This window comes from Sphaerisporangium rufum (genome assembly GCF_016863395.1).
GTDB classification, from domain to species: domain Bacteria; phylum Actinomycetota; class Actinomycetes; order Streptosporangiales; family Streptosporangiaceae; genus Sphaerisporangium; species Sphaerisporangium rufum.
The window spans coordinates 57,672-171,010 of the sequence record NZ_BOOU01000058.1 but is presented as its reverse complement, the minus strand read 5'-3'; the positions used below and the strand labels follow the sequence as shown (position 1 = coordinate 171,010).

Annotated in this window: 100 protein-coding genes and 1 pseudogene (2 of these 101 cut by a window edge); 42 read left to right on the top strand and 59 right to left on the bottom strand. The window is 73.6% G+C overall.

All coding sequences use genetic code 11. The annotated features are described in order from the left end of the window. The 5 genes from Sru01_RS22155 to Sru01_RS22135 form a co-directional block, all read right to left on the bottom strand. A protein-coding gene (locus tag Sru01_RS22155) for a VanW family protein (RefSeq protein WP_203989480.1) crosses the window boundary here: on the bottom strand, positions 1-2,007 show its 5' portion. The gene continues 462 nt to the left of window position 1, outside the view; the window shows 2,007 of its 2,469 coding nt (coding positions 1-2,007); it begins with the start codon at positions 2,005-2,007; its stop codon lies beyond the left edge, outside the window. Positions 2,008-2,202: 195 nt separating this feature from the next. After that, positions 2,203-3,711: an Asp-tRNA(Asn)/Glu-tRNA(Gln) amidotransferase subunit GatB gene (gene gatB / locus Sru01_RS22150; protein WP_275412195.1), complete on the bottom strand. Its 1,509-nt coding sequence runs from the start codon at positions 3,709-3,711 to the stop codon at positions 2,203-2,205. Further along, complete coding sequence (gatA, locus tag Sru01_RS22145) at positions 3,708-5,198, bottom strand: Asp-tRNA(Asn)/Glu-tRNA(Gln) amidotransferase subunit GatA (protein ID WP_203989478.1); 1,491 nt, start codon at positions 5,196-5,198, stop codon at positions 3,708-3,710. The genes gatB and gatA overlap by 4 nt, the downstream gene beginning before the upstream one ends. Next, on the bottom strand, positions 5,195-5,494 hold the full coding sequence (gene gatC / locus Sru01_RS22140) for an Asp-tRNA(Asn)/Glu-tRNA(Gln) amidotransferase subunit GatC (RefSeq protein WP_203989476.1): 300 nt from the start codon (positions 5,492-5,494) through the stop codon (positions 5,195-5,197). The genes gatA and gatC overlap by 4 nt, the downstream gene beginning before the upstream one ends. A gap of 198 nt (positions 5,495-5,692) precedes the next feature. Then, positions 5,693-7,753 carry a putative bifunctional diguanylate cyclase/phosphodiesterase gene (locus Sru01_RS22135; RefSeq protein ID WP_203989474.1) on the bottom strand — a complete coding sequence of 687 codons (2,061 nt, stop codon included), beginning with the start codon at positions 7,751-7,753 and terminating at the stop codon, positions 5,693-5,695. A 301-nt stretch (positions 7,754-8,054) separates the two neighbouring features. On the opposite strand from Sru01_RS22135, the gene Sru01_RS22130 reads away from it, so the two are divergent. Further along, complete coding sequence (locus tag Sru01_RS22130) at positions 8,055-9,038, top strand: TrmB family transcriptional regulator (RefSeq protein ID WP_203989472.1); 984 nt, start codon at positions 8,055-8,057, stop codon at positions 9,036-9,038. Positions 9,039-9,086: 48 nt separating this feature from the next. Here the strand turns inward: Sru01_RS22130 and Sru01_RS22125 are convergent, their stop codons facing one another. The 5 genes from Sru01_RS22125 to Sru01_RS22105 all read right to left on the bottom strand — a co-directional run bounded on the left by Sru01_RS22125 (position 9,087) and on the right by Sru01_RS22105 (position 17,894). Beyond that, positions 9,087-12,800 (bottom strand): S8 family peptidase, encoded by a 3,714-nt coding sequence (locus tag Sru01_RS22125; RefSeq protein WP_203989470.1) that lies wholly within the window; start codon positions 12,798-12,800, stop codon positions 9,087-9,089. Between the two features lie 123 nt (positions 12,801-12,923). Beyond that, the gene (gene ligA, locus Sru01_RS22120) at positions 12,924-15,215 is read right to left on the bottom strand and encodes an NAD-dependent DNA ligase LigA (protein WP_203989468.1); all 2,292 of its coding nucleotides are present in this window, start codon (positions 15,213-15,215) and stop codon (positions 12,924-12,926) included. Positions 15,216-15,386: 171 nt separating this feature from the next. Continuing rightward, the gene (locus Sru01_RS22115; protein ID WP_203989466.1) at positions 15,387-15,746 is read right to left on the bottom strand and encodes a hypothetical protein; all 360 of its coding nucleotides are present in this window, start codon (positions 15,744-15,746) and stop codon (positions 15,387-15,389) included. After that, entirely contained in the window at positions 15,743-16,021 is a 279-nt protein-coding gene (locus Sru01_RS22110; protein WP_203989464.1) for a hypothetical protein, read from the bottom strand. The genes Sru01_RS22115 and Sru01_RS22110 overlap by 4 nt, the downstream gene beginning before the upstream one ends. Before the next feature lie 43 nt (positions 16,022-16,064). Next, complete coding sequence (locus tag Sru01_RS22105; protein ID WP_203989462.1) at positions 16,065-17,894, bottom strand: C2 family cysteine protease; 1,830 nt, start codon at positions 17,892-17,894, stop codon at positions 16,065-16,067. A gap of 242 nt (positions 17,895-18,136) precedes the next feature. On the opposite strand from Sru01_RS22105, the gene Sru01_RS22100 reads away from it, so the two are divergent. The 3 genes from Sru01_RS22100 to Sru01_RS22090 are packed head-to-tail and all read left to right on the top strand — an operon-like array spanning position 18,137 to position 19,506. Further along, positions 18,137-18,517 carry an ArsR/SmtB family transcription factor gene (locus Sru01_RS22100; protein ID WP_307812067.1) on the top strand — a complete coding sequence of 127 codons (381 nt, stop codon included), beginning with the start codon at positions 18,137-18,139 and terminating at the stop codon, positions 18,515-18,517. Continuing rightward, positions 18,450-18,932 (top strand): SRPBCC family protein, encoded by a 483-nt coding sequence (locus Sru01_RS22095; RefSeq protein WP_203989458.1) that lies wholly within the window; start codon positions 18,450-18,452, stop codon positions 18,930-18,932. The genes Sru01_RS22100 and Sru01_RS22095 overlap by 68 nt, the downstream gene beginning before the upstream one ends. Further along, positions 18,919-19,506 carry a TIGR03086 family metal-binding protein gene (locus Sru01_RS22090; protein ID WP_203989456.1) on the top strand — a complete coding sequence of 196 codons (588 nt, stop codon included), beginning with the start codon at positions 18,919-18,921 and terminating at the stop codon, positions 19,504-19,506. The genes Sru01_RS22095 and Sru01_RS22090 overlap by 14 nt, the downstream gene beginning before the upstream one ends. Before the next feature lie 19 nt (positions 19,507-19,525). On the opposite strand, the gene Sru01_RS22085 is transcribed toward Sru01_RS22090, so the two are convergent. Beyond that, entirely contained in the window at positions 19,526-20,530 is a 1,005-nt protein-coding gene (locus tag Sru01_RS22085; protein ID WP_203989454.1) for a methionine synthase, read from the bottom strand. A 335-nt stretch (positions 20,531-20,865) separates the two neighbouring features. Here Sru01_RS22085 and Sru01_RS22080 point away from each other — a divergent pair, with 335 nt between their 5' ends. The 3 genes from Sru01_RS22080 to Sru01_RS22070 all read left to right on the top strand — a co-directional run bounded on the left by Sru01_RS22080 (position 20,866) and on the right by Sru01_RS22070 (position 22,775). Beyond that, the gene (locus tag Sru01_RS22080; protein ID WP_203989452.1) at positions 20,866-21,015 is read left to right on the top strand and encodes a hypothetical protein; all 150 of its coding nucleotides are present in this window, start codon (positions 20,866-20,868) and stop codon (positions 21,013-21,015) included. Positions 21,016-21,085: 70 nt separating this feature from the next. Beyond that, positions 21,086-22,030, top strand: a complete 945-nt coding sequence (locus Sru01_RS22075; protein WP_203989450.1) for a CDP-alcohol phosphatidyltransferase family protein — start codon at positions 21,086-21,088, stop codon at positions 22,028-22,030. A gap of 109 nt (positions 22,031-22,139) precedes the next feature. Then, a complete protein-coding gene (locus Sru01_RS22070) occupies positions 22,140-22,775 on the top strand; it encodes an MBL fold metallo-hydrolase (RefSeq protein WP_203989448.1) in 636 nt (211 codons plus the stop codon). A gap of 52 nt (positions 22,776-22,827) precedes the next feature. Here Sru01_RS22070 and mnmA read toward each other — a convergent pair whose 3' ends face one another. Then, entirely contained in the window at positions 22,828-23,898 is a 1,071-nt protein-coding gene (mnmA, locus tag Sru01_RS22065; RefSeq protein WP_203989446.1) for a tRNA 2-thiouridine(34) synthase MnmA, read from the bottom strand. Positions 23,899-24,006: 108 nt separating this feature from the next. On the opposite strand from mnmA, the gene Sru01_RS22060 reads away from it, so the two are divergent. Continuing rightward, positions 24,007-25,032, top strand: a complete 1,026-nt coding sequence (locus Sru01_RS22060) for a DUF695 domain-containing protein (protein ID WP_203989444.1) — start codon at positions 24,007-24,009, stop codon at positions 25,030-25,032. 138 nt (positions 25,033-25,170) lie between these two features. Here the strand turns inward: Sru01_RS22060 and Sru01_RS22055 are convergent, their stop codons facing one another. Continuing rightward, complete coding sequence (locus tag Sru01_RS22055; protein ID WP_203989442.1) at positions 25,171-26,106, bottom strand: helix-turn-helix domain-containing protein; 936 nt, start codon at positions 26,104-26,106, stop codon at positions 25,171-25,173. A gap of 55 nt (positions 26,107-26,161) precedes the next feature. On the opposite strand from Sru01_RS22055, the gene rplK reads away from it, so the two are divergent. Continuing rightward, complete coding sequence (rplK, locus tag Sru01_RS22050; RefSeq protein ID WP_203989440.1) at positions 26,162-26,587, top strand: 50S ribosomal protein L11; 426 nt, start codon at positions 26,162-26,164, stop codon at positions 26,585-26,587. Positions 26,588-26,860: 273 nt separating this feature from the next. Then, a complete protein-coding gene (locus Sru01_RS22045; RefSeq protein WP_203989438.1) occupies positions 26,861-27,802 on the top strand; it encodes a hypothetical protein in 942 nt (313 codons plus the stop codon). A 33-nt stretch (positions 27,803-27,835) separates the two neighbouring features. Here Sru01_RS22045 and Sru01_RS22040 read toward each other — a convergent pair whose 3' ends face one another. Then, entirely contained in the window at positions 27,836-28,258 is a 423-nt protein-coding gene (locus Sru01_RS22040) for a nuclear transport factor 2 family protein (protein WP_203989436.1), read from the bottom strand. 132 nt (positions 28,259-28,390) lie between these two features. Then, the gene (locus tag Sru01_RS22035; protein WP_239137643.1) at positions 28,391-28,972 is read right to left on the bottom strand and encodes a DinB family protein; all 582 of its coding nucleotides are present in this window, start codon (positions 28,970-28,972) and stop codon (positions 28,391-28,393) included. A 135-nt stretch (positions 28,973-29,107) separates the two neighbouring features. On the opposite strand from Sru01_RS22035, the gene Sru01_RS22030 reads away from it, so the two are divergent. Next, positions 29,108-29,929 (top strand): class I SAM-dependent methyltransferase, encoded by an 822-nt coding sequence (locus tag Sru01_RS22030; protein WP_203989433.1) that lies wholly within the window; start codon positions 29,108-29,110, stop codon positions 29,927-29,929. A 117-nt stretch (positions 29,930-30,046) separates the two neighbouring features. Here Sru01_RS22030 and Sru01_RS22025 read toward each other — a convergent pair whose 3' ends face one another. Continuing rightward, entirely contained in the window at positions 30,047-31,240 is a 1,194-nt protein-coding gene (locus Sru01_RS22025; protein WP_203989431.1) for a S8 family peptidase, read from the bottom strand. A 154-nt stretch (positions 31,241-31,394) separates the two neighbouring features. Continuing rightward, on the bottom strand, positions 31,395-32,231 hold the full coding sequence (locus Sru01_RS22020) for an NAD(P)H-binding protein (RefSeq protein WP_203989429.1): 837 nt from the start codon (positions 32,229-32,231) through the stop codon (positions 31,395-31,397). A 71-nt stretch (positions 32,232-32,302) separates the two neighbouring features. On the opposite strand from Sru01_RS22020, the gene Sru01_RS22015 reads away from it, so the two are divergent. Beyond that, positions 32,303-33,241 (top strand): AraC family transcriptional regulator, encoded by a 939-nt coding sequence (locus Sru01_RS22015; protein WP_203989427.1) that lies wholly within the window; start codon positions 32,303-32,305, stop codon positions 33,239-33,241. 68 nt (positions 33,242-33,309) lie between these two features. Here the strand turns inward: Sru01_RS22015 and Sru01_RS22010 are convergent, their stop codons facing one another. Next, positions 33,310-34,314, bottom strand: a complete 1,005-nt coding sequence (locus Sru01_RS22010; protein WP_203989425.1) for a hypothetical protein — start codon at positions 34,312-34,314, stop codon at positions 33,310-33,312. Further along, positions 34,311-34,634 carry a hypothetical protein gene (locus tag Sru01_RS22005; protein WP_203989424.1) on the bottom strand — a complete coding sequence of 108 codons (324 nt, stop codon included), beginning with the start codon at positions 34,632-34,634 and terminating at the stop codon, positions 34,311-34,313. Before Sru01_RS22005 ends, Sru01_RS22010 begins: the two co-directional genes overlap by 4 nt. 562 nt (positions 34,635-35,196) lie before the next feature. On the opposite strand from Sru01_RS22005, the gene Sru01_RS22000 reads away from it, so the two are divergent. Beyond that, positions 35,197-36,510: a helix-turn-helix domain-containing protein gene (locus Sru01_RS22000; protein ID WP_203989423.1), complete on the top strand. Its 1,314-nt coding sequence runs from the start codon at positions 35,197-35,199 to the stop codon at positions 36,508-36,510. A 255-nt stretch (positions 36,511-36,765) separates the two neighbouring features. Here the strand turns inward: Sru01_RS22000 and Sru01_RS21995 are convergent, their stop codons facing one another. Together Sru01_RS21995 and Sru01_RS21990 are read right to left on the bottom strand one after the other, a co-directional pair. Continuing rightward, on the bottom strand, positions 36,766-37,158 hold the full coding sequence (locus Sru01_RS21995) for a nuclear transport factor 2-like protein (RefSeq protein ID WP_203989422.1): 393 nt from the start codon (positions 37,156-37,158) through the stop codon (positions 36,766-36,768). Further along, positions 37,155-37,646, bottom strand: coding sequence for a MarR family winged helix-turn-helix transcriptional regulator (locus tag Sru01_RS21990; protein WP_239137647.1), 492 nt, complete (start codon positions 37,644-37,646; stop codon positions 37,155-37,157). Before Sru01_RS21990 ends, Sru01_RS21995 begins: the two co-directional genes overlap by 4 nt. Before the next feature lie 293 nt (positions 37,647-37,939). On the opposite strand from Sru01_RS21990, the gene Sru01_RS21985 reads away from it, so the two are divergent. Further along, a complete protein-coding gene (locus Sru01_RS21985; protein WP_203989420.1) occupies positions 37,940-38,500 on the top strand; it encodes a GNAT family N-acetyltransferase in 561 nt (186 codons plus the stop codon). Positions 38,501-38,575: 75 nt separating this feature from the next. Here Sru01_RS21985 and Sru01_RS21980 read toward each other — a convergent pair whose 3' ends face one another. Beyond that, on the bottom strand, positions 38,576-39,736 hold the full coding sequence (locus tag Sru01_RS21980; RefSeq protein WP_203989419.1) for a cysteine desulfurase family protein: 1,161 nt from the start codon (positions 39,734-39,736) through the stop codon (positions 38,576-38,578). A 58-nt stretch (positions 39,737-39,794) separates the two neighbouring features. Between Sru01_RS21980 and Sru01_RS21975 the strand changes: the two genes are divergently transcribed. From Sru01_RS21975 to Sru01_RS21965, 3 genes are all read left to right on the top strand, one after another. Then, positions 39,795-40,304 (top strand): TetR/AcrR family transcriptional regulator, encoded by a 510-nt coding sequence (locus tag Sru01_RS21975; RefSeq protein WP_203989418.1) that lies wholly within the window; start codon positions 39,795-39,797, stop codon positions 40,302-40,304. Positions 40,305-40,412: 108 nt separating this feature from the next. Continuing rightward, the gene (locus Sru01_RS21970) at positions 40,413-41,741 is read left to right on the top strand and encodes an MFS transporter (RefSeq protein ID WP_203989416.1); all 1,329 of its coding nucleotides are present in this window, start codon (positions 40,413-40,415) and stop codon (positions 41,739-41,741) included. 27 nt (positions 41,742-41,768) lie between these two features. Then, positions 41,769-42,770, top strand: a complete 1,002-nt coding sequence (locus Sru01_RS21965) for an NAD(P)-dependent oxidoreductase (RefSeq protein WP_203989414.1) — start codon at positions 41,769-41,771, stop codon at positions 42,768-42,770. 88 nt (positions 42,771-42,858) lie between these two features. Here the strand turns inward: Sru01_RS21965 and Sru01_RS21960 are convergent, their stop codons facing one another. The 10 genes from Sru01_RS21960 to Sru01_RS21915 form a co-directional block, all read right to left on the bottom strand. After that, a complete protein-coding gene (locus Sru01_RS21960; RefSeq protein WP_203989412.1) occupies positions 42,859-43,812 on the bottom strand; it encodes an electron transfer flavoprotein subunit alpha/FixB family protein in 954 nt (317 codons plus the stop codon). Positions 43,813-43,824: 12 nt separating this feature from the next. Continuing rightward, the gene (locus Sru01_RS21955; protein WP_203989409.1) at positions 43,825-44,604 is read right to left on the bottom strand and encodes an electron transfer flavoprotein subunit beta/FixA family protein; all 780 of its coding nucleotides are present in this window, start codon (positions 44,602-44,604) and stop codon (positions 43,825-43,827) included. A 297-nt stretch (positions 44,605-44,901) separates the two neighbouring features. Then, entirely contained in the window at positions 44,902-46,128 is a 1,227-nt protein-coding gene (locus tag Sru01_RS21950; protein WP_203989407.1) for a serine/threonine-protein kinase, read from the bottom strand. Positions 46,129-46,321: 193 nt separating this feature from the next. Then, entirely contained in the window at positions 46,322-48,319 is a 1,998-nt protein-coding gene (locus Sru01_RS21945) for a serine/threonine-protein kinase (protein WP_239137641.1), read from the bottom strand. Next, positions 48,316-51,297 carry a serine/threonine-protein kinase gene (locus Sru01_RS36290; RefSeq protein ID WP_203989406.1) on the bottom strand — a complete coding sequence of 994 codons (2,982 nt, stop codon included), beginning with the start codon at positions 51,295-51,297 and terminating at the stop codon, positions 48,316-48,318. The genes Sru01_RS21945 and Sru01_RS36290 overlap by 4 nt, the downstream gene beginning before the upstream one ends. 508 nt (positions 51,298-51,805) lie before the next feature. Continuing rightward, the gene (locus tag Sru01_RS21935) at positions 51,806-52,339 is read right to left on the bottom strand and encodes a YbaK/EbsC family protein (RefSeq protein WP_203989404.1); all 534 of its coding nucleotides are present in this window, start codon (positions 52,337-52,339) and stop codon (positions 51,806-51,808) included. Positions 52,340-52,505: 166 nt separating this feature from the next. Next, positions 52,506-54,134 carry a flavin monoamine oxidase family protein gene (locus Sru01_RS21930; protein ID WP_203989403.1) on the bottom strand — a complete coding sequence of 543 codons (1,629 nt, stop codon included), beginning with the start codon at positions 54,132-54,134 and terminating at the stop codon, positions 52,506-52,508. Positions 54,135-54,139: 5 nt separating this feature from the next. Next, positions 54,140-54,982 (bottom strand): M55 family metallopeptidase, encoded by an 843-nt coding sequence (locus Sru01_RS21925; protein WP_203989401.1) that lies wholly within the window; start codon positions 54,980-54,982, stop codon positions 54,140-54,142. Then, on the bottom strand, positions 54,979-56,268 hold the full coding sequence (locus tag Sru01_RS21920) for a DUF6395 domain-containing protein (protein WP_203989399.1): 1,290 nt from the start codon (positions 56,266-56,268) through the stop codon (positions 54,979-54,981). Before Sru01_RS21920 ends, Sru01_RS21925 begins: the two co-directional genes overlap by 4 nt. Next, complete coding sequence (locus tag Sru01_RS21915; RefSeq protein ID WP_203989397.1) at positions 56,265-56,705, bottom strand: hypothetical protein; 441 nt, start codon at positions 56,703-56,705, stop codon at positions 56,265-56,267. Before Sru01_RS21915 ends, Sru01_RS21920 begins: the two co-directional genes overlap by 4 nt. Before the next feature lie 280 nt (positions 56,706-56,985). Between Sru01_RS21915 and Sru01_RS21910 the strand changes: the two genes are divergently transcribed. After that, on the top strand, positions 56,986-58,251 hold the full coding sequence (locus Sru01_RS21910; RefSeq protein ID WP_239137640.1) for an ATP-binding protein: 1,266 nt from the start codon (positions 56,986-56,988) through the stop codon (positions 58,249-58,251). Here Sru01_RS21910 and Sru01_RS21905 read toward each other — a convergent pair. Continuing rightward, positions 58,248-58,652: an ATP-binding protein gene (locus Sru01_RS21905; protein ID WP_203989394.1), complete on the bottom strand. Its 405-nt coding sequence runs from the start codon at positions 58,650-58,652 to the stop codon at positions 58,248-58,250. The genes Sru01_RS21910 and Sru01_RS21905 overlap by 4 nt on opposite strands. Positions 58,653-59,009: 357 nt before the next feature. On the opposite strand from Sru01_RS21905, the gene Sru01_RS21900 reads away from it, so the two are divergent. Further along, on the top strand, positions 59,010-60,266 hold the full coding sequence (locus Sru01_RS21900; protein WP_203989392.1) for a helix-turn-helix domain-containing protein: 1,257 nt from the start codon (positions 59,010-59,012) through the stop codon (positions 60,264-60,266). 119 nt (positions 60,267-60,385) lie between these two features. Here the strand turns inward: Sru01_RS21900 and Sru01_RS21895 are convergent, their stop codons facing one another. From Sru01_RS21895 to Sru01_RS21885, 3 genes are all read right to left on the bottom strand, one after another. After that, positions 60,386-60,610 carry a hypothetical protein gene (locus Sru01_RS21895; RefSeq protein WP_203989389.1) on the bottom strand — a complete coding sequence of 75 codons (225 nt, stop codon included), beginning with the start codon at positions 60,608-60,610 and terminating at the stop codon, positions 60,386-60,388. Between the two features lie 126 nt (positions 60,611-60,736). Continuing rightward, positions 60,737-61,411: a deoxyribonuclease V gene (gene nfi / locus Sru01_RS21890; RefSeq protein WP_203989388.1), complete on the bottom strand. Its 675-nt coding sequence runs from the start codon at positions 61,409-61,411 to the stop codon at positions 60,737-60,739. A 96-nt stretch (positions 61,412-61,507) separates the two neighbouring features. Continuing rightward, positions 61,508-62,980: an AAA family ATPase gene (locus Sru01_RS21885; protein WP_239137639.1), complete on the bottom strand. Its 1,473-nt coding sequence runs from the start codon at positions 62,978-62,980 to the stop codon at positions 61,508-61,510. 287 nt (positions 62,981-63,267) lie between these two features. Here Sru01_RS21885 and Sru01_RS21880 point away from each other — a divergent pair, with 287 nt between their 5' ends. From Sru01_RS21880 to Sru01_RS21860, 5 genes are all read left to right on the top strand, one after another. Next, entirely contained in the window at positions 63,268-64,506 is a 1,239-nt protein-coding gene (locus Sru01_RS21880; RefSeq protein WP_203989387.1) for a glycosyltransferase, read from the top strand. Between the two features lie 169 nt (positions 64,507-64,675). Next, on the top strand, positions 64,676-65,260 hold the full coding sequence (locus tag Sru01_RS21875; RefSeq protein WP_203989386.1) for a MarR family transcriptional regulator: 585 nt from the start codon (positions 64,676-64,678) through the stop codon (positions 65,258-65,260). Between the two features lie 9 nt (positions 65,261-65,269). Further along, positions 65,270-65,737 carry a hypothetical protein gene (locus Sru01_RS21870; protein ID WP_203989385.1) on the top strand — a complete coding sequence of 156 codons (468 nt, stop codon included), beginning with the start codon at positions 65,270-65,272 and terminating at the stop codon, positions 65,735-65,737. Positions 65,738-65,850: 113 nt separating this feature from the next. Beyond that, a complete protein-coding gene (locus tag Sru01_RS21865; RefSeq protein ID WP_239137638.1) occupies positions 65,851-66,990 on the top strand; it encodes a sensor histidine kinase in 1,140 nt (379 codons plus the stop codon). Next, the gene (locus tag Sru01_RS21860; protein ID WP_203989384.1) at positions 66,987-67,643 is read left to right on the top strand and encodes a response regulator; all 657 of its coding nucleotides are present in this window, start codon (positions 66,987-66,989) and stop codon (positions 67,641-67,643) included. The genes Sru01_RS21865 and Sru01_RS21860 overlap by 4 nt, the downstream gene beginning before the upstream one ends. Positions 67,644-67,694: 51 nt before the next feature. Here Sru01_RS21860 and Sru01_RS35795 read toward each other — a convergent pair. Continuing rightward, positions 67,695-68,165: pseudogene (locus Sru01_RS35795) on the bottom strand (DUF2306 domain-containing protein); the annotation flags it as partial. A gap of 445 nt (positions 68,166-68,610) precedes the next feature. Here Sru01_RS35795 and Sru01_RS21850 point away from each other — a divergent pair. Then, on the top strand, positions 68,611-69,597 hold the full coding sequence (locus Sru01_RS21850) for an NAD(P)-dependent alcohol dehydrogenase (protein WP_203989383.1): 987 nt from the start codon (positions 68,611-68,613) through the stop codon (positions 69,595-69,597). 30 nt (positions 69,598-69,627) lie between these two features. Here Sru01_RS21850 and Sru01_RS21845 read toward each other — a convergent pair whose 3' ends face one another. The 3 genes from Sru01_RS21845 to Sru01_RS21835 form a co-directional block, all read right to left on the bottom strand. Next, positions 69,628-71,094 carry a glycosyltransferase family 39 protein gene (locus Sru01_RS21845; RefSeq protein ID WP_203989382.1) on the bottom strand — a complete coding sequence of 489 codons (1,467 nt, stop codon included), beginning with the start codon at positions 71,092-71,094 and terminating at the stop codon, positions 69,628-69,630. Between the two features lie 268 nt (positions 71,095-71,362). Beyond that, the gene (locus Sru01_RS21840) at positions 71,363-72,136 is read right to left on the bottom strand and encodes an enoyl-CoA hydratase/isomerase family protein (RefSeq protein WP_203989380.1); all 774 of its coding nucleotides are present in this window, start codon (positions 72,134-72,136) and stop codon (positions 71,363-71,365) included. A 225-nt stretch (positions 72,137-72,361) separates the two neighbouring features. Continuing rightward, the gene (locus tag Sru01_RS21835; protein WP_203989378.1) at positions 72,362-72,940 is read right to left on the bottom strand and encodes a dihydrofolate reductase family protein; all 579 of its coding nucleotides are present in this window, start codon (positions 72,938-72,940) and stop codon (positions 72,362-72,364) included. 72 nt (positions 72,941-73,012) lie between these two features. Here Sru01_RS21835 and Sru01_RS21830 point away from each other — a divergent pair, with 72 nt between their 5' ends. Then, positions 73,013-73,588, top strand: a complete 576-nt coding sequence (locus Sru01_RS21830) for a TetR/AcrR family transcriptional regulator (RefSeq protein WP_203989376.1) — start codon at positions 73,013-73,015, stop codon at positions 73,586-73,588. 107 nt (positions 73,589-73,695) lie between these two features. Here the strand turns inward: Sru01_RS21830 and Sru01_RS21825 are convergent, their stop codons facing one another. The 5 genes from Sru01_RS21825 to glgP all read right to left on the bottom strand — a co-directional run bounded on the left by Sru01_RS21825 (position 73,696) and on the right by glgP (position 80,127). Beyond that, positions 73,696-74,892 carry an ABC transporter permease gene (locus Sru01_RS21825; RefSeq protein ID WP_203989374.1) on the bottom strand — a complete coding sequence of 399 codons (1,197 nt, stop codon included), beginning with the start codon at positions 74,890-74,892 and terminating at the stop codon, positions 73,696-73,698. Further along, a complete protein-coding gene (locus tag Sru01_RS21820) occupies positions 74,889-75,755 on the bottom strand; it encodes an ABC transporter ATP-binding protein (protein ID WP_203989372.1) in 867 nt (288 codons plus the stop codon). Before Sru01_RS21820 ends, Sru01_RS21825 begins: the two co-directional genes overlap by 4 nt. Beyond that, the gene (locus Sru01_RS21815) at positions 75,752-76,816 is read right to left on the bottom strand and encodes a peptidoglycan-binding protein (protein ID WP_203989370.1); all 1,065 of its coding nucleotides are present in this window, start codon (positions 76,814-76,816) and stop codon (positions 75,752-75,754) included. The genes Sru01_RS21820 and Sru01_RS21815 overlap by 4 nt, the downstream gene beginning before the upstream one ends. Further along, a complete protein-coding gene (locus tag Sru01_RS21810; protein ID WP_203989368.1) occupies positions 76,813-77,271 on the bottom strand; it encodes a hypothetical protein in 459 nt (152 codons plus the stop codon). The genes Sru01_RS21815 and Sru01_RS21810 overlap by 4 nt, the downstream gene beginning before the upstream one ends. Before the next feature lie 249 nt (positions 77,272-77,520). Beyond that, on the bottom strand, positions 77,521-80,127 hold the full coding sequence (gene glgP, locus Sru01_RS21805; protein WP_203989366.1) for an alpha-glucan family phosphorylase: 2,607 nt from the start codon (positions 80,125-80,127) through the stop codon (positions 77,521-77,523). Between the two features lie 410 nt (positions 80,128-80,537). Between glgP and Sru01_RS21800 the strand changes: the two genes are divergently transcribed. Genes Sru01_RS21800 through Sru01_RS21790 form a run of 3 tightly spaced genes read left to right on the top strand, consistent with a single transcriptional unit; the run spans position 80,538 to position 85,745 of the window. Beyond that, positions 80,538-82,565 carry an alpha-1,4-glucan--maltose-1-phosphate maltosyltransferase gene (locus Sru01_RS21800; protein ID WP_203989364.1) on the top strand — a complete coding sequence of 676 codons (2,028 nt, stop codon included), beginning with the start codon at positions 80,538-80,540 and terminating at the stop codon, positions 82,563-82,565. A gap of 52 nt (positions 82,566-82,617) precedes the next feature. Continuing rightward, entirely contained in the window at positions 82,618-84,330 is a 1,713-nt protein-coding gene (treS, locus tag Sru01_RS21795; protein ID WP_203989362.1) for a maltose alpha-D-glucosyltransferase, read from the top strand. Further along, entirely contained in the window at positions 84,327-85,745 is a 1,419-nt protein-coding gene (locus tag Sru01_RS21790) for a maltokinase N-terminal cap-like domain-containing protein (protein ID WP_203989360.1), read from the top strand. Before treS ends, Sru01_RS21790 begins: the two co-directional genes overlap by 4 nt. Positions 85,746-85,841: 96 nt before the next feature. On the opposite strand, the gene Sru01_RS21785 is transcribed toward Sru01_RS21790, so the two are convergent. Then, positions 85,842-86,936 (bottom strand): calcium:cation antiporter, encoded by a 1,095-nt coding sequence (locus Sru01_RS21785; RefSeq protein WP_203989358.1) that lies wholly within the window; start codon positions 86,934-86,936, stop codon positions 85,842-85,844. Between the two features lie 281 nt (positions 86,937-87,217). Here Sru01_RS21785 and Sru01_RS21780 point away from each other — a divergent pair, with 281 nt between their 5' ends. The 3 genes from Sru01_RS21780 (at position 87,218) to sppA (ending at position 92,005) form a co-directional block, all read left to right on the top strand. Next, positions 87,218-87,730, top strand: a complete 513-nt coding sequence (locus tag Sru01_RS21780) for a hypothetical protein (RefSeq protein ID WP_203989357.1) — start codon at positions 87,218-87,220, stop codon at positions 87,728-87,730. 140 nt (positions 87,731-87,870) lie between these two features. Further along, positions 87,871-90,261: a 1,4-alpha-glucan branching protein GlgB gene (glgB, locus tag Sru01_RS21775; RefSeq protein WP_203989515.1), complete on the top strand. Its 2,391-nt coding sequence runs from the start codon at positions 87,871-87,873 to the stop codon at positions 90,259-90,261. Between the two features lie 52 nt (positions 90,262-90,313). Further along, positions 90,314-92,005, top strand: a complete 1,692-nt coding sequence (gene sppA / locus Sru01_RS21770) for a signal peptide peptidase SppA (RefSeq protein ID WP_203989356.1) — start codon at positions 90,314-90,316, stop codon at positions 92,003-92,005. A gap of 20 nt (positions 92,006-92,025) precedes the next feature. On the opposite strand, the gene Sru01_RS21765 is transcribed toward sppA, so the two are convergent. Continuing rightward, positions 92,026-92,442 (bottom strand): cupin domain-containing protein, encoded by a 417-nt coding sequence (locus tag Sru01_RS21765; RefSeq protein ID WP_203989355.1) that lies wholly within the window; start codon positions 92,440-92,442, stop codon positions 92,026-92,028. A 59-nt stretch (positions 92,443-92,501) separates the two neighbouring features. Here Sru01_RS21765 and Sru01_RS21760 point away from each other — a divergent pair, with 59 nt between their 5' ends. Then, entirely contained in the window at positions 92,502-92,972 is a 471-nt protein-coding gene (locus tag Sru01_RS21760; protein WP_203989354.1) for a MarR family winged helix-turn-helix transcriptional regulator, read from the top strand. A 42-nt stretch (positions 92,973-93,014) separates the two neighbouring features. Here the strand turns inward: Sru01_RS21760 and Sru01_RS21755 are convergent, their stop codons facing one another. Together Sru01_RS21755 and Sru01_RS21750 are read right to left on the bottom strand one after the other, a co-directional pair. Further along, positions 93,015-93,482 carry a carboxymuconolactone decarboxylase family protein gene (locus tag Sru01_RS21755; RefSeq protein ID WP_203989353.1) on the bottom strand — a complete coding sequence of 156 codons (468 nt, stop codon included), beginning with the start codon at positions 93,480-93,482 and terminating at the stop codon, positions 93,015-93,017. A 151-nt stretch (positions 93,483-93,633) separates the two neighbouring features. Then, the gene (locus Sru01_RS21750) at positions 93,634-94,113 is read right to left on the bottom strand and encodes an RrF2 family transcriptional regulator (protein ID WP_203989351.1); all 480 of its coding nucleotides are present in this window, start codon (positions 94,111-94,113) and stop codon (positions 93,634-93,636) included. Between the two features lie 109 nt (positions 94,114-94,222). On the opposite strand from Sru01_RS21750, the gene Sru01_RS21745 reads away from it, so the two are divergent. The 4 genes from Sru01_RS21745 to Sru01_RS21730 all read left to right on the top strand — a co-directional run bounded on the left by Sru01_RS21745 (position 94,223) and on the right by Sru01_RS21730 (position 96,659). Next, positions 94,223-94,870, top strand: a complete 648-nt coding sequence (locus Sru01_RS21745) for a TetR/AcrR family transcriptional regulator (protein WP_203989349.1) — start codon at positions 94,223-94,225, stop codon at positions 94,868-94,870. 53 nt (positions 94,871-94,923) lie between these two features. Continuing rightward, complete coding sequence (locus Sru01_RS21740; protein ID WP_203989347.1) at positions 94,924-95,970, top strand: saccharopine dehydrogenase NADP-binding domain-containing protein; 1,047 nt, start codon at positions 94,924-94,926, stop codon at positions 95,968-95,970. 134 nt (positions 95,971-96,104) lie between these two features. Beyond that, positions 96,105-96,416: a DUF6247 family protein gene (locus Sru01_RS21735; RefSeq protein WP_203989345.1), complete on the top strand. Its 312-nt coding sequence runs from the start codon at positions 96,105-96,107 to the stop codon at positions 96,414-96,416. 15 nt (positions 96,417-96,431) lie between these two features. Beyond that, complete coding sequence (locus Sru01_RS21730) at positions 96,432-96,659, top strand: hypothetical protein (protein WP_203989343.1); 228 nt, start codon at positions 96,432-96,434, stop codon at positions 96,657-96,659. A gap of 35 nt (positions 96,660-96,694) precedes the next feature. Here the strand turns inward: Sru01_RS21730 and Sru01_RS21725 are convergent, their stop codons facing one another. Beyond that, positions 96,695-97,174 carry a flavin reductase family protein gene (locus tag Sru01_RS21725; RefSeq protein ID WP_203989342.1) on the bottom strand — a complete coding sequence of 160 codons (480 nt, stop codon included), beginning with the start codon at positions 97,172-97,174 and terminating at the stop codon, positions 96,695-96,697. Positions 97,175-97,414: 240 nt separating this feature from the next. Between Sru01_RS21725 and Sru01_RS21720 the strand changes: the two genes are divergently transcribed. Next, entirely contained in the window at positions 97,415-98,011 is a 597-nt protein-coding gene (locus Sru01_RS21720) for an RNA polymerase sigma factor (protein WP_203989341.1), read from the top strand. After that, a complete protein-coding gene (locus Sru01_RS21715; RefSeq protein WP_203989340.1) occupies positions 98,004-99,233 on the top strand; it encodes a CU044_5270 family protein in 1,230 nt (409 codons plus the stop codon). Before Sru01_RS21720 ends, Sru01_RS21715 begins: the two co-directional genes overlap by 8 nt. Before the next feature lie 163 nt (positions 99,234-99,396). Here Sru01_RS21715 and Sru01_RS21710 read toward each other — a convergent pair whose 3' ends face one another. The 4 genes from Sru01_RS21710 to Sru01_RS21695 are packed head-to-tail and all read right to left on the bottom strand — an operon-like array spanning position 99,397 to position 102,814. Further along, the gene (locus tag Sru01_RS21710) at positions 99,397-100,317 is read right to left on the bottom strand and encodes an ABC transporter substrate-binding protein (RefSeq protein WP_203989339.1); all 921 of its coding nucleotides are present in this window, start codon (positions 100,315-100,317) and stop codon (positions 99,397-99,399) included. Positions 100,318-100,371: 54 nt separating this feature from the next. Continuing rightward, a complete protein-coding gene (locus Sru01_RS21705) occupies positions 100,372-101,043 on the bottom strand; it encodes an ABC transporter permease (RefSeq protein WP_203989338.1) in 672 nt (223 codons plus the stop codon). Further along, entirely contained in the window at positions 101,040-101,705 is a 666-nt protein-coding gene (locus Sru01_RS21700) for an ABC transporter permease (protein WP_203989337.1), read from the bottom strand. The genes Sru01_RS21705 and Sru01_RS21700 overlap by 4 nt, the downstream gene beginning before the upstream one ends. Then, positions 101,702-102,814 (bottom strand): ABC transporter ATP-binding protein, encoded by a 1,113-nt coding sequence (locus tag Sru01_RS21695; protein ID WP_203989335.1) that lies wholly within the window; start codon positions 102,812-102,814, stop codon positions 101,702-101,704. Before Sru01_RS21695 ends, Sru01_RS21700 begins: the two co-directional genes overlap by 4 nt. A 361-nt stretch (positions 102,815-103,175) precedes the next feature. Between Sru01_RS21695 and Sru01_RS21690 the strand changes: the two genes are divergently transcribed. Further along, the gene (locus tag Sru01_RS21690; RefSeq protein WP_203989332.1) at positions 103,176-106,946 is read left to right on the top strand and encodes a hypothetical protein; all 3,771 of its coding nucleotides are present in this window, start codon (positions 103,176-103,178) and stop codon (positions 106,944-106,946) included. A 185-nt stretch (positions 106,947-107,131) separates the two neighbouring features. Here Sru01_RS21690 and Sru01_RS21685 read toward each other — a convergent pair whose 3' ends face one another. The 5 genes from Sru01_RS21685 to Sru01_RS21665 all read right to left on the bottom strand — a co-directional run bounded on the left by Sru01_RS21685 (position 107,132) and on the right by Sru01_RS21665 (position 112,371). After that, entirely contained in the window at positions 107,132-108,304 is a 1,173-nt protein-coding gene (locus Sru01_RS21685; protein WP_203989330.1) for a lipid-transfer protein, read from the bottom strand. A gap of 210 nt (positions 108,305-108,514) precedes the next feature. Next, positions 108,515-108,946, bottom strand: a complete 432-nt coding sequence (locus Sru01_RS21680) for a MaoC/PaaZ C-terminal domain-containing protein (RefSeq protein ID WP_203989328.1) — start codon at positions 108,944-108,946, stop codon at positions 108,515-108,517. Further along, positions 108,946-109,899, bottom strand: a complete 954-nt coding sequence (locus Sru01_RS21675) for a bifunctional MaoC family dehydratase N-terminal/OB-fold nucleic acid binding domain-containing protein (protein ID WP_239137637.1) — start codon at positions 109,897-109,899, stop codon at positions 108,946-108,948. Before Sru01_RS21675 ends, Sru01_RS21680 begins: the two co-directional genes overlap by 1 nt. Before the next feature lie 73 nt (positions 109,900-109,972). Beyond that, positions 109,973-111,127 (bottom strand): acyl-CoA dehydrogenase family protein, encoded by a 1,155-nt coding sequence (locus Sru01_RS21670; protein ID WP_203989324.1) that lies wholly within the window; start codon positions 111,125-111,127, stop codon positions 109,973-109,975. Beyond that, the gene (locus tag Sru01_RS21665) at positions 111,127-112,371 is read right to left on the bottom strand and encodes an acyl-CoA dehydrogenase family protein (protein WP_239137636.1); all 1,245 of its coding nucleotides are present in this window, start codon (positions 112,369-112,371) and stop codon (positions 111,127-111,129) included. The genes Sru01_RS21670 and Sru01_RS21665 overlap by 1 nt, the downstream gene beginning before the upstream one ends. Before the next feature lie 233 nt (positions 112,372-112,604). On the opposite strand from Sru01_RS21665, the gene Sru01_RS21660 reads away from it, so the two are divergent. Beyond that, positions 112,605-113,249 (top strand): TetR family transcriptional regulator, encoded by a 645-nt coding sequence (locus tag Sru01_RS21660; protein WP_203989322.1) that lies wholly within the window; start codon positions 112,605-112,607, stop codon positions 113,247-113,249. Positions 113,250-113,332: 83 nt separating this feature from the next. Further along, positions 113,333-113,339 carry the 5' portion of a steroid 3-ketoacyl-CoA thiolase gene (locus Sru01_RS21655; protein WP_203989320.1) on the top strand. 1,154 nt of this gene lie beyond the right edge of the window, so 7 of the gene's 1,161 nt are visible here — the first part of the coding sequence; its start codon is at positions 113,333-113,335; its stop codon lies off the right edge, out of view.

Genomic DNA, 113,339 nt, shown 5'->3' with positions numbered 1-113,339 from the left:
GGGACGGGGCGCATAGACCACCGTCTGCGCCGGGTCCCGCTGGACGACCTTGCCACCCCGGTAGAAGACCCGGCCGACCGTGACGGTGAACCCCGGCGCGCCTGCGGCGGCCACGCAGTCCGAACCGCGGTCGACCCGCTCGCCCGGCTGGGTGATCGCGGTCCGCGCCGAGGTGAGCACGTCCACCTGGTCGTAGATCTTGGTGCTCCACAGCGTCACCGTCAGCCCGGTGCCGGTGGCGGCCGCCTTGATCAGCACGCCATGGCCGGTGTCGTTGCGCCACCGCAGATCCACGTCCGGGTAGGACACCACCGCGTCCAGGCCGGGGACGAGCCCGGGGGCGTTGACCTGGTGCCGGGTGTGGTCCACATCCCGGAACCCGGCGCGGTACACCGCCTCGTACATCGTGCCGGCGAGCTGGGCGACACCGCCGCCCACGGCGACGGTCACCCGGTCGTCCTGGACGGCCTGCGCCCGGACGAACCCGCGGGCCGCGTCCGGCTCGCCGATGACCTCGTTCAGCGAGAAGCGGCGCCCGGGACGGACGATCAGCCCGTCCACCAGGCGGGCGGCCCGCTCGATGTTGGTCACCCGGGCCGAACAGCATGGGTAACCGGTGGTGGCCGTGCCGATCTGCTCCTTGACCCCGAGCTTGAGCGCCTCGGCGTCGCTCAGCTCCGGCCGGGTGATGGCGAGCGTGACCCGGATCGTCCGGGACCCGCCGTGCTCGACGATCCGGGAGACCTCGGCGGCGAGCCGCCCGGTGTCCACCCCCTTGCCGACGCGCGCGGGCACCAAGGTCGGCACGCCGCCGACGATCTGGAAGCCCGCCTCGCGCACCGCCTCGGCGACCCCGACCAGGGTGGTCTCCAGACCTGCGACGGCGGTGGCCGCGTCGAACCTCGGACGTACCGCGCCCCGCTCGTCCGGGACGAAGGTGAGGTTGGCCGCGATCACCGGCGGCGACAGCCGTACCCGGCCGGCCCCGCTCCGCAGCACGATGGGCGCGGCCACCGCCGCCCGGGCCCGGGCCAGCGCCGCGTCGAACGCCGGACGTTCCACTTTGGGCAGCACCGGGGTGGCCGGCAGGTCGACCGGGCCGGCGCCGCGCACGAAGGCGCGTTGGACGGCCTGGGAGGCGGCCTGCTCGTCCAGGACCAGGCCGGTTCTCGGGGGGACCACCTCCGGCGTGGTGCCGCGGTAGACGATGGATCCCTCATGCGCCGGGTCGTTCGCCTCCTTGAGGATGCTCCGTAGCCGCTGGGGGAACTTGACCGGGTTCAGCGAGATGCGCGGGGTGAGCCGGCGCTCTCCGGTGAGCGCCCGCCAGACGGCCGGCGGGCTCGGGAAACCGGCCTTCGCGTCCTCGGTCACCGTCCGCTCGACGTCCACCGTCAGGCCGGCGTCGCCCGGGTCGAGCACGGCGACCCGCCGGCCCCGCACGTTGAGCGTCATGGCCTGCTGGTCCAGCCGGTCGAAACGCTGGTGCAGCCGCTCGATGGCCACGGTCTCGGTCAGCCCGCCGATGTCGACGTCCCCCACCCGGGTGCCCGGCAGCACCTTGCCCCACATGATCGCGGCCGGCACGGCGTAGGCGAGCACGAAGAGCAGGCAGATCGTGCCGAACGCGGTCAGCGTGCGGCGCAGCCCGCGGCGGGACCGCTCCGGTTCGGCGGGCTCGACCGGCTCGACCGGTTCGAACTCCACGCCGCGCCGCGAGCGGGGCGCCACCCGCCAGGGCTCGGCGGGCGGCGGGGGCGGCGGCAGGGTGGACGGAGGCGTCGGCACCGGCGCGCTCGGCGCCCCGGACCCGGGCGGCGGCGGCGTGGTCACGAAGATCTCCGGCGAGACGCCGGGCGGGATCGGGGTGACGCCGGGCGGCAGCCTCTTGCGCGGGCCGGACCCGGCCGCGGCGCCATGCTCGGCCGGCCGCGCGCCGGAGGACTTCGCAGGCACCGGCGCGAAGGGCTCGGGCGGCGGGTCGATCGACGCTCCGGCGTCCCGCACGCCCTCGTCTCCTCCCGCTCCGTACCCGACCCCCCGCATCACCCTAGACCAACCGCCCCTGGGATTTCTGCCGCAACGGGCGACGAATCCTGTCCCAAGTACGAATCGCCGGCGGGCGGGATCGGTACCAAGTACGGGTGTGTTCGCGGGCGGGTCCCGCGGGACCCGCCGGCGAACACACCAGTCGGCCGGCCGCTACCCCGCGACGCCCAGGCGCTGCAGGATCAGCTCGCGCGCCCGGGCGGCGTCCGCCTTGCCGCGGCTGGCCTTCATCACCCCGCCCACCAGGGCGCCGGCCGCGGCGACCTTGCCGGCGCGCACCTTGTCGGCCGCGTCGGTGTTGGCGGCCAGCACCTGGTCGATGATCGCGATGAGCTCGCCCTCGTCGGAGACGACCCGCAGGCCGCGCGCCTCGACGATCTCGTCCGGCGAGCCCTCGCCGGCCAGCAGGCCCTCCAGCACCTGGCGGGCCAGCTTGTCGGTCAGCGCGCCGGAGGCGACCAGCTCGACGACCCGGGCGATCTGCCCCGGCTCGATCGGCAGGTCGGCCAGCGCGGTGCCGGACTCGTTGGCCCGGCGGGCCAGCTCGCCCATCCACCACTTGCGCGCGTCGGCCGCGGGCGCCCCGGCCGCCACCGTCGCCTCGACCAGGTCGACGGCGTCGGCGTTGCGCATGGCCGCCATGTCGAGGTCGGAGACGCCCCACTCGGCCTGCAGGCGCCGGCGGCGCGCGGTGGGGAGCTCGGGCAGCCGGGCGCGCAGCTCCTCGACCCACTCGGGGGCCGGCGCGATCGGCAGCAGGTCGGGCTCGGGGAAGTAGCGGTAGTCCTGCGCCTCCTCCTTGGACCGGCCCGAGGTGGTGGCGCCGGTGTCCTCGTGGAAGTGGCGGGTCTCCTGGACGATGCGGCCGCCGTCGGCCAGCACCGCCGCCTGGCGCTCGATCTCGCCGCGCACCGCCCGCTCGACGCTGCGCAGCGAGTTGACGTTCTTGGTCTCGGTGCGGGTGCCCCACTCGGCCGCACCGCGCGGCATCAGCGAGACGTTGACGTCGCAGCGCAGCGAGCCCTGCTCCATGCGCACGTCGGAGACGCCGAGCGAGCGCATCAGCTCGCGCAGCTCGGTGACGTAGGCTCGGGCGACCTCGGGGGCCAGCCGGTCGGTGCCGGCGATCGGCCGGGTGACGATCTCGACCAGCGGGATGCCGGCCCGGTTGTAGTCGACGATGGAATAGTCGGCGCCGTGGATGCGGCCGGTCGCCCCGCCCACGTGGGTGGACTTGCCGGTGTCCTCCTCCAGGTGGACGCGCTCGATCTCCACCCGGACGGTGCGGCCGTCCACCTCGACGTCCAGGTGGCCGTCGGTGCACAGCGGCTCGTCGTACTGGCTGATCTGGTAGTTCTTCGGCATGTCCGGATAGAAGTAGTTCTTCCGGGCGAACCTGCACCACTCGGCGATGGTGCAGTTCAGCGCCAGGCCGATGCGGATCGTCGACTCGATCGCCTGGTCGTTGGCCACCGGCAACGCGCCCGGCAGCGCCAGGCACACCGGGCAGACCTGGGTGTTGGGCGGCGCGCCGAAGGCGGTCGGGCAGCCGCAGAACATCTTCGACTCGGTGCCGAGCTCGACGTGGGTCTCCAGGCCGAGCACCGGCTCGAAGCGCTCGAGCGCCTCGTCGAACGGCATCACGGAGCGGGTGGTGGTCACAGGGACGGAGCCTCCTTCAGCAGCGGGCCGCCCCAGCGGTCCTCGAACGCCTTCTCCACGGCGGCGCCGACCCGGTAGCAGCGGTCGTCGCCGAGCACCGGCGCCATGATCTGCAGGCCGACCGGCAGGCCGTCCTCGTCGGCCCGCCCGCACGGCACCGAGATGGCGGCGTTGCCCGCCAGATTGGCCGGGATCGTGCACAGGTCGGCCAGGTACATCGCCATCGGGTCGTCGGCGCGCTCGCCGATCGGGAACGCCGTGGTCGGCGTGGTCGGCGAGATCAGCACGTCGACCTGGTGGAACGCGGCCTCGAAGTCGCGGGCGATCAGCGTGCGGACCTTCTGCGCCGAGCCGTAGTAGGCGTCGTAGTAGCCGCTGGACAGCGCGTAGGTGCCGAGCATGATGCGCCGCTTGACCTCCGCGCCGAAGCCGGCCGCCCGGGTCAGCGCCATGACCTCCTCGGCGCTGCGGGTGCCGTCGTCGGCGACCCGCAGGCCGTAGCGCATGCCGTCGAACCGGGCGAGGTTGGAGGAGCACTCCGACGGCGCGATCAGGTAGTACGCCGGCAGGGCGTAGGTGAAGCTCGGGCAGGACACCTCGGTGACCTTGGCGCCCAGCGACTCCAGCAGCTCGACGGCCTCCTGGAACCGCGCGGTGACGCCGGGCTGGTAGCCCTCGCCGCCGAACTCGCGGACCACGCCGACGCGCAGGCCGGCGACGTCGGCCTGCCGGGCCGCCTCGACCACCGGCGGCACCTCGGCGTGGATGGAGGTGGTGTCCATCACGTCGTGGCCGGAGAACGCCTCGTGCAGCAGCGCCGCGTCCAGCACGGTGCGGGCGAACGGCCCCGGGGTGTCCAGCGAGGAGGCGAAGGCGATCAGGCCGTAGCGGGACGAGCCGCCGTAGGTGGGCTTCATGCCGACGATGCCGGTGACCGCCGCCGGCTGGCGGATCGAGCCGCCGGTGTCGGTGCCGGTGGACAGCGGCGCCTGGTAGGAGGCCACCGCCGCGCTGGAGCCGCCGGACGAGCCGCCCGGGACGCGGTCGAGGTCCCACGGGTTGCGCGTCGGACCGTAGGCGGAGTTCTCGGTGGAGGACCCCATCGCGAACTCGTCGAGGTTGGTCTTGCCCAGGATGACCAGGCCGGCCTCGCGCAGCCGGGTGGTGACGGTCGCGTCGTAGGGCGGGCGGTAGCCTTCGAGGATCTTCGACCCGGCCGTGGTCGGCATGTCACGGGTGGTGAAGACGTCCTTGTGCGCGATGGGCACACCCGCGAGCGGGCCGAGCTTCTCGCCGGCGGCGCGGCGCGCGTCGACCGCGCGGGCCTGCTCCAGGGCGGACTCGGCGGCCACGTGCAGGAACGCGTGGACCCGCGAGTCGACCTCGGCGACGCGGTCCAGGTGGGCCTGCGCCACCTCGACGGCGGAGACCTCGCCGGCGGCCATCAGCGCGCCGAGCTCGGCGGCGTTCCGGTGGGTGAGACTCATGCCTCCTCCCCGAGGATGCGCGGGACGCGGAAGCGGCCGTCCTCGACGGCCGGGGCGGCGGCCAGCGCCTGTTCGGGGGTGAGGCCGGGCCGCACCTCGTCGGGTCGATAGACGTTGGTGAGCGGCAGCGCGTGCGACGACGGCGGGATGTCATCGGTGGCGACCTCGGCCACCCGCGCGACCGCACCGATGATGTCATCGAGCTGCGTGGCGTAGTGTTCGAGCTCGTCGTCGGCCAGGGCCAGCCGGGACAGCCGGGCGAGGTGGGCGACCTCGTCGCGGGTTATGGCGGACATGAGTCGTTAACCCGTTTCATGGATGGCAATCGGACACTGTCATCCTAGGGCGCCCCGCCGCCGGCGGCCGAACCATCCGGTGAGGTCGCGGGGACCGGCCGGCCCGGCCGCCGGACCGGCCGCGGGCCCGCCGCCGGCAGCGGGACCGGCCGCGGGACCGGCCCGCCCGGCGTCGGTGGCCCGGCGGCCGTCCGGCGATCATCCGGTGGTGAGCTCGGCCGGCCGGTCGTAGGCCGCGACGCCGAGCCGCCGGCGGAGCCAGGCGGTGGCCTCGCCGGCCGGCATCGGCTCGGCGAACAGCCAGCCCTGCCCGGCGTCGCAGCCCATCTCCCGCAGCCGCCGGGCGACCTCCTCGGTCTCCACCCCCTCGGCCACCGAGCGCAGCCCCAGCGAGCGCACCAGGTCGACGATGGACCGGACGATGCGCTCGTCGTCGGCGGACGCGCCGATCCGCCGGACGAACGACTCGTCGATCTTCACCTCGCCGACCGGGAGCCGCTGCAGCCGCACCAGCGAGCTGTAGCCGGTACCGAAGTCGTCCAGGGCCAGCGGCACGCCGAGCTCGACCAGGGCGCGCACCGAGTCGGCGGTGTAGGCCTGGTCGGTCATCAGGATGCGTTCGGTGACCTCCAGCTGGACGGCCCGCGGCGGCAGCCGCAGCCGGGAGAGTCCGGCTTCCAGCAGGTCGGGCAGCCCCGGGTCGAGCAGGTCGCGGGCCGAGACGTTGATCGACACCGGGATCTCGATCCCGGCGTGCCACCAGGCCGCCGCCTGCTCCAGCGCGGCGTCGGTGACGTGTTGGGTGATCTGCCGCATCAGGTACGACTGCTCGGCCAGCGGGATGAACTCGGCCGGGGAGATCGGCCCGCGCTCGGGGTGCCACCAGCGCAGCAGGGCCTCCACGCCCTCCACCGCCCCGGTGGCCAGGCACAGCTTGGGCTGGTAGTTCAGCCGCAGCTCGCTGCCGCCGACGGCCCGGCGCAGGTCCGCCAGCAGGCTGAGCCGTTCGGGCGAGTTGCGGTCGCGCTCGGCGAGGTAGGTCTCCACGCCGGTGCGGCCTTCCTTGGCGAAGTACATCGCGACGTCCGAACGCTGCAGCAGCAGCTCGAAGTCCGGCGCGTGGTCGGGGTAGAGCGCGATGCCCACCGAGGCGTCCAGGTCGAAGGACATGCCCTCCAGCCGCACCGGCTGGGTCAGCGCGACCCGCAGCCGGGCGGCCACCTCGCGGGCGGCGGCGGCGTCGCGGACGGTCGGCAGCAGCACGGCGAACTCGTCGCCGCCGAGCCGGGCCACCACGTCCCCGGGCCGGACGCTGTGGGTGAGCCGGTGCGCGACGACCTGCAGCAGCCGGTCGCCCACCGGATGGCCGAGGGTGTCGTTGACCTCCTTGAACCGGTCGAGGTCCAGCAGCAGCAGGCCGACCCGCTCGTTCTCCCGCGCCTCGGCCAGCGCCTCCTCGGTGCGCAGGACCAGGAGCTTGCGGTTGGGCAGCGCGGTGAGGCCGTCGTGCATGGCCTGGTGGTCGCGGCGGACGGACTGCGACGCGGTGAGGTACATGGTCGCCAGCGGGGCGACGAAGAGGGGGACGAGCCCCGGCGACCGGCTCATCACGACGACCACCAGCGGGGCCAGGCCGAGCAGGGCGGCGTACACCAGGCTCTGGTGGCCGATCGTGGCGCGCAGCACCCGCACCAGCGAGCGCCGCTCGTGCAGCGAGACCGCCGCGCACACCAGCAGCCCGCGGGTCAGGAAGTAGGCGAGCGCGGCCAGGCCGACCGACGTGATGTCGGCGCCGTCCGGCACCCAGGGCACCCCCGGCCGTGGATGGTGACCGAAGGCGTCCAGCACGCCCGCCGCCGCGGTCGAGGCCAGCGTGATCTGGGAGACGTTGAACAGGGTGCGGTGCGGCGCCCGCCGGCGGGACAGCCCGCTGGCCACCACCGCGATGGTGTGGATCAGCACCGCCACCGGAAGCCCGTAGTACAGCAGCGCGGCGAAGGCGAACAGGGTGGAGGTGGCGGTGCCACCGGCCAGGCGCGAGCTGGAGACCACGATCGGCCGCAGCTCGCCGAGCACGGTCAGCGCCACCAGCGTCCAGAACAGCGGCGTGCGGGCGAGCCCGGCCGGCTCACCGGTGCCGAGCCGGATCTCGGCGGCGAGCAGCGCCGCCAGCCCGGCCACGACCACCACGGTCAGGTACGTCCACAGCGGGGAGTACGGCCGCGGCGCGGTATCCCGCGTATCGGATGGATCCGTCATAAGCAAGTAAACCCCCAAGAGGCCACTATGGGAGAGTACGGCCTCTGGGCCACTTCGCGAAACCGGTTGGGTACGTTCCGTCACCGAATATTTCGGTGACTAGGCACATCTGGTTCGTCGCCCACCCGGCTCGCGGATGATGAAAAATCACCCAAAATATTATTCCGGCATTTCGGTCAGGAGCCCACACGCCTCCCCAGCACCCCGCGGCGCCCCGGACCACCCGCCCCCGGCGGGTACGGCACTTCCGGTCATCATAAAATCCGACAAATATCCGGTTCCGGATGTCATCATGGTCCCCATGCTGGAGATGGCCGGGTTGGACGCGGTCATGGAACGCGCGTACCGGCTCCTCATCACCGCCCCCGAGACCGACCTCACCGGGCTGGCGGCCGAACTCGGCGTGCCGATCGCGGAGGCCGAGCGCGCCTTGCGGGACATGCGGGCCATGGGGCTGGTGCGCGAGACCGCCGGAAGCGTGCCGCGGTTCTCCCCGGTCGCTCCGGACCTCGCGCTCGGCCCGGAGCTGACCCGGCGGCACGCGATGCTCGACTCGGCCCGCCGCGCGGTGGACCAGCTGGCCGAGGAGTACCGGACCAACGTCCGCCGCCGGGACGCCGCCCAGCTCGTCGAGATCCTGCCCAGCCGGTCCGCGCTGCGCGAGAAGCTGCGGCTGCTCCAGGACGGGGCCCGCGAGGAGGTCCTCTACTTCTGCCGGGCCGGGCACGTCGCGATGCCCTCCACCGACAACCGCGAGGAGCCGGCGGCCCTGGAGCGCGGCGTCGCCTACCGGGTCATCTACGAGCGGGCGCTGCTGGAACAGCCGGGGATGCTGCCCAACGTCGCCTACAGCGTCGACCTCGGCGAGCAGGCGCGGGCGATGCTGGCGCTGCCGGTCCGGATGATGATCGTGGACCGGCGGATCGCCGTCATGCCGCTGGTCCAGCACGTGCGAGGAGTCTCCGAGCCCACCGCGGCCGTGATCCACCACAGCAGCCTCCTCGACGCCCTGATCGCGCTGTTCGAATCGCACTGGACCCGCGCCACCCCCGTACGGCTGGCCGGTGACGACACCGAGGACGGCTCGGCGGCCGTCACCCCGTCGGGCGATGATCTCTACCTGCTCTCGCTGCTGGTCGCCGGAGTGTCCGACAAGTCGATCGCCACCCAGCTCGGGCTGAGCCTGCGGACCGTCCAGCGGCGGCTGCAGAGCCTGATGGAACTCGCCGGCGCGCAGACCCGCATGCAGCTCGCCTGGCACGCCGCCCGGGAAGGGTGGCTGTGAGCGGCGGCCGTGAGCGGTGGGCGGCCGGTCCGGCCGCCCACCGCCCCGCTACCGCACCCCGTAGCCGCGGATGATCTTCTGCTCGACCCGGTTGCCCGCCCGGTCCGTCGCCGCCACCCGCAGGGACACCGTGCCCGCCCGGTGTGTGACCTGGCCGGTGTACCCGCCGCCGCCGGTCGAACGCAGCCGGACCGGCGTCCAGGTCGCGCCGTCGTCGTACGACAGCTCGGCCGTCATCTGCCCGACCTTCATCCCGGGGACCGTGCCGCGCACCGTGAAGCCCAGCGAGACCGGCCGGCCGGCCGGGACCAGGCCGTTCTCGTCGGCCGGCACGTCGTAGTCGACCTGCGGCATCGGCAGCACCTGCTCCCGATCGGCGCCGCGGGACCGGAACGTCCACGCCGTCTCGGTGGCGGTCGCGTGCACCCACTCCGGGGACGTGCGGGAGGTCGACAGCTCCAGCCGGTACTCGGCCTCCTCAGGTACGGCCGGGAAGCGGTCCCGGGCGTTGGCCCGTTCGGCCACCAGCTCGCCGTTCCGGAAGAGCCGCGCCGAGGTCTCGTCCTCGCCGAGGCTCTGCTCCAGGTATCCGTAGTGGCCGTCGCCGTCCACCATCTCCGGCACGATGATCGTCATCTCGTCACCGTCCCGGGTCGGCGGGTACGGGTAGCCGGCCGGGATCGCCGGGCGGACCAGCGGGCCCCACCACCGTTCCCGGACGATCTCGCCCGGCCGGTAGCCGCGTTCGGGCTGGGCGACGCCACCGCCGTAGATGGACCCCCACAGCTCCCAGGTGAAGTAGCTGTGCACGAAGTGCTCCCACGTCGTGTCGGCGTCGCTGGAGCTGACGTACTCGTCGCGCCGGAGCGGGGTGCGCACCGGCGTCTGCCGCTCGTTGGCGAAGACCTGCCAGGGGCGCCACCCGAAGCGCTGTTCCTTGGCCCAGTGCTCGCCGCCGGACTCGGTGTACTCCGCGGCGATCCGCGCGGTGTTGCCGGGACGCACCTTGTGCACGATCTGGCGGGGAATGCCGCCGTACTCGCTGTGCGAGACGTCGTAGGTGTACGGCGGCGCCATGGTGCAGGTGAGATCGATGGTCGCCCGCCCGGCCCGGACCCGCCCCAGCAACTTCTGCCCGGCGTCGTGGGAGATGAGGAAGGCCGGCGACGGATACCGCGGGTTGACCGGCAGCCATTGCTGCCACAGGCCGTACCGCTCGCCGCCCACCGCGATGACCGCGGCGGCGCCGGCCTTGCCGATCGCCCTGATCCGTTCCTCGGACTCGTAGAAGTCCTCCTCCTCCGAGGGCAGCGAGATCACCACCGCCTTGCCGCGTACGTCGCGACCGGCGACGTCCTCCGGCCGGCCACGCCCGGCCTCCATCAGCGGCCACCGGAACCGGCCGTCCATCTCCGGCGACCAGATGGCCGGCTGCATCGGCAGATCGTCCCGCAGACCGGTGACCCGGGCCCGCGAGACCATGGGCGCGGCGAGTTGGAGGCGGGTGTTGAACTCGAACGTCCCGTTCTTCACCCGGTCGGTACCCGCCACGGTGACCAGGTCCGACGGGAAGTTCATGCCCGCGATGGAGATCCGGCGGTCACCGTAGGTGCGATAGGCAGCCCAGGTGGTGATGCCGGACCGCACGGCCGGCTTCGGGGTCTCCACCACGACCGGCTTGGCCTTGCGCGCGTCCAGCACCACCTCGAGATCCCGGTCCACCTTCAGTTCGGGAATGGAGATGAGCACGTCGAGCGGCTGCTGCCGGCTGGAGATCCCGCCGAAGACCGCCTGGGTCAGGTAGGTGCCCTGCTCGACCTCCAGGATGAGACCCGCGTCGCGGTCCTCGATCCAGCCCGAAGCGTCATTGATCGCGGCGGCGCCGTACATCAGGATGGCCGCCACCCGGGACGGCTTCCCCTCGTCGTCGATCGCCCGGAAGTGCACCTTGCGCGCCGGTCCCCGCCGGGTGAGCGCCAGGGTCGTGTGCGCGGCGACCGACCCGTCGGCGGAGCGGGCGGTGAGGTAGCCGACGTGCCGGCCCTTGGCGATCTTGGTGAGGTCCACCCGCACCGGGACCTCGGCGGTCCCCCCGGCGGGCACGGTGACCGCCGTCGATCCGAGGGCGAGGGCTCCCTCGCCGGGCACCGCGCCGTCCTGGTTGCGCAGCGCGGCCGACAGGTCCAGGGTGACCGGCGCGGTGCCGGTGTTGGTGTAGGCCACCTTGCCCTGCACGTCCTGGCCGGACTCGCCCTCCACGGACGTGCCGAGGTCCAGCACGCCGGTGGCGGTGACGTCCTGGCGGACCGCGCGGGCCACGTCGAGCCGGCCGCCGCCCTGCTCGTGCACGGTCTGCCCATCGATGGTGGCGGCGGTCGAGACCAGGGCGTCCTTCAGCCGCCCGGCGGTCCAGCCGGGATGGCGCTGCTTGAGGATCGCCGCGGCCCCCGCCACGTGCGGGGTCGCCATGGACGTGCCGGACGCGGCGATGTACCGCTCGTCGACCGGATCGCCCATGGTGGTCCCGGCGGCGCGGGCCGCCGCGATCCCCACCCCGGGCGCGGTGATGTCCGGCTTGGGCGCGTCGTCCAGCCGGGGACCGCGGCTGGAGAAGGACGCCAGGGCGTCGTCGCGGTCCACCGCGCCCACGGTGAGCGCGGTGGTCGCGGCGCCCGGCGCGCCGACCTGGTACGCCCTGCCCTCGTTGCCGGCGGCGGCGACGAACAGGGTGCCGGTGCTCGCGGTGAGCTCGTCCACGGCCACGCTGAGCGGGTCGGTGCCGTCGGTGGGGCCCGAGCCGAGGCTGAGGTTCACCACGTCGGCCCCCGCCCCGGCGGCCCACTCCAGACCTTCGATGACCTGGGAGAGGGTGCCGGAGCCGGTGTTGTCGAGCACCTTGCCCACCAGCAGGCGCGCACCCGGGGCGACGCCCTTGCGCAGGCCCGCGGAGGCGGAGCCCTGGCCGGCGATGATCGAGGCCACGTGCGTGCCGTGCCCGACGCCGTCCTCGGTCGTGGGGTCGTCGGTGAAGTTGCGCCGGTCGTCGACCCGGCCGGCCAGGTCGGGATGGGTCTCGTCGGCGCCGGTGTCCAGCACCGCGACCTTGACCCCGGTGCCGTCGTAGCCGGCCTGCCAGGCCTGCGGCGCGCCGACCTGGGGGACGCTGCGCTCCAGGCTCGCCTTCACCCGGGCGTCCAGCCAGATCTTCTCCAGGCCGTTCGCCGCGCCCGCCTTGGCCGACGGGTCCGCCGTGGTGACGGCGGCCTTCCAGAAGTCGGCGAGCCGGCCCTTCTCCGGCGCGGCGGCCTGGGCGTCGATGCTGTTCAGGGTCGCGGTGACCTTGACACCGGGCACGGCCGCCGCCCGCGCCCCGTCGGCGTAGTCGAGCAGCAGCGGCAGGGTGGGCCTGCTCCTGTCGTCGTATCCTTGGTCGATCAGCTCCCCGACCTGGAACAGCGTCGGGTCGAGCAGGCCGTTGACCAGATAGGGGAACGCGTCGGACGGCGTGACCCGGATCTCGCCGTCGACCTCCTCGGTGGTGAATCGGATCTTCTCCCGGCCCTTGCCCGGCCGGACGGTGACCGCCCGGCCGCCGCCGGCGCGGGGCCGGACGGTGACGACATCGCCGGTGATGAGGGTGACATGACGGACGTCGCCGACCGGTGCGGCGGACGCCTCGCCACTCGCCGGCCGAGCCGGCGCGGGCAGGGCGAGCAGCGTGGACGCCACTCCCACCGCGAGGAGACGCGCGGACCAACCCATGGGGTGCCTGACCTTCCGTGAAGCCGTGTTGCCGATCACGAGACTGGCGGACGGCTCCGGGGGGCGTCACTAGCGTCAGGCTGGCGCAGTCATGACATGTCGTACATATGCCAGGAAGGAGGACTAACCGGCCACCTCCGGGGACCGCTCGTCGACGCCGCCGCCCGCCGCGTCCGGCACCACTTCCCCGGCGTCCCCGGCGTCCGGGGCATCCTCCGTGGGCGCGTCTCCGGCCTCTCCGGCGGCTTCCGCGGCGGGGAGCACCGCGTCCGGGCCGTGGTCGAGCAGCACCCGGAAACCCTCCTCGTCCAGGATCGGCACGCCCAGCTTGAGCGCCTTGTCGTACTTGGACCCGGCGTTCTCCCCGGCGATCAGGAAGCTGGTCTTCTTGGAGACCGAGCCGGTCACCTTGCCGCCCCGCCCCTGGATGGCCTCGCCGGCCGAGTCCCGGGTGAAGCCCTCCAGGGTGCCGGTGACCACCAGGGTGAGCCCGGCCAGCGTGCGCGGGCCTTGACCGGTGGCCGGCTCGTCCACCATGCGCACGCCCGCGGCACGCCACCGCTCGACGATCTCCCGGTGCCAGTCCACGGCGTACCACTCGCGGACGGACGCGGCGATCGTCGGCCCGACGCCCTCGACCGCGGCCAACTCCTCCTCCGAGGCGCCGAATATGCGGTCCAGGGACAGGAACTCGGCGGCCAGGGCCTGGGCGGCAGTCGGCCCCACGTGCCGGATGGACAGCGCGACCAGCACCCGCCACAGCGGCTGGGCCTTGGCCTTCTCCAGCTGCGCCATCATGTGCACGGTGTTCTTGCTGGGCTCGCCGCTGAGGTTGGCGAAGGACATGACGACCTTCGGCTCGCCGGTCTCCGGGTCGGTCTTGGGCAGCCCGGTGTCCTGGTCGCGGACCACCGATCTGATCGGCAGCAGGCTCTCGACGGTGAGGTCGAACAGGTCGGCCTCGGTGCGCACCGGCGGCTCCTGCGGCGGCAGCGGGGCGGTCAGCGCGGTCGCCGCCACGTAGCCGAGGCCCTCGATGTCGAAGGCGCCGCGGCCGGCCGCGAAGAAGATGCGCTCGCGCAGCTGGGCCGGGCAAGAGCGGGCGTTCGGGCAGCGGATGTCCACGTCCGCCTCGCGGATCCGCCGCAGCTCGGTGCCGCACTCCGGGCAGTGCGCCGGCATGACGAACTCGCGCTCGCCTCCGTCGCGCAGCGCCGTCACCGGGCCGACGATCTCCGGGATGACGTCGCCGGCCTTGCGCAGCACCACGGTGTCACCGATCAGCACGCCCTTGCGCGCGACCTCCGAGGCGTTGTGCAGGGTGGCCCGCTCCACGGTGGAACCGGCCACCACCACCGGCTTCATCACGCCGTAGGGAGTGACCCGGCCGGTGCGGCCGACGCCGACCTGGATGTCCAGCAGCTTGGTGTTGACCTCCTCCGGCGGGTACTTGTAGGCGATCGCCCAGCGGGGGGCGCGCGAGGTGGAGCCGAGCCGGCGCTGCAGCGCGATCTGGTCGATCTTGACGACCACCCCGTCGATCTCGTACTCGGGATCGTGGCGGTGCTCGCGGTAGTGCTCGATGAACCCGTTGATCTCCGTCAGGGACGGCACCACCCGGTAGGTGTCGCTCACCGGCAGCCCGAACCCGCGCAGCCGCTCGTAGACGCCGGAGTGGGTGACCGGCAGCGGCGCGCCGCCCTCCCAGACGCCGACGCCGTGCACGAGCATCCGCAGCGCGCGCTGGGCGGTGATCCGCGGATCCTTCTGCCGCAGCGAACCGGCCGCGGAGTTGCGGGGGTTGGCGAACGGCGGCTTCCCGGCGGCGACCAGTTGCTCGTTCAGCTTCTCGAAGCCGGCGACCGGCAGGAACACCTCGCCGCGCACCTCGATCACCTCCGGCACCCCGTCGCCGGTGAGCCGGTGCGGCACGTCGGCGATGGTGCGCACGTTGGCGGTGACCTCGTCGCCGACCCGGCCGTCGCCGCGGGTGGCCGCCCGCACCAGCCGGCCCTTCTCGTACACCAGGGCGATCGCCAGGCCGTCGATCTTCAGCTCGCACAGGTACGGCCCGGGGTCGGCCTCGATGAACCGCTCGGACCTCGCCTGCCAGGCGGCCAGGTCGGCCTCGTTGAAGGCGTTGTCCAGGCTCTCCAGCCGGCGCAGGTGGGTGACGGGGGTGAAATCGGTGGAGATCGGCGCGCCGACCTTCTGGGTGGGCGAGTCGGGCGTGGCCAGGCTCGGGTGGGCCTCCTCCAGCTCGCGCAGCTCGCGCATCCAGCCGTCGTACTCGGCGTCGCTCACGGTGGGCTGGTCGAGGACGTAATAGCGCCAGTTGGCGTCGTCGGCGAGCTCCGCCAGCTCGGCGTGGCGCTCTCGCGCCCCGGCCGGCACGTTCTCCACCTCGGCGGACATGCCCGTCTCCCCTCGTCTGTCGAACCCAGGGAGAACGCTACGGCCGGCGGCGACCGCGCGGGCCCGCACCCCCGCCCGGCGCGTTCACCTGGGGAATCGTTACTCCTACCATGCCATCCGCCACCGACATTTCCCCACGAAAACCTGCCATACCCCTATGAATAGGGCGGGTCACGGCGTGCTCAGCACGACGTCCACCGCGTCCCGGTCTCGGCGCCACATGTCCCAGACGCCCACCAGGCGCAGCCTGCCCCCGGGCACCTCGACGGTCTGCCCCTCGCTCACCCGCACCTCCCGGCCGCCGCCGGCGGTCCCGCGCATCCCGATGAGCACGTCGCCGCCGCCCAGCATGGCGTTCAGCGACACCGCCCCGCCCGGGTACGGATGCTGGAGCGGCGGCAGTCCGGGCCGGGACAGGGTGAGCCGCACCGCGCCCGGCCCCGCCGGCGGCGGCGCGGCGCTGTACCTGGCCAGCGCGAACACCACGCCGGCGAGCACGACCAGCCCGGCGACCGCGGCCCAGACCCTCACGCCGGCGGCTCGGTCCCGGCGCCCGGCCACGGCTCGCCCTCCGACGCCACCAGGACGTGCTCGGCGGCGATCTCGCGGACCACCAGCACCCGCCCGCCCGCCTCGGCGCTCTCCCCCGGGCCGAGCAGGAAGGCCTCGGGCTCGGCCGCGCCGGCCGCGCGCACGCCCAGCAGCACCGCCCGCGGGCCGTCCCCGCCGGTGAACCGGCGGATGCCGATCCGCATGCCCCAGGCCTCGGCGTCCACGCCGCGCCGCACCTTCACCGTGTACTCCATCGCCACCCCGTCATCTCTCTCCGTCGTTCCCGCCGCGTGCCGATCATTCCTCGGCGGCGATCTCCACCTGCCAGTTCCGGGCCCAGGTGCCGGTCCCGTCCTTGATCCAGCTGAGCGGGACGTCCACCTGATGCGGCGCCGAGGCGCCGGCACCCCACGGGTTGACCAGCCTGACGGTCTCCACCCCGTTCTTGTCGATGAAGACGTCCTCGACGGAGTACACGTGTTTGGTCACCAGCTGGGCACCGGGACCGGTGCGATGGTCATCGTCGAAGATCCCGTCGGCCGGCGTGCTGACCGTCATCGGCACCTTCGCGTCGCTCAGCTTCTTGAGGTTGGCGTAGCTCAGGTCGTCCAGCTCCCCGACCTTCTTGCCGTCGATGTCCGGCCAGGGATCGACGACGAACCCACCCTCGATCTCCTCGAAGGAGCTCAGGCCCTTGAACTGCGCGTAAGCCTTCTCATAGATGGCCAGCAGCGGCGGGCTCACGAACGCGTCCTGCTGGGTCCCCTTCCACATCGGAACCGCCGCCGTCACCGTGACCGGCACCGGCGCGCCGTCGCGGAAGAAGGTCACCGTGTAAGTCCCGTCCGCGTTGCGGGTCATCCGCTTCGTCAGGAAGTTGGGGTCCTGCCGCAACCGGCCCGCCACGGCGGCCAGGAAGTAGCAGTCGCCGAGCTGGCCCTGGCTCACCCCCAGCTGGTAGAGCGGCATCGACGGATCCGGCAGCGTGCCCGGCATCCCGTACTCGAACCGGCCGGCGTCCTCCACGTCGAGGCGCGGATCCGGGACCGGCACCTGGCCGGCGAGCCCGGCCAGGCCGGCCAGTGCCTGCCGGACGCCGTCGAACTCGCTGGTCAGCGGTTCCTTGTTCTGCGTCTGCCCGAGGACCCGGGAGATGAGCGGGTCGGCCGGATTGCACCAGGTGAGGTCGCCGGGGGGACGCATCCGCTCGCCCACCTCGCGGGCCTCGACGGTGGCGGCGGTCACGAACCGGCCGAGCGGGTCGCCGCGGCCGGCGTCGTCACCCAGCCATCCGGGCAGGTCCCCGCTGATCATCCGGTTGATCATGTCGAAGTTCTCGGCGTAGACCTGGTTGGCGGCCATCGGGTTGCGCGCCAGGCCGTCCAGGAACGAGGCGGCGAGCTCGGTGTCGCCCCCCAGGGTGCCGCGCAGCCCTCGGTTGCCGATGGCGACCAGGGTGTCCTTGTTCCAGGTGCCGTGCTGGATGACCGCCGCCAGGCCGCTCAGATCGGGCATCCCGTCGGTGCCCTTCGCGAACTTCCCCAGCCACGCGTCGTCGATCACGCCCTGGTGGCTCGCCACCGCCATGACGGTGGAGAAGGCGGCCAGCCGGGCACCGTCGTCGTTCTCGCCGCGGGCCCGGTTGACCAGAAAGGCGGCTTTCTCCGGGCCGAGCTGCTTGAGGAGGGCCCGGGCGAAGTCCGGATCGCTCTGGTACTTGCGGATCTGCTCCCAGGCGTCGTCGGGGAACCCCTCCGGCTCCTGGTACGTGCCGGCCAGCTCCTTGGCCTTGGCCTCCGCCTCGGCGGGACTCTTGAAGAACCCCTCCCACTCGGTCTGCACCATCGCCCCGGTGAAACCGAACTGGTCGTTCTCCTTCGACAGCTGCTCGGCCATCCGCTGCCGCCGGTTCAGCATGCCGAGCTCACCGCCGATCCACCCGGCCACCCCGGCCAGCGTGCCGATCGGCTTGGTGGACAACCCCACCCGGGAGAAGGCGTCCTTCAACCCCGGGACGTGCTCCTCCACCAGCCCCTTGGCACCCTCCAAATCCTTGATCATCGAACGCATCAGCACCGGGTCGATACCGGCGAAGTCACCACCGCCGTCGTCCTCGCGAGGAGCCATGCCGGGAATCGTAGGGAATCACGGCCGCGCGTGCACATGCCCGTCGATCAGGTGCCACCCGGCCGAGGGGCGGACGGCGGCCCTGGCGGCCGGCCACCAGAGCGCCGTACACCGCTCTCCCGATCGGCCGCCACCCTGATGAACAGGTCTTTCTACCGAAAGGTTGTCAGTAAGCCTTCATCGGACGTACCGTTGTTTCAACCACACGGTTGAAACGGCGAGGAATGATGAGCACGGATGGGTTGTCCCGCGTATTCGCCGCCCTCGCGGACCCGACCCGGCGCGACATGGTCGCCCGGCTGGCGGAGGGCGACGCCACCGTGAGCCGGCTGGCCGAGCCGTACCGCATGTCGTTGCAGGCCGTCTACAAGCACCTCCGGGTGCTGGAGGAGGCCGGCCTGGTCGGCCGCCCGCCCGGACCGCAGCCGCGGGCGGTGCGCCTGGAGACCCGGGCCTTCGACCTACTGGACACCTGGCTCGAGCGGCACCGGCGCCGCACCGAGCAGCGTTACCGCCGCCTGGACACCGTCCTGGCGGAGATGAGGAGAGACGAGCATGAACAGCATCAGCGAGACGGCGATCGAGGCGGATCCCAAGCTGCCGATCATCCAGATCACCCGTGACTTCACGGCCACGCCGGAGCAGTTGTTCCGCGCGCACACCGACCCCGAGCTGTTCGCCCGGTGGGTGGGGCCCGACGCGCTGGCCACCCGCATCGTGCACTGGGACGCCCGCACCGGCGGCAGCTGGCGGTACGTCGCGGCGCAGGACGGCACCGAGTACGGGTTCCACGGCTGCTTCCACGAGGTGCGGCCGGACCGCATCGTGCAGACCTTCACCTTCGACGGCGAACCCGACGGGGTCGCCCTGGAGACGCTGTCGTTCGAGGACCTGGGCGACGGCCGCACCCGGCTGCGGGCGCGGTCGCTGGTCGACAGCCTGGAGGGCCGCGACGCATGGCTGCGCAGCGGCATGGAGGTCGGCGTCGACCAGGGATACGCGAAGCTGGACAGGATGCTCGCCGATGGCGCTGTCTGACCGCCCCGCCGACCGGCACCGTCAGGTCGCCGGCCTGTTCACCGACCGGGTGCGCGGCACCCGGTCCTGGGACGTGCCCTCCCCCGTCCCGGGCTGGTCCGCCCGCGACGTCGTGCGGCACCTGGTCGACTGGTTCCCCGCGTTCCTGGCCGCCGGCTCCGGCGTCGACCTGGCCCGCGGGCCGTCGGTGGAGGAGGACCCGGTCGCCGCCTGGCAGGTCCTGCGGGACGGCGTCCAGGACCTGCTGGACGATCCGGAGACGGCACGCCGTGAACTGACGAATCCGCACATCGGGCGGGTGCCGCTGGACGCGGCGATCGACCGGTTCTACACCGCCGACGTGTTCATGCACACCTGGGACCTGGCCCGGGCCACCGGCCAGGACGACCGGCTGGACCCGGACTTCTGCGCCGGCCTCCTGGCCGGGATGGTCGAGATCGAGGCGGCGATGCGCGCCTCCGGCCAGTACGGCCCCCGGGTCGAGGTGCCGGAGGACGCCGACGCCCAGACCAGGATGCTGGGATTCATCGGCCGCGATCCGTTCTGGTCGCCGGACCGGCCGGCCGGTCGCTGACCGCCGGGCGGGTGGCCCGCTAGCCGTCTTCGGGGTCCTCGCGCAGGACACGGGCGGCCTCCCGGCAGCGGGCCAGCGCGGCCCGGGCCTGGCCGGGCGAGGCGCCGGCCAGCCCGCAGGACGGGGTGAGCACCACCTGCTCGGCCAGCCGCCCCGGCGGGAAGCCGAGCCGGCCCCACAGCGTGCGGGCGGGCTCGGCCGCCGCCGCGGTGGCGGGCAGCGGCGCGCCGGAGCCCGGGACGACGCCGAGGAACAGCGCGATGCCCGCCTCGATCGCCTCGCCCAGCCGGTCCTCGTCCCGGCGGCGCAGCAGGGCCGCGTCCAGCGACACCCCGCCCGCGCCGGCGGCGCGCAGCACGTTCAGCGGCACGCCGGGGGCACAGCAGTGCACCACGGTGAAGGCGTCCCCGGGCAGCACGGCGCGCAGCCGCTCGGCGGCGTCCGGCGGTTCCACCGCGGGCAGCCGGCCGAACCCGGACGCGGTCGGCACCGTGCCGGCCAGCACGCCGGGCAGGCCCGGCTCGTCCAGCTGGACGATCACCTGGGCGCCCGGCACCCGGGCGCGCACGTCCGCCAGGTGCGCGGCGAGCCCCTCGGCCAGCGACCCGGCCAGGTCGCGGACCGCGCCGGCGTCGGCCAGCATCTTGTCGCCGTGCCGCAGCTCGACGGCGCCCGCCAGCGTCCACGGCCCGCACACCTGGATCTTCAGCGGGCCGGTGTAGCCGTAGGCGACCTCCTCCAGCCCGTCCAGGTCGCGGGCCAGGTGCTCGCGCGCCCGGCGCAGGTCGCGGCCCGGCCGGTCGGTGACCCGCCAGCCGGACGGCTGCACGGCGACCGGCAGGTCGACCAGCAGGCCGGCGGTACGGCCGATCATGTCGGCGCCGACGCCGCGGTCCGGCAGCTCCGGCAGGTACGGCAGGCCGGGCAGCTCGCCGAAGACCGTCCGCAACGTCTCGAGGTGGTCGCCGCCCGGGTGGGAGCCCACTCCGGTCGCGGCGGCCTCCTCCCAGGGAAACTCGCTCACAGCCGCACAGCTTAGAACCGCCGCGGCACGCCGGGCGCCGGGCACCCGCGGGTCCCTCCCCGCGACCCCGCACCCGCGGCGAACCACCTCGTGGTGCCGTGTCGCCGCGGCCAGGTAGCGAAATGTGACTTACGTCATACAACATCCCCGCGCACGCTGGCGTCGTAGAGAGAAAGCACCCCGCACCGGGGCCGCCATGAACACTCCGCGCCGGATCGGAGAAGAAGCAGTACCACCAAATCTCGAACGGGGACAGAAGTGACATACACCCAGCACGTCACGACAGAGCGGATCGGCGGCACGCGCGCTCCCGCGCCGCGGACCGGATCGGCCGGATGACCGCCCACGGGGACGGCGGCAAGGGGTTACGCGGCTACCTGGCCGGCTTCTTCGGCGCGGATGACGATCCGCACCTGGCGGACGACACCCACGCGTTCACCGACGACGACGGCGACGACGACGCCGAGGACCTGGACGACGAATGACGACGAGAACGACGATCGGCCCGCCGCACGGGGCCGGCGGGGCGACGCGGCCGAGGGGACGGGCCACCGGATGACCTTCACGCTGGACGAGGTACGGGCCCAGACCTACAAGGCCCGGGACGCCTGGTGGACGGTCTGGCTGGTGGACCCGCTGGCCGGCCGCCTGGTGGTGATCACCGCCAACCGCACCTCGATCACCCCCAACCAGATCACCTGGGGCGCCTTCCTGCTCGGCCTGGCCGCCGCGGGATGCTTCCTGCGGGCGGAGTGGCCCTGGCTGGTCGCCGGCGCGCTGCTCTACCACCTGAGCTTCGTGCTGGACTGCATGGACGGCAAGATCGCCCGATTGAAGGGCACCGGCACGGTGCTCGGCGGCTGGCTGGACTACGTGTTCGACCGGATCCGGGTGCTCACCTGCACGCTGGCGCTGATGTGGGGGCAGTACCAGGCCACCGGGCAGGAGGTGTACCTGCTGCTCGGCGTGGCGGTGGTCTTCCTGGACATGCTGCGCTACGTCGACGCCCTGCAGATCGCCAAGGTGCGCCGCCAGATGCGCACCCGGCTGCGGCGTGCCCTGGCCGAGACCGCGCCGGACGCGGACCTCGCGACCGGCGTGCCCGGCGGGATGCCCGGCGGGGTGCTCGGCGAGGACGCCGACCTGGACGCCGAGGAGAACCGGGTGCGCACCCCCGAGGAGCTCGCCGCGGCCGCCGCGCCACGGGTCCGGCCCGGCGACCAGGTGGACCTGCAGGAGGAGTTCCGCTCCCGGTTCACCGGCTACCTGCGGATCCGCGACCGGCTGCGGGACCACCGGGTGCGCACCCACCTGGTCAGCGGCATCGAGTTCCAGATGGCGGTGTTCATCATCGGCCCGCTCACCGGGCAGATCATCCCGGTGACGGTGGGCGCCGCGGCGCTGCTGCTGGTCTTCGAGGCGGCGATCATGTACAAGCTGTGGCTGTCGTCGCGCGACTTCGCCCGCGCGCTCGCCCGCACCCAGGAGATGGCCATGTGACGTCCCCCGGGCCGGCCGCCGCCCGGCCCCGGCCGGCAATGCACGACCCGGGACCGGGCCGGGAGGCCCGGTCCCGGCTGTGGACCGGCCTCAGGGCCATGATGGGACGATGAAGCTCACCAAGCACGGTCACGCCTGCGTCCGGCTGGAGAAGGACGGCGCGACCCTCATCATCGACCCGGGCGGCCTCACCGAGGAGTCGGCGCTGGACGGCGCGGACGCCGTCCTGATCACCCACGAGCACTTCGACCACCTGGACGCCCGGCGGCTGGCCGCGCTGGGCCCCGGCGTGCCGGTCTACACCTGCGCGCCGGTGGCCGAGCAGCTCGCCGGGCTGGCCGCCCCGGTGCACGTGGTCGGGGACGGCGACGCGTTCACCGCCGCCGGCTTCGAGGTCGGCGTGCTCGGCCGCGAGCACGCCCGGATCGCCTTCGACGTGCCGGTCGTGCAGAACATCGGCTTCCTGGTCGACGGCGAGGTCTTCCACCCCGGCGACGCGTTCACCGTGCCGGACCGGCCGGTGGGCACGCTGCTCACGCCCACCTCCGGGCCGTGGATGAAGGCCGCCGACATGGTCGACTACCTGCGCGAGGTGGCGCCGGCCCGGGCCTACTCCATCCATGACGGGCTGTGGAACGAGGTGGGGCTGAAGCTGGTGGACGGCACCCTGGCCCGGCGGGGCGAGGCGCAGCACGCCGACTTCCGCCGGCTGGCCACCGGCGAGACCGTCGAGCTGCCGGGCTGACCCGCGGGCGGGCTCAGCGGGCGGGCTCAGCGGGCGGGCTCAGCGGGCGGGCTCAGCGGGCGGCGGAGATGGTGGCCGAGCCGATGACGGTGTCGCCGTCGTACAGCACGGCCGCCTGGCCCGCCGCCACCCCGGCCGCCGGGGTGTCCAGCTCCACGTGCAGCTCGCCGCCGGACAGCTGGGCCCGGCAGCCGTACACCTCGCCGTGCGCGCGCAGCTGCACCTGGCAGGCCAGCGGCGCCACCGGCTCGGGCAGCGGGCCGTTCCACACCGGGCGCTCGCCGACGATCGAACTCGCCGCCAGCGACGCGCGCGGGCCCACCGTCACCGTGTTGGACACCGGCTCGATGGACAGCACGTAGCGCGGCCGCCCGTCCGGCGCCGGCCGGTCGATGCGCAGGCCCTTGCGCTGGCCCACGGTGAAGCCGTAAGCGCCGTCGTGCCCGCCGACCACCGCGCCGGACTCGTCGACGATCGGCCCGGGCTCGGCGCCCAGCCGCTCGGCCAGGAAGCCACGGGTGTCGCCGTCGGCGATGAAGCAGATGTCGTGGCTGTCCGGCTTGTCGGCCACGGTGAGCCCGCGGTCGGCGGCCTCCGCCCGCACCTGCGCCTTGGTGGTGTCGCCCAGCGGGAACATCGCGTGCGCGAGCTGCTCGCGGGTCAGCACCCCGAGGACGTACGACTGGTCCTTGCCCGCGTCGACGCTGCGGCGCAGCACCCCGCCCGCCAGCCGGGCGTGGTGACCTGTGACCACCGCGTCGAAGCCGAGCGCCATCGCCCGGTCCAGCACCGCGGTGAACTTGATCTTCTCGTTGCAGCGCAGGCAGGGGTTCGGGGTGCGGCCGGCCGCGTACTCGCCGACGAAGTCCTCTACCACATCGCGGTGGAAGCGCTCGGCCATGTCCCACACGTAGAAGGGGATGCCGATCACGTCGGCGGCCCGCCGGGCGTCCCGCGAGTCCTCCAGCGTGCAGCACCCGCGGGCGCCGGTCCGGTACGACCGCGGGTTGGACGACAGCGCCAGGTGAACCCCGGTCACGTCGTACCCCGCCTCGGCGGCGCGGGCGGCGGCCACGGCCGAATCGACGCCGCCCGACATGGCGGCAAGCACGCGAAGGCTCATAACACCACGAGGTTACCTCCCCTCGGCGCCCCGCACGGCGGCCCGGCCGCCGGGCGGCAGCCGGGACGCGTTGGCGTCGGCCCGGGACTCCTGCGAGGATCGGGGGCCATGCGAGACAACGGGCATGGCGACGGGCCGGCGGGCTTCTGGGCGTGGTGGGCCGGGGCCCGGCCGAGGGTCGAGTCCCTGGCGGACGCCGGCGACACCGAGGGCCTGGCCGCCGAGCTGGACCCGGCGGTGGCGGCGATCGACCCCGGCCTGGTGTGGGACGTGACCCCGGGGCGGGCCGCCCGGCACGCCCTGGTGGTGTCCTCGGCCGGCGACCCGGAGCTGCGCCCGCTCGCGCACCGCTGGGCCCGGTCGGCGCCGCCGGCCGACGCAGGGTGGGAGTTCCATCCGTCCCGGCCCGCCGACCCCGGCGCCGCCGGGCGCACGCTGCGGGTGGACGGGCGTCCGTTGCCGCTGGCCGACCTGGTGGTGGGCCTTCGGGTGCCGAACGGGCAGCCGCGCGTCGACATCACCGCCTACCACCCGGTCTTCGAGGACCTCGCTGACGACGAGGTGCGCACCGAGGCGACGCTGCTCGCCCTGGACCACCTGCTCGGGGAGGACGAGGTGGCCCGCTGGGCGGGCGAGGTCGTGGCCGCGACCGCGCCGCCGATCGACGCCGTCGCCGCCGTCCACCTGCCGGCGGTCGTCGCCGACCTGGCGTCGGAGTATCCGGACGGGCAGTGGGCGCTGATGGAGGGCCGCACCCCTGCCGGGGCGCGCCTGCTGGCCGCCGCCCGCCATCCGCTGCGGCCGGTGGACCACCCGCTGTTCGACCAGCACATCGCGATCACCCTGGCCTACGCCGAGGCGGACGCCGACGGCCTGCCCGCCGGCGGCTCGGCGGCGGCGCTGCGCGGGTTCGAGGAGCGGCTGACCCAGGCCCTGACGCCGCTGGCCGGCACCGCGACGCTCGCCGTGCACGTCACCGCCGAAGGCGCCCGCGTCTTCCATGTCTACGCCGACCCCGACGGCGACGTCCCCGGCGCGCTGCGCGACCTGGCCGCCGGCTGGACCGAGGGGCCCGCCACGGTCGAGGTGGCCGACGACCCGGGCTGGATCATCATCTCTCCCTTCCACAGCTGATCCGGCGCACCGGCCCGCCCTGAGGCCCGCACGCCCGGCGCCGCGTCCGGCCCGCACCTTTCACGCCCGGCTCGCATGCCGGCCGGAGGCGGCGCCGCGGCCGGGCCCCCGGGACCGCGGCGCCGCACTGCCTGTTGATCACATGGTGTGGGCGCGCAGTGCCTGCTCCAGCCAGGTGTGCGCGGCGGTCTGCGGGTGCGGCCAGGGGTCGCCCCGGATGATCGCGGCCAGCTGCCACTGGCGGGTGGCCCGCGGGTCATGCTGTTCGTAGCCCCGCAGCAGCGTGCGGCGGAACTCCGGCCCGTCCGGCCCGCCGTGCATCTCGGTCAGCAGGCCCGCCGCCCGGTCCAGCACCGGCCGGGCGGCCGCCGAGTCCGGCGCGACGCCCGCCGCCACCGCGGCGAGCACCATCTCCACCAGCTCCTGGTCGGCCTTCTGCCAGACCGCCGGGTCATAGCCGCCGTCCGCCTCGCGTTCGCGCCAGTATTCGTCGCTCCGGGTGCGCAGCGTCGCCTGGTAGTCCTCGTCGGCGAGCAGCTCGACCAGCTCCAGCCAGGCGTCGAGCTGCTCGACGGTGGGCTCGGCGGGCAGGTCGGGCACCATGGCCTCCCGCAGGCAGGTCAGCCACCGCTCGCGGGCCGGCACGCCGCCGCCGACCTCGGCGACGAAGGTGTCCAGCAGCGCGTCCCGCTCGGCGGCGCCCAACCGGCCGAGCGTGTTCAGCCGGCGCAGGTCGGTCTCGGACGGCTCGCCGCGCTCCAGTGTGGCCCGCAGGATGGCCCGGGTGCGCTGCAGGCCCTTGAGCTGGGTCTCCACCGTCCGCAGGTGCAGTTCCAGCACCTCGCGCAGGTCGCGTTCGCCCAGCGAGCGGATCACGGCCAGGCCGACGCCGATGTCGCGCAACGCGCGGATCAGCTCCAGCCGGGCCAGATCCTCCTCCCCGTACACCCGATAGCCGCCGGAGGTGCGGTCGCGCTCGGGCAGCACGCCGGCGTCGGAGTAGAAGCGGATGGTCTTCACCGGGATGCCGGACAGCGCGGCCAGCCGGCCGATCGTGTACGTCTCGCGGGCCATGGCACCGATTATTCCGGTTGAGTCTCCAGTAACTGGACACTTTACCGTTTCCGGCATGGCGAAAAGCAAGATCGTAAGAGTGGTGAAGATCCAGCTCAAGGCCGGTGAGGCCGGTCCCGCGACGGTGGGCAAGGACCTCGGCCCGGTCGGCATCAACCTGATGGACTTCTGCCGGCGCTACAACGCCGCGACCGAGGCGCAGCGCGGGTTCGTGGTGCCCGCGGAGATCACGGTGTACGAGGACCGCTCGTTCGACGTGGTGACCAAGATGCCGACCACGGCGTCCCTGCTGCGCCGGGTCGCCGGCCTGGACTCCGGAAGTCCCCGCCCCGGGCACCAGAGCGTGGCGACGATCAGCCGCGAGCAGCTGCGGGAGGTCGCCCGCACCAAGCTGCCGGACCTGAACACCACCGATCTGGACCAGGCCGAGAAGATCATCGCCGGCACCGCCCGCTCCATGGGTCTGAAGATCAAGGACTGAGCCGGCCGCACGGCCGTCACAAGAGCAGGCCCGGTGGGCGGCGGTCCCCACCGGCCTCACCTGCTTCAGGTCACAGCGTGCCCGCGGTGCCCGGCTCCTCGGCCAGGCGGCACCGCGCACTCCTCGCCCGCTCGACACTCGGTGCCCCCCCGAAATGTGAACGTGACGGCCGCGACACTACGGGAAATATGATATCGATTCATTAATTGCCAGCAGATTAGAGACTTGATCGAAAGTTTGAGCGGGCTTTGCCGACACCATAAAGTTCTGGCCATGCTCACGATGGAACACGAGGCGTTGATCGCCCTTTTCAGGAATCGTCCTGAATTGGCAGGCGAGGTCCTGGAACAGGTGCTCAAAGTGCCATTGCCCGCACATCGCGAGGCACGCGTGGAGTCGGCTGATCTGACACAGTTCGAGCCGGTTGAATATCAATCAGACACGATTACCGTACTGTGGGCCGACAAGCCAATGCTGGCCGTGGTGGTCGAGGTGCAACGCGGCCGTGACCCCGGCAAGCGGTGGAGCTGGCCGGTCTACCTGGCATCCATCCGTGCGCGCCTGAAATGTCCGGCATTGTTGCTGGTCATCTGTACCGACCCGGGGATCGCGCGATGGTGCGCGAAGACCATCGACATGGGGCACCCAGGGTGGAATCTCACTCCGCTGGTAGCCGACCCCGGTGCGGTCCCCCTGATAACCGATGCCGAGACGGCGATCCGCTCGCCCGAGCTGGCCGTGCTGTCGGCGGTGACCCACGGCGGCCAGGACGATGCCCAGCCGGTGCTGGAGGCATGCCTGGCCGCCCTTACCGTCGTCGACGACGAACGGGCCCGGTTGTACGCTGATTTCGTATTCGCCATGCTGCCGGAGGCGGCGCGCAAGAACTGGGAGGTATTGATGGCGGTGGGCACGTACGAATACCAGAGCGACTTCGCCAAGAAGTACGTCGCCGAAGGAAGAGAAGAAGGGAAGGCCGAAGGGAAGGCGGAGGCGGTCCTCGTGCTGCTGGCCGGACGGGGCGTCCCGGTCCCAGGCGAGATGCGCGACCGCATCATGCAGTGCACGGACACCACCCTGCTGGACACCTGGATCCAGCGGGCCGCCACCGCCACGACCGCCGCCGACCTCTTCGACCGACCCTCCCGCCATCACCACCCGGCCACTCCGAACGGATGCGCGTCACCCCATGGCGGCCGCTCCGGCATGACCTGATCACCGAAGCGGCGCCGCACCCGCCGGCGCCGGTCAGGGCTGGACGCTGAGGGCGCGCGCGACGGTGAGGCTGTCCTCGTAGATGTGGTAGCGGGTGATGCGCCCGTCGGTGACGGTGAGGTGCAGCGCGAACGGCGAGGTGTAGGCGGTCCCACCGGCGCGTACCGTCTGCGCGATCTCCCCCAGCACCACCGCGTCCTCGCCATCGACGAGAATCCGGCTCACCGAGGTGCCGTTCAACTCGGGCACATGATGCGCCTCCAGCGACCGGAAATGGTCGGCCACGTCGGCGCGGGCGGACCGGGGACGGATCCATGGCACCGCCGGGTGCCCCTCGACCGGCCAGCTGAGCCGCCAGTCGAACGGCTCGGCGAACATTTCCGCGGTGCGCTCATGGTCGCCTTCGGCCAGCCGGCCCAGGAACTCCGTCACGACGTCACGAGTGTCACGATTCATGCCCCAACTCTCCCGGCCGGGCGTGCGGGGCGTCGATTACCCGGGAGGTAAGGCGGAAGCCGCCGCGGCCGGTCGTCGCAGGTCAGCGCCTCCGGCCGGCCGCGCGAAACGGGTTGGGCGAGCCTGGCCGGGTCATTGGCCGATGCGACCGTCGATGCGCTCGCGCAGCAGGTCGACGTGGCCCATGTGCCGACCGTACTCCCAGATCATCCCGACCAGCATCTCGCGCAGCGAGGTCTGCCCGCCGCCGCTGCCGTGCTTGTTCAGCGAGTCGTCACCGGTGATGTCGAGACTCGGTGCCTCGGCGACGAATCGCTCGGCGAAGGCCACCTCCGCCCGCCAGGCGTCCCACGCCTCCGCGACCACCTTCGGATCGGGGACCGCCCCGTCGAAGTCGCCGTCCCGGTCGGTGTCGGAGGTGAACAGCTTCGGCACGTCCTGCCCGGCCATCAGCACCCGGAACGTCGCGCGCTCCACCTCGGCCAGGTGCCGGACCAGCCCGAGCAGCGACATCGTCGACGGCTCGACCGACCGCCGGGCCATGGCCTCCGCGTCCAGGCCCTCGCACTTCATCTCCAGCGTCAGGCGGGCCGTGCGCAGGGCCTCGGCCAGCGTGGTGCGCTCATCGCCGAGCGTCGGTCCGTGCTCGCGCGGGTCGTCGTCGGAGGGCTTGCCGTCCGCGGTGAACATGTCCGCGCGTCGTGTCGTCGCCATGGTCGCCATCATGGGCGGGCGGCCGCCGGCCGACAACCGATTAAATCGGGTGGCCCTCCGGTGCCGGACGCCGGCGGAAAGGCCGCCCGAAATCTGCTCGTTCCTGCCGCTCGACGGTGGTTAGGGTTGTCCGCCATGCACGACGAGACCTACCACTACAACGAGCAACGCTGGCAGGCCCTGGTGGCGGCGGACGCGTTATTCACCCGTCCCGCGCTCGACCTGGACCCGGACAAGGCCCGGGCATACCTGGACCTGGACCGGCTGGGCGTCCCCGGCGACCTGGCGGGCCGCAGGGTGCTCTGCCTGGCGAGCGGCGGCGGGCAGCAGTCCGCGGCCTTCGCCCTGCTGGGCGCCGACGTGACGGTCGTCGACATCTCGTCCGGGCAGCTGGCGCGGGACCGCCAGGCCGCCGAGCACTACGGCGTCGCCGTCCGCACGGTCCAGGGGGACATGCGGGACCTGTCGGATCTCGACCACGCCACGTTCGACCTGGTCTGGCACCCGTACTCGCTGAACTTCGTCCCGGACTGCCTGGTCGTCTTCCGCGAGGTGGCGAGGGTGCTCGCCGAAGGCGGCCACTACCACCTGATGTGCGCCAACCCGGCCTTCTCCGGGCTCACCCACCACACCTGGACCGGGGAGGGTTACCTGCTGACGCAGCCCTACACCGAGGGGGCGGCGACCTCCTATCCCGACCAGGAGTGGGTCTACGACGGCGAGCCGGCCGGCCGCATCCGCCCGCCCCGGGAGTACCGGCACACCCTGGACCGGGTCGTCAACGGTCTGCTCGGCGAAGGCTTCGCGCTGACCTTCCTCGCCGAGTCGCGCGAGCACTACCCGGACGCGGAACCGGGCAGCTGGGCGCACTTCATCGGGGTCGCCCCGCCGTGGCTGGACTCCGTCTGGCGGTACCGCCCGGCGTCCTCGCCGGAGGCCGGCGTCCCGAGGCCCTGATGACCGCGGCCGGGCCGGCCTGGCGGAACACCCCGCGCATCTGCCGGCCGCCGCCCCCAGGTCTTGCTCCGACGCGCCGGCCGACCGGCGCGACCGCACGCCGGCCGGAGGTCCGAGCTAGAGATCGTCGATGTAGAGCAGCCGGTCGGGGGTGCCGGCCGGGACGTCCCGCAGCGCGCTGGTGGCATGACCGACGAGCCAGTTGCGGACGGTGACGGTGCTGGAGTCGCCGTAGGCCTGCTTGAGCAGCGCGGCCGTCGCGGTCACGTAGGGGGCGGCGTAGCCGCTTCCGCTGCCCCGCGCCTCGCCGCCCCCCGCGGCCGCCGAGACGATGCCGACGCCCGGGGCGTACAGGTCGACGCAGGGACCGGCGTTGCCGCCCGGGGCGGGTGCGTCCTCGATCGAGGACGCGGCGACGGTGACGACGCCGGAGGCGCTGCCGGGTGAGGCGGTACAGGCGTCACCGGACTGGTCGCCGCCGCTCGCCACGACGAAGGCGCCGAGGTCGGACAGCGTCTTGGCGGCGTCGTTGGCCACGGCGGACCGCAGGCCGCTGACGGAGACGTTCACCACGGCGGGACGTCGCAGGTGACCGGCGATCCAGTCGAAGCCCGCGATCATGCCGCCGAAGGTGCCGTTGCCGGCGCAGTCCAGCACGCGTACCGGCGCGAGCCGTGCCTTCGGCGCGACGCCCCAGGACGTGCCGGCGACGATTCCGGCCACCAGGGTGCCCTGGCCCGCGCAGTCGCCGGTGCCGCGGCCGTCCCGGATGCTGCTGTAGCCGGGATCGAGCCGGCCGGTGAAGGCGGGCTGGGCGGTGTCGATGCCGCTGTCCACGATGTAGGCGGTGACGCCGGCGCCGTCGTGGTGGGTGTGGAACGACCCGTCCAGCGGGAGGGATCGCTGGTTGATCCGGTCGTTCGCCCAGGACAGTGCGGGCACCAGGGGCGGGGGCAGCGGGATCACGGGGTGCAGGTCGAGGTGGCGGATCCGGCCGTCCTGTTCGATCTCGGCGACATCGGGATGCCGGCGTAGCCCGCCCAGCTGCCCGGCCGTCATGAGCGCGGTGAACCCCTTCATGATCTTGCTATAGGTGTAGATCGGTTTCACGCCGAGGCCGGCCGCCACCTTGTCCGGGTTCGCCGCGGGTTGCAGCCGGACGATGTACTGGTCGGGGATGAGCGAGGGGGGCGGTGCCGCGGCGGCGTCACGCGGCGGATGCGGCACGGCGGGATGTCCGGCGATCACCGAGGTCAGGGCGAGCAGCAGGCCGGCCAGTGCGCGCGCCGCACGCCCGGCCCCGCCGCTCACCCCCTGGTCCCGGAAGTAATCATGGCACGTCCCCCGCGTCGTTCCAGTGATCTTTCTATGTTCGATTACCCAGAGTCACGACGATCACGCTTTGTACGCCCACCCGCCGGCGAACGGCCGGCGGGCAGGGGACTCGCTCGTGGCGGCCCGGTGCTCACCGCTCCCAGACGCCGGTGGCCGCGGCCTGCCTGGCGTAGTCGGCGAAGTCGCGAGGCGGCCGGCCGAGCGCGGCACGCACCCCGCCGGCCGGCCGGGCGTTGCGGCCGTCCAGCACCGTGGTGAACAGGTACGTCAGCAGCTCCACGGTCCCCGCCGGGACGCCCTCCGCGCTGAGCGCGTCCGCGTACTCCGCGGCACTCACCTGGACGAACTCCACGCGCCGGCCCGCCGCGGCGGAGATCTCGCCGATCGCCTCGTCGAAGCGCAGCGACCGGGGGCCGGTCAGCTCGTACACCTGACCGGCGTGCCCGTCTCCGGTCAGTGCCGCCACGGCCACATCGGCGATGTCATCGGCGTCCACGAACGGCTCGGGCACGTCCCCGGCGGGCAGCGCGACCAGGCCGGCCCGCACCGCCTCCACCAGGTAGTCCTCGCTGAAGTTCTGGCTGAACCAGCTCGACCGCAGGATCGTCCAGTCCGCCCCGGCGTCCTGGACGAGCTTCTCCGCAGCCTGCGCCTCATCCTCGCCACGGCCGGACAGCAGCACCAGCCGGGAGACCCCGGACGCCACCGCCATCTCCGCGAACGCGCCGACCGTCTCCGGCGCGCCCGGCACCGCGAGGTCGGGATAGTAGGAGATGTACACCGCGCCGGCGTCCCGCAGCACCGGCGCCCAGGTCGCCCGGTCCGTCCAGTCGAAGGGGATCGCGGCGGAGCGGGAACCCACCCGGACGGGCGCGCCGGCCGCGCGCAGCCGGTCCACGACGCGGCGGCCGGTCTTGCCCGTGCCGCCGAGGACCAGGATCGTCTGCTGCTCTCGTTGGTTCGTCATACCGATCAGTGAAACGCAGCGGCGTGAGACGGGACATGGCCACGAGTCGCGATAACGTGTTCAATCGTCTCATGGACGCCATCGTCAGCCTGCTGGACGGCCCTCGGGCGCAGGGCGCCTTCCTGCTCCGCTCGATCCTCGCCCCGCCCTGGTCGATGGCGATCAGGGACCGCGCGCCGCTCACCCTGGTGGCCGCGGTCCGCGGCGACGCCTGGATCGTCTCGGACCAGGCCGCGGCCGTGCGGCTGGGCCCCGGCGACGTGGCGATCGCCCGCGGCCCCGACGCCTACACCGTCGCCGACGACCCGGCCACCGCGCCGCAGGTCGTCATCCACCCGGGCCAGCGCTGCACCGACCCCGCGGGGCGGGAGCTGTACGAGATGGCGCAGCTGGGGGTGCGGACCTGGGGCAACTGCCCGGCCGGCCCGACGGTGCTGCTCACCGGCACCTACCCGATGCCCGGCGAGCTCAGCCGGCGGCTGCTGGAGGCGCTGCCGCCGCTGCTGGTCGTGCCGGGCGACTCCTGGGACTCCCCGCTGGTGCCGTTGCTCGCCACCGAGATCGTCAAGGACGACCCCGGGCAGCCGGCCGTGCTGGACCGGCTGCTCGACCTGCTGCTCATCGCGGTGCTGCGCGAGTGGTTCACCCGTCCCGGCGCGCGGCCGCCCGGCTGGTACCAGGCGCACGGCGACCCGGTCGTGGGCCAGGCCCTGCGGCTGATCCACCACGACCCCGCCCGGCCATGGACGGTGGCCTCGCTGGCCGCCACCGCCGGGACGTCCCGGGCGACGCTGGCCCGCCGTTTCACCGCGCTGGTCGGCGAGCCGCCCATGTCGTACCTCACCGGGTGGCGGCTGGCCCTGGCCGCCGACCTGCTCCGCGAGCCCGGCGCCACCGTCGGCGCGGTCGCCCGCCAGGTGGGGTACGGCAGCTCCTTCGCGCTGAGCACCGCCTTCAAACGCCACCACGGCCGCACCCCCCGCGACCACCGGACCGCCTCCCGAAGCTGACGGCCCGGCAGATCACGAACTCCGGCGGCACGCCGGTCGGCACCCGGCCGATGCCAGGCCGGCGCGGCTCAGGACAGGCCGACTGACCGGCCCCGCCAGAAGGGGCGACGCAGGAGATCGGCCGCCGATCGGGCGATGACCTCGTCTTTCTCCCGTTCCACCTCCGGCAGCAGATCGAACGGCCACTTCTGGTCGAGCGGCGCCCATTGCCCGTTGCGGTCGTACCAGCCGGCCCGCACATCTTTGGCGATCCCTCGGACGGTGTCGTACTCCTCCAGATCCAGCCCGTGCTCCTTGGCCCGGATCGCCCCGCTGACCGCGTCTATGGCCGAGGCCCGGTTCTCCTGCTGCCAGTCCGCGGGCAGGTCGCGATACTTCGTGTTGGCGATGTCCACCTGATCGGTGCCGTGGGCGCGGATCCACGCCTGATCGGTGGTGCGCTTGGGCCGCGGATCGTACGTACCGTCCGGGAGCCGGCGCCCCGCACGCCACCGGTCGTGCGCCTGCGCGGCCACGGCTTCCACTCGCGCTTCGAAGCGCGCCTTCCTGAGCCGGGCCGGCGGCCGGGTGACCTGGCGGAGCAGTCCGGTGAACAGCTTCTCGACCGCGGCACGGAACCTGGCGAGGACACGGCCGATCTCCAGTCGCGCGCGAGCGATGATGCCGGCCAGTGACAGCCCGCCGTTGGTGGCCGCCACCGCCGCGGCCACGCCCACCGCCGCGGCCGCCAGCCCGATGGCACTCCACACCAACGTGCTGAGTCCTTTGAAGACCCGCAGCGCGATGGCGGTCCGGTGGCAGTCGCCGGCCAGTTCCCGGCAGGCGGCCAGCGGTCCGTCCGGCGCGGTGAGCGCGACCCGGCTCGCCTCGACGGCCGTGCTGTCGTTCGCGGCCAGCATCGCCTGTAACGCGTCGCCGGCGGCGGCCTGGATCTTCTCGGTGGCGGTACCGGCCGCCTCCCACTCCCTGATGTGCTCGTCGAAGGCGGACGGGAACGGCGGCGGTGGCGTGATCCCCAGGATGTCCAGGCCGAGGCGGACCACGGGGGAATCGAGTACCGCGGTCGCGGTCATACGATGTCCTGCCCGGCCCGGCGAGCCTCCGCCGCGGCGGCCTCCTCGGTGGCGGTCACCGCGCGCCCCACGGCCGTGTACCGGGCGCCCACGTCGCCCAGCCGGTCGGCCAATCCGGCCCCTCTGCCCAGGAGATGCGCCATGATCTGGGCGTAGAGGGATGCGGCGGTCGTCGCCTCCTGATCGGGCCAGGGGAAGCCCGCCCCGTCCAGCCGCTCGCGAAGCTCCGCGACGTACCTTCCGTAATCGGCCTCCGCACCCTGGAACCGGGCCCCGGTCCGCGCCAGGCTGGTGGCGTCGACGTCGATGTACTCACGCATTCCCGTGCACCTTTCCCCGTCACGGCGCCTCGCGGCCCCCGCCGCGTCCATGCCGCCGCACCCGTCCTTGTCCAAGGCCGCCGCCGGCCGCCCGGCCCTTCGCATGCGCGGGGCCGCCACCACCAGCCCCCTCCGGTCGCCCGTGCAGGTGACGGACGTACCGATAGTCATGATCATGGCGATCGTAACCGTCCACCCCTGCCGTCACCAGGCATTCATGCCACCGTCTCGCGTTCCGGACGGCTCGGTCGGCCGGTCGCGCCGCGGGTCACCGGCGTTCCCTGGTTAGCCGGCCCTCCCCTAGGGGCAGGGACACCGTTCGCCGCGCGTGGTCATCGGCGACACCGTCCCTCTGATGGACGCCCGCCACCAGGCCGAAGGCGGCGCGCCGTAGCGGCGGCGCGTGGCGGTCTCCGCGAGGCCGCCGATCGGGGATAGGAGCTTCGCGATCGAGCTGCGCTACCCGGCGTGTCGGCGCGAGCATCGTGGGTGATCGAGACTGGTGGGGCGGTGGTGAAGCCGGGGCCGGTGGGTTGCCGGTGCGGGCCTGGAGGGAGTCGCGGTGGGCGAGGAGACTATCGATCCGCACGCTTCGGTGGAGCGGCTGTTCGGCGCGGTGCTGCGGCACTTCCGGCAGAGCCGGGCGAACATGGCGCTGCGGCGGGCCGGCGAGCTGGCGTTCACCGACTTCTCCAACATCGGCCGCTTCGAGCGCGGCGAGCGCATGCCGGCGGCGGACCTGGTCGCCCGGCTGGACCAGATCTACGGCGCCGGCGGGATGCTGAGCGCGCTGCACGCGGTGCTGCTCCGGCTGCAGGCCGCCGAGTCGGCCCGGCCCCATCCGGGTAGACATGGAGAAAACTCCACACTCGGCATGGGAGACGACGAGATGGAACGTCGGACCGCCCTGCACCTCCTCGCCGGCCTGGGCTCCCTCGGCACCTTCGGCATCGCCACCGAACCGCTCCGGCGACTGCTCGACACCGACTTCGAGCACCCCGGCCGCGACCTGGCCGGCTGGGAACAGGCCTGCGCCGACCACCTGTACGCCCTGCGCACCCGGCCACCCGCGCAGGTGGCCGCCGACCTGGTCATCGACCTGGCCGCCGTCCGGCAGCAGGCCCAGGCCGCGCCCCCGGCCCTGGCCACCGAACTGCACCGCATCACCGCACTGCTGGCCGCCCTGCAAGCCAACGCTCTCACCCGGCTGGCCGACCACGGCGCCGCCATCCGCTGGATGGAGACCGCCCGCCAGGCCGCCGACACCTCCGGCGATCTCTCCATCCGCCTCCTGGTCCGCGCCGAGGCGGCCGGTCACGGCCTGTACGGCCAGCGTGATCCCAGAACGGTCTTGGACATGGTGCGCAGCGCGCAGCAGCTCAGCAGCAAGCCGTTCCTCCAACTGCTGGCCACCGAGGCCAAGGCGTTGTCGATGCTCGGCAGACATGACGAAGCGATCGCCGCTCTGGCCGCCCTGCATCGGGCCACCGATCAAGGTGACATCGACCGGTACGACATATGGACGCCCAACCAGATCTACTTCGCGGAGAGTTGGGTGTACGCCGCAGCAGGTAACGAGTCCGCCGGCGCTCCGGCCCAGGACAAGGTACGCAAGACCACGCGCGATTACCACTACCGCATCAACGTCCAGCTGCACGGCGCGATGTGCACGGTCGCCCAGGGCGGCATCGACGAGGGCACACGCCAAGCAGCGACAATGATCGACACGCCGGCACCGGCCTATCGCAGCAACCACATCATGGAGACCGCCAACCTGGTGCTGCGCGCCGTCCCCGCCGACCAGCGTGGCCGCGCCTCCGTCACCGAGTTCCGCAAGCTGCTGACCACCCCGCCGCCGCAGAGCGCCTACGTGTGAGCCCCGTCGGACGATCGACGCGGTGATCGACTCCGCACGCGCCGCCGAGCGACTGAGGAACTCGCGGCCGTCGCCTGGTCCACCCCGCAGGAACGGACCAGGCGACCGGCTCCCACCTGCCGCGCCGCGTGGATGTCCGCATGTAGGCCGTCGAGGAGGACCGCACCGTCTGCCGGCGATACGGCCGGCCGCTGCCTTGATCGCAGCGAACCGCTCACGGCGCTCACCCAAGGTGGCGGGCCGGTCCACCGACGATCACGGGGTACTGGCCGGGGGTTCGATGTGGGGTTTCATCGGTTGCCAGGGCGCGGCGTCGAAGATCAGCCGGATGGACACGATCTTGCCGTCGGCCAGGCGGAAGTGCTCGGCGGTCCGCTGGACGCCGGCCGGTGTGGCGGTGTGCACGTCGTAGACCAGTGTCGCCTCGTCCTCTCCGTACAGCTCGCTGATCAGCTCGACCTTCGTCACGATCGACACGAACCCCGGCAACGTCTCCAGATGGCCCAGCCGGTCGCGGGAGTCGATGAACGGGCTCTGGAAGCGGAACGGCTCCCCGACGTGCACCGCGGCGGCGGCCGCGTCCCCCCGGAAGCGGGCCTGATGGTAGCCGCGGACGGCATCGCGGGTCCGGTTCTGTGTCGTCGTCATGAGTCAGATGATCCGATCCGGTCGAGTTCGGTGGCGAGACGTTGCTGGTTGGCGGCCAGCCTCAGGCACATATCACGGAAGGCGGCGAGTTCTTCGGCGCTGAACCCGTGGAAAATCGCCCTCATGGCACGCCGGGACGGTTCTCGGAACGCCTCCACCCACCCGCGACCGCCGGGGGTGATCTCCACCAGAACCGAACGCCGGTCCTTCCGGTCCGGGACGCGGCGGACCAGCCCGCCTCGTTCCAGGGTGTCCACCAGCCCGGTCACGTTGCGGGAACTGACCCCGGCCGCGCGGGCCAGCTCGCCGACGCTGATCCCGTGCTCGCCGTCCAGCCGGATCAGCAGGTCGAGCGCTCCGGTGCTGATTCCCCGGCCCTGCGAGCCGTGGGCCCGCATGCGCTCGATGGCGTGGTAGGCGCTACGCACGGCGGCCGCCGCCTCAAGTGGCGGCAACGCGACGCCGTCGCCGGCGAACCGCGCCATCATCGCCCGCACGCGAGGGTCATAGCGGAGACCCGTCGCGTCGACCTCATAAGTAGGTACGTTATTCATAATAGATGGACAGATTAGTACCTACTTCCAGATATGTCGATCTACTCGCCGACATGCCGGTCCACCGCACGCTTCGATCCGGTTCGGGCGGTAGCGGGTACCGGCCCATCGGGTGTCTGGCCGCCCCGATCACCCGCAGGTGGCCGGGTGACCGAACCGGCCGATGACGCCGCTCACGGTCGAAAATCCAGAGGCGGCCGGGCAGGGCATGTCAATAGGGTGGCCGGATGCTGTCGCCTGCCTATCCGATCGAGACGCCGCGCCTGTCGCTCCGCCCGTTCACCATGGACGACCTGGACGGGTTGCACTCCTTCCACTCCCGCGCCGACGTCGCGCGGTACCTGTACTGGGACGCGCGCACCCTGGACGAGACCAGGACGGCTCTGGCCAAGAAGACGGAGATGGCCGAGCTGCGCAAGGGCGGCGAGGATCTGAACCTCGCGGTCGAGCTGCGCGAGACCGGTGAGCTGATCGGCGACCTGTACCTGTTCTGGCGCAGCGCCGAGCATCGGCAGGGCGAGATCGGCTTCATCTTCCACCCCGACCACCACGGGCGCGGCCTGGCCGGCGAGGCGTCCCGGGAGATCCTGCGGCTGGGGTTCGAGGACCTCGGCCTGCACCGCATCTACGGACGGTGCGACGGGCGCAACACCGCCTCGGCCAGGCTGATGGAGCGGCTGGGCATGCGGCGCGAGGCGCACCTGGTGGAGAACGAGCTGTTCAAGGGCGAGTGGTCCGACGAGCTGGTCTACGCGATGCTCCGCCGGGAGTGGCCGCCGCAGGGCTGACCGTCCTCATGCCCGGCGGCCGCCCCGCGTGACCGGGCTCGTACCCGGCGGATCGGCCAGTCGATGCGCGGCCGGTCAGCTGATGCCGGCGCGGCGGGCGCGCTCCACCACCGGGGCGATCACCTCGGCCAGCCGGGCGACGTCATCGGCCGTCGAGGTGTGGCCGAGGGAGAAGCGCAGCGAGCCCCGGGCGCGCAGCGCGTCGGCACTCATGGCCAGCAGCACGTGGGACGGCTGGGAGACCCCGGCCGAGCAGGCCGAGCCGGTCGAGCACTCCACGCCTTGGGCGTCCAGCAGCATGAGCAGCGCGTCGCCCTCGCAGCCGGGGAAGGAGAAGTGGGCGTTGCCCGGCAGCCGGTCCACCGGGTGGCCGTTGAGGACGACGTCCGGCACCGCCTCGCGGACGCGGGCGACCAGCTCGTCGCGCAGCGCGGCCAGCCGGGCGGCCTCGGCGTCCCGGCCGGCGACCGCCGAGCCGACGGCCGCGGCGAACCCGGCGATCGCCGGGGCGTCCAGGGTGCCGGAGCGCACGTCGCGTTCCTGGCCGCCGCCGTGCAGCACCGGGACCGGGTCGACGCCGCGGGCCAGCAGCAGCGCGCCGACGCCCACCGGGCCGCCGACCTTGTGCCCGGTCACCGTCATCGCGGACACCCCGGACTCGGCGAACGACACCGGGAGCTGGCCGATCGCCTGGACGGCGTCGGTGTGGAACGGGATACCGTGCTCGCGGGCGACGGCGGCCAGCTCGGCGATCGGCTGGACGGTGCCGACCTCGTTGTTGGCCCACATCACGCTGACCAGCGCCACCCGGGCCGGGTCGCGGTCGATGGCGGCGCGCAGCGTCTCCGGGCGCACCCGGCCGTGCTCGTCCACCGCGAGCAGCTCGACCGAGGCGCCCTCGCGCTCGGCCAGCCAGGCCGCCGGGTCGAGGACGGCGTGGTGCTCGATCGCGCTGACCAGGACGCGGTCGGCCCCGGTGGCGGCGCGCCGGGCCCAATAGAGGCCCTTGACGGCGAGGTTGTCGGCCTCGGTGCCGCCGGAGGTGAACACCACCTCGCTGGGCCGGGCGCCGAGCGCGCCGGCGATGGTCTCGCGCGACTCCTCGACGAGACGGCGGGTGCGGCGGCCCGCCGCGTGCAGGGACGAGGCGTTGCCGACCCGCGCGAGCTGCGCGGTCATCGCCTCGATCGCCTCGGGCAGCATCGGCGTGGTCGCCGCGTGGTCCAGGTATGTCATGGCGATCCAAGCGTACCGAGTGCGCGCGGTGTACCGTCCGGACGGTATAGTGGATGGCATGCGGAGAGACGAGCTGTTGAACGCGGCGGAGGACCTGCTCGCCGAGCAGGGCGCGCCGTGCCTGACGCTGGCGGCGGTCGCCGAGCGCGCCGGGGTCAGCAAGGGCGGCCTCCTCTACCATTTCGGCACCAAGGAAGCCCTGGTCAGCGGCATGATCGAGCGACTGATCAGCGACTTCGACGAGCTGGTGGCCGCCGGCCCGCCCGGCTCCTACAGCCGGGCCTACCTGGACGCCACCTTCACCGCGATCCGCAGCGGACGGCTGCGGCGCTGGGCGGTGGTCACCGGCGCGGCCGGTGACCCGCACTTACTGACCCCGCTGCGCGAGGCGATGGCCCGCTGGCACCGCACCGGCCTGGCCGACGAGCCCGACCCGATGGCGGCTCGCATTGTCCGCCTCGCCTGCGAAGGGCTGTGGGACGTGGTCACCCACGATCCCGAGTCCTACGACGAGCCGGCCCTGGACGCGCTGCGCGCCCGGCTGCTCGCCCTGCTCCCCGCCACCTGATCCACCCTCGCTCTCCACGCGCCCGGATGGCCGGCCAGGCCTGCCGGGCGCGACCGCGTGCCCGGGGGCCGCGGCACGACAACGCACAGATATAGAAAGGAACATCCGATGATCCGCCGTTTGAGGACCGCCCGGGGGCGGGCGGTCCTCGTCTTCGTCCTCGCGGGGCTGGTGTGCGGCACCTTCACCGTGCGCCTGCCCGCGCTGGCCGACCGGCTCGGCATGGCCGAGTCCGAGGTCAGCGCGGTGCTGCTGGCCTGGGGGCTCGGTGCGCTGCTGGCCATGCAGGCCATGCGCGGCCTGCTCGCACGGGCCGGTAGCGCCGCCGTGCTGCGGGTGGCCGGCCCGCTGAGCGCGGTGGCGCTGCTCGGGGTGGCGTTCGCCCCGGCGCCCGGCTGGGCGGTCGGCGCGGCGGCGGTCTTCGGCATGCTCTTCGGCGCGGTGGACGTGGCGATGAACGCCCAGGGCTCGGTGGTCGAGCGCGCCGCCCGCCGCCCGCTGATGAACGGCCTGCACGCCGGCTGGTGTGTCGGCGCCATGGCGGCCGGCCTGCTGGGCGCCGGGCTGATCGCGCTCGGCGTTCCCTATCCCGCGCACCTGGCCATCGTCGCCGCGGGCTCGGTGCCGGCGTTCGTGCTGATCGGCCGCGGCCTGCTGCCGGACCCGGCCACCGACCCGGCCCAGAACGCGGGCCCGGCGCGACGGCGGATGCCGCTGCTGGTGTACCTGCTCGGCGCCATCGCGTTCTGCGCGTTCATGGTGGAAGGTGCGGTGGCCGACTGGAACGGCCTGTTCCTGCGGCGCACCATCGGCGCCCCGGAGGCGGTCGCCGCGCTCGGCTATCCGGTGTTCGAGGCGGGCATGCTCGCCGCCCGGCTCACCGGCGACCGGCTGCGCACCCGGTGGGGCGCCCGGCGGCTGATGATCGCCTCCGGCCTGGGCACCGCGGCCACCTTCACCGTGGTGATCACCTCGTCGTCCGCCGTGGTGGCGGTGACGGGCATGGTCCTGGTCGGCCTGGCGGTGGCCATGGTGTCGCCGATGGCGATGTCGCTGGCCGGAACAGCGACCTCGACCCCGGGGCCGGCGATCGCCCAGACCGGCGCCATGGGGTACGCGGGGCTGCTGCTCGGCCCGGTGGTGATCGGCTTCCTCAGCCACGCCGCCTCGCTGCGGGTCGCGCTGGGGATCGCGGTGGTGCTCGGCGTGGTCATCGCGCTGGCCGCCCGGCTGCTGCCGGTCACCGCGAGCCCGCTGGACCACCCGCCGCTCCCCCGCCCGATCCGCCCGGTCGGCGGCCCGCGGCCGCGCCGCCGCGGCGCCCCCGCCCGGCCCGCCGGCCGCGCCGGGGACACTCGCCGCCTTCCGGCCGGCGCGCGGATCCGCCGGGCGGCGCGCATCGCCCGTCCGGCCGGCACCGACTCGCGCGGGTCGTGACGCCGGCCGGCGGCCGGCCCGCTCCGGATGCCGGGACGTGGCCGACGAACCCGGAGTAAGGCCCTGATCTCGCATTCCGCCGCAAGTGGGACGGTCCGCCAATCCGGGGCATTCTTGGGTGACGACGTGGCACTTCACATCAAGGGGGACATCGCTATGACGACCGTCGCGGTACTGGGCACCGGGATCATGGGTGCGCCGATGGCTCGCAACCTGCTCAAGCAGGGCCACCAGGTGCGGGTGTGGAACCGGACGACCAGCCGGGCAGAACCCTTGCGGGACGCCGGGGGGATCGTCGCCGGCACGCCCGCGGAGGCGGTCGAGTCCGCCGACGTGATCATCACGATCCTCACCGATGGCGAGGCCGTGCGCGAGACGATGACCGGCGCGGCGGCGGGCCTGCGCCCCGGGCAGATCTGGGCGCAGATGAGCACGGTCGGGCCGGCCGCGCTGGCCCCGCTGGCCGAGCTCGCCGGCGAGCACGGCCTGGTCTTCGTGGACGCGCCGGTCCAGGGCACCAAGCAGCCCGCCGAGAGCGGGCAGCTGATCATCCTGGCCGCCGGGCCGGCGGACGCCCGGCCGGTCCTGCAGCCGCTCTTCGACGCGATGGGCCGGCGCACCGAGTGGCTGGGGGAGGACGGCGCGAGCGGCGCCGGCACCCGGCTCAAGCTGGCCGGGGTGAACTACGCGATCGCCCTCACCGCCGTGCTGGGCGAGTCGCTGGCCCTCGCCAAGGGGCTGGGGACGGACCCGAAGCTGTTCGTCGACCTGATCACCGGCGGCCCGCTGGACAGCGCGTACTTCCAGGCCAAGACCAAGGCGCTGCTGGAGGGCGACCTGTCCCCCAGTTTCACGCTCGCCAACGCCGAGAAGGACCTCCGGCTGGTCAGCCAGGCCGCCGCCGCGCACGGCGTCCGCCTCGACCTCACCCCGGCGGCCGTCGAGCGGTTCCGCCGCGCCATCGACCAAGGTCACGGCGACCAGGACATGGCCGCCGCCTACCTGGCGAGCTTCGACCCCCACCGGTAGACCCGAGCGCACCCGGCCGGGAAACGACGGCGACCCTCGCCCGTCCCCCGGCAAGGGGACAGGCGAGGGTCGCCGTCGTGCGCGGGCGTTACTTCCGCTTTTCTACTTCTTCGCTGAGCTGGGGGACGATCTGGTGCAGGTCGCCCACGACGCCGAAGTCGGCCAGCTCGAAGATCGGGGCCTCCGGGTCCTTGTTGATCGCCAGGATGGTCTTGGCGGTCTGCATGCCGGCCCGGTGCTGGATGGCGCCGGAGATGCCCGCCGCGATGTAGAGCTGCGGCGAGACGGTCTTGCCGGTCTGCCCGACCTGGAACTGGTGGGGGTACCAGCCGGCGTCGGTCGCGGCGCGCGAGGCGCCGACCGCGGCGCCCAGCGCGTCGGCCAGCCGCTCGATCACCGCGAAGTTCTCCGCCGAGCCGACGCCGCGGCCGCCGGAGACGACGATCGCCGCCTCGGTGAGCTCGGGCCGGGCCCCCTTCTCCTCGTGCACGCGCTCGACCACCTTGGCCGCCTGGGCCGCGTCGGACAGGGTGACCGACACCTGCTCCTCGGCACCGGCACCGGCCGCGGGCTCGGGGTTGGCCGCGTTGGGCCGGACCGCGACGATCGGGGTGCCCTTGGCCACCCGGGACTTCACGTCCACGCCGCCGCCGAAGATGGACTGCTCGGCGAGCACGCCCTCGCCGAGGCCCACCGCGTCGGTGATGACGCCCGAGTCGGTCTTGATCGCCAGGCGGGCGGCGATCTCCTTGCCCTCGGCGTTCGCGGCCACCAGGACCGCGGCCGGGGCGGCGGCGGACACCAGCTGGGCCAGCAGCTCGGCCTTGGGCGCCACCACGTAGTCGTCGATCTCCGCCGCGCCGGCGACGTAGATCTTGTCGGCACCGTACTCGGCGAGCTGGGCCTTGGCGTCGGGGGAGTAGCCGGCCCCGGCCCAGACCGCGGACGGCGAGCCCAGCGAGCGGGCCAGCGTCAGCAGCTCCAGGGTGACCTTCTTGACCGCACCGTCGACGTGCTCGACGAGAACCAGAATCTCAGCCATCGGTGGGCCCTCTCAGATGAACTTCTTCGACGCGAGGAACTCGGCGGCCTTGCCGCCCCCGTCGCCCTCGTCCTTGACGATGGTGCCGGTGACCCGGGGCGGGGTGACGGCGAACTCCGCCACCTGGCTCCAGGCCGCGGTCAGGCCGACCAGGGCGGCGTCGATGTCGGCGTCGGCGATGCCGAGGGTCTGCACCGGCTTCTTCTTGGCCGCCATGATGCCCTTGAAGGACGGGTAACGCGGCTCGTTGATCTTCTCCACCACCGAGACGACGGCGGGCAGCGTGGCCTCGACCTTGTCGAAGCCGTAGTCGGTGACCCGCTGGACGGTGATGGCCGACCCGTCGATGTCGACCTTCTTGGCGAAGGTGAGCTGCGGGACGCCGAGCCGCTCGGCCAGCATGGCGGGCAGCACGCCCATCCGCGCGTCGGTGGACTCCGAGCCGAGGACGACCAGGTCGAAGCCGATCTTCTTCAGCGTCTGGGCCAGGGCGTAGGAGGTGGACAGCGCGTCCGAGCCGTGCAGCGCGTCGTCCACCAGGTGGACGGCCTTGTCGCAGCCCATGGCCAGGGCCTTGCGGATGGTGTCGGTGGCCTTGGTCGGGCCCATGGTGAGGACCGTCACCTCGCCGCCGTGCGCCTCCTTGATCTTGAGGGCCTCTTCGACGGCGTATTCGCACAGCTCATTGATGACGCCGTCCGCGGCGTCGCGGTCGAGAGTGTTGTCATCGGACCGGAGCTTGCGCTCGGTCGCGGTGTCGGGGACCTGCTTCACGCAGACGACGATGTTCATGGCCGGTGGCCGTCCTCCCGTTCCACGAGGCGCCACCGCGTGCTGGGCTGGCGCCGATTCCTCGGCACGTGCGCGCGGGGTACGCGCACGTCGTGCGGGGCGACCCGGTGCCGGGGCACCGGGGGCCGCCTCAACCTTGTCATGCCCCCGCCGGGCCGGGACCGCTGGGTCCCGGACGAGGCCGGGGCGGGTGCCGGTGCGACCCTCGCCCTTTCCCTTCCCATTATGTTACCCGCTAGTAGCTTGCTGCCAAACCGGCTGCCCCCACCGTACCGAACTAAGTTCCGGTGAGTGCGATCACCCGGCCAGCAGGATCATCATCAGCACGACCAGCACCGTCCCGGCCGCGAGCAGCAGGGTGAACGGGCTGAACACCGCGACCAGCAGCGCGTACAGCCCGGCCGCGCCCAGCCCGCCCGCCACGTCGAACGTGATCCGCCCCCGGGCCCGGGCCGCCAGCGCAAACCCCGCGTCGATCAGCACCCCGGTGCCGTAGGCGGCCAGCACCAGTACCGACAGCTCCGGGAGATAGTCGCGGACCGCGGCGGCGGTCAGCCCGGCCACCACCCCGGTCGCCACCACCCAGCGGCGGTGCACCCGCTCCCGGTGCCGCGCGTAGGTCTCGGCCGGCCCCGGCGCGCGGCGGTCCGGCCGCATGTGCTCGGTGGGCGGCTCCTCCCCCCGGTCCACCGCCGGCCGCCGCACCGGTGCCGCCACCGGCCCCGGCGGCGGCACCGCGGCGCCCACCCGCTCGCACAGCTCGGCCGCCGGCGGCCGGACCGCCGGGTCGGTGCTCATGCACTGCTCCAGCAGCGGAGCCAGCCAGGCCGGCGCGTCCGTCAGGTCCGGGCCGTGGTGGACCACCCGGTAGGCCACCGCCGGCGCCGGCCCGGTGCCGTACGGCGGGCGCCCGGTCGCCGCGTAGGCCACCGTGGCGGCGAAGGAGAACACGTCCGCCGGCGGCCCGGCGTCCCGGCCCTCCAGCACCTCCGGCGCCAGGTAGCCCGGGGTGCCGAGCACCGCGCCGGACGCGGTCACCGACGCCGAGTCCAGGGCGTAGGCGATGCCGAAGTCGATCACGTGCGGCTCGCCGTCGGCCAGGATGACGTTCGCCGGTTTCAGGTCGCGGTGCACGATGCCCGCCGCGTGGATCGCCGCCAGCGCCTCGGCCAGCCCGCGCACCAGCCGGGTCAGCTCCTCGCCGCGCAGCGGGTCGCCGGTGGCCACCAGCGCGGCCAGCGACCGGCCCTGCACGTACCTGGTCACGATGTACGGCCGGGCGCCGGTCAGCTCGGCGTCCAGCACCTCGGCCACGTGCGGCCCGCGTACCCGGCGCATCGTGTCCACCTCGCGGGCCAGCCGGGCCAGCGCCACCTCGTCCGCCGCCACGTGCGGGTGCAGCACCTTCACCGCCACGGTGCGCCCCTCGGGGTCCAGCGCGAGGTGGACCTCCCCGAACCCGCCCGCGCCCAGCCGGGACAGCAGGCGGTAGGGGCCGAGCCGCCCCGCCGTCGGCACGCCCATGCGACTCCTTCCGGATCACCGCTCCGCGCGCCGAGGACGCGCACGTCACCCGCCGCCGGCGTGGACCGCCATCACGGCGCTGCGGCGCGCCGGCGGCTCGCCGCCAGGTGCGCCGGTCCCGCGGCCCGGCCGAAGGCTCTCGGCTGAGCTTTTTCCACGCGCGCGGCCTTGGGAAACGGTGTCCGGGCCGTCGTCACCTGCCCCAGAAGGCCAGGAAGCCGAGACCCAGGTCCTTCAGCAGGTCCTGGATCAGGCCGCCGATGATGCCCATCGCGCTGCTGCGCGCCTGGGCGCCGAGGTCGCTGATCGCCTGGGAGGGCGGCTCCCAGGGCGTCCAGGACGGCACGGCGGTGAGCGCGCTGATCACCGCGAAGAAGGCCAGCGTGCCCACGATCAGCACGACGACCATGCCCGCGCCCGGGCTGCGGATGGCCGCGCTGAGCCCGCGGGCCACCGCCCGGCGCGGCTTCTTGCCGCCGGGCAGCAGGAACAGGCCGCCGACGAACGCGGCGGCGCCCCAGGCGGCCGCGGTGTCGGTCGTCATGCCGCCGGCGAATCGCAGCGCGCCCCACACGCACATGCCGAGCATCAGGGCCAGCGGGGTCGCGACCAGCGTCACCAGCGCGGCCCTGATCAGCGCCCACGGCGTGCCGAGCACGGCCATCAACGGGTCGCCGGCACTGCTGCCCCGCACCGAGCGGCGCTCGGCCAGGTCGCCGAACAGGTACTCGCCGACGCGCAGGCACAGCACCACGACCACCATCAGCACGCTGAACAGCACCGGCAGCATCCGGGCGCCGGCCACCGCGATGGCCAGCAGCCCGGCGGACACCAGCGGGTGGCTCCCCCGGTACCGGGGACGGTCCGGGCGCGGCTCCGGCTCGGGCCGCCGCTCCGGCCGGTACGGCGCGGGCGGCGGGGCCTTGGGCACCGGCTCGCGGTAGGCGGGCGGGGGCTCGCGGTAGGCAGGCGGGGGCTCGCGGTAGGCGGGCGGCGGCGGCCCGGCGACCCGCTGGTCGGCGTACGGCATGCCCGCGTGCGGGCGGGGCGGCGGGTAGGGCGCCGGGCCCTGCCCGGGGGCCGGCGGCGGCGCGGCGTACCCGGCGGGCGCGGCCGGCGGGGCGGGCGGCGGGGCCTCCTGCCGGGCCCGCCGGCGCTCCGGCTCGGCGTAGTTCACCGGCGGCAGCAGGTCGGAGTAGCTGTCCTCGCGGGCCGGCGCGGTGCGCCTGGTCGGCGCCGGCTCGTCGAGCATCGCGGTGCCGTCGGGCACCGCGCCGCCCAGCACGTGGGTGCGGCCCGGGTCGGCGTCCAGCACCCGGGTGCCCGGGTCCAGCCGGCGGGTGCGGCCGTCCGCGGCCGTCTCCCGCAGCACCGTCACGTTCGGGTCCAGGGTCTTGGCCATGGACAGCAGCCGCCGGGCGTCCGGCCGGGCCGCGGCGTCGACGTCGAACGCGGCGCGCAGCCAGCCGCGCAGCCACGCCGGCGCCTGGTCGATGTTGGCCCGGCCCTCCATGATGTTGTAGCAGACCGACTCGAAGGTGCCGGTGCCGAACGGCGGCTTGCCGGTGGCGCCGAAGAACACCGTGGCGGCCAGGGCGTGCACGTCGGCCTGCTGGGTGATCTCCTCGTCCCGGATGATCTCGGGCGCCAGGTAGCCCGGGGTGCCGACGAACATGCCGGTCTGGGTCAGCCGGGTAGCGTTCACCAGATGGGCGATGCCGAAGTCGATCACCAGCGGCTCGCCGTTCACCAGCATCACGTTGGCCGGCTTGAAGTCGCGGTGGATCACGTCCGCGGCGTGGATGGCGACCAGCGCCTCCGCCAGCCCGCGGGCGAGCTTCACCACCTCCTGGTCCGGCAGCGGGCCGTCCGACAGGACGGTCTCCTCCAGCGTGCGGCCCGGCACGAACCTGGTCACGATGTAGGGCGCCGACCCGGTGAGCCTGGCGTCCAGCACTTCGGCGACCCGCGGGCTGCGCACCCGGCGCATGGTCTCCACCTCACGGGTGAGGCGGTCGCGGGCCTTGAGATCGGCCGCCACGTGCGGGTGCAGCACCTTGACCGCGACCTCGCGGCCCTGCTCGTCCAGGCCGAGATGGACCACGCCCATCCCGCCCTCGCCGAGCCGGCGCAGCAGCCGGTACGGCCCGAGCCTGTCCAGCGTCTCCGGCATCGTCTCTCCCGCCTTCACCGCGGCCTCCGCACGCCGAGATGTCTGAGCTGATCCAGCCAGCCGTCTACGTTCATCGGACTCCAGACTGCCTCACCGAACGCCCCGGCGAGCATCGCCACCACCAGCACCAGCACCAGGGCGGCCAGCACGCCGAGCCCGCCGGCGAGCGCGGTGGCCGTGCTCCGGGACGGGAACGCGGCGGCGAGCATCAACGTGAGCTGGCGGCGCGGCCCGGTCACCCCCGGCCCGGTGGCCGCCACCCACAGCACGACGGCGACCCCCAGGCCCAGCACGGTGGGCAGCGACGCGGGCAGCAGGGACGCCGCCATCATCACCGGCACGGCGAGGAACAGCGACACCGGCACCAGCGCGAGCGTCACCCCGAGCGACTTCACCAGCGCGGCCGGGTGGCCGAGCACCCGCACCACGTCGCCCGCGGCCGCGCCGGCCGGCCGGACGGCCGCCAGCTCCGGCTGGGCGAGGTGCGCAGCGCGGAGCAGCACCACGACCAGCAGGACCACCACCCCGACCAGCACCGGCGCCATCACCGCGGCGAACGCGACGGTGGACAGCGCCAGCCAGGCCGCCAGGCCGTACACCGGCGGGCGGCGCAGCAGCGCGGCGGCGCCCAGCGGGGTCGCCTCCGGCGGCAGGTGGACGGTCGACGCCTGGCCGAGGGCCGCCTGCCCCGGCGGCAGGTGGACGGTGGGCGCGTGCTCGAGCGGTTCGCGCTCCGCCGGCTCGGCGTGCCGCACGTGCGGCGTCCGCTCGAAGACGTCGAGGGCCTGCTCGAACAGCGCCTGATGGTAGGGCCGTGCCTCCGCCTCGTCGGGCCGGGCCCGCCCCGGCTCCGGCGCCCGGGACGAACCGGCCGGGGGCGCATCGCGGGCACCACCCGCCGCGGACCCACCGGAGGCACCGGCCGGGGACCTACCGTGCGGACCACCCGCCGGGGACGTGCCTCGCGCACCACCCGCCGGCGACGTGCCCGAACGGCCGCCGGCCGCCGGGCGGGCCCGCCTGGTCTCCGGCTCCTCGTCGCCATCGGCGGGCGCGGGCGCCACCCCCGCCACGCCACCCGACGGCCCGGTCGCCGGCGACTTCGGCGTGCCGGGGCCGGCGACGCCACCGGGCGTGCGTGCCCCGGACGGCCCGCCCGCCGCGCCGGCACGCGGCGTGCCGGACGTGGCGGGCCGGCCCGGCGTACCCGGCGTGGCGCCGCCGCCCGGCGTGCCCGGCCCGGCCGGGCCGGTGGTCCCGGGTTGCGGCGTGACACCCGGCGCGGGGTGGCCCGCCTTGAGCCGGGCGGCCAGCTCGTCCAGTTCCCCGGAGCGCACCCGGCGGGTCGGCACCTCGCCCTGGTCCTGCGGCCCGGGGTCGGCCGGCCACGGCCGGGACGCCCCGGGCGGCGCGTTCCAGGTGGGCACGTCACCCTCGGTGTCGCCCGCCCTGGACCCGCCCGGCGGCGCGCCACCGGACCGGGCCGGGCCGGGCGCGGCGCCCTTCTCGCCGGTGGCCGGACCGGAACCGGCCCGGCCGGCCGGGCGGGCGGATCCGGAGGAACCCGGCGGACCGGCCGGGCCGGTGCGACCGGGGGGAACGGGCGGGCCGGCCAGGTCGCGGGGGATGCCCGCGCGGCGCAGCTCGTCACCGGTCACCCGGACGGTGGGGAACGGATCGCCGCCGGGGGCGGGCGGCCCGTCGAGCAGGGAGACGAACTCGCCGGCCGCGTCACCGGACGCGGCGCCCGGGCCGGCGGCGCCGACACCCGCGGCGGCGCCGGTGGGCGTGCCAGGTCCGGCGCCGGACGGGGCGGCGACCGAGCCCGCGGCGGCGGAACCGGCGACCCCGGCGGCAGGGCCGGACGCGACCCCGGCGGCCGCACCGGCGGCCGGCCCGAAGGCGGCCAGGCCGGCACCGGCCCGGACGGCACCCGGTGGAACGCCCCCGGCCGGGGCACCGCCGGACGATCCGGACGCCGCGCCGTCGGGAACGGCACTGGACGGGCCGCCTCCCGGCGCCGCGGCACCGGAGGCGGCCGGGACGGCGGGCTCGCCAGGGCGCAGCGAGGTGCCGGTGACCGGTGCGCCGGTCACCGCGGAGGTGTCCGGCACCGTGATGATCTCGTCCGGAACCGGCGGCCGGGTCTGGCCCGGCCCGGGCACCATCCGGGCCAGCCGCGCCGCCAGCTCGGCCGCGGTGGGCCGCCGGGCCGGGTCACGCCGGAACGCCTCGCGCAGCACGGGACGCAGCACGGCCGGGGCGGCGTCGACGTTCGCCCGTCCGGCGGTGATGTTGTAGAAGACCATCTCCAGCGTGCCCTTGCCGAACGGCGGGCGGCCGGTGGCGGCGTACAGCATGGTGCCGGCCCAGGCGTGCACGTCCACCTCGGGCCCGGCCTCGTGCCCCTCGATGATCTCCGGGGCCAGGTAGCCGGGCGTCCCGATGAACATGCCGGTCTGGGTGAGCCGGGTGGCGTCCACCGCCTGCGCGATGCCGAAGTCGATGAGCACCGGCTCGCCGTCGAGGATCAGCACGTTGGCCGGTTTGAGGTCGCGGTGGATGACGCCGGCGGCGTGCACGGCGGCGAGCGCCTCGGCCACCCCGTGCGCGACGCGCAGCAGCGAGGGCGTGTCCAGCGGGCCGTCCTGCTTGACGGCGTCGTCCAGCGGCATGCCGGCGACATAGCGGGTGACGATGTAGGGGCGGCTGCCGGTGACGTCGGCGTCGAGCACCTCGGCGATGTGCCTGCTGCGCACCCGCCGCATGGTCTCCACCTCGCGGGCGAGCCTGCGCCGCGCCAGGTCGTCTCCGGCGACCTCCGAGCGCAGGACCTTGACCGCGACCTGGCGGTCGCGCGGGTCGAGCGCGAGATGGACCACACCCATGCCGCCCTCCCCGAGCCGCCGCAGCAGCCGGTAGGGGCCCAATCGGTCGTGCTGATTCATCTGATCTCCGGCGATGCCCCGGGACTGCTGCCCGGAATGCAGCACCATGCTCTAATTGTCACATTTTGCGGACCGTGCACAACGGCCGTCACGGAAAACACCGGCCGCCAAATGATGGCACGCCGCACCGACACGACCGGATGCCCTCCCGGCTGGCGGGCACCCACACCGGCGGGCGCGTGGCCGAGCCCCCCCGGCCGGCCCCGCTCCCCTCCCCGACTCCCGCGACGGCGTTCTCGCTCTCCGGCACGGCCACGGGAGCGCTGGTCGCCCGCTCGCCCGCGGCCGTCGACGGCACGTAGCACCATACCGGCTTAAACCCCGCCCATGAGATGAACCCTGAGGCCACATTCCCGGTTGTACAACGGCCCAACCGGCCCCAAGGGTTTCCCATATCGGGAAAGTCTCTTCCGCACGCCGCCCTTCATTCACCCGGCCGCCGTGGACGGACGGGCGACCCGCCGGACTCCTCCCTGGTCACCACCCCGGCAACCACGGCGCGGGGCCCGGCGGGCCACCGGTCGGACCGCGCGCGATCCCGGACCGGGGCCGGCGGTCACTGCGCCAGGCTCAGCACCTCGGCCGTCTTGAGCCGGGCCAGCGCCGCCCCGGGCAGCGCCAGCTTGGATCCGCGGACCCCGCTACCGATCACCACGTGCGGCCGGGCGGCCACCGCCGCGTCCACCAGCACCGGCCATTCCTCGGGCAGCCCGACCGGGGTGATGCCGCCGTACTCCATGCCCGTCATCGCCACCGCGTCCGCCTGCGGGGCGAAGGACGCCTTCCGGGCGTCCAGCTGCCGGCGGATCACCCCGTTGACGTCGGCGCGCATGGTCGCGAGCACCATGACGGCGGCGTACCGGGTCTCGGCGCCGCGCCGGGCCGCCACGATCACGCAGTTGGCGGAGTCCTCCAGCGCCACGCCGTACCGCTCGCAGAAGGCGGCGGTGTCGGCCAGCGCCGGGTCGATCGCCGCCACGGCGACCTCGCCCGCCGGCTCGCCCAGGCCGCCCAGGGCGCGGGCGACCGGCGCGGCGAGCAGCTCGGGCCGGTCCGCGGCGGGGACCCAGTCGAGGGTGCCGATCCTCATGGGGCATCTCCTTCGGGACTTCGGGACTTCGGGACTGTCGGGCTTCGGGGGTTCGGACCGCTGAGCTTCGGAGGGTCCGGACCACGGGCCTTCGGGGCGTCCGGACCGCCGGGCCTTCGGGACCACCGGCCTTCGGGACCACCGGTGCTTCAGGACCACCGGTGCTTCAGGACTTCAGGACGCGGTGATGGAGGTCGGTCACCACCTTACGGGCGGACTCCAGGGCGCCGGCCTGCCAGGCGATCAGGTGGGTCAGCCAGTCACCGGCGAAGTACACCCGGCCGGCGGGCCGCTGGAGCAGCGACAGCCCGCCGGTGGACGGCCACCGAACCCAGGCGCCCTCGATGTGCGGCTGCCGCCGCCAGGCTATCGAGGTGGCGGCCAGAATGTCCCGCCCGTACTTCGCGCCGTGCACCCGCCGCCCGGCGGCCAGCGCCCGGCGCAGCCGCTCGCGGTGGGCCAGCCCGTCGTACGCCTCGGCCGCCGGGCCGGTGTTGTAGTAGCCGACGACCAGGCCGCGCTCGGCGTGGTAGCCGTAGGACGGGTACCAGATGTGCCCGATGTCCAGGTCGGTCTCGGTGGCCCCGCCGTACACCTGGTCCTCGATCTCCCACCAGCGGCGGCCGTACTCCAGGCCGATCTTGCCGGCCGACATCGGGATCGGCGTGGCCAGCGCCGCCCGTACCCCGGCGTCCAGGTTGCCGGGGATCTTCGCCAGCACGTGCGGCGGCAGCGTCGCCACGCAGTAGTCCGCCCGCACCGGCGCGCCGCCCGCCACGGTCACCTCGACCCCGTCCGGCCGGCCGGTGATCCCGGTGACCTGGACGCCGGTCCGGATCCGATCGGCGCCCACCCGGGCGGCCAGCGCCCGGACGATGGCGTCCATGCCGCCGACCGGCTGGAACATCGGCATCGCCTGCTCGTAGCCGGCGTCCATGGTCAGCATGCGGCCGAGCCCCTGGCTCAGCACCTCGGTCAGCGACGGGACCCGGCCCAGCCCGGTGCCGGCCCCGACCCCCGGATCGACCCGGAAGCCGCGCCGCTCGCCGCCGGTGTAGGCCAGCGACCCGCCGATGTCCCCGAAATGGGTCAGGAAGTCCAGCAGCCGCTCCTTGTCGGCGGCGGTGAGCCGGGCGTCCAGCGCCCCCTCGTCGGTCGCCTTGGCCAGCAGCTCGGAGATGTACCCGTAGGCGTCGGCGCGCGCGGTGCGCACCCGGACCGGCCCCTTCATGCCCTCGGTGAGGACGTACGCCGAGGAGTTGGCGTTGACGAACACCTCCAGCGGCACGCCCAGCTCGCGGCAGTAGTCCAGCGTCACCATCCACTGCGCGATCCGGGCCGGGCCGGCGTTGAAATAGGTGCCCTCCCCGAACGTCACCCGCTGCCGCGCGCCGGCACCGCCGCCCGGCGCCGCGGTCTCCTCGAGCACGTCGCCGCCGCGCAGGGTCAGGCTGCGCCCGCCGACCCGGTCGCGGGCCTCCAGCACCGTGCAGTGGTACCCGGCCTTGCCGAGCTCGTAGGCGACCGCCAGCCCGGCCACGCCGGCGCCGAGCACCAGCACCGACGCCGGGGCGCCGTCGCCGCGCAGCGTGAAGTCCGAGCGCCGGGGCGGCACGAACGGCGTCGGCGCCGCGCCGCTCGCAGGCGGCACCGGCGCGGTCCGCTCGGTCGGGGCCAGCCCGAGCACGCCCATCGCCGCGTACATCGCCCCGGCCCCGCCCGCGGCACCGATTCCGACGAGCAGCGAGCGGCGCGTGAGCGCGCCCGCCGGCCGCGGCGGCCTGTCTGCCTGCATCCGGGTCAGCCGTAGACGCCGCTGCCGCAGGCCACCTGGCCGGCGATCATCGCGTAGATGCCGAGCAGGGCCATGATGTCGCGGTAGTCCTCGCCGGTGAACTCGGTGTGCCGCGGCCCGGCCAGCCGGGTGCCCGGGATGAGCGCGCAGCCGGCCGCGATGGCGGTGGAGTTCCACTCCACCCCGAGGGTGAACGGCGCCGCCAGCTCGTACGGCCGGAAGTCGGCCAGCCGGTTCAGCGCCCGGGCGGCGCCCTCGCGGATGCGGGCCTGCGCGACGGCGGGCGGCAGCAGCTCGGCGGCGAACCGGTCCACGCCGGTCTTCACCGCGACCGTCTCCACGTCGCCGAGCAGCTCGCGCGCCTCCTCGCAGACCGCCTCGTCGCCGGTCACCAGGGCCACCGGCACGCCGAGGGAGCCGGCGCACGCGGCGACCAGCCGGGTCTCCCCGCACACCTCACCGTTCAGGTAGACGTTCTGGATCTCCTTGCCCATCCAGGTGTGGTTGAGCACCCCGTGCCGGACGCCGGCCCGGGCGTGGTAGCCGGCGAAGCAGGCCGCGTCGAACTCCCCGGTCAGGCCCTGGGCCATCCGCATCGGCTTGCCCGGCCCGCGGATCAGGGTGGCCCGCTCGTCCAGCAGATCCACCCGGACGTTCTTGGTGGAGCCGTGCGCGTCGTTGACGGCCACCGCGGTCGCACCGGCCTCGAAGGCACCCGCGACCACCGCGTTGGCGTCCGCGGTCATCAGCTCGCAGCCGCGCTCGTAGCCGCGGCCGCCGGCGTGCATCTCCTCCGGGTCGGTCAGCCCGGTCACGCCCTCCATGTCGATCGACACGTACACCTTCATCGCCGGCCCCAGCTCTCCACCCGCCGCACGTCCTGCTCGTCCATGAACCCGAACTCGTCCGCCATGACCTTCTCGACCGCGGCCCGCCACGGCCGCGGGATCTCCGCGACGGCGGGAGGGTAGCACCGCTCCAGCCAGCGGGTGGACTCCACGGTCGCCTTCAGGTGCCCGGCGGCCACCGCGAACGGGGTGTGCTCGATGCCCGGGACCCGGGCGCAGCCGTACTCGATCATCTCCTGTCCACCGTACGGCGGCGGCTGCTGCCACTTGCGCGCGACGGGCCGGTCGGCGGTGATCGTGGTGTTCAGCGGGCGCCGTTCCACCGCCGCCTGGATGAGCTCCTTGTACAGGCACTTGCCGCACCGGCCGCACGGGCCGGCGCCGTCGCCGCGCAGGCACCAGCGCACCTGGTCGCGCAGCTTGGAGTTCAGCGCCAGCCGCATCGTCATCGCCTCGCTGATGCCACCGGCCGGCAGCACCAGCGGCAGCCCGGCGGCGGCGAACAGCCGTCCCCACCGGCCGTGCGGCGACCACATGGGGTTGTCGGGGGTGAAACGGTGCACGTACCGGCCGCCGCCCAGCCAGCGCGAGCCGATCTCGTACCCGAGCGCCAGCCCGCCCAGGTCCATCCGGCCGGCCAGCAGGACCGCCCCGGCGAGCACCGCATGATGCTCGGGGTAGCCGGGCCGGGGCTCGCGCAGCAGGAACTCCAGGTCCGACTCGACGACGGTGACGTCCCGGCCGGTCTCCCGGGCCAGGCCGGCCAGCACGTCGGACCGGTAGTGCGTCCAGCGGTTCGGCACCCGGGGGTGCGGCACCCGGCGGAAGTGCACCAGCGGCGCGTCCGGCAGGATCGCCGCCACCGCCGCCGAGTCGGCGCCGCCGCTGTAGGAGATCGCCAGGCGGGAGCCGGCCGGGCGCGGATCCTCGCCGACCGGGCCGGCGTCGATGCCCCATCCTTCGCGGAAGGCCTCGGCCAGCGCGGGCGAGATCGGCCGGTCGAACACGATCCGCCCGGCCGTCCACGGCGCCGCGACCGTCCAGGCGGCCAGCGCCCGCAGATCACCATGCGGCTCCGCCGGCTCGGCCGGGGCCGGCCCGGAAGCCGTCACCGGCAGGCCCGCGCCGGAGCCGCCGGCCGCCGCGTCGGGCAGCCGGATATGGCAGGTGTCGGTGGCCAGCACCACCCGCTGCCCGTCGGTGACCGTGCCGGTGAGCCCTTCGGCCGGGTCCAGCCGCAACCGCAGCCGCCACCGCCCGTCCTCGACCGTCCAGCCGACCCTCACGGCGCCGGAACCCCGCCGGCCGGCGTCCCCGCCGCCCGCCCATCGTCCGCCCCTTGCCCCTCGCCGGACCCCGTGACCTGACCAAACCCGGCGGCCTGGTCGCGGACGCCGTCCACGGCCTGCCAGAGGAGCACCTCGGCCTGCAGCAGGTGGTCGACCGCGGCGGCGGTCTCGGTGGCCAGCCGGTGCGCCTCCTCGGCCCTGGCCTTGACCGCCGGATCCGGGCCGGCCGGCGCCGCCCGTTTCACGTCACGCCCGAGCCGCTCCATCTCGCGCCGCAGCGCGGTGAGCTCCCGCTTGAGCGCCTGCACCTCCCACAGCGCGTCCCGCACGTCCTGCCGGTGATCGGCCCGGGTGACGTACCGCGTGTCGAACCGCCCGAGAACGGCGCGCCGGAGCCGGGACGGCGCCAGCACGCGCATGACAAAACGCGCCATAGCCGGCCACCCTAGCGCCAATTCCGGATCTCCCCCGCCCATCCGCCCAGATCGCGATACCCGCGCCCGCCTACCGGACCCGGCGCCGAATCCGCCCGACCGCCCGCCCTGATCAACCTCCCGTCCCGGCGACCTGCGCGCGGTCCCGGCCACACCGGCAGATCGTCGGTCGGCACTTCGGCAGATTGTCAGCCACTCCTTCGGCAGATTGCCGGCTGGCCCTTCGGCAGATTGTCGGTCGGAACCTCGGCAGACTGTCAATGCATGCTACGCTTCGCTGGTGCGAGCGGCCACGGATTACGTACCTCGGCGGGCGGCTGAGCTGGTCGTCGAAGCGCTGGCGGACACCCGGGTGGTTGTGATCAACGGGGCTCGCCAGGTCGGGAAGAGCACGCTCGCGGAGGTCGTGCTGCGCCAGGGACAGAACGGCGTCGCCAGGTTTCTCGACGACCCCGTCACGCGGACCGCGGCCGGGGAGGATCCCATCCGCTTCGTCCGCCATGACGGGCTGATGCTCATCGACGAGGTGCAGCGCGTGCCGGACCTGTGGCTGGCGGTCAAGCATCTCGTCGATCGCGATCCGCGTCCTGGGCGATTTCTGCTCACCGGATCGGCGAGGTTCCTCGCCCTGAACAGCCTTCCCGACACGCTGCCGGGTCGATCCGAGACCGTCGAGCTGTGGCCGCTGTCCCAAGGTGAGATCGACGGCACTCCGGACGGCTTCGTGGACGCCGCGTTCGCCGCCGGCGCCGACCTGCGCGGCGAACCATGGACGCTGCGACGCAAGGACTACCTCGCCAGGGCCACCCGCGGCGGCTATCCGGAAGCGTTGCGCCGCGCGACGCCGCGGCGGCGGCAGCGCTTCTACGAGGCGTACGTCGCCGACCTGCTCAGCAGGGACGTCAAGCAGGTCGCCGACATCACCAAGGCCGGCGACATGCGGCGGCTGGTCTCATTGCTCGCGGCCCAGACCGGCGGGCTGCTCAGCGTCAACCGGCTGGCCGGCGAGCTGGGCATCCCTGCCAGCACCACCCGGCACTACGTGGAGATCCTGGAAACGATTTACCTGATTCGCCGCATACCGGGCTGGTCGTCGAACCTGACGACCCGGGCGGTGGCCACTCCGAAGGTCATCTTCGTCGACTCCGGGCTCGCGGACCACCTGACCGGCGAGGCGACCTCTGATACCGCGCTCGGCGGGCTGCTGGAGAACTTCGTGCTCGGCGAGCTCGCCCGGCAGCTCACCTGGTCTCGAACCTCGGCACGGCTCTACCACTACCGAGATCGCGATCAGTACGAGGTGGACGGGCTTCTGGAGGACAACGCCGGTCGGATAATCGGCATCGAGGTCAAGGCGGCCGAGACCGTACGTGCGGACGATTTTCGCGGCCTGAAACTCCTGCAACGACGCCTCGGACCTCGGTTCCGCGCGGGCTTCGTCCTGTACTGCGGCGAGGAGTCGCTGAGCTTCGGTGATGGCCTGACCTGCCTGCCCATCTCCACGCTGTGGACGACAGCGCCGGAAGCCGGCGAAGACCCGCGCTAGCCGCAGCGGCGCGCGACGACCGTGTGCTTGCCGAGCGGGAGGTGCACCACGATGTGCTTGCCTCCCTCGAGGGTCGGCTCGACCGTGTGCCGGCCGCCGGCATCCTCGGCCAGCAGCATGACCATGCGCAGCCCCCGGCCGCCGTCGCCGTAGGGGACGGTCAACGCTCGAGGCAGGCGCGGGCTGGCATCGTGCACCGACACGGTCAGCCACCAGTCGTCCGCGGCGAGCAGAACCGTCGCGGCCGGTGACGCATCGGCGGCATGCTCGGCCACGTTGGCCACCAGCTCGGTGACGATCAGGGCGGCCGTGTACGCGAGATCGCCACCGACACCCCAGGAGGCGAGCACCCGCCGCGCCGCACGCCGGGCGACCGGCACCTGGTCCACGGTGGACGCCACGGTGAAGGCATGAGTCATACGCGGGCCGGACGGCATCGAACCCCTCCTCAGGTAACCGCTTCTTCGACGGCTTTCAGCATCCAGCCGGGGAGCTTCCGCCGAAACGCCCGAACGTCATCGATCGATCACAAGGAGTGATGCCAGACTGGCATCGCCCGCCCGCAGGCGCCGTCCGTAGGGTGACGCGCCCGGCGGCGGGGGTGGAGGAGAGATCGGGTGAGTGCTGACCGGCTGTGCCCTGGGTGCCGAGCGACTCGGCTGAGCCGATACAACCACGATCCGGTGTGCGCGCCCTGCCTGCGGGCGGCCCGTGGAGAGCACCCGGCCGCCCCGTCATGGTCGTGGGACAGTATGCCGGTGCGCCAGGCGCTCGCCGCCGGCGATCTGGCCGGATTCACCGCCCTGGTCCGCACCGCCATGGGCCTCAGCCAGCTCCAGTTCGCGAGTCTGGTCGGCTGGTCACAGAGCACCGTCAACCGCGTCGAGAACGGCACCCGGCACACCCTGTACGACATCCGCGAGTTGCTCCGGTTCGCCGACGCCATCGACATGCCCCGCCACGCCCTGACCCCGCTGCTGCTGGGCTCACCCCTGGCGGTCAAGGACATCGAGGGCGTATATGGGGATATGGAGATGGACCGCCGTCACTTCGCCGCCGTCCTGGCCGGTGGTCTCGCCACCGGAGTGTCCTGGGGCTCTTCGAGCATCCCCCGCCGCATCACCCCGGTCCAGTTGCGGCAGCTCGATGCCGTCGTCCGGCGGCTGTACGCCGATGACCAACGAATGGGGGGACGCCTGCTGCTACCGCTCGCGCTGCACCAGGTGACCCGGGTGCGCCGCATGCTGGACGAGGCCGACTACACCGAGGCGATCGGCCGCCGGTTGGTGTCGGCGGCCGGGGCCCTCCACCTATGTGCGGGCTGGCTCGCCTACGACTCCGGCGACCACGAGCTTGCCCGGCGGCTGTACGGCGAGGCCGCGATGTACGCCGAGCAGGCCGGCGACGACGAACTCCGGGTCAACGTCGCCTCCTATCGGGCGATGCACGCGGTCCGGCTGGCCCGTTCACGCCCCGGCCGGGCCCGGGAGGCGCTGCGGGCGGTCTTGATAGGCAGGGAGGCCGCGCGCCGCTGGGCGACGCCCCGGGTGCACGCTGTGCTCGCGGTACGCGAGGCCACCGCGCACGCCGTTCTCGGCGACCGGACCGCCTGCCGGGCCGCCCTTGCCGCCGCCTGGCGTGAGGTGGAACGCGGTCCGCACGATGACGACCCGGATTGGACCGCGTTCATCACCGAGCCGACGCTCACCTACTTCGAGGGTCTGACCACGATGACCCTCGGCAGCCCCGTGCGCGCCGCCGACCGCTTCCAGCGCCTGCTCGGAGAGCCGGCCATCGGCCCGCGCAACCGGACGTACTACCACGCCTGCCTGGCGACCGCCCTGCTGGCGAGCGGCGCCAAGAGCGAAGCCCTGACCGAGGGCCTGGCCCTGCTGCCGCACATCGGCGGCTCCCGCCGGACCCTCCAAGAGCTGGCACCACTCCGCCAAGCCGCCGGCGCCTCATCCGAATTCGGCCACCTCTACGATCGCCACCTCACCGACCCGATTCCCTGATCTGTGTCGCCAAGGTCACGTCCCCGAGAACACGATGCTGTTGCCGTCCGGGTCGGTCACGGTGAGCACCCGCCCGGCGGTGACCTGCTGGACGCCGGAATGATCGATGCCGTCACCGGTCAACCTGGCGGCGAGGTCGTCCAGTCGGACTCGTCCACGACCATCGTGGAGCGGCCGGCGCGTTCGGCGTCCGCCCACACCTGGAAGCCGAAGGTGGGCGCCAGATGCCACTCGGCCAGGCCGTCCATGGGCCGGGCGTCGGGATCCCGGCCGAACAGCGTCGCGTACCACTTGATGGCCGGTTCGAGGTCGGCGATCGTCATCTGCGCGAGCAACCGTGTCATCGCCATACCGCACCGGCTACCCGATCACCGGTGACTCACGCACGAGGCCGGGCAAGCGGAGCCGGGTGCCCCGCACAGGGCCGGGCCGGAGCCGCCGGTCGCACCCGGCCGGGGCGCACCGAGATGTCAGGCGTCCTGCCCGGTGCGGGACAGGTGGTCGGCCTGGCGGATGGGTTCGGGGAGGCGGTAGGCGGGAGTGAGCCGGAGGACGTGGCGGCAGGCGTTGTCCAGGCCGACGCGGTGTCCCTGGGAGACGAACACCGGTTTGACATCGGACCGGGTTCGCAGGCTTCGGCCGACGACCTCGTCGCCGTCCATGATGGGCGACCAGGAGCCCCGCTCGGGCGCGGGCGTCTGGTAGGTGCCGATGAACGCGGTCTTCGCCACGCCGATCGTGGGCAGGCCGGCCAGGACGCCCAGGTGGCAGGCCAGGCCGAACCGGCGCGGGTGGGCCAGCCCGTATCCGTCGCAGATCAGCAGTTCCGGCGTCGTGCTCAGCTTCTCCAGTGCTTCGACCAGCGCCGGGAGCTCGCGGAAGGCGAACAGGCCGGGCACGTACGGGAACCGCACCGGCCGGGAGACGACCACCCGCTCCACGACCTCCAGCGCCGGAACGCGCAGCACGACCACCGCGGCGGTGACCCGCTCGTCCCCCGCCGAGTACGCCACGTCCAGGCCCGCGACCAGTTCGACCTGGTCCGGCCCCGGCTCGTCCAGCTCGACGAGCGGCCGGAATCGCTGCTGGATCGCCTCCGCCTCGGCGACGGTGGCGGGCCAGTCATGGAGCCGTCGGACCTGCATTCCCTCCCCTTTCCAGTGATCTCAGGGCATCTCACGATTTCCGGCGACGAGTCCGGAACGACACGACCGCCAGGTGATCATGGTGGCCGACGCCGGTCACGAGCCGGTGTAGAGCCGATCGAGGTCCACCAGCTGGACCCGGCCGTCGCTCCGGGCCGCCGCCTCCCGCAGGGCCGGCATGAACCCCGTACCGCTGAACAGCAGCAGCCGCCCCGGCGCCTCGCCCTTCGCCAAGAGCAGCGCCGCCACCCGCTCCAGGCGCGCCAGGTGCCCGAGCCCGACGACGTCCCCCCACTTGGCCTCGCCGATGGCCAGCAACGCGCCGCCCGCCCCCCGGACCGCGACGTCCACCTCGTGACCGGTACGGGTGGCGGGGTCGTGCACGACGCCGGACTCCACGCTTCCCGGCATATCACCCAGCGTCTCCTCGGCGGCGAAGTCCGCGCACCACACCCGGCACATCCGCTCGTACACCGGTCCGGCCACGTTGCTCAGGAAGCGCGGCCGGGCGGTCCGCCAGATTCGCTCGGCACGTCCCGGCCGTACCCGTTCCAGCTGCGCCCAGTGTGGGCGCATGATCGTGTGATAGAAGCGGACCAGCGGCTCGGTGATCCGGTATTCCGGACGGTTCCGGCGGAAGGCGTCCGGGTCGGCCACCAGCAGCCCGGCGTCCTCCAGGACGGTCAGGTGGTGGGAGATGTCGACGGCCCTGCGCTCGATCCGGCTCGCGATGCCGCTGCGGGTCGCGTTGCCCTCGGCGACCGCGGCCAGGACGGTGTGATACAGCCCGGTGTCGCGCAGCGCCGGATCCTCCGCCAGCAGGAACCGCACCTCGCGAAAGAGCGGGCTGGCCGGATTGAGCACGTGCTCCACCACCCAGGGGTCGAAGCCGGCCAGGCTCGCCGGGGTCGCCCCGGCGAGATATTCGGTGCGATAGGCGGGCGTGCCACCGACGACGAAGTAGACCAGCGCGGCCAGCCGGGGCTCGGCGGCCAGCCCCCAGAAGTCGGCGGCCAGCCGGAAGTCGAAGGTGGGCACGACCAGTTCCAGCCCCGCCCGCCCGCGCAGCGGCGCCTGGCCCGAGAGCAGGCCGCCCATGAAGGAGATCGACGACCCGCACAGCAGCAGCCGCGACCGGGACGCCGTGCGCTGCTCGCGACGTGGTGACAGCGCCTTCTGGATGACCGACGGCAGGTCCTTGGCGTCGCGGACCAGGTAGGGGAACTCGTCCAGCACCACCGGGACGGCCCGCTCGGCTCCGAGGGAGAGCAGGCCGTCGATCGCCTCCGCCCAGCTCGCGAACCTCACCTGGCCCGGGGTCCCGGTGAAGGCCGAGACGGCCTCCCCCAGTTGGCGTAGCGCCTCGGCCCGGGGCACGGCCTCGGTGGCGGCGTAGTAGAAGCCGCCGGTCGCCTCGCAGACGGCTTCCATCAGGAACGTCTTGCCCTGCCGGCGCCGCCCGGAGACCACGCCGAGCGTGGCGCCCGGGGAGTCGTTGGTGACGAACCGCGCCAGCTGCCCCCACTCCCAGTCGCGGTCGAACATGTCCGGCGGCCGTGGCAGCGACATTTCACCCTCAGTTTATAGGAGTACAGTTCTAATAACTGTACTCCTATAAGTGCTCACCCTCAGGCGACCGACATCGACCCTGGTGGGCGGCGGGACGGCAGGCCTCGCGGGTGTCCCCGGTGTCATGGGAGCGGGCGGCGGCGCGGAGGGCCGGGGTGATGCGAGGAGGAACGGTCACTCCCCGCCACTATCAAGCTATAGCGGACGGGGGGGCTTGCCACAAGACCCCCGTCATGCCGCAGAATCGCCGCTCGACATCGGAACGGACGCAAGACGGGGGACGTGGAATGCGCGTTGTGCTGGTGACCTACGGGTCGCGCGGGGACGTCGAGCCGGTGACCGGGCTGGCGACGCGGCTGCAGGCGCACGGCGCCGACGTACGGGTGTGCGCGCCGCCGGACTTCGCGGAATCGCTGGACGCCATCGGCGTGCCGCTGATACCGCTCGGCTGGCCGATCCGCGCGCTGGCGACCGGGACGGTCGCCGGCAAGGAGCGTGCCGGCCTGGCCGGCATCGCGGCCGAGCTGACCTCGATGGCCTACGAGGCGGTGACCGGGGCGGGCGACGGGTGCGCCGCGGTGGTGGCCACCGGATCCTTCCCGGCCGCGGCCGGGGCCCGCGGGGCGGCGGAGAAGCTCGGGGTGCCGTACGTCTTCACCTCGTTCTCGCCGAGCTACCTGCCCTCGCCGCACCAGGCGCCCCGGCCGTGGCCAGGCCAGCAGGTGCCCGCCGGGGTGACCGGCAACCGGGCACTGTGGGACCTCAACGCCGAGCACATGAACGCGATGTTCGGCGAGACGATCAACACCCACCGGGAATCGGTGGGCCTGCCGCCGGTGGACCGCCTCCGCGACCATGTCTTCACCGGCCACCCCTTCCTGGCGGCCGACCCGGTCCTCGGCCCGTGGCAGGAGACGTCCGATCTGGCGGTGGCCCAGACCGGCGCGTGGATCCGCCCCGACGGGCGCCCGCTCCCCGCCGAGTTGCAGGCGTTCCTGGCCGCCGGAGCGGAGCCGGTGTACGTGGGGTTCGGCAGCATGCCCATGCGGGGCGCGAGCGCACCGGAGATCTCCCGCGCCGTCGTCGAAGCGGTCCGGTCGCACGGACACCGCGTCGTGCTCGGCAGCGGCTGGGCCGACCTGACCATGATCGACGACCGGGACGACTGCCTGGTGGTCGGTGACGTCAACCACCAGGAGCTGTTTCGCCGGGTGGCCGCGGTGGTGCACCACGGCGGCGCGGGCACCACCACGACGGCGGCCCGGGCCGGGGCGCCGCAGGTCATCGTCCCCCAGGTCGCCGACCAGCCGTACTGGGCGGACCGGGTCGCCGAGCTGGGCATCGGAACCGGCCACGACGGCCCGACGCCCACCGCCGAATCCCTGGCGTCCGCCCTCAAGGTCGCCCTGGACCCCGGCACCCGCACCCGCGCGGCCGAGGTCGCCGGCAAGGTCCGCACCGACGGGGCCGAGGTGGCCACCCATCTCCTCCTCGACCTGATCGCCCGCACCGGGACCGCCGGCTGATCCGTGGAACGCCCTCCCTTATTCGCTCGGCAGCCGAGCCGCGTACAAGGGTGACAGGTGGGCATGCGGCATCAGTCGTTCCCGCCCGGTGACGCGCGCCGATCCGCAGCCGGCGGACTCGGACGCGCTCTCCTCTCATTCCCAGGTTTCGCAAGTTATCATCAGGAATGTGGGAACGTCAGCGCCTGACCTCATGCCGATCTTCCGGTCCCGGCTGCAGGCCGACCTGCTCGCCCGCCTGTACCTGGTGCCCGAAGAGGAGTTCTCGATCAGCGAACTGGCCGCGATGTGCGGGCATCCGGTGAGTTCGGCGCAGCGCGAGGTCGATCGACTGATCGGGGCCGGGCTGCTACGAGAACGCAAGGTCGGGCGCGCCCGGCTGATCCGGGCCGAAACCGAAACCGCCGCCTTCCGCCCGCTCGCCGGCCTGCTGGCCGTTGCGTTCGGTGCACCAGCGATCATCGCCGAGGAGTTCGCCGGAGTTCGGGACGTCCACCAGATCATGATCTTCGGTTCCTGGGCCGCCCGCCACCACGGGGAGCCGGGCCCGCAACCGAACGACATCGATCTGCTGGTCCTGGGCTCTCCACGGCGCGGAGACGTCTATGACGCCGCGGGTCGCGCCGAACAGCGCCTAGGGATTTCAGTGAATGCAGTGATACGCAGCGTTACGGTGTGGGAGTCTGGCGCGGACGGGCTGATCCGCCAGATCAAGGGATCGCCGGTCGTCGAGATCGAACATCCCCGGCACTAGAGGAGCAGCGTGCGGTGGACACTCGGTGAGGAGGTCGTTTCCCGGCTCATCTCGGAGCGCGAGATCCAACGTGTGCCACAGGCCGGCGACCTGGCCACATCGATGTTGGAGGCGGCCCGCAGCCACCTGGCATCGGTCACGAAGATCCAGGACGAGGATCCCGAGGGGGCCTACGCGCTGTGCTACGACGCCGCCCGCAAGGCGTGTGCCGCCCTCCTGCAGGCGCAAGGGTTACGTGCTACCTCACGCGGCGGCCACATAGCCTTGAGAGACGCGGTGATCGCGCAGTTCGGCGGTGCTCCAGAGGGACGCGCGCTGCGCAGGCTCGACCACCTGCGCAGGCGGAGAAACGTGCTTGAGTACGGAGGCCAGCCGGGTGAGACGGTGACGCTGGACGAGTTGGATGAGGCACTCACCTGGACCACCGCCATCGTCGAGTTCAGCAGCCGGGTGATGCCACGGTTGGACACCTTCTGAGCGTTTCGTCGGCGCGGCACCACCCCGTCATTCGACGAGGGGCTCTCACGCGATTGCGGGGATGTGTACTTTCGGGCGGTCCCTGGCGGCGGGCGGTCTCGTACGATGTTCGCGTGCCCGGCTTACTGCGCTCCGTGTGGGACGAGCCGCGCCCGGCCGGCGCGCCGTCGCGGGTGTGGCGGGACCGGGTCCTCGCCGGGGTGCTGATCGCCCTGGCGCTGCTCGAAGGGGTGCTGCGACCGGATCTGCCGGGGCGGGTCGTCTCGCTGATCGTGACCGTCGGGCTGGTGCCGGCGCTGCTGTGGCGCCGGACCAGGCCGCTGCGGATGATCGCGATCGCCTTCGCCACCACCAGCGCGGCTCCGCTGCTGACCGGTGGCGAGCGGGTGCAGACGTACACGATGGCGTACGTGCTGATCCTGGTGTACGCCCTGGCCCGCTGGGGATCCGGCCGCGAGGTGGTGCTGGGGCTGGCGATCATGCTGGCGGCGGTCGGGCTCTCCATGGCCTTCTACGACCTGGTCCTCCCGGACGCCGTCGCCGCGTTCACCGTCACGTTCGCGGCGGTCGCGCTGGGCGTGGCGTTCCGGTACCGGGCCGGGGCGCGGATGCGCGAGCTGGACCAGGTCAAGCTGCTCGAACGCGAACAGCTCGCCCGAGACCTGCACGACACGGTCGCCCATCACGTCTCGGCGATGGCGATCCGGGCGCAGGCGGGCCTGGCCACCTCGGCGTCGCGGCCGGACGCCGCGGCCGAGGCGCTCCAGCTGATCGAAGCCGAGGCGTCCCGGGCCCTGGCCGAGATGCGGGCCATGGTCCGGGTGCTGCGCCGGAACGAACCGGCGGAGCTGGCGCCCGGCCGGGACATCACCGACCTGGCGAAGCTGGCCGGCCGCGGCCGGTCCGGGCCGGCCGTCGAGGTGGAGATCACCGGCGAGGTGGCGGACGTACCGCCGCGGGTCGGTGCCGCGATCTACCGCATCGCCCAGGAGTCGATCACGAACGCGCTCCGGCACGCCCGGCACGCCACCCGGGTCGAGGTCCACGTCGCCATCGACGACGCGGCGGTCCGGCTACGGGTGGGCGACGACGGCGACGGCGGCCTGATCCGCCCGGCCGGCTCGCCCGGGTACGGTCTGATCGGAATGATCGAACGCGCCGAACTGCTCGGCGGCCGTTGCCAGGCCGGTCCCGGCCCCGACGGCGGCTGGACGGTGACCGCCGTGCTGCCACGGACCGGAGCCGGGACATGAACATCCAGGTGATCGTCGCCGACGACCAGGAGATCGCCCGCACCGGCCTGCGGATGATCCTGGACGCCCAGCCGGGCATCGAGGTCATCGGCGAGGCCGGCGACGGGCGGCGGGCCGTCGAGCTCGCCCGGCGGCTGCGCCCCGACGTGTGCCTGTTCGACATCCGGATGCCCGGCCTGGACGGCATCGCGGCCACCCGGGCCGTCGCCGGGCCGGATGTGCCGGACCCGCTGGCCGTGGTGGTCATCACCACGTTCGATCTCGACGAGTACGTGCACGCCGCGCTGCGGGCCGGCGCCCGCGGCTTCCTGCTGAAGGACGCCGGGCCCGACCTGCTCGCCCAGGCCGTCCGGGCCGCCGCCGCGGGTGACGCCCTCATCGCGCCGAGCGTCACCGCGCGGCTGCTGGCGACCTTCGCCGGCGCCGGGCGCGGCTCACCGCCGGCGCAGCCCGTCGAGGCGCTCACCGGCCGGGAGGAGGAGATCCTCCTCGCCGTGGCCCGCGGGCGCACCAACAGCGAGATCGCCGGCGATCTGCACATCTCGCTCAGCACCGTCAAGAGCCACATCGCCCGGCTGATGACCAAGCTCGGCGTCCGCAACCGGGTGGAGATCGCGATGTGGGCCTACGAGACCGGCCGCCTCCGGCAGTGACCGCGCCGCGGCGGCGCGGCGGCGGGCCGGACGCCGGCGGATGATCCATTCGGCCACGGCCAGGTTGATCACCCAGCCGGCGGCCACCAGCAGCGCCCTGGTGAGCTCGTCGAGGTCGGCCAGGCCGCTGCCGTTGCCGGGGAGCAGGAACCACAACGCGTGGGTCAGCGCCTGGGTGCCCGCGCCGAGGCCGATGGCGTACCCGCGGATCATCCAGGACCGGTGCCGGGCGATGTCGCGGCGCCGGACCGCCGCCAGGCCGAGGACGATGGACAGCAGCATGGCCGCCCCGAAGGCGAGCCGGAAGCCGGCCAGCAGCTCGCCGTCCCCCGCGGGACGCGGGTAGTACAGGGTCATCCACAGCCCGGTGAGCGCCGCGGCGAGCCCGCACGGGATCAGCAGCCACCCGAGGGCGCGGTGCCGGCCGAGCCGGCGGCGGCGGAGGCCGGGGGCGAACTGGAAGGCGCCCGCGATGGTGTACACGGTGGCGGTGAGGATGTGCAGCACCACCGGCAGCGGCATCGCGAAGAACCGGGCGTTGCCCGGCGTGATCTCGGCGCCGGCGGTCAGCTCGGTCAGCCGGGCGGCGCCGGCGATCACCGGTACGGCGCCGAGCAGGATCAGCCCCGTGATCGGCAGCCGTTCCCGCCAGGTGGTGACGGACCGGTCGCGCCCGGGCCGGTGGGTGTCGCGGGAACGGCGTCCCGTCGTCGTGCTCTCGTCGCTCATGACCCGATCGTGACGGCCGGGACCTGGCCGTTCATCGGCACAACGGTCCGATCCGGGGCGGCCGATCGGCCACCGGCACGTTCGTACTTTCGGCCGTAGAGCCACCGGGCGGGTCCGCGCACACTGATGCCACGGCACGGGAACGCGCCGCACCGGCCGCGACCGGTGACCCCGGTGAACCGCGCCACCGCGCACCCGAGGAACGCGCACCGGCCACCCGCCCCCTGAGGAGAACGCGATGAAGGCCTTCGTCCTGCGCTCGTACGGCGCCCCCGACATGCTGGAACTCACCGACGTGGACCGGCCGGCGCCCGCCGACCACGAGGTGCTGGTCCGGGTGCGCGCCACCTCGGTGCAGCCCTTCGACTGGCATCTCATGCGCGGCGAGCCCCGCGTCGCCCGGCTGATGCCCGGCGGCCTCGGCCTGCGCCGGCCGAAGGTCGCCATCCTCGGCGCCGACGTGGCCGGCGAGGTCGAGGCGGTCGGCAGGGCGGTGACGGCGTTCCGCCCCGGCGACGAGGTGTACGGGATGCCCAAGGGCGGCGGCTTCGCCGAGTACGTGTGCGTCCCGGAAGGCGAGCTGGCGCCCAAGCCGCCGAGCCTGTCGTTCGAGCAGGCGGCGGCGGTCCCGCTGGCGGCCGGCACCGCGCTGCTGGGCCTGCGCGACCAGGCGGACGTCCGGCCCGGCCAGCAGGTCCTGGTCAACGGGGCCTCCGGCGGGGTGGGCACGTTCGCCGTGCAGATCGCCCGGGCGCTCGGCGCGCGGGTCACCGCGGTGTGCGGGCCGCGCAACGTCGACCTGGTGCGCTCGATCGGCGCGGACGAGGTCGTCGACTACAGCGTGCAGGACTTCACCCGGGCCGGGCGGCACTACGACGTCCTGCTGGACGTGGCGGGCGGCCGCCCGGTGTCGGCGGGCCGGCGGGTGCTGGCCCGCCGGGGGACCTACGTCGCGGTCGGCGGGCCGGCCGGCCGGTGGCTGCAGCCGGCCGGACACGTCTTCGCGGCGCTCGCCATGTCGCCGTTCGTCTCCCAGAAGATGACCTCGGTGGATGTGATCAACTCCCCGGACACCCGGCGCACCCTGCTCGCTCTGACCGAGTTCATCGAGGCCGGCCAGGTGACCCCGGTGATCGGCCGGAGCTACTGCTTCGCCGAGATCCCGGCGGCGATCGCCTACCAGGAGCAGGGCCACGCCCCCGGCAAGGTCGTCATCACCGTCTGAGACCGGCTCCGGCCGGCCCGGCGCGGGCTCTCAGTCGAGGTGCCGCAGGGCCGGCCACAGGCGTGCCCAGTCGCCGCGCGGGCCCCGGCAGGTGAAGATCGCGGCGTTCTCGTCGACCTCCTGGGTGATGATCCCGCCGGGCAGGGTGATGGACGCCACCGGCCGGACGTCCGACCAGAACCGGCGGAGGTATTCGGCGCTCCACTGGCCCACGCAGAGCACCGGATCCGGCGTTCCCGGCGGCGGGCCCCACAGGCCGTAGGCGTTGTGCGCGCTGACCACCGGCGACCGCAGGCCCGCGTCCGGGCCGAGGAGGGTCAGCGCGCCGGCCTCGCCGTAGTTGGCGGTGAAGATGGGCGTGCCGGCCGGCAGGGACCGGGCCGCCGCCGCGACCTGGCCGACGAACTCGGGCCAGCCGTAGGTCTCCACCGGTTCGGGATTCACCGGCCGCAGCGCGGTGGCCGCGCCCACCGGCAGCACCGGCAGTCCGGTCAGCACGGCGATCAGCCCGGAGGTGGCCAGCAGGACCGGCCAGGTCCAGCGGGACCGGCCCGGGCGGGCGGCGGCACCGGCCCGGGCGGCCCGGTCCTCCACCAGCACCGCCCCCGCCGCGAACAGCGCGAGCAGGCCGGGTGCCGGATAGTAGAGCTTGCCGCCGCCGGCCGTGAACACCACCAGCGCGGTGGCCGCCGCGACCAGGGCCCACCGGTGGCCGCGACCGGCCGCGGAGGCCAGCCGGCGCACGCCGAACACCCAGAGCATCACCAGCGGCAGGCCGGCGATCAGCACCAGCAGCGGCAGGTTCGCCAGCGAGCCCAGCGGGCCGCCCTGGTCGGCCGACAGCACGCCGGCCATGCGCAGCTGCGGCCAGCCGTGGCGCACGTTCCACAGCACGTTGGGCAGGGCGAGCAGCAACGCCAGCGCCCCCGCCAGCCAGGGACCGGGCGTGCGCAGCACCGGCCGGTGGAAGAGCACCAGCCCGGCGGTGACGCCGAGCAGCAGCACCCCGATGGTGTGCTTGTTCTCCAGCCCGAGCCCGGCCACCGCCCCGGCCGCCAGCCACGACCGCACCGTGCCGGACCGCAGCGCCGCGGCCACCGTGACGAACACCGCGGCCCAGGCCAGCTGGTCGGTCACCGTGGTGCTGAACATCATCGCGCCGCCGACGAACGCCGGGCAGGCCGCGATGGCCGCCGCCGCGATGGTCTGGGCGCGGGCCCGGCCGCCGAACTCGGCGGCCAGCCGGGCGGCCAGCAGGACGCAGCCCAGCTGGGCGGCGATCGCGAGCAGCCGCAGCGGCAGCAGCCCGCCGGGCAGGCCGTCGACCAGGCGGGCGAGCAGCGGGGTCACCGGCGGCTGGTCCGGGAACCCCCAGTCCAGGTGCCGGCCGGTGGTGACCTGGTAGAACTCGTCCCGGTGCCAGCCGAACCGGGTGGCCACCGCCAGGTGCACCACCCCGGCGGCCAGCGCGACGGCCAGTACCGGCCGCCACGCCATCGGCGCGATCAGGCGCGGGCTCGGGTCTCTGCTGGCGGCCGTCCCGTCTAATGCGGGTTTCGCACTGTCGTGCATGGCTCGCGGCTCCTGTTCCGGTGAGGTGAACGCCTGCCGGGCAGGCAGGCGGCAGCCGGTGCGCGGCGCCGCGGCGTTCCTGCTCCCCACCGGTCACCCCGGCACGCGATCTCGCACCTCGCCGGATTGTCCGGCCGACCGGGCCGGCCGGTCAAGATCCGGACGGATTCCCGGGCCGGCGACAGACCGGAACTCAGCGGCCGGTGAAGGTGGGCTTGGTCTTGTCGGTGAAGGCGCGCAGCCCGGTCCGGGCGTCCTCGGTGGCGAACAGGCCGGAGAAGTGCAGGCGCTCGATCTCAAGGCCGGTGGCCAGGTCGGTGGACAGGCCCTGGTCGACGGCCTGCTTGGCGGCGCGCAGCGCGACCGCCGGGCCGGCGGCGAACCGCTCGGCGTAGGTGACCGCCGCCGGGTACACCTCGGTGTCCGGGACGACCTGGTCGACCAGGCCGATGGCCAGCGCCTCGGCGGCGTCCACGTGCCGGCCGGTGAAGATCAGGTCCTTGGCGCGGGCCGGCCCGACCAGGCGGGGCAGCCGCTGGGTGCCGCCGGCCCCCGGGATGATGCCGAGCGCGATCTCCGGCTGGCCCAGCCTGGCGCCCTCCCCGGCGATCCGCAGGTCGGCGCACAGGGCCAGCTCGCAGCCGCCGCCCAGGGCGTACCCGGTGACCGCGGCCACCACCGGCTTGCCGATCTCGGCGACGGCGGTGAAGCAGTCCTGCAGGGCCGCCGAGTGGCTCGCCATGTCGGCGTACGACATGCCGGCCATCTCCTTGACGTCCACCCCGGCGGCGAAGACCCGCTCGCCGCCGTACAGGACCACGGCCCGCACGCCGGGGTCGGCGTCCACCTCGCGCGCCGCCGCGGCCAGCTCGCGCTGGGTCTGGATGTTCAGGGCGTTCATCTTGGGCCGGTCCAGCCGGATCGTCGCGACCCCGCCGGCCACCTCGACGCGCACGAACTCCGCCATGAGATATCTCCCTACGCTGCTCGGCCGCCACGCCGCGGCACGGCCACCCACCCTACGGCCGGGCGGGCCCCGCGGACGCGGGGGCCCGCCCGGCGGGTCAGCCCGCGGTGAGGGCGGCACCCGGGCGGCACCCGGGCGGCACCCGGGCGGCGCGGACCGCCGGGTACAGGCCCGGCGAGCACGCTGACGCCCGCCATGCCTATAGCGGAGTTCGCCTCCTCGCGGCTACGCGGCGCGCTGGAACCAGGTCACCTGCGCCCCGTTATCGAACGACTGCCGCTCGGTGGGGGTGAAGAGCGTGGGGTCGAACCCGCCCCGGAAGGCCGGGACGCCCGCGCCGGCGACCACCGGATACGACTTGATGATCAGTGCGTCGATCTCCGGCAGCAGCGCCCCGGCCAGTTCGCCGCCGCCGGCGAGGTAGACGTCCTTGTCGGAGGACTCGGCCTTGAGCCGGCGGACCAGCCCGACGGGGTCGCTGGGGACGAGTTCGACCGACGGGTCGTCGATCTTCTCCAGCGTCGAGGACACCACGTACTGGCGCAGGTGGGAGTAAGGGCTGGTGACGCCGGCGTCCAGGGCGGGCCGGTAGGTGCCGAGGCCCATCACCACCGTGTCGAACCGCCTGGCGGGCGCGTCGGCCAGTCCGACCTGCGCGCGGATGTGCGTGGCGATCACCTCGGGGTGCCGCTCGTTCATCCACGCGGCCATGTCGTCGCTCACCGGGTAGAAGTCGACCTCGCCGCCGGGGCCGGCGATGTAGCCGTCGATGGAGACTCCGACGTAGTAGACGAGCTTTCGCATACCTGACCACTCCTGTCGTAGTGCTTTACTTGAAGTGGTGCAAACGTAGTACTACACCGCTAGAGTGTCAACATGCGAAAGAACGACCAGCGCAGGAACGCGCTCCTCGACGCGGCCATCGAGGTGCTGGCCGGGGAAGGCGCCCGCGGCCTGACCTTCAGGGCGGTCGACGCCGAGGCGGGCACCCCGACCGGCACGGCCACCAACTACTTCGCCAACCGCGACGACCTGCTCATGCAGATCGCCGATCGGGTCTACCAGCGGTGGATGCCCGACGAGGCCACCTGGGCCGCCGCGGAGACCGGGCCGCGGGACACCGCCAAGGTGACCGAGCTGATGCGGGAGACGGTCGGCCGGGTCGCCGGGTTCCGCAGCGGCTATCTCGCCATGCTGGAGCTGCGGCTGGAGGCGACCCGACGGCCCGCCCTGCGTGTCGTGCTCACCGGGAGGGTGCGCGCGGACATGGACGCGAACGTCTCCTACCACCTGAAGCAGGGCCTGCCCGGTGACGCGACCTCGGTCAGGCTCCTCATGCTGGCGCTCAACTGGCTGATCGTGGAAACGCTGACGCTCCCGGAGCTGTTCGCCCCCGAGGAGGTGGACGAGCTGGTGGTCAAGGCGGTCGAACGCAGCCTCACCGTCACCTGACCCCAGGGAGCGGTCCGAGGTCCAAGGGGAAACACCCTCCTTGACGTCCACCCCGGCGGCGAACACCCGCTCGCCACCGGGATGGACGACAGCCCGCCCGTAGGGGGTCAGCCGGAGGTGAGTGCGACGCTGGGCGGCACCCGGGCGGCGCGGACCGCCGGGTACAGGCCGGCGAGCACGCTGACGGCCAGGGTGGCCGCCAGCGTGCCGCCGAGCACCCAGGGCGGCACCACCGGCGGCCAGTCCCGGGACAGGGCGTAGCCGGTGGTGACCAGCGCGCCGATCAGCAGCCCGGCGCCCGAGCCGGCCGCCGACAGCAGCAGGGACTCGGCGAGGAACTGCAGCCGGATCTGTCCGCGGGTGGCGCCGAGCGACCGGCGCAGCCCGATCTCCCGGCGGCGTTCCAGCACCGAGATCACCATGGTGTTCGCCACGCCGACCCCGCCGACCAGTAGCGCGACCGCGCCCAGGCCGAGCAGCAGGCCGGTGAAGGTGTCGGTGGCGGCCGCCCGGGCGGCCAGCGCGTCGGACGGGCGGGACACGGCGACCTGTTCGGGATGCTCCGGATCGACGGTGCGGGGCAGCAGTGCCCGGACGGCGTCCACCGCATCCTCCGCCGACCGCTCGTAGATCGTCGTCGGATGGCCGTCGAAGCCGAAGTACTTCCGCGCGGCCGGGAAGCCGATGAGCGCGGCGCGTTCGACCTCCGGGGCCAGCGGCATCGGGTCCAGGACCCCGACCACGGTGCACCACCGGTCGCCGATCCAGACCGGGGTGCCGGCCCGGTGGACGCCGAGCCGGCCGGCGGCCACCGAGCCGAGCACCACCGCGGGGCGGCCGGCGATCGCGTCGTTCAGCCAGGTGCCGCTCCGCACCTTCCCGTCCAGGGTGCCGAGCAGGCCGGGCGTGGCCGCCAGCACCGCGAGCCCGCCGGTCTGCTCCTTGGGGATGCGGTCGGTGCGGCGGACCGAGACCTCGACGTCGCCGGTGGCGGCGGCCGAGGTGACCGAGTCGATCCGGCGCACCATTCCGACCGCGGCCGCCGGCAGTTCGACCTTCTCGCCGAGGAAGGAGTCGCCGGGCGTCACCCGTAGCAGGTTGGTGCCGAGCCGGTCCAGCTCCCGCAGCAGCCGCTCCTGCCCCGACGCGGAGATGCCGATCACCGCGACCATGGTGGCGATGCCGAGCGCGATACCGAGGGCGGACAGCACCAGCCGGCCAGGCCGGGCCCGCATGCCGGCGGCACCGACCCGGACGACGTCCTGCGGCCGCAGCCGGGCCGGGGTGAGTTCGCGGGCCGTCACCGCGATCCCGCCCCGGCGGCGCGATCGCTCTTCACCAGGGCGGCCACCGAACGGCGGCCGGTGCCCGGCCCGCCGTCGGACACCACGCGGCCGTCCCGCATGCGCACCCGCCGCGGGCTCCACTCGGCGATCTCCGGGTCGTGGGTGATGACGACGACCGTGGCGCCGCCGGCGTGCAGGTCGCGCAGCAGGGCGAGCACCTCGGTGCCGGCCGCCGAGTCCAGGTTGCCGGTCGGCTCGTCGGCCAGCAGCAGCGCGGGCTCGCCGGCCACCGCGCGGGCGATGGCGACCCGCTGCTGCTCGCCGCCGGACAGCTGGTGCGGCCGGTGCCCCAGCCGGTGGCCGAGGCCGACCCGTTCCAGCGCGGCCCGGGCACGCTCGCGGCGGACCCGGAGCGGCGGGCCGGCGTACAGCAGGCCGTCGGCCACGTTGTCCAGGGCGGGCAGGCCGGGGTCCAGGTGGAACCGCTGGAAGACGAACCCGATGCTCCTGGCGCGCAGCGCCGACAGCCGCCGGTCCGGCAGGCCCGCCACATCGTGGCCGGCGATCTTCACGGTGCCCGACGTGGGCCGGTCGAGGGTGCCGAGCACCTGGAGCAGGGTCGACTTGCCCGACCCGGACGGGCCGGCGATGGCGACCAGCTCACCGGCCTCGACGGCCAGGTCGACGCCGCGCAGCGCGTCCACCTGCCCGTAACGCTTGGTGACCCCGGTGGCATCGATGATCCGCTCGTGCCCGGGCGCGGGGGCGGCCTGCCGGTCGGAGCGCGGACCTGCCTGGTGATCGGCCCGGTGGTCGGACCCGGGGCCGGTCTGGAGGCCGGTCCGCCGGTCGGACCGGGGGGTCTGGTGGTCGGGGGTCATTCGGCGGGCACCTCGACCTTCGTCCCGGCCGCCAGCCCCGGGCCGGCGACCTCCACCCGGCCGCCGCCGTACCCGCCGGTCCGCACGCTCACCGTCCGCCGGGCGCCGCCGGGGTCCACGACCGTCACGCCGTACCCGCCGTCGCGCAGCGCCAGCAGCGCCTCGACCGGCACGCTGAGCACGTCGCGGCGGCGCTCGCTCACCAGCGTCACCGCCACGGGCGCCTGGTCCGGCAGCCCCCGGGCCTTTCCGGCGGGCAGCGAGATCTCCACCTCGACGGTGCTCTTGCCCTCCTGGCCGCCGGCGTCCTCGACCTTCACCGCGCCCCCGATGGCGGTGATCTTCCCCTTGACGGTCTTCCCGCCGGGCAGCTCAACCGTCACCCGGCCGCCCCCGCGCACCAGGTGCCGCCGGGCGACGTCGAGATCGACCCGGGCCACCTGCCGGGTGCCGGTGACGGTCAGTGCCTGCCCGCCGGCCCGCGCGGTGTCGCCGACCGCGGCCCTGGCCTCGGCGACCCGGGCCGGGCCGGGCAGGAAGACCGCTTGGGCGGCGTCCACCTCCCCGGTCCTGGCCATGCCGTGGTGCTTCTGCCAGCGCAGCACGGCCTGCCGGGTGGCCCAGGAGAAGTGCCGGTCCACCGTGACGCCGCGGCCGAACCCCAGGGCCTTCAGCGCCTTCTCCAGCTGCCGGACGTCCGGTCCGTCGGTGACGCCCTGCCGGAGCGTCCGGTACAGCGGGACGGCGCCGTACAGCAGCACGACCGGGCGGCGGTCCAGCCTGATCAGCGCGCCGCCCTGCCTGATCGTCGCGCCGGCCCGGGGCACCCAGGTGACCGTGCCCGAGCCGCCGGTCGCGATCTTCCGCTCGCCGGAGTAGGTCAGCCGCCCGCTCACCGACACGGTGTCGACCAGGTCGCCGCGCTCGACGCCGGCGGTCGGCGCGGGCGGGCGGGCCGGCGCGGCGGACCGCTCCGCGCCGCCGAGCGTGGCCGCGCCGACGGCGCCGGCCCCGGCCAGCACCGCCCCCAGGGTGACCGCGGCCAGGACACCGCGCCTCACTTGTTCAGGCCGGTGAAGTCGCAGGCCTTCAGGGCCGCGGCGAACTTCTCCTTGTTCCCGCCGTCGAAGTCGGGCGGCGGCAGCTCGCCGTTGGGCCCGGGGTCGGGGAAGTCGATGCCCTTCCCGCGCAGGCAGCGGGCCAGCTTGGTCATCCGGTCGAGGTAGGCGGGGTCCTTGGTATCGATCCGCTTGCCCGGGTGGTACTTCTCGCAGGCCTTGAAGGCCTCATCGGAGATCGCCACGCCGCTGCTCGGCACATCGTCCGGATTATCCGGGAAGTCCGGGACGCCGTTCTCGCGCAGGCAGCGGGCCCACTTCACCCGGGCGTCGTCCGGCGCCGCGGCGGAGGTGCCCACCGGGCCGGCGGCGTCGCCCGGGCCGGCCGTCGCGGTGCCGCCGCAGGCGGTCGCCAGCGCCAGCAGCGGCACGGCGAGCAGGAGTCGGCAGGATTTCATGGCAGGTGCTCTCGCTTCCGTGGAGCGCGAAGCGGGCCTTCCGCTTCCCTGCCTTACGTGTCCGGCAGCGGCCGCCGCGTTTCCGCCCCCGGCGGCCGTTTCCGCCCCGGCCGTCCGCCCCGCCGGACGGCGGGGAGGCACGTAGCGGGTCGTCGGCCCCCGACCGGCGCCCCCGGGCGCACGGTTCGCCGGCGCGCCCGGCGGGCGGCGGAGCAGTGGTCGCCCCGCCGCCCGCCAGGTCCGTACCGGCTAGCGGAGGGTGCCGTTGGTCATGCCGGCCGGCTCCTCGGGGAGGGCGACCAGGCCCAGCTCGGCCGCGGAGTCCATCAGCGGGTGGCTGGGCACCACGCGCACGGTGTAACCGAAGGCCCCGGTGCGGTCCAGCGGGACCACCCCGGTGCACACCGCCCGGCAGTCGTCGCCCACCGAGTCGACGGTGAGCGTGGCGTAGGAGGGCCGCAGCAGCTGGTCGTGTACGCCCACCTTGCCGTACGCCACCTGCACCCGCACGTCGTCGGGGGACAGCTCGCCGAGCGCCACCGTGGCGCGCACCTCCATCGACGCGCCCAGCTCGGGGGTGTCGCCGATGCCGGAGGCCTCGATGTGCTCCACCCGCACCCCGGGCCAGGCCCGGGTGACCCGCAGCTTCCAGGAGGCGAACTCGCGGGCCTTGCCGTGGTCGCCCTTGGACAGCTCGCGCGCCGAGCCGGCCGCCGGGGTGTAGAGGTCGACGACGTAGTCGCGCAGCATCCGCCCGGCCAGCACCTTCGGGCCGAGCGAGGTGAGGGTGTGCTTGACCATCTCCAGCCAGCGCCGCGGCATGCCGTCGCCGGGCCGGTCGTAGAAGCGGTCGGCGACCTCCCGCTCGATCAGGTCGTACAGCGCGGTCGCCTCGATGTCGTCCCGCCGGTCGGTGTCGGTGACGCCGTCGGCGGTGGGGATGGCCCAGCCGTTGCCGCCGTCGTACCACTCGTCCCACCAGCCGTCCAGGATGGACAGGTTGAGGCCGCCGTTGAGGGCGGCCTTCATGCCGGAGGTGCCGCACGCCTCCAGCGGGCGCAGCGGGTTGTTCATCCACACGTCGCAGCCCTGGACCATGAGCTGGCCGAGGTTCATGTCGTAGTCCGGCAGGAAGACGATGCGGTGCCGCACGTCCTCCTGGTCGGCGAACTTCACGATCTGCTGGATGAGCCGCTTGCCGCCCTCGTCGGCCGGGTGCGCCTTGCCGGCGATGACGATCTGCACCGGCCGCTCCGGGTCCAGCAGCAGGCGCCGCAGCCGCGCGGGGTCCTTGAGCATGAGGGTGAGCCGCTTGTACGACGGGACGCGGCGGGCGAAGCCGAAGGTGAGCGCGTCCGGGTCCAGCGCCTCGTCGATCCAGCCCAGCTCGGCCGGGGACGCGCCCCGGGCCCGCCAGGAGGCGCGCAGCCGCTCGCGGGCGGCCTCGACCAGCCGGCCGCGCAGCCGGCCGCGGATGGCCCAGATCTCCTCGTCGGAGAGCTTCTGCACGCCCTCCCAGCCCTGGGCCTTCTCGATCAGCGAGGGCAGCTCCTTGCCGGCCAGCTCCATCACCTCGCGGGCCACCCAGGTGGGGGCGTGCACGCCGTTGGTGATCGAGCCGATCGGCACGTCGTCCAGGTCGAAGCCCGGCCACAGCCCCTGGAACATCCCGCGGCTGACGTCGCCGTGCAGCTCGGACACGCCGTTGACCCGCTGGGCCAGCCGCATGCCCATCACGGCCATGTTGAAGACCGGCCCGCCGGCGGCGTCCGGCTCGGCGCCCTCGGGCTCGGCGCCCAGGGCCAGGATGCGGTCGACCGGCACGGTGGGCCAGGCGTTGTCGCCGCCGAACTGCTTCTCGATCATCTCGGCCGGGAAGCGGTCGATGCCGGCGGGCACCGGGGTGTGGGTGGTGAAGACGGTGCCGGCCCGGACGGCCTCCAGGGCCTCGTCGAAGGTGAGCCGGTGCTCGGTGAGCTCGCGGATGCGCTCCAGGCCGAGGAAGCCGGCGTGGCCCTCGTTGGTGTGGAAGACCTCGGGCTCGGCGTGGCCGGTCACCCGGCAGTACGCGCGCAGCGCGCGGACGCCGCCGATGCCGAGCAGCAGCTCCTGCATCAGGCGGTGGTCGGTGCCGCCGCCGTACAGCCGGTCGGTGACGTCGCGGGCGGCGTTGTCGTTGTCGGCCACGTCGGAGTCGAGCAGCAGCAGCGGGACCCGGCCCACCTGGGCGACCCAGATCTGGGCGTGCAGGGCGCGCCCGCCGGGCAGCGGGATGGCGACCCGGCAGGGGGCGCCGTCCGGCTCCTTGAGCAGGGTCAGCGGCAGGCCGCCGGGGTCGAGGCTCGGATAGTGCTCCTGCTGCCAGCCCTCGGCCGACAGCGACTGGGTGAAGTAGCCGTGCCGGTAGAGCAGGCCGACGCCGAGGATGGGCACGCCGAGGTCGCTGGCCGCCTTGAGATGGTCGCCGGCCAGGATGCCGAGGCCGCCGGAGTACTGCGGCAGGGCGGCGGCGATGCCGTACTCGGGCGAGAAGTAGCCGATCGCGGCCGGGGCGTCCGGGAGGGTCTGGTACCACCGGGGGGCGGTCATGTACTCCCGGAGATCGTCGGCGGCGTCGGCCAGCCGGCGCAGGAACCTGCGGTCGCGGGCCAGCTCGGCGAGCCGGTCGGCCTCGACCGCGCCGAGCAGCGCGACCGGGTCGTGCCCGACGCGTTCCCAGGTGGCGGGGTCGACCTCCGCGAACAGGTCCAGGGTCTCGGGGTGCCAGGACCAGCGCAGATTGTGCACCAGCTCGCCCAGGGCGGCCAGCTCCACGGGAAGGACGGTTCGGACGGTGAACCTGCGGATTGCTCTCACGGGGCCAGACCCTAATAACTCAGCGCCACGACGCGCGACCGGAACACTCTTGTGACGTCACCAGATCTCATGCGATTCGCTCTCACCCCTAGCTGACCGGCTCAAACCTCACTAAAGCCAACACGTGACAGTGATCACAACTCGGGTGTGCACGCGACCGAGGGTGGGGGCCGGGGATCTACCGCCTACTTGCCGATGAGAGGCTTGAAGCCGGAGCAAGGGGGCAGTTCCCTGGAAGTACGTCATGCCGTACCCTCCGGTGCCGAGACGGCGATCACCGTCCTCGGCGTTAAATCCATCGTGCCCGCGCATACTTCGGCTCCGTGCCGGAAACACCCGAAAGCAAAGATCACTCCTTGCCCTCACAACTCCCGGCGGCGCCCGGTGCGTCGCCGCTACCTTGAGACGCGATGATCGGACGAATCCCAGTACAGGACATCCAGCCTGTCGTCGACTGCGGGCGGTGGCCCGCCAAGGCGGCGGCGGGCGAGACCTTCGAGATAAGCGCCACCGTGTTCCGGGAAGGACACGACGCGGTGGCGGCCGGTGTCGTGCTCACCGACCCGGCCGGCGCGCGCGGGCGCCTGCTGCCCATGCGCCCGCTGGAGCCGGGCACCGACCGCTTCGGCGTCACGGTGACGCTGCCCAGCGAGGGCACCTGGCACTTCCGGGTGGAGGCGTGGAGCGACCCGGTGGCCACCTGGCTGCACGACGCCGGAATCAAGATCCCCCGGGACATCGACACCGATCTGATGTGCGAGGAGGGCGCGCGGATCTTCGAGCGAGCCGCGAAGGCGGTCCGCCCGAACGGCTGCCCCGGCTGCGCGCACCGGGCCGAGCTGCAGCGCGTCGCCGACCGGCTGCGCGACGAGGAGCTGGACCCGCGGGCCCGGCTGGCGGTGGCCCAGCTCCCGGAGACCGCCGCCGCGCTGGCCGCCCACCCGCTGCGCGAGCTGGTCACCCGGGCGCCGCGCTACCCGGTCCGGGTGCACCGCCGCCGCGCGCTGTTCGGGTCGTGGTACGAGTTCTTCCCCCGCTCGGAGGGCGCGGTCCTGCAGGAGGGCGCGCCGCCGCGGTCCGGCACCTTCCGCACCGCGGCCGAGCGGCTGCCCGCGGTGGCCGGCATGGGCTTCGACATCGTGTACCTGCCGCCGATCCACCCCATCGGCGACACGTTCCGCAAGGGACGCAACAACACCCTGCACCCCGAGCCGGACGACCCGGGCTCGCCCTGGGCGATCGGCTCGGCCGACGGCGGGCACGACGCGATCCACCCCGACCTCGGCACCATCGAGGACTTCGACGCGTTCGTCCGCCGGGCGCGCGAGCTGGGGCTGGAGATCGCGATCGACCTGGCGCTGCAGTGCTCCCCCGACCACCCGTGGGTCAAGGAGCATCCGGAGTGGTTCACCGTGCGGGCGGACGGCACGATCGCCTACGCGGAGAACCCGCCGAAGAAGTACCAGGACATCTACCCGCTGAACTTCGACAAGGACCCCGAGGGCATCCTGGCCGAGGTGGAGCGGGTGGTCCGGCACTGGATGGACCACGGGGTGCGGGTGTTCCGGGTGGACAACCCGCACACCAAGCCGGTGGTGTTCTGGGAGCGGCTGCTCGGCGCGATCCACGCCACCGACCCGGACGTGATCTTCCTGTCCGAGGCGTTCACCCGCCCGGCGATGCTGCGCGGCCTGGCGAAGATCGGGTTCCACCAGTCGTACACCTACTTCACCTGGAAGACCTCCAAGCCGGACCTGGTGGACTTCCTCGGGGAGCTGTCGGCGGAGACCGCGCACTACGTGCGGCCGAACTTCTTCGTGAACACCCCGGACATCCTGCACGAGTACCTCCAGCACGGCGGGCTCCCGGCGTTCAAGATCCGGGCGGTGCTGGCCGCGCTGACCTCGCCCAGCTGGGGGGTCTACGCCGGCTACGAGCTCGGCGAGAACGTCGCGGTCCGCCCGGGCAGCGAGGAGTATCTGAACAGCGAGAAGTACGAGTACCGGCCGCGCGACTGGGCGGCGGCCGAGCAGGAGGGCCGCAGCCTGGCCCCCTTCCTCACTCGTCTCAATTTGTTCAGAAGAGCCCACCCCGCGGTACAGGAACTGCGTAATCTACGGTTCCACGATGTCGACCACCCGGACATGATCTGCTTCTCCAAGCGGCTGCCCGGCGCCTACGATCCGGCCACACGAAGGTCCGGCCCTGGCGATGTGGTCCTGGTCGTCGTCAATCTCGATCCGCACAACACGCACGAGGCGACGGTCCGGCTCGACCTGCCCGCCCTGGGCCTCGACTGGAACGCGGACTTCATCGTGGACGACGAGCTCTCCGGCGAGTCGTACCACTGGCGCCAGGCCAATTACGTCCGTCTCGACCCGCACATCAACCCAGCCCACGTCCTCACACTGCGAGCGACGCCCGGCGGCCGGACCTGACGTCCGGCCGCCCGCGGCGGCAGCGAGCACCAGCACAACGGGGAGTCCACCGGTGAGCTTGACGCCTCAGCCCGTCCCGGACACTTTCACTCACGAGAAGCCGAACGACCCGCGCTGGTACAAGCGCGCCGTCTTCTACGAGGTCCTGATCCGGGGCTTCGCCGACTCCAACGGGGACGGCACCGGAGACATCCGCGGCCTGACGAACCGGCTGGACTACCTCCAGTGGCTCGGCGTCGACTGCCTGTGGCTACTCCCGCTGTACGAGTCGCCGCTCAAGGACGGCGGCTACGACATCTCCGACTTCATGAAGATCCTTCCGGACTTCGGGGATCTCGGGGACTTCATCACCCTGGTCGACGAGGCGCACAAGCGCGGCATGCGGGTGATCGCCGACCTGGTGATGAACCACACCAGCGACCAGCACCCGTGGTTCCAGGCGTCCCGGCACGACCCGGAGGGGCCGTTCGGCGACTTCTACGTCTGGTCCGACGACAGCGAGCAGTACCCGGACGCGCGGATCATCTTCATCGACACCGAGACGTCCAACTGGAGCTACGACCCGGTGCGCCAGCAGTACTACTGGCACCGGTTCTTCCACCACCAGCCGGACCTCAACTACGAGAACCCGGATGTGCAGGACGCCATGCTGGAGGTACTGCGGTTCTGGCTGGACCTCGGCATCGACGGCTTCCGGCTGGACGCGGTGCCCTATCTCTTCGAGCAGGAGGGCACCAACTGCGAGAACCTGCCGCAGACGCACGCCTACCTCAAGCGGGTGCGCAAGGAGGTCGACCGCCTCTACCCCGACCGGGTGCTGCTGGCGGAGGCCAACCAGTGGCCGGCCGACGTGGTCGAGTACTTCGGCGACGCGGTCACCGGCGGCGACGAGTGCCACATGGCGTTCCACTTCCCGCTCATGCCGCGCATCTTCATGGCGGTGCGCCGGGAGACCCGCTACCCGATCTCCGAGATCATGGCCCAGACGCCGAAGATCCCGGAGAACTGCCAGTGGGGCATCTTCCTGCGCAACCACGACGAGCTGACGCTCGAGATGGTGACCGACGAAGAGCGCGACTACATGTACACCGAGTACGCCAAGGATCCGCGGATGCGGGCCAACGTCGGCATCCGGCGCCGGCTGGCGCCGCTGCTGGAGAACGACCGCAACCAGATCGAGCTGTTCACCGCCCTGCTGATGAGCCTGCCGGGCAGCCCGGTGCTGTACTACGGCGACGAGATCGGCATGGGCGACAACATCTGGCTGGGCGACCGGGACGGCGTCCGCACGCCCATGCAGTGGACGCCGGACCGCAACGCGGGCTTCTCCGACTGCGACCCCGGCCGCCTCTACCTGCCGACGATCATGGACCCGATCTACGGGTACCAGGCGCTCAACGTCGAGTCCCAGCAGAAGAACCCGGGCTCGCTGCTGCACTTCACCCGAAAGATGATCGAGATCCGCAAGCGGCACCCGGTCTTCGGCCTGGGTGAGTTCACCGAGCTGAACTCCTCCAACCCCAGCGTGCTCGCGTTCGTCCGCGAGCTCGGGGACGACCGTGTCCTGTGCGTCAACAACCTCTCCCGGTTCCCGCAGCCGGTGGAGCTGGACCTGCGGCGGTTCGAGAGCGTCACGCCCGTGGAGTGCACGGGCGGCGTGCCATTTCCTCCGATTGGCGAACTTCCGTATCTTTTGACGCTCCCGGGGCATGGGTTCTACTGGTTCACCCTTCCGCCCACGAGCGCCGCCACCGAGGAGACGTGACACAGCATCTCGAAGAGCTGCTTGCCGGCTGGATCACCCATCAGCGGTGGTTCGCCGGCAAGGGCCGCGCGATCACCGAACTGGCCGTCGAGTCCGCCACGCCGCTGCCGCTTCGTGGTCCGGCAGAATCCTTCCACCAACAGGTGGCGGGGTCCTGCGGGGCCACGGACGCCGAGGTGCGCCATCTCATCATCACCGTCCGCCAGGACGGGCGCACCGACCGCTATCAGATGCTCGTCGGGTTCCGCCGCGAGCTGCCGCACCGGCTGCGGCACGTCCAGATCGGCGAGACCCCCGAGGGGTTCGCCTACGACGCGGCGCACGACCAGGAGGTCACCGGGGTGCTGCTGGCGGCCATCGCCGCCGGCGCCGACGTGGGCCCGTTGCGCTTCCGGCACATGCCGGGGGTGGAGATCGACACCTCGCCGCGCAGCCTGGTGCTCGGCGCCGAGCAGTCCAACACCTCGCTGGTCTTCGGCGACGCCTACATCTGCAAGCTGTTCCGCAAAATCGTCCCCGGGGTGAACCCGGAGCTGGAGGTGGTGTCGGCGCTGGCCGAGCGGGGCGCGCCGAACATCGCCCGCCCGTACGGCTGGATGGAGGCCGACGTCGCCGGAGAGAACACCACGCTCGCCTTCACCCAGGAGTTCCTGGCCACCGCCAGCGACGGCTGGGCGCTGGCGCTGACCAGCGTCCGCGACCTGTACGGCTCGCTGCCCGGCACCCCGGCCTCCGACGTGGGCGGCGACTTCGCCGCCGAGGCGCACCGGCTGGGCGCCGCCACCGCCCGGCTGCACCAGGAGATGGCGGCGGCCTTCCCCACCGCCACGATCGACCCGCACGAGGTCAAGCGGATGGTCGAGGGGTTCCGCCGCCGGCTGGACTCGGCCATCTCCGAGGTGCCGGAGCTGGGCGGGCACGCGGCCGCGGCGCACGCGGCGTTCGACCGGCTGGCCGCCCTGGACCGGCCGGTGACCGTCCAGCGGGTGCACGGCGACTACCACCTGGGCCAGGTCATGCGCACGCCCAGCGAGTGGGTGGTGCTCGACTTCGAGGGCGAGCCCGGCCAGCCGCTGAACGAGCGGCGCGCGCTGGACTCGCCGCTGCGGGACGTGGCGGGCATGCTGCGGTCGTTCGACTACGCGGCCCGGCACCTGCTGGCCGGGCACCCGGAGGCCGGGACGCTGGCGCCGCGCGCCGCCGAGTGGGCCGAGCGCAACCGGGCCGCGTTCATCGCCGGCTACTCGGCGGGCGGCGGGCGGATCCACGGCGACGACGCGGTGCTGCTGCGCGCGCTGGAGCTGAGCAAGGCCGCCTACGAAGTCGTCTACGAGGCCCGCAACCGGCCGAACTGGCTGCCCATCCCGCTCGCCGCGTTCCAGGACGAGCCCGCGGAACCCGGGCCGGCCGGCTGACCGTCCCGGCAGCGGATCATCTACCGGTCCGGAACGGCCGTCCGGAGTTCCGGGTCCGGCCGCGCCCCGCCGGCCTGCGCGGCCCGGCGGCGCGGGTCACGGGCTGACGGCGAGGAACAGGAAGCAGGCCAGCAGCGCCAGGTGCACCCCGCCCTGCAGCGAGGTCGCCCGGCCGTGGACCACGGTCAGACCGGCGACGACCACCGTCAGCGCGAGCAGCACCATGTGGGTGGCGCCGAGGCCGAGCGACAGCGGGCCGGTCAGCCAGATCGACGCCACCGCGAGGGTCGGGATGGTCAGCCCGATGCTCGCCATGGCCGAGCCGAGCGCCAGGTTGAGGCTGGTCTGCATCCGCTCGCGGCGCGCGGCGCGCACGGCGGCCAGCGTCTCCGGCGCAAGCACCAGCAGCGCGATCACCACGCCGACCACCGACTGGGGCAGCCCCGCGCCGCGCACCGCCTCCTCGATCGCCGGCGATTCGACCTTGGCCAGGCCGACCACCGCGACCAGCGCGACCAGCAGCAGGGCCAGGCTGCCCGCGGCGCGCCGGCCGGTGGGCGGGTTGGCGTGCTCCTCCTCGGGCAGGACCTTGCCCTCCGCGGTCACCGGGAGGAAGTAGTCGCGGTGCCGGATCGTCTGGGTGACGACGAACAGCGCGTAGAGCGCCAGCGACGCCACCGCGGCGAAGACGAGCTGCGCCGGGGTGAAGGCGGGCCCGGAGCGGCTGGTGGTGAAGGTGGGCAGCACCAGGCTCAGGGTCGCGAGGGTGGCCACGGTGGCCAGCATGCCGCCGGCCCCCTCGGCGTTGAAGGCGGTCACCCGGCCCCGGGACGTGCCGACCAGTAGCGACAGGCCGATGATGCCGTTCAGCGTGATCATGATGGCCGCGAACACGGTGTCGCGGGCCAGGGTGGCGGTCTCCGGGCCGCCGGAGATCATCAGGCTGACGATCAGCGCGACCTCGATGACGGTCACCGCCACCGCCAGCACCAGCGAGCCGAACGGCTCGCCGACCCGGTGGGCGACCACCTCGGCGTGGTGCACGGCCGCCAGCACCGCGCCGCCGAGAAACGCCGCCACGATCATCACCATGGCGAGCGGCAGGCCGCCGCGGCCCCAGGTGATCGCGAGCAACACGATGGCGAGCACCGGAAGAATGGCGCTCCAGTGCGGCGCCGTCAATCGTCGCATGCCCCTATGCTGCCTTACCGGTCCGGGTGTTTTTAGCACCCACAAGGCTATTCGCCGGAGATGCCGGGTTTTTGCGACCGTTGGCGCAGCTCAAGAAGTTTGTGAGATATACCGCGCCGACCGGAAGTTTGCCGTCCACCCTGGCTTGGTAGTTCACTATTTTCGGCATTCACCACGACGCGCCCGCCCGGCGCTTCGCCGGCCCGGCTCGACTACCATGAGCAGCGACACTGTCACGATGAGTGAGGCGGCGAGCGGTGCTGCGGCGACCCATGGCGGTCATGCCGGCAGTGGCGGCGACCATGGCGGTCGCGGCCGGCGGCGTGCTGATCGCGGTGCTGCTCCGGCCGGGCGGGCCGGCCGGCCCGGTGGCCGGCGACCGCCCGGCCGCGCCCCCGGCCGCACCCCCGGCCCTGGCCGCCACGCCCGGCGTGGCCACCGCCGCCGGCGCCGTCCCGGCCACCGCACCGCCGCCGCTCCCGCCGGCCGGCCCGGCGCGCTCGGCGATGGCCCGGCCCGCCCCGTCCCGGGACGAGGAGGCCCGGGCCACCCGGCTGCTGCTCGCCGACCCGCGCCTCGGGCCGATCGTGCGCGCGATGTACGAAGGCGCCACCGGGCACCCGCCCGGCTCCGCCCGCGAGCTGCGGGTACACGCCCTGATCTTCCGGCGGCACGGCTGCGAGGTGCGCCGCTGCCTGCAGCTGTTCGTCCGCTTCCCCGGCGGCGCCTGGCTGGACGTCGGCCGGGTGATCGTCGACCTGACCGGCGGCACGGTACGCGTGCTGCCCTGGTGAGCGCCGGCCGCCGGCCGGCCAACCGCACATTCTTCGCTTTCCACATGTGATCCGGGCAACAACATGGGTTGCCGCCCCGATCTGGGGCAGGGTTAGCACGGCAGAAATCATCACGGTGCCGAGGAGCGGTGAGCGACCAGATGAACGCGGACCTGGATCTGAACCGGCTGGCCGGCGGCGCGCATCATGATCCGCACTCGATCCTGGGTACCCATCCGTCACCGGAGGGCCTGGTGGTGCGGGCCCTGAAGCCGCTGGCGGAGCGGGTCGAGCTGGTGCTGGAGGACGGCACCGCGCACGAGATGACCCACGAGGCCTACGGCGTGTTCTCGGTGACCCTGCCGGCGGTGGACAAGGCGCCGCCCTACCGGCTGCGCGCCGGCTACGCCGGCGGTGGCGTGCACGAGGCCGGCGACCCCTACCGGCACTGGCCCACCCTGGGCGAGGTCGACCTGCACCTGATCGGCGAGGGCCGCCACGAGCGCCTGTGGGAGGTGCTCGGCGCCCGGGTGATCCGGCACGACGACGAGGACGGCACCGCGTTCGCCGTCTGGGCGCCGAACGCGCGCGGCGTCCGGGTGGAGGGCGCGTTCAACCACTGGAACGGCTCGGCGCATCCGATGCGCTCGCTCGGCCGGTCCGGGGTGTGGGAGCTGTTCGTCCCCGGCGTGGGCGCCGGCGAGGCCTACAAGTTCTCCATCCTCGGCGCCGACTCGATCTGGCGGTCCAAGGCCGACCCGATGGCCCGCCGCACCGAGCAGCCCCCGGCCACCGCGTCCATCGTGGACGACTCCGCCTACACCTGGAACGACGAGGCCTGGCTGGCCGCCCGGGCCGGGCGTGACGCCCTGGCGTCGCCGATGAGCGCCTACGAGGTGCACCTGGGCTCCTGGCGTCCCGGCCTGTCCTACCGCGAGCTGGCCGACCAGCTGGTCGAGTACGTGCTGGAGATGGGCTTCACCCACGTGGAGCTGCTGCCGGTGGCCGAGCACCCGTTCGGCGGCTCCTGGGGCTACCAGGTCACCTCCTACTACGCCCCCACCTCCCGGTTCGGCACCCCCGACGAGTTCCGCCACCTGGTCGACCGGCTGCACGAGGCGGGCATCGGCGTGCTGCTGGACTGGGTGCCCGCGCACTTCCCGATGGACGAGTGGGCGCTCGGCCGCTTCGACGGCACCCCGCTGTACGAGCACGCCGACCCCAGCCGCGGCACCCACCCCGAGTGGGGCACCTACATCTTCGACTTCGGCCGGCGCGAGGTCCGCAACTTCCTGGTGGCCAACGCGCTGTACTGGCTCAAGGAGTTCCACATCGACGGGCTGCGGGTGGACGCGGTCGCCTCGATGCTCTACCTCGACTACTCCCGGCGGGCCGGCGAGTGGACGCCCAACGAGTACGGCGGCCGGGAGAACCTGGACGCGGTGGAGTTCCTCAAGGAGATGAACGCGGTGGTCTACCGGGAGGCGCCCGGCATCGTCACCATCGCCGAGGAGTCCACCGCCTGGCCGGGGGTCTCCCGCCCGGTGCACCTGGGCGGGCTCGGCTTCGGCTTCAAGTGGAACATGGGCTGGATGCACGACACGCTGGCCTACCTCGCCCACGAGCCGGTCTTCCGGCAGTACCACCACCACCAGATGACGTTCTCGCTGATGTACGCCTACTCGGAGAACTTCGTGCTGCCGCTGTCGCACGACGAGGTGGTGCACGGCAAGGGGTCGCTGCTCGGCAAGATGCCGGGCGACGAGTGGCAGCGCTTCTCCAACCTGCGGGCGCTGTTCGCGTTCATGTGGGCGCACCCGGGCAAGCAGCTGCTGTTCATGGGCTCGGAGTTCGGCCAGGGCTCGGAGTGGTCGGAGGAGCGCGGCCTGGACTGGTGGGTGCTGGACTTCGAGCCGCACCGCGGCGTGCAGCGGCTGGTCCGCGACCTCAACCGCGTCTACACCGAGACCCGGGCGCTGTTCTCACAGGACCACGCCCCGCAGGGCTTCCAGTGGATCGACGCCGACGACGCCCAGGGCAACGTCTTCTCCTTCGCCCGGCACGGCGACGACGGCTCGATGGTGGCCTGCGTGGCGAACTTCTCCGGCGCCCCGCACGACGACTACATGATCGGCCTGCCGGCCGGCGGCCGGTGGGACGAGGTGATCAACACCGACGCCTACGAGTACCAGGGCAGCGGGGTGGGCAACTTCGGCGGGGTGGACGCCACCCCCGACCCCTGGCACGGCCAGCCGTTCTCCGCCCGGCTGCGGGTGCCGCCGCTCGGCGCGCTGTGGCTGCGCCGTGTCCCCGACCCGGAAGAGGAGCCGGCGACCACCGGCGTCGTCGCCACCTCCGGCGCGGCGCAGGACTCACCGGCGGAGGAGATCCGCACCGACGCGCCGGCCGTGGCCGCCGAGTCCGCCGCACCGCGCGTCGGCCCGGCCCCGACCGGTGCCCCCCGTTCCGGCGACGCCACCCCGGACGCCGGCGGTCCGGACGGTGATCGTGGCCGGCCGTCGCCGGCGGCCGGCGGACCGGCCGCCCCCTGACAGCACGGCCCGGGGACACCACCCCGGGCCGCGCGTCGCCTAGGGTAACGGCATGGACGCGACAAAGCCGATCTTGGAAACGGTGGACCGGCTCCGGCAGCGGCGCACGGCTCCCCTGGTGCTCGAACTCGACCTCACCGAAGGGCTCACCGAAGGGCCGCCGTCCGACCCGCTGAGCGCGCTGCTCTCCATGCGCCGGCCGCGGCTGTCGGACGTGCTGGAGGGCCTGCGCCGCGCGCGCAAGGACGCCCGGGTCAAGGCGCTGATCGTCAAGATCGGCGGCCGGCCGCTGGGGTTCGCGGTGGTGCAGGAGCTGCGGGCGGCCGTCGGCGAGCTGCGCGCCGCGGGCAAGCTGACGGTCGCGTTCTCCGAGACCTTCGGCGAGTTCGGCGCCGGCACCGTCCCCTACTACCTGGCCAGCGCCTTCGACCGGATCTACCTGCAACCGTCGGGGGACGTGGGGCTGACCGGCATCTCGCTGGAGCAGCGCTTCCTGAAGAACGCGCTCGGCAAGCTCGGCGTCGAGTACCAGATCGGCCAGCGGCACGAGTACAAGACCGCGGCCAACACCTTCACCAAGGACCACATGACCGATCCGCACCGCGAGTCGATGGCGCGGATCGCCGAGTCGATCATCGAGCAGGTCGTGGCGGGCGTCGCCGAGGGGCGCAAGCTGGCGCCGGAGCGGGTGCGCGAGCTCATCGACCAGGGCCCGTTCATCGGCCCCGAGGCGGTGGAGGCGGGCCTGGTCGACCGGCTGGCCTACCGCGACGAGGTGTACGACGAGATCCGCGGCGAGGGTGATCTGCTGCTGTTCGTCGGGCGGTACGCCAAGGGCGCGATGGTGAAGAAGCTGCCGCGGCCCGGCGAGCGGGTCGTCGCGCTCGTGCACGGCCAGGGCGCCATCCGGCTGGGCCGCAGCGGGCGCGGCCCGCTCGGCGGCGGCGGGGCGATGGGCTCGGACACCATCTGCGCCGCGTTCCGCGCCGCCCGGCGCGACGACTCGGTCAAGGCGGTCGTCTTCCGGGTGAACAGCCCCGGCGGCTCCTACGTCGCCTCCGACGCGGTCTGGCGGGAGGTCGTGCTGACCCGCCGGGCCGGCAAGCCGGTCATCATCTCGATGGGCGACCTGGCCGCCTCCGGCGGGTACTTCGTCGCGATGGCCGCCGACGTGATCGTGGCCCAGCCGGGCACGCTGACCGGTTCGATCGGCGTGTTCGGCGGCAAGCCGGCGATCGGCGAGCTGCTCGACCGGGTGGGCATCAACTCCGAGTCGATCGACGTGGGCGCCAACTCCGGCATGTTCTCGACCAGCCGCACCTACTCCGAGCAGCAGTGGGCCCGGGTGAACGCCTGGCTGGACCGGGTGTACGACGACTTCGTGACCAAGGTCGCCGAGGGCCGGCGGCTGGACCGCGACCGGGCGCACGAGCTGGCCCGCGGCCGGGTGTGGACCGGCGCGGACGCCCGGGACGGCGGCCTGGTGGACGAGCTGGGCGGCCTGGAGGACGCGCTGGCGCTGGCCCGGGACCGCGCCGGGCTGCCCGCCGAGGCCCACATCCGGACATATCCGCGGATGCACCCGCTGGACCGGCTGCGCCCGCCGGAGTCCAGCGAGGACAAGGCCGCGTCGCTGAGCCAGGTCCGGCTGGAGGCCTGGGGCCCGCTGAACCGGCTCACCGCCGAGCTCGGCCTACCGGCCCACGGCCCGCTCATGCTCCCCGGCTGGTGGGCCATCCGCTGAGCCGGCCTACCGGCGGGCGGTCAGGCGGTCCAGGCGGGCAGCAGCCGGCCGCCGTCCGCCGGGAGTGCGCAGTCGGGAGACACCTTCAGCGCGGGGTCGGCGGGGTAGGCGTGCCCGCCGGCCGGCGCGGCGACCACTGCGGCCAGGTCCGCCCCGTTGCCGGAGGTGATCCGGCGGTACACGCCCGCGGGCATGACGACGGTGTCGCCCGGCCCGACGGCGAGCTCCTCCCCGCCCAGCTCGACGGTCGCCTGGCCGGCGAGGATCGTCCACACCTGCTCGGTGTCGAACGCGTGCGGCGGGCCGGACCGGCCGGCGGGCATGTCCACCCGCCACACCGACAGGCCGGAGCCGCCCTGGGTGGGCGAGGCGAAGGTGGTCATGACGGCGTTCGGGGTCTCGGTGCGGCGGCTCTCGGCATGGCGGATGACCGGCATGGCGGCATCTCCTAAGATAGACAACGTGGTTGTCGAAATGGTGAACCAGGTTGTCCATCGTGTCAACTGACCCGCCCGGATTCGAGCTGCCGCTGCGGCTGCTGATGGGCTTCCGCGTGATCATCGAGGAGCTGCACGCCGAGCTGGCCCGCCAGGGCCATCCCGGGCTGCGCCCGATGCACGGCTTCGTCATGCAGGCCGTCGGCACCCGGGGCACCACCGCGGCCGAGCTGGGCCGGCGGCTCGGCGTGTCCAAGCAGGCGGCCGGCAAGACCATCGACACCCTGATGAAGGCCGGCTACCTGGAACGCGGCACCGACCCCGCCGACGCCCGGCGCAAGGTCGTCCAGCTGACCGCGCGCGGCTCCGACGCGCTGGTCCGGTCGGCCCGCATCTTCGACGAGCTGCGTGCCCGCTGGGCCGAGACCCTCGGCGCCGACCGGCTGCGCGCCCTGGAGGACGACCTGCGCCGGGTCACCCCGCCCGACCCCTTCCGCCTCGACGTCCCCGGCTGGCTCGGCACCCCCTGACCCCGGCCGGCGAGGGCCGGCCGGGTGATCACCGGACGGGGGTCAGGTGGTGGCGCGGGGGCGGTAGTGGCCGGCGGGGGTGCGGTTGGCGACGTTGATCCGGTTCCAGCTGTTGATCTGCGCGATGGCCACCAGCAGCACCGCCAGCGCCTCGTCGTCGTAGTGCTCGCTCACCTCGGCCCACAGCTTGTCGGACACGCCGTCCCCGTCGGCGAGCCGGGTGACCGCCTCGGTCAGCGCCAGCGCGGCCCGCTCGGCCGGCGTGTAGTACGGCGCCTCCCGCCAGCCGGCCACCGTGAACAGCCGCTCGTCGGTCTCCCCGGCCGCCCGGGCGTCCTTGGCGTGCATGTCGAGGCAGAATCCGCAGCCGTTGATCTGGCTGGCCCGGATCTTCACCAGCTCCAGGGTGGGCTTCGGCACCGGCCCCTGGCGGACGAACGCCTCGACGCCCAGCATCGCCTGGTAGCCACCCTGAGCGACCTTGGGGAAGTTCGCGATACGCGGTTCCATGGTGCTTCTCCTTCACGTTTCCGTACCGGCCGGCCGGCCGGTGGCGGTGTTCCCATCTCCCCCGCCGGTCGGCGGGGCGGTCTGCAGGTAACTGGATGTTGAATGTCCAGATTCGGTCGCCGCGCGGGCGCGAGTCGCCACCATCACCCGGTCAGCCGTCCTGGCCGTACCAGCGGCGCACCCCGCGACCCAGGTCCGGCGCCTGGCGCTCGGCGGCGGCCTGAATCTCGGCGAGGGTCTGGGCGGCGAGCGCGCGTCGCCAGGCCAGCTCGGCCCGGCGCATCGCGGTCGACACCGCGCACGGCGCGCGGTACCTTCCCTCCGGCGCGCCGGCCCCCATCCCGCGCCGGCGGATCTCCTGGCACTGGAAGGCGTCCTCCGGCCCTTCGACCGCGGCCACCACGTCCATCAGGGTGATCTTCTCCAGTGGCCGGGCCAGCCGGAAGCCGCCCTTGGCCCCGGCGACGGACTCCAGGACGCCGGCCCGCACCAGGGCCTGGAGCTGCTTGTTGAGGTAGGCCGTGGGCAGCTCGTAACCCGCCGCCAGCCGCGCGGCCGGCACCGGCCGCTCGTCCCCCAGCCACGCCAGGGTCAGGCAGCAGTGGACCGCCCACTCGACGCCTTCACTCATCCGCACAACCTGGATATTACACGTCCAGGTTGCCCGGCGAAAGCGACCCCATCGAAGCTGCCCGGATCACGCTCACTAGAGCGGCACTTCATGCTAGTAAGGTCGGGACATGGCCACCTCGAAACCGGCGGCGGGCGTGCGGGCCGCGAAGGCCGCCGCCACCCGCGCCCGCATGCTCGACGCCGCCAAGGCTCTCTTCCTGGAACGCGGCTACGCCGCCACCGCCATGCAGGCCATCGCCGCCCGGGCCGGCGTCGCGGTGCAGACCCTCTACTTCACCTTCACCACCAAGCGGGCGATCCTCAAGGAACTGCTCGACGTGGAGGTCGCGGGCGACACCACGCCGATGGCCAGCCTGGACCGCCCCTGGGTCGGCGAGGCCTTCGCCGCGGCGCCCGCCGCGCAGCTCCGCCTGATGGCCCGGCGATCGGCGGAGATCTACGGCCGGGTCGGCCCGCTGCTGGAGGTGGTGCGCTCGGCGGCCGCCGCCGACCCGGAGATCGCCGAGCTCTGGCGGACCAACCAGGAGCAGCGGCACACGGTGTTCACCGTCATGACCGGCGCGCTGGCCGCCAAGACGCCGCTACGGGAGGGGTTCAACGCCGCCCGCGCGGCCGACACCGTCCTGGCCGTACTCGCGCCGGAGAGCTATCACCTGCTCGTCCACGAACGCGGCTGGCCGGCCGGCGACTGGGAGGAGTGGGCCGCCGACGCGCTGATCCGGCAGCTCCTTCCCGATCCGGCGGAAAGCAGTTGACTAAAGCATCACTACAGTGATTCGCTGATGACATGCTTCAGCATTCTGTCGGCGTGTCCGATGTCCTGGCGATCGGCGGCTACGGCGCCGTCGGCACCCCGCTCACCTCGTCCCTCGCCCGCCGGTTCCCCGGCCGCGTCATCCCGGCCGGCCGCGACCCCGACCGGGCCCGGCGGCTGGCCCGCACGCTCGGCTCCGACCGGGCCGCCCGGGTCGACGTCACCGACCTGCCCGGGTTCGAGCGGGTGCTGGACGAGCACCGTCCCGCGGTGGTCGTGCTGTGCGTCGAGCCGCCGGACGCCGGGATCGCGCGGGCCTGCCTGGCGCGCGGCGTGCACCTGGTGGACGTCGGCGCCTCCCACCACCTGCTCGCCCAGGTCGAGGCGCTGGCCGGCGTCGCGGTGGCGGCGGGCGCGACGGCCGCGCTCAGCGTCGGGGTGGCGCCGGGCCTGACCAACCTGCTGGCGCTGCGCGCGCACGAGGCGGTCGGCGGCGCCGAGCGGGTGGACCTGACGGTGATGATCGGCGGCGGCGAGCGGCACGGCGCCGACGGGGTCCGCTGGGTGGTCGAGCAACTGGCCCGCCCCGCCGCTCCGGACGGCCCGCCCGCCGGACCCAGGGCCGCCTACCTGCCCGGACATGGCACCCGCACCGCGCGGCCGTTCCCGTTCTCCGACCAGCACACCCTGCGCCGCACGCTCGGCGTGCCGGAGGTGACCACCCGGCTGTGCCTGGACTCCGCGGCGCTCACCACGTTCCTGTTCGGCCTGCGCCGGGCCGTCCGCCGGCCGGCGCTGCGGCGGCTGGTGACGGCGTCGCTGACCCGGGTGCACATCGGCGGGGACGCCTTCGCGGTGCGCGCCGACGCGGTCAACGGCCGGCGGCACGCCGCCTTCGCGCTCACCGGCCACGGCCAGAGCCGCGCCACCGCGCTGGTCGCCGCGCACGTCACCGCCGCCCTGCTGGAGGGGACCGCCCCGCCCGGCGTGCACCACATCGAGCGGCTGCCCGGCATGGCCGACCTCCCTGAGTCCCTCGCCCCCTACGGCATCACCTTCTGGCCGCCGGACACCCTGGCTGCCCGAGCCGAACAGAAATGATCCATTCGACACCGGCTACGCTGGTTCGGCCACCTGTCAGATCGGATGGACGTCACCCGGAGTCGCCACCAGGGCCCTGCGGCTCGATAAGCTGAGGTCGCAGGCGGAACCGGAATAAGAGGTAAGGCTTCTTCATGACCGTCCAGCGGCACGACAGCTCCTATTCGCAGATAGAGCGGACCTTCACCGCCGTACGCGCAGCCCTGCCCTCGGCTAATGTCGCCGCGTTCGATGCCGAACTTGAAAAGATCACCCACTCACCTGTCGTCGACCTGGCGGCACTCGACGACTTCCTCTCCGCGTGGTGGCGTATCGCGACGCGGGCCACCACTGATCCGGCAGACTGGCAGCGGATGCATCGAGAGGCTGATCAGTTGCAGTCCGGTGTACGCAAGGCAGGTCCGACGCTGGCTGAAGTGCTGGCCCGCCGCGGAGTCCAGCGGTAGGTGTACACCATCCGAATGGGCAGTGATATCGCCGAAAGCCAGATCGACGACTTGTCCGGCTCCGAGATCAACGTCCTATTGGATCTCTACGACATCCTCCAACTGACGCCGGGCAACGGGCGCAAGTTGCGCCGTGCCGGCAACATGTACGTCTGGGACTACAAGGGCCTATCGGTGACCTATATCGTGCTCGACCCACAAAACGAGGTCGCGGTGCTGCGGGTGGACCGCTTCCCCGGCTGAACGGCCCCGTGGCCGTGTCCGGGATCCCCGGCGGGTCAGGGGAGGGGGCGGTAGCGGGCGCGGAGGCGGATCAGGGGCGGGCGGGTGGGGTCGACGTAGGCGACGGCGAGGACCCGGGCGAGGAAGAGGGTGTGGTCGCCGGCCGGCACGACCTGGGTGGTCTCGGCCTCCAGCGCCGCCACGCCGCCGTCGAGCACCAGGGCGCCGGTGTGCTCGCCGCGGTGGTGCGGGGTGCCGGCCACCAGCAGCCGAGCACTCGGCCGGCCCGGGGTGGCGAACCGGCTGGCCACCACCGACTGGGCGCCGGACAGCAGGGTGGCCGCCCACCGGTCCCGGCGTAGCAACACCTCGCCCAGGTAGCCGCCCGACGCCAGGCTGAGCAGCACCATCGGCGGGTCGGCCGACAGCGAGGCGAAGGTGGTCACCGTCGTGCCGATGTCGTCGCGCCCGTCCTGGACGGTGACGACGGCCACTCCCCCGGCGAGCTGCCCCATCGCCTCGGTGAACTGATCCATGACCCCCACTCCTACCACCGGCCGCACCTCCCGCGCGCAAGCGGCCCGGCGCGGGGGCGTCGCCAGGCGCCGGGCGCGTATCACGACGCCCGGGTGGGGTGACGCGATGGACGGGCCGGGTCCGGTCGCCCCCGGCCGGAGAACGGCATGAACCGGAAAGCGGGCGTCTTCGCTCGCCATGAAGTCGAACCGGGGATGCGACGGACTAATGGTGTACCTGGAAGAAAGGACACCATGCGGATGACCGCTCCCCCCGATTCGCCGGGGAGACTTGACGACGCCGTACTCATCGAGCAGTCGCGACACCGGCCCGAGTCCTTCGCCACGCTGTACGACCGCCACTTCGGTGCCATCTACCGCTACATCGCCGCGCGGATCGGCCCGCAGGCCGCCGACGATCTGGCCGCGGAGACCTTCCTGGTCGCGTTCCGTAAGCGCGACGGCTTCGACCCGGCTCGGGGCGAGGTACGCCGGTGGCTGTACGGGATCGCCACCAACCTGCTCGCCGGCCATCGCCGCAGCGAGACCCGGCGGCTGGAGGCCCTGGCCAGGGTGCCGGTCGAGCATCCCGCCGAGGGCGAGCACGCCGACCGGGTGGTGGCACGGGTCACCGCGGCGGCCACGAAGCGGCGGCTCGCCACCGAGCTCGGCCGGCTGGCCGACGGCGACCGGGACGTGCTGCTGCTCGTCGCGTACGGCGATCTGGGCTACGAGGAGATCGCGCAGGCTCTGGACATCCCCACCGGCACCGTGGGCTCGCGACTCAACCGGGTGCGCCGGAAGCTGCGCGCCGCGCTGGACGACATCACCGCTGAATCCGGAGGATCCGATGGATGAATCGCATGACGACCGGGACCTCCGTCACTCGGTCGAGCCTGGGCACCTGACCGCGGTGCGCGACCTGCTCGGGTCTCACGAACCCTCACCCGATACGGTCGCGGCGGGCCGCGCCCGGCTGCTCGCCGAAGCGGCCGCGCCCGCCACGGTGCGCGACCTGGCACCTGCCGGCCGGAAGCGGCGGCATCGGCGGATCGGGGCCGGGTTGAGCCTCGCCGCGGCGGCCGCGGCGGCCGTCCTCGTGCCCACGGTCATGTCCGGCGGGACGCCGCCCATCGCGGCCCGGCCCGGCACGTCGATCGCCACGACGGCCGGGCCGACCGCCCGGCAGATCCTGCTGGCCGCCGCCACCACCGTGGAGCGGGCCCGCACGACCGGCGACTACTGGCGGGTCGGCACAGTGCACCAGTCGATGATGCTCGATCCCAGCCGCGGCTATGTGATCGCGCAGAAGAGCTCGACCGAGCTGTGGCTGGCGGAGAGACCCGAGTTGCAGAACTGGCGCATCCGCCGGTACCTCGGTGCGAAACCCGCGTCCCCGGAGGACGAGGCGGCCTGGCGGGCGGCGGGCGCGCCCGCCAGCTGGCGCTATCCCGAGGACTTCGACACCGATGAGCTCTACTCCGTCCCGTACCGGCGGCCGCTGAAGGCGGCGGCCGGCGAGCCCAGCGTGGAGCGGTTGCACGGCCACTGGAACGGCGCGGCCGGCGACCTGACCCAGGAGCTGGTGACCTGGCGGCAAGTGCGCGCGATCCCGAGCGATCCTGACAAGCTCCGGGCGTACCTGAAGCAGCGCGTCATCCGGCAACTGGCGTCACCGGACATGGCCGAGCTGACCGGTGCGGAGCGGGAGAAGGAGATCGTGCACGGGCTTCGGGCGGACTGCCTGGCGATCATCAGCTCTCTGCCAGTGGCCCCCGAGGTCCGGGCGTCGGCCTACCGCGTCCTGGCGTCACTGCCCGGCATCCGAGCCGAGGGGGAGACCACTGACCCGCTGGGCCGGCGCGGGCAGGCGGTCGGCTACCAGGTGGAGTTCGAGCCGGGCCGGTTCACCGATGTCCGGTTCCTGGTCGATCCCGGCACCGGCCTGCCGCTCGCCGAGGTGTGGACGAACACCGGCAGGCTGGCGGACGGCCGCCCGGTGGAGCTGCGCAACACCACCTCCTACCAGGCGATCGGCTGGACCGACGAGCGGCCGGAGGTGCCCGAGCGCCGGAACTGAGGCACGCCTTGGAGAAAGGAACGGACCGCGCCGGTGGGCGCGGTCCGTTCTTCGGGTGATGCCGGTGCGGCGTCCGGTGACGTTCACCGGGTCGGCGAGCGACCGATGCCGAGGCCGGCGCATCCCGGGCGACCCGGCGAAGGTATGCGGACGCCGCACCAGGTCAGAGCAGGCCGTTCTGGGTCAGCCAGTCCTTGGCGACCATGGGCGGGTCGTCCTTGTCGACGGCCACCCGCTTCATCATGTCCACCAGGCCTTCGGTGGTGAGCTTGGCGGAGATGCCGTTGAGGGTGGTGCGCACGTCGTCGGTCACCCCGGCCTTGTTCACCAGCGGCGTGACGTTCTGGGCGCTGAAGACGTGCTTGGGGTCCTGCAGCGGCACCAGGCCGTTGATCAGGATCTTGGGATCGGTGGTGAAGACGTTGCCGACCTGGACGGCGTCGCTCTTGATGGCGTCCGCCGTGGTGTCACCGGTCGGCTTCCACTCCTTGAAGGTCAGGCCGTAGACGTCCTTGAACTGGGCCTCCCGGCGCTTCTTGAACTCCGGCGGGCCGCCGACGACGAAGTCCTTGGCGACCTTGGCCAGGTCCTCGATGGTGGCGAGCTTGTACTTGTCGGCGGTCGCCTTGGAGACGGTCAGCGAGTCGTTGTCCTCGGCCGCCGCCGAGTCGAGCAACTCCAGCTCGGCCGGCAGCTTGGACTTGAGCTCGCCGTCGACCTCCTCCTTGCTCGCCGCGGTGCTCTTGGGGTCGAGGAAGCTGAGCAGGCCGCCGTTGTACTCCGGCAGCACGGTCAGCGCGCCGCTCTTGATCTGGTCGTAGAGGACCTCGCGGCTGCCGATGTTGAACTTCTCCTCCACCTGGACGCCCTTGGCGGACAGCGCCTGGGAGTAGATGGAGGCCAGCAGCACGTTCTCCGGGAAGTTGGCCGAGCCGACCACGACCTTCCCGGCGCCGCCCGCCGAGCCGGACGCGCTGGGCGCCACGCTCGCGCTGTCGTTCAGCGGATCGCCGCCGCCGCCACACGCCCCAAGAGTGAACACCGCGACGACGGTCGCCGCCGCGGTGCTGAAGATTCGCCGCATCGTGCTATCCCTTTCTGGTTTCCACATCTGTGATCAGGGGTTCGAAGATCTTGGTCAGCGGGACTTGACGCGCCGGCTCACCCCTGGGGAGACGACGGCGCGCTGCAGCACGGCGAAACCGAGCTGGACGAGCAGCGCGAGCGCCACCACCAGCACGGCCCCGCCCAGCGTGCTGGGGAAGTCCTTGGTCGCCAGGCCGTCGATGATGTAGCGGCCCAGCCCGCCGAGGCCGACGTACGCGGCGACGGTCGCCGTCGCCACCACCTGGATGGCCGCGATGCGCAGCCCGAGCAGGATGAGCGGCAGCGCCACCGGCACCAGCACCTTGAGCAGCACCTGGCCGCCGCGCAGCCCCATCCCGTACGCGGCGTCGCGCAGGTCCCGCTCCACGCCGCGGATGCCCTCGTAGGTGTTCACCAGGATCGGCGGCACCGCCAGCGCGATCAGCGGGGCGAGCACCGGCCAGGTCGAACCCACGCCGACCAGCAGCACGATGAGCACCACCAGGCCGAGGGTGGGCAGCGCGCGCGCGGCGTTCGCGGCCACCACGACCACCACGCCGCCGCGCCCGGTGTGCCCGATGAACAGGCCGAGCGGGATCGCGATGATCATGGAAAGCAGCAGGGCGACGGCGGAGAACTCGACGTGTTCCAGCAGCCGGGCCGGGATGCCGGACGGCCCGGACCAGTTCGCCGCGGTGCCGAAGAACTCGATCAGCCAGTTCACGACGTCCTCCTGGCCCTGGCCCAGGGCGTGAGCAGGCGCTGGGCGAGGATGAGCACCCCGTCGGCCAGCACGGCGAGGACCATGACGAGCACGATGCCGACGATGATGGGCGTGTAGAACTGCCGCTGCCAGCCGTCGATGAAGTAGTAGCCGAGGCCGCCGCGGCCGATCAGCGCGCCGACGCTGACCAGGCTGATGCTGGACACCGTGGCGACCCGCAATCCGGCCAGCACGACGGGAACCGCGATCGGCATGTCCACGCGCAGCAGCCGGCGGGTGGGGCCGAATCCCATCGCGACGGCGGACTGGCGGACGTGGTCCGGCACCGACTCAAGGCCGTCCACCACCGCGGGCACCAGCACGGCCAGCGTGTAGAAGGTGAGCGGGATGATCACAGTGGTCCGCTCGGCCAGCCCGGTGACCGGAATGAGCACGATGAAGACCGCCAGCGAGGGCAGCGAGTAGACGATGTTCATCACGCCGACCGTGGGCTGGTAGAGCCCTCGCCAGCGCGCGCTGGCCAGGCCGAGCGGCAGCGCGATCAGCAGGCCGAGCAGCACCGGGACCAACGCCATGATCACGTGGTCCAGCAGGCGCTCGGTGATGTCGGGGATGTGGCGGCCGATCCAGTCCCAGCGGACCAGCGGCTCGGTGTCGTTCATCCGGCCGCCTGCCCCGCGTCCGGATCGCCGCCGGCGGCGGGCCGCGCGTGGGCCGCGCTCCGCGCCGGGTCGAGGGCCTCGCCGGACGCGCGGCCGAGCGCCTCGTCCAGGGTCTCGCGGGTGACGACGCCGGCGAACCGGCCGCCCGGGTCCACCGCGATCGCGCAGCCGGACGGCGCGAGCAGCGCCGCGTCCAGCGCGGCCCGCAGCGAATCCTGCGCGGGGTCGAACACCCCGAACGGCCGCAGCGGGCCGTCTCCGTCACCGGACGCCCGCCAGCCGATCGGCCGGTCGTCCTCGTCCAGCGCCACCGACCAGCCGGGCACCTCGCGCCCGGTGCTCAGCCGCAGCTTGCTCGCGGGGATGAACGACAGGCGGCGGATGCCGCGGTCCTTGCCGAGGAAGCCCGCCACGAAGTCGTCGGCCGGCTCGGCGAGCAGGGTCGCCGGGTCGGCGATCTGTGCCAGGTGACCGCCGACCCGGAGCACCGCGACCGTGTCGCCGAGCTTGATCGCCTCGTCGATGTCGTGGGTGACGAACACGATGGTCTTCTGCAGCTCGGCCTGCAGCCGCAGCAGCTCTTCCTGCAGGCTGGCCCGGACGACCGGGTCGACGGCGCTGAACGGCTCGTCCATCAGCAGCACCGGCGGGTCGGCGGCCAGGGCACGTGCCACGCCGACGCGCTGCTGCTGGCCGCCGGAGAGCTGGAAGGGGTAGCGACCGGCGAGCGCCGGGTCGAGGCCGACGCGCTCCAGGAGCTCCATCGCCCGGGCGCGGGCCTTCTTCTTGTCCCAGCCGAGCAGGTACGGCACGGTGGCGACGTTGTCCACGATCTTGCGGTGCGGGAAGAGCCCGGACTGCTGGATCACGTAGCCGATGCCCCGGCGCAGCGTCGGCGGGTCGATGGCCCGCACGTCGCGGTCGTCCAGCAGGATACGGCCCTCGCTGGGGTCGATCATCCTGTTGATCATGCGCAGCGACGTGGTCTTCCCGCAGCCGGACGGGCCCACGAAGACGGTGACCGCTCCGGTGGGCACCTGCAGGCTCAGATTGTCGACGGCGACGGTCCCGTCCCCGTAGCGCTTGGTGACACCCTCAAATGTGATCACGCACGACCTCGTGCTTCTCGGCCGGACCTGCTGGCCCGGATCGCCGGCTTTCGGCTGCGCGGCCGACCCCCCCGCCCGGCAGCCCTCCACGGTAGGTGACGGCCCGACCGCGGGTCCAATCAAATTCCCTACACACCTTATGGGGATCTATCGGGTCTGGTGCAACCCCGAATCCCAGGTGCCCGCTGCGGGCGCAGGCTCACGCGTTCCCGGCGACCGGCCGGGATGAATATCCCGTTATTTGCCGAAGTAGCAGCGATCGGTGGCGACCGTTGCGCGATCGTTGGCATGATTGACCTCACTATCCCCATCAGTCACGCCAAAACCCGCCAAGCCGCCCAAGAATTCCGAGGAACCGGCCGTGACCCCACCGCTCATCGATCGGCGTCCGCGGAACGAGCTGATCGCCGAGCTCTACGACCGTCACGCCGCCGGGCTGTTCGCGTACTGCCACGACCAGCTCGGCGACACCGCCGCGGCGGCCGACGCCCTGGCGTCCGCCCTCGCCGGCGCGCCGGCCCAGGACGCTCCGCGAGCCACGCTCTACGCGCTCGCCCGCCGGGAGATCTACCGGCGCGACGTCGCCTATGCCCCGCCCGCCGCCGACCCCGCCGACCCGGTGACCGCGCTCATCGAGCGGATCGCCCGCGAGATGCGCCCGCACCAGCGTGAAGTGCTGCTGCTCACCACGGTGTGCGGGCTGGACACCGGTGAACTGGCCACGGTGCTCGACGTCGCGGCCGACACCGCCGAGCAGCTCCTGATCATCGCGCGCGACCGGTTCGCGCGCTCGCTGGCCGCGGCCGCCGGCGTGACCGGCGGCTCCGGTACCCCCGTCGTCACGTCGGTGCAACACGGGTACCGGGCGCTCGCCGCGATGTCGCCGGCCGAGGCACTGGCCCGCCTGCCGTGGCGGGCCCCGCCCGGCGCGTTGCGGGCCCGGGTCCTCGCCGCGGTCCCCGCGGCGCCACCGTCCCCCCGCCCGACCGCCGGCCCGGGCGAAAGCCCGACCGCCGACCCTGCCACTGGGCCGACCACTGGGCCGACCACGGGGCCGGCCTTCGGGCCGACGACGAGGTCGGCCGAGCCCGCCGAGAGCCGCCGGCCCACCACGCCGCGCCGGCCGCTGCCGCTCACCGAGCCCGATCCGGTGACCGGCACCGGCACGTTCCCGGCCACGGAGGCCGCCGCGCCGCGGCCGACCGGCCGGCGCCGCTCGCGGCACGAGACCAGTACCGAGCCGATGCCGCAGGTCGGAAAGCCGGACGGCCCCCGGTCCGCCCTGGGCGGGCTCTTCCGCCGCCGTCCCGGCGATGCGGGCTCGGACGGGAATCCGCCCGCCGGTCATTCCGGACCGTACGGGCCGCCCGCCGGCGCCGGCACGCCCGCGTTCCCCGGACCCGGCCCGTCCGGCTTCCCGCCTCCTGGCAGTTCCGCGTTCGACCCGCCGGGCGCGTCCGCCTTCCCGCCCTCCGCTTTCGCCCCGGGCATACCCGGCTCGTCCGGCTTCCCGCCCTCCGGCACTCCCGCCTTCGATCGGCCAGGCGTGCCCGGCGCCGGCGCCTTCGCGCCCGGCACGCCCGACCCCTCGGCCTTCCACGCCCCCGGCCGGCCCGCGCACGATCGACCGGCCCACCAGCCCTCCGCTTTCGACCCGGCCGGCGCACCCGGTCCGTCCGGCTTCGACCCGCCCGGCCGGCCATCCCCCGGCGCCCCGATGTTCGGCCTGCCGCCCGGCCCGGCCCACCGGTCCGGCACGGACCTCGGTTTTCCCGACCCGTTCGGCGGGCGCACCGACCACGAGCGGCCCGCCGCCCCGGCGGGGCCCTGGAACCCGTTCGCCGCGGAGACCGACTCGCCGCGTACGTCCGGCGAGCCCGCCTTCCCCGACGCCGCCCGAGGACCGGCGGGCACGCCGGTACCGGGGTCGGCCGATCCGCTGCGCACCACGGGGTTCCCCGGCTCGCTCCGCCCCCCGGAGCCGGACGCGTTCACGTCCGGTGGTGCCGCCAGCGGCTGGGACGCCTTCGCGGCACACGGCCACGATCCGGCGCACCCGTTCGGCCCCGGCCGGACTTCGGATTCCGGCGGCCGGGCCGGTGACCCCGGCGTGGCGGCCGGACCCGAGCCGGAACCGGGCGGAGAGTCGCTTTTCATCCGCGCTAAATCGTCCGGGCCTTGGTCGGCGCTGCGCCGCCGCCTCGGCCATACCCGGCAGGCGGGAGATGCGGCCGGACCCGAGTCCGCACCGCCGGCCCTCGACCCGCCCGCTCCGGAGCCGGCCGCGCCGTTCATCCCGGGCTTCGACCGGCCGGCACCGCCCGACGCGTTCACCGGGCCGCCCACGCCGCCGTCCGCGTTCGGGACACCGGCCCCGTACGACAAGTCGTCCCGTTTCGGGACGCCGGCCCCGTTCGAGACGCCGGGCCCGTTCAACACACCGGCCCCCTACGTGACGCCCTCCACGTCCGAGAACCCATCCGCATTCGACACGCCGGCCCCGTACGGGACGCCGGCCCCCTACGTGACGTCCACCGCGTCGGAGGCCGCATCCCCGCTCGGGACGCCGGCCCCGTACGACACGCCGGCCCCCTACGGGACGCCCTCCACGTCGGAGACCCCATCCGCATTCGACACACCGGGCCGGTATGACACACCGGGCCCGTCCGGGTCGCCGGGCCCGTACGAGACGCCGGCCGCGCCGCAGCCCGCCGCGGACGGAACGGCGGACCGGTCCGCCGGCGCGGCCCCGGTGCCGCCGGCCGGGCCGCGCGGGACGGCCGAGCCCGACTGGCGCGACCTGCCCGAGAAGACGACCCACTACGTCGCGAAGCGGCGGTCGCGCCCGCGCCACGAAACCTCGGACGCCGCCGGGGCGGTTCAGGGCGTCCGGCATCAGGCGCCGGCCGGACCGGACGCGCCGCCCCCGGTGGCCGGGACGGAACGGGAGGCGCCCGCGACGGCCGGTGAACTCCCGGAGAAGATCAGACCGCTCCGCGAGGTGTTCTCGGCGGCGAAGGCAGCGCTGACCCGCCGCGGCGGATCGCCCGCGTCACCGGGGGCGCCCGCGTCAACGGAGACGTCCGCGTCGACGGCTGGAGCGCCCGATCTCGCCGCCGGCCGGCCGGACAGGGCCTGGGGCGCGGACTCGGGCGCGGTGCCCGAGCCGGAACCGGGCCGGACCTTCCCCGGCGGGCCGCGAGCGGGATCCGCGCCCGGCGCCGACCGCCCCGCGCCCGGCGTGGATGCCGGCCGGCCCGCACCCGGCGTGTTCGACACCGACGGGTTCGGCCGGCCCACCGGCGGCGGGACCGATCTCTCCTCGCTGAGCCGGCCCGCATGGGTCGACGGCACGCCGACCGACCCGACCGCCCTGGAACCGGACCCGTTCCCGCCCGGTGCGCCGGCCTGGGACGACGTCGCGGCGGCCGGCCGGCCGGGCCCGGACCCGGCCGGGCGGACCGCCCGGGCCGAACTGCCGGACGATGATCCCGGGGCGGATGCGGCCGGGACGCGTGCGGATCTCGGACCGGACACCGGCCGGACGGGTGGTGATCTCGGCCCGGCCCGGTCCGAGGAGCGTCCCGGCCAGGACACCCCAGGCTTCGGCGAGTTCCGGGACGCGGACCCGCCCCAGATCGACGCAGGCCAGGACGCGCCCGCGGAGCCGGTCCACCACGACGAGCACGACGGCCCGGCCCAGGGCGACGCTCGCGGCGAGCCGGCCGGCCGGGGTGACACCGGCCCGAAGGCCCCGACGTGGAACGACCCGCCGGGCACCCCGGACGCGTCGGACCGGAACGACAGCCCTGGCGGGCGGACCGGCAGGGACGGCGTCGACGCGGACGGCCGAGCCTGGAACGACGCCTCGGGCTATCCGGGCTGGGAGGACGCGCCGGGCGAGCGGACCGGTCCGCTGGCCCCGGTGCCGGCCCTGGCCGCGCCAAAGCCGGCCAGAAGGCCCGTCCCCCAGGACGCCGCACCGGCCGAACCCAGCCGGCCCCGGCGGTCGCGTCCCTTCCGGGGCGGCGAGCGCCACTACGACTGGCTCTGGGAGGTCGGCGGGTTCCTGCTGTGCGTGGTGATCGCGCTGCTGGTCTTCTTCGCGGTGCCCACCCTGGTCACCCCGTGACGGTCCGGCGGCCCGACCATCCGGGCCGCCGCGACCGGTTCACCGCCTCGGTGGCCTGACCGCCCGCGCCGGACCACCGCCGGGAGCCGCGCAGCGGCAGCGGTGACGGGTTCCGCCGCCGGAACCACCACCCGCGCCGGACCATCGCCGTGCCGCCCGCTCCACCGCGGCCCGGCGCGCCCTGTTCAGGGGGTGGACAGCACCAGGGCGCTGGTGGGGACACCGGTGCCGGCGGTGACCAGGACGTTGTGCACGCCGGTCACCTGGTTGGCGGCGGTGCCGCGGATCTGGCGCACCGCCTCGGCGATGCCGTTCATGCCGTGGATGTAGGCCTCGCCGAGCTGGCCGCCGTGCGGGTTGACCGGGAGGCCGCCGTCAAGCTCGATGCCCCCACCGGCGACCAGGTCCCTGGCCTCGCCACGGGCGCAGAAACCCAGCTCCTCCAGCTGCAGTAGAACGAACGGGGTGAAGTGGTCGTACAGGATGGCGGTCTGCACGTCGGCGGGCGCCAGGCCGGACATCTCCCACAGGCCCCGCGCGACCACCCCCATCTCCGGCAGCCCGGTCATGTCGCCGCGGTAGAAGCCGGTCATCATCATCTGCCCGGCTCCCGAGCCCTGCACGGCGCCGGTGACGACCGCCGGCCGGTGCCGCAGGTCGCGGGCGCGCTCGGCGGAGGTGACGACCAGCGCGACCGCCCCGTCGCTCTCCTGGCAGCAGTCCAGCAGGTGCAGCGGTTCCACGATCCACCGGGATCGCTGGTGCTCCTCCAGCGTGATCGGCCGGCCGTGGAACCAGGCGGCCGGGTTGGTGGCGGCGTGCCGGCGCATGGCCACCGCGACGCGCCCGAAATCCTCGGAGGTGGCGCCGTAGGCGTGCATGTACCGCCGGGCGACCATGGCGACCCAGGCGGCCGGCGTCACCAGGCCGTGCGGCACGTGCCAGCTCATCTCGGCGCCCAGTGACGACGGCTCGGCGCCCAGCCCGGTGCTCGGCCGGCCGAACCGGCTGCCGGACCGCTCGTTGAAGGCCCGGTAGCAGACCACGGTGGAGGCGGCACCGGTCGCGACCGCCATGGCCGCCTGCAGCACGGTGCCGCACGCGGCTCCGCCACCGTAGGGCACCCGGGAGAAGAAGGTCAGCTCGCCGATGCCGGTCTCCCGGGCCACGGCGATCTCGTCGTTGGCGTCCTGGGTGAAGGTGACCAGGCCGTCCACCTCGGCCGGCGCGACGCCGGCGTCGTCCAGGGCGGCGAACACCGCGTCGGCGGCGAGCCGCAGCTCCGAGCGGCCGGAGTCCTTGGAGAACTCGGTGGCGCCGATGCCCGCGATGGCGGTGCGGCCGGAGAGCGAGTACACGTGACGGGCCTTTCTCTGGCGATGGGAACGCGGGCGGTCAGGGAGTGCTCGGACGGCCGGGGGACTCTGCGGCGGTCGGGGAACGCTGGGGCGGTCGGAGGAGTTGCGGTGGTCGGAGGGACGCTGGGGCGGTCGGGGAACGCTCGGGCGCTCGCGTAATCGGGGACGGCGGTCGGTTGGGAGACGGGCGGCCGGGAGGCGGGCCGGTGATCAGCCGGGCATCGTGAGGCGGACGGTGCCGGTGGCGTGGTCGCCGATGCTCACCGCACCGTGCACCGCCACGGTCACCTCCCCGCCGTCGCGGGCGGTGACGGTGCCGCGCAGCACCAGGGTGTCGCCGGCGTAGGCGGGCACGCCGAGCCGCACGTCGATGCCGCGGATCCGCGCCCGCGGCCCGGCCCAGTCGGTGACGTACCGCTCGACCAGCCCCATGGTGGTAAGGATGTTCAGGAAGATCTCCGGGGCGCCCTGCGCGCGCGCCGCGGCGGGGTCGTGGTGCACCGGGGTGAAGTCCATGGTGGCGAGCGCGGTGGACACCACCGTGGTGGGGGTCAGCTCGATCCGCAGCTCGGGCAACTCCGCCTGCGCGGGCCGGGTGGGCGGTACGGCACCGGAGCCGGCGGCACCGGGCGGCGTGCCCATCAGGACTCCGCCGGCGACCACACCGGCAGCACGAACTCGTCGTCCATCTCGCGGAAGGTCACCCGTACCGGCATGCCGATCTCCACCTTCGCTGGCTCGCACTCCACAACGTTCCCGACAATTCGCACACCCTCCGGCAACTGGACCACGGCCACCACGAACGGCGTCGCCAGCCCGGGCACCGGCGGGGCGTGGTGCACCACGTAGCTGAAGACCTCGCCGCGCCCGCTCGCCACGACGTGCGCCCGCTCCGTCGAGCGGCAGGACGGGCAGACCGGCCCCGGCGGATGCCGGAGCGTGCCGCAGCCGGCGCATTTCTGGATCCGCAGCTCGCCCTGCCGGACGCCTTCCCAGAAGAACGCCGTGTCCCGGCCGACGGCGGGCCGCAGCGGGTAGGGGTCTCGTGCCGCGGCGGCGGGCCCGCGCTCCGGGGGGCGGAACTTCAGCACCCGGAACATCATCTCGGCGACCGGCTCGTCCGCCACGTACCAGGTGATCACCCAGGTGACGAAGTACCCGAGGCCCAGCGCGGTGGTCTTCGGGCCGGTCATGCCGCTCAACCGGGTGCCGGGCACCGGCCGCTCCCCAAGCCGCAGGTAGCGGTGGTAGGTCTGCCGGCAGTCGGTGGCGACCACGCCGGTGAAACCGGCCTCGTCCAGCGCCGCCAGCACGTCGTCGATCGGGGTCGGCGCGGGCCGGCCGCCACCGCGGCCGGGCATCGTCCACACCTGGATCATGGCCGGCGGCGCGACGATCTCGCCGTGCGGCCCGGCCGCGGCGAACTCCTCGTCGGTGTAGGCCGGGTTGGTGTCGCCCATCGCCTCGGCCCAGTGGCGGATCATCGGCAGGTTCACCGGGTCGGCGGCGGGCAACCCGCGCGTCTCGCCCAGCTCGATCCGCCGCTCGGCCAGCTCGGCCAGCCGCCGGTGCACCGCGGGTTCGACCGTCGTCACCGTCTCTCCTCCATGGTCCGCCCTCCGCCGTACCCCGCCGAAATCCATGATCCGCCGCGCGCCGTGCCGCCGGTCACCGGGGCGGGCGCGGCAGGCTCAGCCCGAGCATCGCGATCAGCTCGCGCTGCACCTCGTTCACCCCGCCGCCGAAGGTCAGCACCACCGCGCCCTTGACGCCGCGGTCGAGCTGCTCGGCGAACTCGGCCGTCTCCGGGTCGGTCAGGTCGCCGTACCTGGCCACCGTCTCGGTCACCAGGCGGCCGACCTCCTGCATCCGCTCGGAGCCGTAGATCTTCGTCGCCGAGGCGTCCGGCGCGCCCAGCCAGCCGAGGTCCATGTTCGCGGCGACCTGCCAGTTCAGCAGCTCGTTGGTGCGCAGGCAGGCCAGGACCCGGCCGAGCGCCCGCCGCACGGCCGGCTCCTCGATCGCGCCGGTGCGCCGGGCCCAGGCCAGGAACCGGTCGTAGGTACGCGCGATGTTGCCGGCCGGGCCCAGGGTGACCCGCTCGTGGTTGAGCTGGTCGACGATCAGGTCCCAGCCCTTGTTCTCCTCGCCGACCAGCATGCCGGCCGGCACCCGGACGTCCGAGTAGTAGGTGGAGTTGGTGTGGTGCCGGCCGTCCATGGTCACGATCGGCGTCCAGGAGAACCCCGGATCGGCGGTGTCGACGATCAGCATCGAGATACCGCGGTGCTTGCGGGCCGCCGGGTCGGTGCGGGCGGCCAGCCAGATGTACCCGGCGTGGTGCGCGCCCGAGGTGAAGATCTTCTGGCCGTTGACGATGTAGTGGTCGCCGTCCCGCACCGCCGTCGTGCGCAGCGCGGCGAGGTCGGTGCCCGCCTCCGGCTCGCTGTAGCCGATGGCGAAATGGCACTCGCCGGCCAGGATCTTCGGCAGGAAGAGATCCTTCTGCTCGGCGGTGCCGTACTTCATGAGCGTCGGTCCCACCGTCTGCAGGGTGATGATCGGGTACGGCACCTCGGCGCGGGCGATCTCGTTGGCGAAGATCTGCTGCTCCAGCGGTCCGAGGCCGGCCCCGCCGTACTCCTTGGGCCAGCCCAGGCCGAGCCGGCCGTCCCGGCCGAGCCGCCGGCAGTGCTCCATGTACGCGGCGCCGAACGGGTCCTCGGCGATCTCGGCCCGCTGCCCGGCGGTCAGGCAGCCGGCGAAGTACTCGCGCAGCTCGTCGCGCAGACGACGCTGCTCGGGGGTGAGGTCGATGAACATCAGACGAGCGCTCCGATCGCGTCGAGCCGGGTCTGCGCGCCGCCCAGGAGATTGGCCCGGTGCTTGAACCAGGCGAAGTAGCGGTGCAGCGGGTAGGTGACGTCCAGGCCGAGGCCGCCGTGCAGGTGCTGGCAGGTGTGCACGGCGGTCAGCCCGCCGTCGGCCACCGCGTGCCCGGCGACGGCGAGGTCGAGCGCGGCCTGGTCGTGCAGCCCTTGCGCCAGCCGCCAGGCGCCCGACCAGACCGCCACGTCCAGGGCGCGCCCGGCGATGTATACGTCGGCGATCTGCATGGTCACCGCCTGGAACTCGGCCAGGGCGCGGCCGAACTGCCGGCGGTTCCGCAGGTGCCCGGTGGTGAGCTCCAGCGCGCCCGCCAGCACCCCGGACGCGGTGGCGGTCAGCGCCAGCAGCGACAGCAGCCCGAAGTCGGCGAACGCCGGGCCACCCGGCTCGCCCACCGGGCGGCCCGGCGTGGCGTCCAGCACCAGCGCGGCGGCCGGCCCGCCCGCGGCGGTGGGCACCGGCCGCGGCGCGGCGTCCTCGGGACGGACCAGGAACAGGCCGGGGCCGCGCCCGGTGGCCGCGGGCACCAGGATCGCCGCGGCCTGCGCGGCGTGGCCGACCGGGGCCGCGCGGCCGGTCAGCAGCCACTCACCGCCCCGCACCGCCCCGCCGGCCGCCGCCGCGGCGTAGCCCGCATCCCCATGCGCGTCCCTATGCGCGTCCCCGTGCCCGTCCCCGTCTGCGTGCCCGTCCCCGTCCCCGGCCGCGGCCCGGTGCGCGTCCGCGGCCCGGTGCGCGTCCGCGGCTCCGCCCTCGGCCGGGTGGGCCCTGGTCACCGGGACCGCGCCGAGCTCGCCGCCCGGCTCCAGCGGCGCGGTCGCCAGCACGATCTCGCCCTCGGCGAGCGGGGCCAGCGCGGCCCGCTGCCCGGCGGTACCGTGGCGGGCGATCACCATGGCGGCGACCAGCGAGTCCTGGAGCGGTATCGGCGCGACGTGCGCCCCCGCCTCGCGGAGGATCACCGCCATCTCCACCGGGCCCAGCCCGGCACCGCCCGCCTCCTCCGGCAGGCACGCGCCGATCAGCCCCGCCCGGGCCGCCGCGCGCCACAGCCCGGCGTCGTACGGCCCGCCGGCCGCCTCGTGCGCGGCCAGCCGCTCCGGGGCGGCCTCCCGGCGGAACAGCCCGGCGGCCAGGTCCCTCAGTTCGGCCTGCGTCTCGTCCAGGCTGAAGTCCATCAGCGCGCTCCCATGATCATGCCGGCGCCGCCCGGCGAGCCGGGGGAAGGCGGCCCGGCGCCTCCCCGATGCCGTCAGCGCGAAACTAGAACAGCTTCTAATCTCTGTCCAGCTTCACCCCGGATCCGGCGTCGCGAAACATCGGCGTAACGCGAAACGGCAGGCGAGACCGGCCCTATATGTGACCTGCCGGTAACAAGGCTTACCTGCGAGTAGTCCGGTAACGTGTTCTCATGAGCACCTCGCAGGCCGACGCGGCGACCGTCCCGGCCGCCGGCGGCCCGGCCCGGCCGGCGTCCGCCACCGGCGCCCGCACCCGCGGGCAGCACCAGCGGCGTAAGCGCATCGTGCAGGCCGCCGCGGCGCTCGCCTCGCGCGGCGGGGTCGAGGCGATGCAGATGCGCACGGTCGCCGAGCGCGCCGGCGTCGCCCTCGGCACGCTGTACCGCTACTTCCCCTCCAAGATGGATCTCGTGGTGGCGGTGGTGGGCGAGGAGATCGACCTGCTGGAGGGCAGCATCGACCGCCGGCCCCCCACCGCGGCCACCCCGGCCGGCCGGGCGGTCGACGTGCTCATGCGGGCCACCCGCGGGCTGATGCGCGAGCCGGAGCTGGCCGACGCGCTGATCCGCTCCCTGATCATGGCCCAGGTGGAGACCCCGTTCGGCGACCGGATGGGCGGCATCGTGCTGCGCGTCGCCGGCCGCGGCCGCACCGTCGAGACGGCGGGCGAGGAGCAGATCGCCCTGGCCGGCGCGCTGGCCGGGGTGTGGGTGCACGAGCTGCTGGAGATGCTGCGCGGCCGCCGCACCTACGAGCAGATCCAGCGGCGCATCGAGATCGCCGCCGACCGGCTGCTGGCCGGCTTCCCCGGCTGACCCGCGACCGCGCGGCCTTCCCCGCCGAACTAGAACGCGTTACATTCACCGGCAAGGTCCGTCCCCTCAGGCGAGGAGGCCCCATGGGCA

Coding starts and splice junctions, on each gene's coding strand:
- Sru01_RS22020 (WP_203989429.1), bottom strand. CDS start 32,231: ATGACGAACCAACGAGAGCAGCAGACGATCCTGGTCCTCGGCGGCACG.
- Sru01_RS21950 (WP_203989407.1), bottom strand. CDS start 46,128: ATGGGCGTGCCGACGGCGGGGCGGCTCGGCCCCTACCGCCTGCTGTCC.
- Sru01_RS21715 (WP_203989340.1), top strand. CDS start 98,004: ATGGATGAATCGCATGACGACCGGGACCTCCGTCACTCGGTCGAGCCT.
- Sru01_RS36290 (WP_203989406.1), bottom strand. CDS start 51,297: ATGGTGCTGCATTCCGGGCAGCAGTCCCGGGGCATCGCCGGAGATCAG.
- glgB (WP_203989515.1), top strand. CDS start 87,871: ATGAACGCGGACCTGGATCTGAACCGGCTGGCCGGCGGCGCGCATCAT.
- Sru01_RS21845 (WP_203989382.1), bottom strand. CDS start 71,094: ATGGCGTGGCGGCCGGTACTGGCCGTCGCGCTGGCCGCCGGGGTGGTG.
- Sru01_RS21960 (WP_203989412.1), bottom strand. CDS start 43,812: ATGGCTGAGATTCTGGTTCTCGTCGAGCACGTCGACGGTGCGGTCAAG.
- Sru01_RS22035 (WP_239137643.1), bottom strand. CDS start 28,972: ATGGCGACGACACGACGCGCGGACATGTTCACCGCGGACGGCAAGCCC.
- ligA (WP_203989468.1), bottom strand. CDS start 15,215: ATGTCCGCCGAGGTGGAGAACGTGCCGGCCGGGGCGCGAGAGCGCCAC.
- Sru01_RS21710 (WP_203989339.1), bottom strand. CDS start 100,317: ATGCGGCGAATCTTCAGCACCGCGGCGGCGACCGTCGTCGCGGTGTTC.
- Sru01_RS21735 (WP_203989345.1), top strand. CDS start 96,105: ATGACCGTCCAGCGGCACGACAGCTCCTATTCGCAGATAGAGCGGACC.
- Sru01_RS21995 (WP_203989422.1), bottom strand. CDS start 37,158: ATGACGACGACACAGAACCGGACCCGCGATGCCGTCCGCGGCTACCAT.
- rplK (WP_203989440.1), top strand. CDS start 26,162: ATGGCGAAAAGCAAGATCGTAAGAGTGGTGAAGATCCAGCTCAAGGCC.
- Sru01_RS21860 (WP_203989384.1), top strand. CDS start 66,987: ATGAACATCCAGGTGATCGTCGCCGACGACCAGGAGATCGCCCGCACC.
- Sru01_RS21680 (WP_203989328.1), bottom strand. CDS start 108,946: ATGGGCACGCCGCCCGGTGCCGCCGGCTCCGGTGCCGTACCGCCCACC.
- Sru01_RS21885 (WP_239137639.1), bottom strand. CDS start 62,980: ATGTCGCTGCCACGGCCGCCGGACATGTTCGACCGCGACTGGGAGTGG.
- Sru01_RS21785 (WP_203989358.1), bottom strand. CDS start 86,936: ATGCGACGATTGACGGCGCCGCACTGGAGCGCCATTCTTCCGGTGCTC.
- Sru01_RS21780 (WP_203989357.1), top strand. CDS start 87,218: ATGCCGGCAGTGGCGGCGACCATGGCGGTCGCGGCCGGCGGCGTGCTG.
- Sru01_RS21975 (WP_203989418.1), top strand. CDS start 39,795: ATGCGGAGAGACGAGCTGTTGAACGCGGCGGAGGACCTGCTCGCCGAG.
- Sru01_RS22125 (WP_203989470.1), bottom strand. CDS start 12,800: ATGGGTTGGTCCGCGCGTCTCCTCGCGGTGGGAGTGGCGTCCACGCTG.
- Sru01_RS21955 (WP_203989409.1), bottom strand. CDS start 44,604: ATGAACATCGTCGTCTGCGTGAAGCAGGTCCCCGACACCGCGACCGAG.
- Sru01_RS22010 (WP_203989425.1), bottom strand. CDS start 34,314: ATGACCGCGACCGCGGTACTCGATTCCCCCGTGGTCCGCCTCGGCCTG.
- Sru01_RS21670 (WP_203989324.1), bottom strand. CDS start 111,127: ATGTTCATCGACCTCACCCCCGAGCAGCGTCGTCTGCGCGACGAGCTG.
- Sru01_RS22130 (WP_203989472.1), top strand. CDS start 8,055: ATGCTGGAGATGGCCGGGTTGGACGCGGTCATGGAACGCGCGTACCGG.
- gatC (WP_203989476.1), bottom strand. CDS start 5,494: ATGTCCGCCATAACCCGCGACGAGGTCGCCCACCTCGCCCGGCTGTCC.
- Sru01_RS21820 (WP_203989372.1), bottom strand. CDS start 75,755: ATGACCCCCGACCACCAGACCCCCCGGTCCGACCGGCGGACCGGCCTC.
- Sru01_RS21850 (WP_203989383.1), top strand. CDS start 68,611: ATGAAGGCCTTCGTCCTGCGCTCGTACGGCGCCCCCGACATGCTGGAA.
- Sru01_RS21700 (WP_203989337.1), bottom strand. CDS start 101,705: ATGAACGACACCGAGCCGCTGGTCCGCTGGGACTGGATCGGCCGCCAC.
- Sru01_RS21930 (WP_203989403.1), bottom strand. CDS start 54,134: ATGCAGGCAGACAGGCCGCCGCGGCCGGCGGGCGCGCTCACGCGCCGC.
- Sru01_RS21970 (WP_203989416.1), top strand. CDS start 40,413: ATGATCCGCCGTTTGAGGACCGCCCGGGGGCGGGCGGTCCTCGTCTTC.
- Sru01_RS22080 (WP_203989452.1), top strand. CDS start 20,866: ATGACCGCCCACGGGGACGGCGGCAAGGGGTTACGCGGCTACCTGGCC.
- Sru01_RS22135 (WP_203989474.1), bottom strand. CDS start 7,753: ATGACGGATCCATCCGATACGCGGGATACCGCGCCGCGGCCGTACTCC.
- Sru01_RS22055 (WP_203989442.1), bottom strand. CDS start 26,106: ATGGCCCGCGAGACGTACACGATCGGCCGGCTGGCCGCGCTGTCCGGC.
- Sru01_RS22030 (WP_203989433.1), top strand. CDS start 29,108: ATGCACGACGAGACCTACCACTACAACGAGCAACGCTGGCAGGCCCTG.
- nfi (WP_203989388.1), bottom strand. CDS start 61,411: ATGCAGGTCCGACGGCTCCATGACTGGCCCGCCACCGTCGCCGAGGCG.
- mnmA (WP_203989446.1), bottom strand. CDS start 23,898: ATGAGCCTTCGCGTGCTTGCCGCCATGTCGGGCGGCGTCGATTCGGCC.
- Sru01_RS22005 (WP_203989424.1), bottom strand. CDS start 34,634: ATGCGTGAGTACATCGACGTCGACGCCACCAGCCTGGCGCGGACCGGG.
- Sru01_RS22040 (WP_203989436.1), bottom strand. CDS start 28,258: ATGAATCGTGACACTCGTGACGTCGTGACGGAGTTCCTGGGCCGGCTG.
- Sru01_RS22095 (WP_203989458.1), top strand. CDS start 18,450: ATGAACAGCATCAGCGAGACGGCGATCGAGGCGGATCCCAAGCTGCCG.
- Sru01_RS21985 (WP_203989420.1), top strand. CDS start 37,940: ATGCTGTCGCCTGCCTATCCGATCGAGACGCCGCGCCTGTCGCTCCGC.
- Sru01_RS21720 (WP_203989341.1), top strand. CDS start 97,415: ATGACCGCTCCCCCCGATTCGCCGGGGAGACTTGACGACGCCGTACTC.
- Sru01_RS22045 (WP_203989438.1), top strand. CDS start 26,861: ATGCTCACGATGGAACACGAGGCGTTGATCGCCCTTTTCAGGAATCGT.
- Sru01_RS21895 (WP_203989389.1), bottom strand. CDS start 60,610: ATGACACGGTTGCTCGCGCAGATGACGATCGCCGACCTCGAACCGGCC.
- Sru01_RS21660 (WP_203989322.1), top strand. CDS start 112,605: ATGAGCACCTCGCAGGCCGACGCGGCGACCGTCCCGGCCGCCGGCGGC.
- Sru01_RS21965 (WP_203989414.1), top strand. CDS start 41,769: ATGCCGGGACGTGGCCGACGAACCCGGAGTAAGGCCCTGATCTCGCAT.
- Sru01_RS21810 (WP_203989368.1), bottom strand. CDS start 77,271: ATGAAATCCTGCCGACTCCTGCTCGCCGTGCCGCTGCTGGCGCTGGCG.
- Sru01_RS21745 (WP_203989349.1), top strand. CDS start 94,223: ATGGCCACCTCGAAACCGGCGGCGGGCGTGCGGGCCGCGAAGGCCGCC.
- Sru01_RS21755 (WP_203989353.1), bottom strand. CDS start 93,482: ATGGAACCGCGTATCGCGAACTTCCCCAAGGTCGCTCAGGGTGGCTAC.
- Sru01_RS21765 (WP_203989355.1), bottom strand. CDS start 92,442: ATGCCGGTCATCCGCCATGCCGAGAGCCGCCGCACCGAGACCCCGAAC.
- gatA (WP_203989478.1), bottom strand. CDS start 5,198: ATGAGTCTCACCCACCGGAACGCCGCCGAGCTCGGCGCGCTGATGGCC.
- Sru01_RS21750 (WP_203989351.1), bottom strand. CDS start 94,113: ATGAGTGAAGGCGTCGAGTGGGCGGTCCACTGCTGCCTGACCCTGGCG.
- Sru01_RS22090 (WP_203989456.1), top strand. CDS start 18,919: ATGGCGCTGTCTGACCGCCCCGCCGACCGGCACCGTCAGGTCGCCGGC.
- Sru01_RS22110 (WP_203989464.1), bottom strand. CDS start 16,021: ATGGAGTACACGGTGAAGGTGCGGCGCGGCGTGGACGCCGAGGCCTGG.
- Sru01_RS21925 (WP_203989401.1), bottom strand. CDS start 54,982: ATGAAGGTGTACGTGTCGATCGACATGGAGGGCGTGACCGGGCTGACC.
- Sru01_RS21800 (WP_203989364.1), top strand. CDS start 80,538: ATGATCGGACGAATCCCAGTACAGGACATCCAGCCTGTCGTCGACTGC.
- sppA (WP_203989356.1), top strand. CDS start 90,314: ATGGACGCGACAAAGCCGATCTTGGAAACGGTGGACCGGCTCCGGCAG.
- Sru01_RS21980 (WP_203989419.1), bottom strand. CDS start 39,736: ATGACATACCTGGACCACGCGGCGACCACGCCGATGCTGCCCGAGGCG.
- Sru01_RS21835 (WP_203989378.1), bottom strand. CDS start 72,940: ATGCGAAAGCTCGTCTACTACGTCGGAGTCTCCATCGACGGCTACATC.
- Sru01_RS22060 (WP_203989444.1), top strand. CDS start 24,007: ATGCGAGACAACGGGCATGGCGACGGGCCGGCGGGCTTCTGGGCGTGG.
- Sru01_RS21730 (WP_203989343.1), top strand. CDS start 96,432: ATGGGCAGTGATATCGCCGAAAGCCAGATCGACGACTTGTCCGGCTCC.
- Sru01_RS21725 (WP_203989342.1), bottom strand. CDS start 97,174: ATGGATCAGTTCACCGAGGCGATGGGGCAGCTCGCCGGGGGAGTGGCC.
- Sru01_RS22070 (WP_203989448.1), top strand. CDS start 22,140: ATGAAGCTCACCAAGCACGGTCACGCCTGCGTCCGGCTGGAGAAGGAC.
- Sru01_RS22015 (WP_203989427.1), top strand. CDS start 32,303: ATGGACGCCATCGTCAGCCTGCTGGACGGCCCTCGGGCGCAGGGCGCC.
- Sru01_RS21990 (WP_239137647.1), bottom strand. CDS start 37,646: ATGATGGCGCGGTTCGCCGGCGACGGCGTCGCGTTGCCGCCACTTGAG.
- Sru01_RS21915 (WP_203989397.1), bottom strand. CDS start 56,705: ATGGCGCGTTTTGTCATGCGCGTGCTGGCGCCGTCCCGGCTCCGGCGC.
- Sru01_RS21880 (WP_203989387.1), top strand. CDS start 63,268: ATGCGCGTTGTGCTGGTGACCTACGGGTCGCGCGGGGACGTCGAGCCG.
- Sru01_RS21840 (WP_203989380.1), bottom strand. CDS start 72,136: ATGGCGGAGTTCGTGCGCGTCGAGGTGGCCGGCGGGGTCGCGACGATC.
- Sru01_RS22075 (WP_203989450.1), top strand. CDS start 21,086: ATGACCTTCACGCTGGACGAGGTACGGGCCCAGACCTACAAGGCCCGG.
- Sru01_RS22105 (WP_203989462.1), bottom strand. CDS start 17,894: ATGGCTCCTCGCGAGGACGACGGCGGTGGTGACTTCGCCGGTATCGAC.
- Sru01_RS21830 (WP_203989376.1), top strand. CDS start 73,013: ATGCGAAAGAACGACCAGCGCAGGAACGCGCTCCTCGACGCGGCCATC.
- Sru01_RS21665 (WP_239137636.1), bottom strand. CDS start 112,371: ATGGACTTCAGCCTGGACGAGACGCAGGCCGAACTGAGGGACCTGGCC.
- Sru01_RS21935 (WP_203989404.1), bottom strand. CDS start 52,339: ATGAGGATCGGCACCCTCGACTGGGTCCCCGCCGCGGACCGGCCCGAG.